Origin of the sequence: Agromyces agglutinans (assembly GCF_009647605.1) — a bacterium.
In the GTDB taxonomy this organism is placed as follows: domain Bacteria; phylum Actinomycetota; class Actinomycetes; order Actinomycetales; family Microbacteriaceae; genus Agromyces; species Agromyces agglutinans.
Genome location: NZ_WJIF01000002.1, coordinates 562,743 through 645,684 on the forward strand (window position 1 = coordinate 562,743; position 82,942 = coordinate 645,684).

General features: G+C 72.5%; 76 protein-coding genes and 1 pseudogene (1 of these 77 running past the window's edge). 42 read left to right on the forward strand and 35 right to left on the reverse strand.

Annotated elements, in window-relative coordinates:
• Together paaK and paaI are read right to left on the reverse strand one after the other, a co-directional pair.
• On the reverse strand, positions 1-435 hold the 5' portion of the coding sequence (gene paaK / locus GE115_RS05820) for a phenylacetate--CoA ligase PaaK (protein ID WP_153683950.1). The gene continues 819 nt to the left of window position 1, outside the view; 435 of the gene's 1,254 nt are visible here — the first part of the coding sequence; the start codon lies at positions 433-435; its stop codon lies beyond the left edge, outside the window.
• A 127-nt stretch (positions 436-562) separates the two neighbouring features.
• Positions 563-1,030: a hydroxyphenylacetyl-CoA thioesterase PaaI gene (gene paaI / locus GE115_RS05825; protein ID WP_153683800.1), complete on the reverse strand. Its 468-nt coding sequence runs from the start codon at positions 1,028-1,030 to the stop codon at positions 563-565.
• Between the two features lie 124 nt (positions 1,031-1,154).
• Here paaI and paaA point away from each other — a divergent pair, with 124 nt between their 5' ends.
• From paaA to GE115_RS05855, 6 genes are all read left to right on the forward strand, one after another.
• Positions 1,155-2,135, forward strand: a complete 981-nt coding sequence (gene paaA / locus GE115_RS05830; RefSeq protein ID WP_376765694.1) for a 1,2-phenylacetyl-CoA epoxidase subunit PaaA — start codon at positions 1,155-1,157, stop codon at positions 2,133-2,135.
• Positions 2,136-2,178: 43 nt separating this feature from the next.
• Entirely contained in the window at positions 2,179-2,484 is a 306-nt protein-coding gene (gene paaB, locus GE115_RS05835; protein ID WP_153683802.1) for a 1,2-phenylacetyl-CoA epoxidase subunit PaaB, read from the forward strand.
• Positions 2,481-3,329, forward strand: a complete 849-nt coding sequence (paaC, locus tag GE115_RS05840) for a 1,2-phenylacetyl-CoA epoxidase subunit PaaC (protein ID WP_312854934.1) — start codon at positions 2,481-2,483, stop codon at positions 3,327-3,329. The genes paaB and paaC overlap by 4 nt, the downstream gene beginning before the upstream one ends.
• Entirely contained in the window at positions 3,323-3,835 is a 513-nt protein-coding gene (gene paaD / locus GE115_RS05845) for a 1,2-phenylacetyl-CoA epoxidase subunit PaaD (protein WP_153683803.1), read from the forward strand. Before paaC ends, paaD begins: the two co-directional genes overlap by 7 nt.
• Positions 3,835-5,034 (forward strand): 1,2-phenylacetyl-CoA epoxidase subunit PaaE, encoded by a 1,200-nt coding sequence (gene paaE, locus GE115_RS05850; RefSeq protein WP_153683804.1) that lies wholly within the window; start codon positions 3,835-3,837, stop codon positions 5,032-5,034. The genes paaD and paaE overlap by 1 nt, the downstream gene beginning before the upstream one ends.
• A gap of 171 nt (positions 5,035-5,205) precedes the next feature.
• Positions 5,206-5,997 (forward strand): enoyl-CoA hydratase/isomerase family protein, encoded by a 792-nt coding sequence (locus GE115_RS05855; protein ID WP_153683805.1) that lies wholly within the window; start codon positions 5,206-5,208, stop codon positions 5,995-5,997.
• A gap of 214 nt (positions 5,998-6,211) precedes the next feature.
• Here the strand turns inward: GE115_RS05855 and mnhG are convergent, their stop codons facing one another.
• The 6 genes from mnhG to GE115_RS05885 are packed head-to-tail and all read right to left on the reverse strand — an operon-like array spanning position 6,212 to position 12,635.
• Entirely contained in the window at positions 6,212-6,559 is a 348-nt protein-coding gene (mnhG, locus tag GE115_RS18770; protein ID WP_312854935.1) for a monovalent cation/H(+) antiporter subunit G, read from the reverse strand.
• Positions 6,556-6,828, reverse strand: coding sequence for an MrpF/PhaF family protein (locus tag GE115_RS18775; protein ID WP_153683806.1), 273 nt, complete (start codon positions 6,826-6,828; stop codon positions 6,556-6,558). Before GE115_RS18775 ends, mnhG begins: the two co-directional genes overlap by 4 nt.
• Complete coding sequence (locus GE115_RS05870; RefSeq protein WP_172979724.1) at positions 6,825-7,469, reverse strand: Na+/H+ antiporter subunit E; 645 nt, start codon at positions 7,467-7,469, stop codon at positions 6,825-6,827. Before GE115_RS05870 ends, GE115_RS18775 begins: the two co-directional genes overlap by 4 nt.
• Positions 7,470-7,501: 32 nt before the next feature.
• Positions 7,502-9,091, reverse strand: a complete 1,590-nt coding sequence (locus tag GE115_RS05875; protein WP_153683808.1) for a Na+/H+ antiporter subunit D — start codon at positions 9,089-9,091, stop codon at positions 7,502-7,504.
• The gene (locus GE115_RS05880; protein ID WP_153683809.1) at positions 9,088-9,612 is read right to left on the reverse strand and encodes an NADH-quinone oxidoreductase subunit K; all 525 of its coding nucleotides are present in this window, start codon (positions 9,610-9,612) and stop codon (positions 9,088-9,090) included. Before GE115_RS05880 ends, GE115_RS05875 begins: the two co-directional genes overlap by 4 nt.
• On the reverse strand, positions 9,609-12,635 hold the full coding sequence (locus tag GE115_RS05885) for a Na+/H+ antiporter subunit A (RefSeq protein WP_153683810.1): 3,027 nt from the start codon (positions 12,633-12,635) through the stop codon (positions 9,609-9,611). The genes GE115_RS05880 and GE115_RS05885 overlap by 4 nt, the downstream gene beginning before the upstream one ends.
• A gap of 115 nt (positions 12,636-12,750) precedes the next feature.
• On the opposite strand from GE115_RS05885, the gene GE115_RS05890 reads away from it, so the two are divergent.
• Positions 12,751-13,977, forward strand: coding sequence for a DUF8462 domain-containing protein (locus tag GE115_RS05890; RefSeq protein WP_312854936.1), 1,227 nt, complete (start codon positions 12,751-12,753; stop codon positions 13,975-13,977).
• 31 nt (positions 13,978-14,008) lie between these two features.
• Positions 14,009-14,887, forward strand: coding sequence for a sulfurtransferase (locus GE115_RS05895; RefSeq protein ID WP_153683812.1), 879 nt, complete (start codon positions 14,009-14,011; stop codon positions 14,885-14,887).
• Positions 14,888-15,068: 181 nt separating this feature from the next.
• Here GE115_RS05895 and GE115_RS05900 read toward each other — a convergent pair whose 3' ends face one another.
• Positions 15,069-16,313, reverse strand: coding sequence for a class I SAM-dependent methyltransferase (locus tag GE115_RS05900; protein ID WP_153683813.1), 1,245 nt, complete (start codon positions 16,311-16,313; stop codon positions 15,069-15,071).
• 134 nt (positions 16,314-16,447) lie between these two features.
• Here GE115_RS05900 and GE115_RS05905 point away from each other — a divergent pair, with 134 nt between their 5' ends.
• A complete protein-coding gene (locus GE115_RS05905; RefSeq protein WP_153683814.1) occupies positions 16,448-17,413 on the forward strand; it encodes an FKBP-type peptidyl-prolyl cis-trans isomerase in 966 nt (321 codons plus the stop codon).
• A 62-nt stretch (positions 17,414-17,475) separates the two neighbouring features.
• Here GE115_RS05905 and GE115_RS05910 read toward each other — a convergent pair whose 3' ends face one another.
• The 3 genes from GE115_RS05910 to GE115_RS05920 form a co-directional block, all read right to left on the reverse strand.
• Entirely contained in the window at positions 17,476-18,378 is a 903-nt protein-coding gene (locus GE115_RS05910; RefSeq protein ID WP_153683815.1) for an energy-coupling factor transporter transmembrane component T family protein, read from the reverse strand.
• Positions 18,375-20,126, reverse strand: a complete 1,752-nt coding sequence (locus GE115_RS05915) for an ABC transporter ATP-binding protein (protein ID WP_153683816.1) — start codon at positions 20,124-20,126, stop codon at positions 18,375-18,377. Before GE115_RS05915 ends, GE115_RS05910 begins: the two co-directional genes overlap by 4 nt.
• Before the next feature lie 132 nt (positions 20,127-20,258).
• Positions 20,259-21,590, reverse strand: coding sequence for a glycosyltransferase (locus GE115_RS05920; protein ID WP_153683817.1), 1,332 nt, complete (start codon positions 21,588-21,590; stop codon positions 20,259-20,261).
• Positions 21,591-21,745: 155 nt separating this feature from the next.
• Between GE115_RS05920 and GE115_RS05925 the strand changes: the two genes are divergently transcribed.
• Entirely contained in the window at positions 21,746-22,162 is a 417-nt protein-coding gene (locus GE115_RS05925; RefSeq protein WP_172979725.1) for a transferase, read from the forward strand.
• Positions 22,163-22,180: 18 nt separating this feature from the next.
• On the opposite strand, the gene GE115_RS05930 is transcribed toward GE115_RS05925, so the two are convergent.
• On the reverse strand, positions 22,181-23,227 hold the full coding sequence (locus GE115_RS05930) for an LLM class flavin-dependent oxidoreductase (RefSeq protein WP_153683819.1): 1,047 nt from the start codon (positions 23,225-23,227) through the stop codon (positions 22,181-22,183).
• 120 nt (positions 23,228-23,347) lie between these two features.
• On the opposite strand from GE115_RS05930, the gene GE115_RS05935 reads away from it, so the two are divergent.
• The 3 genes from GE115_RS05935 to GE115_RS05945 all read left to right on the forward strand — a co-directional run bounded on the left by GE115_RS05935 (position 23,348) and on the right by GE115_RS05945 (position 27,699).
• Positions 23,348-24,700: a DUF4407 domain-containing protein gene (locus GE115_RS05935; RefSeq protein ID WP_153683820.1), complete on the forward strand. Its 1,353-nt coding sequence runs from the start codon at positions 23,348-23,350 to the stop codon at positions 24,698-24,700.
• A 181-nt stretch (positions 24,701-24,881) separates the two neighbouring features.
• Positions 24,882-26,342 carry an FAD-binding oxidoreductase gene (locus GE115_RS05940; RefSeq protein ID WP_312854937.1) on the forward strand — a complete coding sequence of 487 codons (1,461 nt, stop codon included), beginning with the start codon at positions 24,882-24,884 and terminating at the stop codon, positions 26,340-26,342.
• Positions 26,343-26,481: 139 nt separating this feature from the next.
• Entirely contained in the window at positions 26,482-27,699 is a 1,218-nt protein-coding gene (locus tag GE115_RS05945) for a baeRF3 domain-containing protein (protein ID WP_153683821.1), read from the forward strand.
• 32 nt (positions 27,700-27,731) lie between these two features.
• Here GE115_RS05945 and GE115_RS05950 read toward each other — a convergent pair whose 3' ends face one another.
• A complete protein-coding gene (locus GE115_RS05950) occupies positions 27,732-28,148 on the reverse strand; it encodes a hypothetical protein (protein ID WP_153683822.1) in 417 nt (138 codons plus the stop codon).
• A gap of 81 nt (positions 28,149-28,229) precedes the next feature.
• Between GE115_RS05950 and GE115_RS05955 the strand changes: the two genes are divergently transcribed.
• Together GE115_RS05955 and GE115_RS05960 are read left to right on the forward strand one after the other, a co-directional pair.
• Positions 28,230-29,228, forward strand: a complete 999-nt coding sequence (locus GE115_RS05955; RefSeq protein WP_153683823.1) for a TIGR03560 family F420-dependent LLM class oxidoreductase — start codon at positions 28,230-28,232, stop codon at positions 29,226-29,228.
• Positions 29,229-29,407: 179 nt separating this feature from the next.
• The gene (locus GE115_RS05960; RefSeq protein WP_153683824.1) at positions 29,408-29,920 is read left to right on the forward strand and encodes a hypothetical protein; all 513 of its coding nucleotides are present in this window, start codon (positions 29,408-29,410) and stop codon (positions 29,918-29,920) included.
• A 23-nt stretch (positions 29,921-29,943) separates the two neighbouring features.
• On the opposite strand, the gene GE115_RS05965 is transcribed toward GE115_RS05960, so the two are convergent.
• Both GE115_RS05965 and GE115_RS05970 read right to left on the reverse strand, forming a co-directional pair.
• Complete coding sequence (locus GE115_RS05965; RefSeq protein ID WP_312854938.1) at positions 29,944-30,183, reverse strand: glutaredoxin family protein; 240 nt, start codon at positions 30,181-30,183, stop codon at positions 29,944-29,946.
• Positions 30,158-33,868 carry a TM0106 family RecB-like putative nuclease gene (locus GE115_RS05970; protein ID WP_153683826.1) on the reverse strand — a complete coding sequence of 1,237 codons (3,711 nt, stop codon included), beginning with the start codon at positions 33,866-33,868 and terminating at the stop codon, positions 30,158-30,160. The genes GE115_RS05965 and GE115_RS05970 overlap by 26 nt, the downstream gene beginning before the upstream one ends.
• Before the next feature lie 155 nt (positions 33,869-34,023).
• Between GE115_RS05970 and GE115_RS05975 the strand changes: the two genes are divergently transcribed.
• Entirely contained in the window at positions 34,024-34,413 is a 390-nt protein-coding gene (locus tag GE115_RS05975; RefSeq protein WP_153683827.1) for an MmcQ/YjbR family DNA-binding protein, read from the forward strand.
• 5 nt (positions 34,414-34,418) lie between these two features.
• On the opposite strand, the gene GE115_RS05980 is transcribed toward GE115_RS05975, so the two are convergent.
• Positions 34,419-35,063: a TetR/AcrR family transcriptional regulator gene (locus GE115_RS05980; protein ID WP_153683828.1), complete on the reverse strand. Its 645-nt coding sequence runs from the start codon at positions 35,061-35,063 to the stop codon at positions 34,419-34,421.
• Between the two features lie 96 nt (positions 35,064-35,159).
• Between GE115_RS05980 and GE115_RS05985 the strand changes: the two genes are divergently transcribed.
• The 5 genes from GE115_RS05985 (at position 35,160) to GE115_RS06005 (ending at position 41,176) form a co-directional block, all read left to right on the forward strand.
• Positions 35,160-36,194: an agmatine deiminase family protein gene (locus GE115_RS05985; protein WP_153683829.1), complete on the forward strand. Its 1,035-nt coding sequence runs from the start codon at positions 35,160-35,162 to the stop codon at positions 36,192-36,194.
• Positions 36,191-37,939, forward strand: coding sequence for an amidase (locus GE115_RS05990; protein WP_153683830.1), 1,749 nt, complete (start codon positions 36,191-36,193; stop codon positions 37,937-37,939). The genes GE115_RS05985 and GE115_RS05990 overlap by 4 nt, the downstream gene beginning before the upstream one ends.
• Before the next feature lie 113 nt (positions 37,940-38,052).
• Positions 38,053-38,808, forward strand: coding sequence for an SDR family NAD(P)-dependent oxidoreductase (locus GE115_RS05995; protein WP_153683831.1), 756 nt, complete (start codon positions 38,053-38,055; stop codon positions 38,806-38,808).
• 70 nt (positions 38,809-38,878) lie between these two features.
• The gene (locus GE115_RS06000; protein WP_153683832.1) at positions 38,879-39,289 is read left to right on the forward strand and encodes an HNH endonuclease; all 411 of its coding nucleotides are present in this window, start codon (positions 38,879-38,881) and stop codon (positions 39,287-39,289) included.
• Between the two features lie 9 nt (positions 39,290-39,298).
• Complete coding sequence (locus GE115_RS06005; RefSeq protein ID WP_312854939.1) at positions 39,299-41,176, forward strand: DUF2207 domain-containing protein; 1,878 nt, start codon at positions 39,299-39,301, stop codon at positions 41,174-41,176.
• Positions 41,177-41,249: 73 nt separating this feature from the next.
• On the opposite strand, the gene GE115_RS06010 is transcribed toward GE115_RS06005, so the two are convergent.
• Positions 41,250-42,869 (reverse strand): molybdopterin-dependent oxidoreductase, encoded by a 1,620-nt coding sequence (locus GE115_RS06010; protein ID WP_153683833.1) that lies wholly within the window; start codon positions 42,867-42,869, stop codon positions 41,250-41,252.
• 89 nt (positions 42,870-42,958) lie between these two features.
• Here GE115_RS06010 and GE115_RS06015 point away from each other — a divergent pair, with 89 nt between their 5' ends.
• Positions 42,959-43,903, forward strand: coding sequence for a quinone oxidoreductase family protein (locus GE115_RS06015; RefSeq protein WP_153683834.1), 945 nt, complete (start codon positions 42,959-42,961; stop codon positions 43,901-43,903).
• 36 nt (positions 43,904-43,939) lie between these two features.
• Here GE115_RS06015 and GE115_RS06020 read toward each other — a convergent pair whose 3' ends face one another.
• The 3 genes and pseudogenes from GE115_RS06020 to GE115_RS19350 form a co-directional block, all read right to left on the reverse strand.
• A complete protein-coding gene (locus GE115_RS06020; RefSeq protein ID WP_153683835.1) occupies positions 43,940-44,605 on the reverse strand; it encodes a response regulator in 666 nt (221 codons plus the stop codon).
• A complete protein-coding gene (locus GE115_RS06025) occupies positions 44,602-44,919 on the reverse strand; it encodes a sensor histidine kinase (protein WP_153683836.1) in 318 nt (105 codons plus the stop codon). The genes GE115_RS06020 and GE115_RS06025 overlap by 4 nt, the downstream gene beginning before the upstream one ends.
• Positions 44,920-45,113: 194 nt before the next feature.
• Positions 45,114-46,700, reverse strand: a pseudogene (locus tag GE115_RS19350) (histidine kinase); the annotation flags it as partial.
• Here GE115_RS19350 and GE115_RS06035 point away from each other — a divergent pair.
• Positions 46,633-47,307 carry a hypothetical protein gene (locus tag GE115_RS06035; protein ID WP_153683837.1) on the forward strand — a complete coding sequence of 225 codons (675 nt, stop codon included), beginning with the start codon at positions 46,633-46,635 and terminating at the stop codon, positions 47,305-47,307. The pseudogene GE115_RS19350 and the gene GE115_RS06035 overlap by 68 nt on opposite strands.
• Here GE115_RS06035 and GE115_RS06040 read toward each other — a convergent pair.
• From GE115_RS06040 to GE115_RS06050, 3 genes are read right to left on the reverse strand one after another with little or no spacing between them, the layout of a single operon-like run.
• Positions 47,208-47,885: an alpha/beta hydrolase family protein gene (locus GE115_RS06040; protein ID WP_153683838.1), complete on the reverse strand. Its 678-nt coding sequence runs from the start codon at positions 47,883-47,885 to the stop codon at positions 47,208-47,210. The two genes, GE115_RS06035 and GE115_RS06040, sit on opposite strands and share 100 nt — an antisense overlap.
• Before the next feature lie 8 nt (positions 47,886-47,893).
• The gene (locus tag GE115_RS06045) at positions 47,894-48,733 is read right to left on the reverse strand and encodes a TspO-related membrane protein (RefSeq protein ID WP_153683839.1); all 840 of its coding nucleotides are present in this window, start codon (positions 48,731-48,733) and stop codon (positions 47,894-47,896) included.
• On the reverse strand, positions 48,730-49,842 hold the full coding sequence (locus GE115_RS06050) for a carboxylate-amine ligase (RefSeq protein WP_172979727.1): 1,113 nt from the start codon (positions 49,840-49,842) through the stop codon (positions 48,730-48,732). The genes GE115_RS06045 and GE115_RS06050 overlap by 4 nt, the downstream gene beginning before the upstream one ends.
• Positions 49,843-50,006: 164 nt before the next feature.
• On the opposite strand from GE115_RS06050, the gene GE115_RS06055 reads away from it, so the two are divergent.
• Positions 50,007-50,243, forward strand: a complete 237-nt coding sequence (locus GE115_RS06055; RefSeq protein ID WP_153683841.1) for a hypothetical protein — start codon at positions 50,007-50,009, stop codon at positions 50,241-50,243.
• A gap of 43 nt (positions 50,244-50,286) precedes the next feature.
• Here GE115_RS06055 and GE115_RS06060 read toward each other — a convergent pair whose 3' ends face one another.
• Positions 50,287-51,330, reverse strand: a complete 1,044-nt coding sequence (locus tag GE115_RS06060) for an FUSC family protein (protein ID WP_153683842.1) — start codon at positions 51,328-51,330, stop codon at positions 50,287-50,289.
• 131 nt (positions 51,331-51,461) lie between these two features.
• On the opposite strand from GE115_RS06060, the gene GE115_RS06065 reads away from it, so the two are divergent.
• Genes GE115_RS06065 through GE115_RS06075 form a run of 3 tightly spaced genes read left to right on the forward strand, consistent with a single transcriptional unit; the run spans position 51,462 to position 53,729 of the window.
• Positions 51,462-51,902: a MarR family winged helix-turn-helix transcriptional regulator gene (locus GE115_RS06065; protein ID WP_153683843.1), complete on the forward strand. Its 441-nt coding sequence runs from the start codon at positions 51,462-51,464 to the stop codon at positions 51,900-51,902.
• The gene (locus GE115_RS06070; protein ID WP_153683844.1) at positions 51,899-52,783 is read left to right on the forward strand and encodes a 3-hydroxyacyl-CoA dehydrogenase; all 885 of its coding nucleotides are present in this window, start codon (positions 51,899-51,901) and stop codon (positions 52,781-52,783) included. Before GE115_RS06065 ends, GE115_RS06070 begins: the two co-directional genes overlap by 4 nt.
• Before the next feature lie 25 nt (positions 52,784-52,808).
• The gene (locus GE115_RS06075; protein ID WP_312854940.1) at positions 52,809-53,729 is read left to right on the forward strand and encodes a 5'-3' exonuclease; all 921 of its coding nucleotides are present in this window, start codon (positions 52,809-52,811) and stop codon (positions 53,727-53,729) included.
• A gap of 54 nt (positions 53,730-53,783) precedes the next feature.
• Here the strand turns inward: GE115_RS06075 and GE115_RS06080 are convergent, their stop codons facing one another.
• From GE115_RS06080 to GE115_RS06090, 3 genes are all read right to left on the reverse strand, one after another.
• Complete coding sequence (locus tag GE115_RS06080; protein WP_153683845.1) at positions 53,784-55,673, reverse strand: BCCT family transporter; 1,890 nt, start codon at positions 55,671-55,673, stop codon at positions 53,784-53,786.
• Between the two features lie 24 nt (positions 55,674-55,697).
• Complete coding sequence (locus tag GE115_RS06085) at positions 55,698-56,183, reverse strand: hypothetical protein (RefSeq protein WP_153683846.1); 486 nt, start codon at positions 56,181-56,183, stop codon at positions 55,698-55,700.
• Between the two features lie 284 nt (positions 56,184-56,467).
• A complete protein-coding gene (locus tag GE115_RS06090) occupies positions 56,468-57,502 on the reverse strand; it encodes a LacI family DNA-binding transcriptional regulator (RefSeq protein WP_153683847.1) in 1,035 nt (344 codons plus the stop codon).
• 209 nt (positions 57,503-57,711) lie between these two features.
• On the opposite strand from GE115_RS06090, the gene GE115_RS06095 reads away from it, so the two are divergent.
• From GE115_RS06095 to GE115_RS06110, 4 genes are read left to right on the forward strand one after another with little or no spacing between them, the layout of a single operon-like run.
• Positions 57,712-59,007 (forward strand): ABC transporter substrate-binding protein, encoded by a 1,296-nt coding sequence (locus tag GE115_RS06095; protein WP_153683848.1) that lies wholly within the window; start codon positions 57,712-57,714, stop codon positions 59,005-59,007.
• Positions 59,004-59,906, forward strand: a complete 903-nt coding sequence (locus GE115_RS06100; protein WP_312854941.1) for a carbohydrate ABC transporter permease — start codon at positions 59,004-59,006, stop codon at positions 59,904-59,906. The genes GE115_RS06095 and GE115_RS06100 overlap by 4 nt, the downstream gene beginning before the upstream one ends.
• The gene (locus GE115_RS06105) at positions 59,906-60,880 is read left to right on the forward strand and encodes a carbohydrate ABC transporter permease (protein ID WP_153683849.1); all 975 of its coding nucleotides are present in this window, start codon (positions 59,906-59,908) and stop codon (positions 60,878-60,880) included. Before GE115_RS06100 ends, GE115_RS06105 begins: the two co-directional genes overlap by 1 nt.
• A 2-nt stretch (positions 60,881-60,882) precedes the next feature.
• Positions 60,883-62,895, forward strand: a complete 2,013-nt coding sequence (locus GE115_RS06110; RefSeq protein WP_216648764.1) for a glycoside hydrolase family 127 protein — start codon at positions 60,883-60,885, stop codon at positions 62,893-62,895.
• 250 nt (positions 62,896-63,145) lie between these two features.
• Here the strand turns inward: GE115_RS06110 and GE115_RS06115 are convergent, their stop codons facing one another.
• Positions 63,146-64,531: a hypothetical protein gene (locus GE115_RS06115; protein WP_153683851.1), complete on the reverse strand. Its 1,386-nt coding sequence runs from the start codon at positions 64,529-64,531 to the stop codon at positions 63,146-63,148.
• A 173-nt stretch (positions 64,532-64,704) separates the two neighbouring features.
• On the opposite strand from GE115_RS06115, the gene GE115_RS06120 reads away from it, so the two are divergent.
• The 7 genes from GE115_RS06120 to yicI all read left to right on the forward strand — a co-directional run bounded on the left by GE115_RS06120 (position 64,705) and on the right by yicI (position 73,123).
• Entirely contained in the window at positions 64,705-65,079 is a 375-nt protein-coding gene (locus tag GE115_RS06120; RefSeq protein WP_153683852.1) for a VOC family protein, read from the forward strand.
• Between the two features lie 96 nt (positions 65,080-65,175).
• Positions 65,176-66,138 carry a GlxA family transcriptional regulator gene (locus tag GE115_RS06125; RefSeq protein WP_153683853.1) on the forward strand — a complete coding sequence of 321 codons (963 nt, stop codon included), beginning with the start codon at positions 65,176-65,178 and terminating at the stop codon, positions 66,136-66,138.
• Positions 66,139-66,346: 208 nt separating this feature from the next.
• On the forward strand, positions 66,347-67,360 hold the full coding sequence (locus GE115_RS06130) for a LacI family DNA-binding transcriptional regulator (RefSeq protein WP_153683854.1): 1,014 nt from the start codon (positions 66,347-66,349) through the stop codon (positions 67,358-67,360).
• Positions 67,361-67,515: 155 nt separating this feature from the next.
• Positions 67,516-68,808, forward strand: a complete 1,293-nt coding sequence (locus tag GE115_RS06135; RefSeq protein ID WP_153683855.1) for an ABC transporter substrate-binding protein — start codon at positions 67,516-67,518, stop codon at positions 68,806-68,808.
• A 92-nt stretch (positions 68,809-68,900) separates the two neighbouring features.
• A complete protein-coding gene (locus tag GE115_RS06140) occupies positions 68,901-69,794 on the forward strand; it encodes a carbohydrate ABC transporter permease (RefSeq protein WP_153683955.1) in 894 nt (297 codons plus the stop codon).
• Positions 69,794-70,795: a carbohydrate ABC transporter permease gene (locus GE115_RS06145; protein WP_153683856.1), complete on the forward strand. Its 1,002-nt coding sequence runs from the start codon at positions 69,794-69,796 to the stop codon at positions 70,793-70,795. The genes GE115_RS06140 and GE115_RS06145 overlap by 1 nt, the downstream gene beginning before the upstream one ends.
• A 63-nt stretch (positions 70,796-70,858) precedes the next feature.
• The gene (gene yicI / locus GE115_RS06150; protein WP_153683857.1) at positions 70,859-73,123 is read left to right on the forward strand and encodes an alpha-xylosidase; all 2,265 of its coding nucleotides are present in this window, start codon (positions 70,859-70,861) and stop codon (positions 73,121-73,123) included.
• A gap of 84 nt (positions 73,124-73,207) precedes the next feature.
• Here the strand turns inward: yicI and GE115_RS06155 are convergent, their stop codons facing one another.
• Positions 73,208-73,600 carry a MerR family transcriptional regulator gene (locus GE115_RS06155; protein ID WP_153683858.1) on the reverse strand — a complete coding sequence of 131 codons (393 nt, stop codon included), beginning with the start codon at positions 73,598-73,600 and terminating at the stop codon, positions 73,208-73,210.
• A 69-nt stretch (positions 73,601-73,669) separates the two neighbouring features.
• Between GE115_RS06155 and GE115_RS06160 the strand changes: the two genes are divergently transcribed.
• From GE115_RS06160 to GE115_RS06175, 4 genes are all read left to right on the forward strand, one after another.
• The gene (locus tag GE115_RS06160; protein WP_153683859.1) at positions 73,670-74,968 is read left to right on the forward strand and encodes an MFS transporter; all 1,299 of its coding nucleotides are present in this window, start codon (positions 73,670-73,672) and stop codon (positions 74,966-74,968) included.
• Between the two features lie 99 nt (positions 74,969-75,067).
• Positions 75,068-76,069: a type I glyceraldehyde-3-phosphate dehydrogenase gene (gap, locus tag GE115_RS06165; RefSeq protein ID WP_153683860.1), complete on the forward strand. Its 1,002-nt coding sequence runs from the start codon at positions 75,068-75,070 to the stop codon at positions 76,067-76,069.
• Between the two features lie 291 nt (positions 76,070-76,360).
• Positions 76,361-77,215, forward strand: a complete 855-nt coding sequence (locus GE115_RS06170) for an alpha/beta fold hydrolase (RefSeq protein WP_312854942.1) — start codon at positions 76,361-76,363, stop codon at positions 77,213-77,215.
• A gap of 176 nt (positions 77,216-77,391) precedes the next feature.
• On the forward strand, positions 77,392-77,799 hold the full coding sequence (locus GE115_RS06175) for a helix-turn-helix domain-containing protein (RefSeq protein WP_153683861.1): 408 nt from the start codon (positions 77,392-77,394) through the stop codon (positions 77,797-77,799).
• 50 nt (positions 77,800-77,849) lie between these two features.
• Here the strand turns inward: GE115_RS06175 and GE115_RS06180 are convergent, their stop codons facing one another.
• The 5 genes from GE115_RS06180 to GE115_RS06200 all read right to left on the reverse strand — a co-directional run.
• Entirely contained in the window at positions 77,850-78,467 is a 618-nt protein-coding gene (locus GE115_RS06180) for a ClpP family protease (RefSeq protein ID WP_153683862.1), read from the reverse strand.
• Positions 78,464-79,156, reverse strand: coding sequence for a ClpP family protease (locus tag GE115_RS06185; RefSeq protein WP_153683863.1), 693 nt, complete (start codon positions 79,154-79,156; stop codon positions 78,464-78,466). Before GE115_RS06185 ends, GE115_RS06180 begins: the two co-directional genes overlap by 4 nt.
• Positions 79,157-79,284: 128 nt before the next feature.
• Complete coding sequence (locus tag GE115_RS06190; RefSeq protein ID WP_153683864.1) at positions 79,285-80,373, reverse strand: DUF2207 family protein; 1,089 nt, start codon at positions 80,371-80,373, stop codon at positions 79,285-79,287.
• A 98-nt stretch (positions 80,374-80,471) separates the two neighbouring features.
• Entirely contained in the window at positions 80,472-82,358 is a 1,887-nt protein-coding gene (locus GE115_RS18515; RefSeq protein WP_216648765.1) for an Ig-like domain-containing protein, read from the reverse strand.
• Positions 82,359-82,383: 25 nt separating this feature from the next.
• A partial coding sequence (locus tag GE115_RS06200) for a fibronectin type III domain-containing protein (RefSeq protein WP_172979729.1) occupies positions 82,384-82,942 on the reverse strand: 559 nt, incomplete at its 5' end.

Genomic DNA, 82,942 nt, shown 5'->3' on the forward strand with positions numbered 1-82,942 from the left:
GGTCGCGCCGAGCGCCTCGATGCCCGCGTGGGCGCCGAGCCCGCCCGTGAACAGCCCGTAGCCGTACGCATTGTGCACCTTCATGCCACGCCGGATGCCGCTCGCGCGCAGTGACCGCGCGACGAGCGAAGCCCAGCGCTCGAGGTCGCCCTTCGTGTAGCCCACGACGGTCGGGCGCCCGGTGGTGCCGCTCGACGCGTGGATGCGCGCCACCTGTTCCATCGGCACGGCGAACATGCCGAACGGGTAGGTCTCGCGCAGGTCGGCCTTGGTCGTGAACGGCAGCTTCGCGATGTCGTCGAGCGAACGGATGTCACTCGGGTGCACGCCCGCCTCGTCGAACTTGCGCGTGTACAGCGGGACGTTCGCGTAGGCGTGCCGCACGGTCTGCTGCAACCGCTCGAGTTGCAGCGCCTCGAGCTCGGTGCGGGACATCCGCTCCTCGGGGTCGAGGTCGGCGGGCGCCGGCGGCGCGATGCCGGAGACGCTGGTCGTGTGGGGGAGGGTCGTCGTCGACACGGGGGGCTCCTGGGTTGGATTCGTGGTCTCGATACGCTTCGCGCTACTCGACCGACGATCGGTTGGTCGAGAGCGAGCGGCCGCGGAACTCCGCGACGGCGTCGCCGTGCTCGTCGACGATCGAGACGTCGTAGAGGCCGGTGCGGCCCGAGCGCGTGCGGCGTACCGCGGTGGCGGTGAGCGTCTGCCCGGCGACGGTCGACTTCAGGAATGTGATGTCGGCCCCGGCGGCGACGGTGACCGCGTCGTCTTCATTGCACGCGATGGCGAACGCCGTGTCGGCGAGCGTGAACACGAGCCCGCCGTGGGTGATGCGGAACCCGTTCGTCATGTCCTCGCGCACGCGCATCGACACGACCGCGAGGCCGGGTTCGTCGCGTTCGACGACCATGCCGAGCGAGGCGGAGGCGAGGTCGCGCTGCATCATCGCGCGGGTCGGGCGCGGGGCATCCGTCGCCGGATCGCCGGCCTCGGTTGCTTCGGCGGTGGCTTGCGTTGCGGCATCCGTCATTGGCGACTCCTCATCGAGTTCGGCGCCCGTTGCAGCGGCGCTGGAATCGACTATATACTAACTGAACGATCGGTTAGTAATACCGGATGCCACGCGTTCGGTACCGAGCACACAGGAGTCGATGATGACCGCACCCGCAGACCTGAGCGTGGCCGGCGACCCGCAGGCCGCCGAGGCCGGCCGGGCCCGGTTCGACGAGCTCATCGCGGCAGACTCGCGCGTCGAGCCCCGCGACTGGATGCCCGAGGCGTACCGCAAGACCCTCATCCGCCAGATCAGCCAGCACGCGCACTCCGAGATCATCGGCATGCAGCCCGAGTCGAACTGGATCACGCGCGCGCCGAGCCTGAAGCGCAAGGCGATCCTCATGGCCAAGGTGCAGGACGAGGCGGGCCACGGCCTCTACCTCTACTCGGCCGCGCAGACGCTCGGCATCTCGCGCGACGAGATGATGGCCCAGCTCATCGAGGGCCGCGCGCGCTACTCGTCGATCTTCAACTACCCGACGCCGACGTGGGCCGACATGGGTGCGATCGGATGGCTCGTCGACGGCGCCGCGATCTGCAACCAGGTGCCGCTGTGCCGGGCGTCGTACGGTCCGTACGGGCGCGCGATGGTGCGCATCTGCAAGGAGGAGTCGTTCCACCAGCGGCAGGGATTCGAGATCCTGCTCGAGCTCATGCAGGGCACCGAGGCGCAGCGACAGATGGCGCAGGACGCGGTGGACCGCTGGTACTGGCCGAGCCTCATGATGTTCGGCCCGCCCGACGAGCAGTCGCCGAACTCGGCGCAGTCGATGGCGTGGAACATCAAGCGGTTCTCGAACGACGACCTGCGCCAGCGCTTCGTCGGCATGCTCGTGCCGCAGGCCGAGGTGCTCGGCGTCACCCTGCCCGACCCGAACCTCGCCTGGAACGAGGCCGAGCAGCGCTACGACATGAGCGAGATCGACTGGACCGAGTTCGAGGAGGTGCTCGCCGGCCGCGGTCCCGCGAACGCCGAGCGCCTGCGGCGTCGCCGCGAGGCCCACGACGAGGGCGCGTGGGTGCGCGAAGCCGCCGCCGAGTACGCCCGCAAGCAGGCCGAGCAGAGCGCCGCGGCATGACCGGCGGTCGAGTGCAGCGCATCGAGACCTCGAGGAGACCTTCATGAGCACCCCCGGCGAGACGGGCACCGAGCCCTGGCCCCTCTGGGAGGTCTTCGTCCGCGCCAACCGCGGCCTCAGCCACGTGCACGTCGGGTCGCTGCACGCGCCCGACGCCGACATGGCCGTGCGCAATGCGCGCGACCTCTACACGCGCCGCAACGAGGGCGTGTCGATCTGGGTCGTGCCCGCCGTCGCGATCACCACGAGCGACCCCGACGCGAAGGGCGCGTTCTTCGAGAGCCCGGCGGGCAAGAACTACCGGCACGCCGTGTACTACACGAAGTCCGAGGGGGTGAAGCACCTGTGAGCGAGCAGACCCACGGCGACGTCACCGTCGACCGGGTCGAGCTCGCCGAGGAGCTCGCCGGTGCCGGCCTCACCGGCACCGGTTCCACCGCGTCACCGGATGCCGCGGAGTACGCCCTCCGGCTCGGCGACGACGCCCTCGTGCTCGCGCAGCGGCTCGGCATGTGGATCACGCGCGCCCCCGAGCTCGAGGAGGACGTCGCCCTCGGCAACATCGGCCTCGACCTCATCGGTCACGCCCGCTCGCTGCTGCACTACGCGGGCACCGCCACGGGACGCACCGAAGACGACCTCGCCTACTGGCGCGACGAACCCGAGTGGCGCAACGCCTGGCTGTTCGAGCAGCCCAACGGCGACTTCGCGCACACGATCGCGCGTCAGCTCGTGGCATCCGCCTACCTGTTCGAGCTCTACGGCGACCTCGCCGACTCGACCGACCCGACGCTCGCCGCGATCGCGGCGAAAGCGGTGAAGGAGGTCGACTACCACCGCGACCACGCCGTGCAGTGGACCCTGCGGCTCGCGGGCGGCACCGACGAGTCGCGCCGGCGCATGATCGTCGCGATCGCCGACACCTGGCCGTACGTCGACGAGCTGTTCGAGGACGACGAGCTCGTCGAGCGCCTCGAAGCCTCCGGCGTCGCGGTGCGGCCGTCGTCGCTCCGCGAGCGGTTCGACGCCGCGATCGACGCGGTGTTCGACGAGGCGCGCCTCGAGCGGCCCACCGGTCGCACGGCGTTCATCGCCGCGGGCCGCGGTCGGCACGGCGGCCACACCGAGCACCTCGGTCCGCTCCTCGCGGAGATGCAGGTGCTGGCGCGACAGCATCCGGGGGCGTCATGGTGACGGGCGCGGTGGCTCGGCCCACGGCGGCCGACGTCTGGGCGGTCGCGGCGACGGTGACCGATCCCGAGATCCCGGTGCTCACCATCGAAGACCTGGGCGTGCTGCGCTCGGTCGAGGTCGGCGACGACGGCGCGGTGCGCGTCGCGCTGACGCCGACGTACAGCGGATGCCCCGCGCTCGACGCGATGCGCGACGACGTGCTGCTCGCGCTCACGCACGCGGGGTTCGACGACGTCACCGTCGACCTCGTGCTCGCACCAGCGTGGACCACCGACTGGATGACCGAGGCCGGCAAGGAGAAGCTGCGCCGCTACGGCATCCAGGCGCCGACGGGCAAGGCCGCCGCACGCGACGCCGGGCCCGTGCGCGTGCAGCTGGCCGTCAAGTGCCCCCGCTGCGACTCGCTGAACACGCGCGAGCTCGCCCGCTTCGGGTCGACGTCGTGCAAGGCGCTGTACGAGTGCCGCGACTGCCTCGAGCCCTTCGACTACTTCAAGGTGCTCTGATGGCGGCCGCGAACCTCGGCGCCACCCGACCGGCGGTGGATGTCGCCGAGGCGTTCCTCGCCGCGACGGTCGGGGGCGAGGCATCCGCCCGCTCGACGCGCCGTCGCGCGCGCTTCCACACGCTCGAGGTCGCCGAGGTGCGCCCGCTCACCGCCGACTCGGTCGAGGTGACCTTCGCGGTGCCCGAAGACCTCGTCGACGAGTACGACTACCTGCCGGGCCAGTACGTCGCGCTCCGCAAGGAACTCGAAGGCCACGAGCGCCGGCGCAGCTACTCGATCTGCCGACCTCCAGAGCGCTCGGCGGGCGGCACCGGCAGCATCTCGGTCGCGATCAAGCGCGACCTCGGCGGGCTCTTCTCGACGTGGGCGAACGCCGAGCTGAAGGCCGGTGACACGCTCGACGTGATGAGCCCGCAGGGCACGTTCACGTCGACCCTGGCCGATCTCGACGGCCGCCGCGTGGTCGGCATCGCCGCGGGAAGCGGCATCACCCCGCTCATGGCCCTGGCGCACACCGTGCTCGCGCGCTCCGACGACTCGACGTTCGAGCTCGTCTACACGAACCGGTCGACGCTCGACGTGATGTTCCTCGAGGAACTCGCCGACCTGAAGGACCGCTACCCCGCCCGCCTCGCGGTGCACCACGTGCTCTCGCGCGAGCAGCGCACCGCGCCGCTGCTCTCCGGGCGCATCGACCAGCAGAAGCTCGAGACGATGCTCGACCTGCTGATCCGCCCCGAGACGGTCGACGAGTGGTTCCTGTGCGGGCCGTTCGAGCTCGTGCAGCTCGCGCGCGACACGCTCGAGGCGCGCGGCGTCGATGCGAGGCACATCCGCTACGAGCTGTTCACGACCGACGCCGACCGGGTCGAGCCGCGCCACGGGCGGCCGGTCGTGATCGAGCAGGGCGAGCAGACGTATGCCGTCGAGTTCACGCTCGATGGGCAGTCCTCGACGGTCGAGTCGCCCGTGTCGGCGAACGAGTCGATCCTCAACGCCGCGCTGCGCGTTCGCCCCGACGTGCCGTTCGCGTGCGCGGGCGGCGTCTGCGGCACCTGCCGGGCGCGAGTCGTCGACGGCAGCGTGCGGATGACCGAGAACTACGCGCTCGAGCCCGACGAGCTCGACGCCGGATACGTGCTCACCTGCCAGTCGCACCCGACGAGCGACCGCGTGGTGGTCGACTATGACGTCTGACGCCCCCGCGCCGGGCCTCGCGCGCCCGGCCCTTGCCCGCGGCATCCGATCGCCGACTGATGACGATCTGCCACCGGGCGGCCGCCATTTCGACCTCGCTCGCGACATCTCGTCATCACTCGGCGCGAGAGTGGGGCGGGAGAGACCGGAGAGGGAGCGAACGGAGTGGGGATGATCGAGTTCAACGTCGACCGTGAGGCGCACGTCGCCGAGGTCGTGCTGAACGCACCGGAGAAGCTGAACGCGCTCGACGAGGCCGCGCTGGGCGAGCTCGCCGACGCCTACCGCGAGGCCGAGCGGCTGGCCGATCGCGGGGACATCCGGGCGCTGGTGCTCCGCGGCGAGGGCCGCGCGTTCTGCGCCGGTCGCGACATCTCGGGCGTCGACCCGCGCGAGGACGACGTGCTCGGCTACCTCGGCGGCCGAGTCGAGCCGCTGCTGCAGCTGATGGCGGGCCTGCCCGTGCCGACCTTCGCGGTCGCGCACGGCGCGTGCCTCGGCGTCGGGCTCGGCCTCCTCATCGCGAGCGACATCGTGTACGTCGCCGACTCTGCGAAGATCGGGTCGCCGTTCGCCAACCTCGGCGCGACGCTCGACTCGGGTGGGCACGCCCTGTTCGTCGAACGCCTGGGCGCCCATCGGACGATGGACCTCATCGTGACCGGGCGGCTGATGACGGGCGAGGAGGCGGTCGCCGCGGGCCTGTTCTCGCGTGCGTTCCCGGCCGACGAGGTGACGGATGCCACGCGCGCCGCGGCGCGCACCGCGGCGCAGGGCGCGACGCAGGCGTTCGTCGCGTCGAAGCGGCTCGTCGCCGCGCTCCGCGACGACCGCCTGGGCCTCTGGGCGTCGATGGCCGAGGAGAACCGCGCGCAGGCCGCGCTCTGCGACACCGCCGACTACCGCGAGGGCTTCGCGGCGTTCCAGGCGAAGCGCAGGCCGGAGTTCACCGGCCGGGGCTGAGGCCCCGGCCCAGTGCCCGCTCCGCCCCAGTGCCCTGTGGCCCCCAGTGCCCCGTGGCCCCGGTCCGCCCCATTCAGGAACTTCCAGCGCGCAGCCCGCGTGCCGCCGGCGGTTCCACGGCGTGTCGCGCCGTTCTTCCTGAATGCGAATTCGGGTCGTCGAGCGGGCGAGGTCGGGCGGGGGAATGACGGCGGTGCCGAGCGCCGAGCGCCCGTCAGGACTGCGCGTGCTCCTCGATGTCGCGCTCGAGGTCGTCCTCGATGAGCAGGTCGCGGCGCACGTGGTCGGTGCGGTAGGCGCTGCGTCCGAGCATGTGCGCGGTCATGGGCTGGGTCAGGAGCTGGAACGTCATGATCAGCACGGCGGTGGTCACGACCCCCCAGGTCGGCACCCGCAGCACGATCGCGAGCAGCACGGCGGCGAGGCCGAACACCTGCGGCTTGGTCGCGGCGTGCAGGCGGGTCAGCACGTCGGGGAAGCGGAGGATGCCGATGCCGGCCGCCATCGAGAGGAACGCGCTCACGAGGATGAGCACGCCGACGACGATCTCGACCGCGTTCACGAGGCATCCTGCTTCGCCATGAACCGCGCGATCGAGATGGAGCCGACGACGGCGAACATCGCGAGGACGAGCAGCACCACGAGCGTGTCGGTGTGCCGGTTGATCGCCATCTCGGCGCCGAGCCCGCACATCGCGATGGCGAGCAGCACGTCGGTCGCGAGCGCGCGGTCGAGGATGGACGGGCCGCGGATGATGCGGATCACGGCCGCGATCGCGCCGATGCCGAACATGATGCCGGCCGCGATGCTGATCCAGTTCAGGAAGGTCATCGGTGCTCCTCCGTTCGGGCGGCCCGCCGCTCGCGTCGCTCCTGCCGCACCGAGGCGGCCTGCTCGTGCGTGCCCATCGCGAGCACGATGCGCTCCTCGGTGCCGAGCACGTGCCGGCGGGTGCGGTGCACGTCGGCGGCCGTGCGGGTGCCGAGCGCGTGCAGGTAGAGCAGCCCGCGCTCGCGGTCGATGTCGACGACCACCGTGCCCGGCACGACCGAGATCGCCTCGGCCGTCAGCGTGGTCACGAGGTCGCTGCGGGTGTGCAGCTGCACCGCGATGATCGAGTTCATCGGCTTCCACCACGGCCAGATGGCGAGCACGGCGACCTGCACCGACGCCGACACGACGTCGAACATCATGCGCAGGCCGAGCAGGAGCCCGCGCCACGGATTGAAGCGCCCGGAGAGCAGCACGGGCGGCAGGTAGAGCGCGCGGGTCACTCCGATCGCCAGCAGGACGCCGGTCACGACCGTGAGGACGTCGATGTGGTCCCACAGCATGATCCAGAGCAGCACGAGCGCGCCGAGCAGCGGCAGCTGCCGCCAGACCGAACGCCATCGCGAAGGCTCGTGGTCCTCCCGGCGTGGAGCGCTCGTCGCCGAACCCTCGTGGTGCGGCATGGGCTGGGCGGGAGGCATCCCGCCCGCCGACTCGCGACCCGGCCCGCCGCTCATCGGATGCCCCCGGGGAAGACGAGCGAGATGTACGTCTCGGGATCGGTGAGGTTCGCCGAGGCGCGGCCCGCGAGGTCGAAGAGCGGTCCGGCGAACACGGTCAGCAGCAGGGTGACGGCGACGAGGGCGGTCGTCGCGGTGACCATGAGCCACGGCGTCGTGCGCGTGGCCGTGGTGGTGGGCGCGGCGCCCTCCCACTCCTGCACCGAGTTCAGCAGCACCGACTCGTACCCCTCGAGCTCGTCGCGGCCTCGCCAGAACGCCATGTTCCAGAACCGGGTCAGTGCGTACAGGGTGATGAGCGACGTCGCGGCGCCCGCGGCGATGACGGCCCAGGTGAGCCAGGCCGGTCCGCCGACGGCCTCGGGTGCGCCCTCGGCTCCGGCGACGAACAGGCCGACCTTGCCGATGAATCCCGAGAACGGCGGGATGCCGCCGAGGTTCAGCGCCGGGATGAAGAACAGGATGGCCAGCAGCGGCGACGCCTTGAGCAGGCCCGCGAGCCCGTTGATCGACGTCGCCCCGCCGAAGCGCTCGATGAGCCCCGTCGTGAGGAACAGCGCCGTCTGCACCGTGATGTGGTGCACGACGTAGTAGATCGTCGCTGCGAGGCCGAGTTCCGTCGCCAGTCCGATGCCGAAGATCATGTAGCCGATGTGGCTGACCAGCGTGAACGACAGCAGTCGCTTGATGTCGGCCTGGGTGAGCGCGCCGAGGATGCCGACGACCATGGTGAGCCCGCCGACCACGAGCAGCAGCGTCGACAGGTCGTGCTCGCTGAAGATGACCGTCTCGGTGCGGATGATGGCGTACACGCCGACCTTGGTGAGCAGGCCTGCGAACACGGCGGTGACCGGCGCGGGCGCCGTCGGGTACGAGTCGGGCAGCCAGAACGAGAGCGGGAACACCGCGGCCTTGATGCCGAACGCGAGCAGCAGCAGCAGGTGCAGGATCAGCTGCACGCCCTCGGGCAGCTCGGCGAGGCGCACCGAGAGCTGGGCGATGTTCGCCGTGCCGGTCGCGCCGTAGATGAGCGCGATCGCCGACAGGAAGAACAGCGACGAGACGAGGCTCACGATGATGTACGTGACGCCCGCGCGGATGCGCTCGCCCGTGCCGCCGAGGGTCAGCAGCACGTAGCTCGCCGACAGCAGGATCTCGAAGCCGACGTAGAGGTTGAACAGGTCACCCGCGATGAAGGCGTTGAACACCCCCGCCGACAGGATCAGGTACGACGGGTGGAAGATCGACACGGGCGTCTCACGGTGCTGGTCGGCGATGCCCTGGCCGACCGCGTAGACGAGGACGCCGAGCAGCACGAGCGCCGAGATCAGCAGCATGATCGCCGAGAGGCGGTCGACCACGAGCACGATGCCGTGCGGGGGAGCCCAGCCGCCGACCGCGACCACCACGCCCTCGCCGGTCGAGTCGATGATCGCGAGCAGCACCGCCGCGATCGCCGCGACCGCGATGAGCACGGTCGTCGACACGGCCATCTGCGCGCGCCGGTGCCGGCCGAGGATCAGGGCGAGCGCGGCGCCGATCAGCGGCAGCAGCACCACGAGGGGAACCAGGATGCCGGTCATCGGTCGCCATCCCCTCGGTCGCGGCTCCGGTCTCGATACGCGCCTTCGCCACTGGTCGACCATCGGACGCGGGACGACGGCTCCTCGTCGCTCGCGTCGATCATCTGCTGGATGGCGAGGTCGTCGGCCGCCGACGAGCGGAGGAGGTCTGCCGCCTCCTCGGCGTCTTCGGCGAGCTCGGCCTCGTCGTCGACGAGGTCGCCCTTCTCGCCCAGCTGCGCGAGCCACCACGAGCGGTAGATCAGGGCGAGCATGAACGCCGTGATGCCGAGGTTGATCACGATCGCGGTGAGCACGAACGCCTGCGGCAGCGGGTCGGAGATCTCCGATTCGTCGACGCCCTCGCCGAGGATCGGCGCGAGCCCGGGCGACCCGCTCATCAGGTAGATCAGGATGTTCACCGCGTTGCCGACGAGGAGGAACCCGATGAGCACGCGGGTGAGGCTGCGCTCGAGCATGATCGCGATGCCCGCGCCGAACAGCACGGCCATGAGCACGATGAGCGTGAGCGATGCGGTCATGCGCCAGACCCCCCGCCCTGGGTCGCGGCGGCGACCTCCCCGGTCGCGGCGCCCTCGGCCTGGCCCTCGCCGTGCTCGACCCCGCCGAATCCAGGATGCTCGTCCTCGGCCTCCTCCTCTTGCCGGTCGATCTCGGCGCCGAGCGCGCGCAGGATGTCGAGCACGAGCCCGATCACCACCATGTAGACGCCGATGTCGAAGAGGGTCGAGGTGCCGATCGAGAGCGTGCCGAGCACGGGCACGTCGAGCTCGAACCAGCTCGACTCGAACACCGTGAGGCCGAGGAAGAGCGACGAGGCCGCGGTGCCGGCCGCGAGCAGCAGCCCGGCGCCGAGGAGGTGCCCGGCGTCGACCGGTGCGGCCTCGCCGAGTTCGTAGCGACCGCCCGCGAGGTAGCGCGCGACGAGCGCGAGGCCTGCGAGCAGGCCGCCCGCGAAGCCGCCGCCCGGTGCGTTGTGGCCGACGAACAGCAGGTACACCGACACGACGATCGCCGGGTGGAACAGCAACCGCACGAGCACCTCGATGAGGATCGAACGGCGCCGTGGCGAGAGCGTGCGCCCCGCGAGCAGCCAGGTCTGACGCGTCTCGGCGGCCTCGGCCGCGGCATCCGTCTCGCCGTCGACCTCGGCGAGGCTCGGCCGCGCCGCGCGGATGCTCGACGCCTTCTCGGGCACCGGCCGGAGCCGGTCTCGGCGGTTCGGCTGCACGTCGAGTCGCGGTGCCCCGCCCGTGCGGCCCGACACGAAGATCAGGCTCGCGACGCCCGTGGCGACCGCGACGAGCACCGAGATCTCCCCGAGCGTGTCCCAGGCGCGCAGGTCGACCAGCATGACGTTCACGATGTTCTTGCCGTGCGCTTCGATCGCCAGCGCCGGCAGCCCCTCGGCGATGGTCGGCTCGATCCGCGCGCCGAGCGCGATGAATCCGACGAGGCCCATGACCGCGCCCGCGACGCCGCCGATGATGCCGCGCGCGAGCTTGTGCACGGGTGGATGCCGCTGCGCGATCTGCTTGGGCAGGCGCCGCAGCACGAGCACGAACACGACGATCACGATGGTCTCGACGAGCGCCTGCGTGAGCGCGAGGTCGGGTGCGCCCGACATGCCGAACAGCAGCACGAGCCCGTAGCCCGTGACGCTCACGAGCAGCACGGCGGTCATGCGCTGGCGCACGACGGCCGCGGCGATCGCCGCGACGGCCATGACGAACGCGAGGAACGGCTGCGACGGGTAGTCCCACAGTCGCACGGTGCCGGGCCAGGCCGTGTTCGCGACGCCCGCGATGCCGAGTCCGCCGATGAACACCAGCACGATGAGCGCGACATAGCCGGGCAGGCCGCGCTGCTGGATGGCGGTGGTCACCGCGGCGGCGAACCGGTCGACGACCGACACGATGCCGAGGTAGCCGCGGCTGGAGTCGACGAGGGGCGGCAGCGAGGCCTGCATGCGCGCGACGCGCGCGCGGCCCCACACGAGCAGCGCGCCGAGGGCGAACACCGCGAGCGAGAGCCAGAGCGCCGGTTCGAACCCGTGCCAGAGCGCGAGGTGGTAGTCATGCGAGCCGGGGAACTCGTCGGCGTAGGCGGCCAGCAGCGGCTCGATGCCGGCGATCGCGAACGCGCCCACGAGGCCCGCGACGGCCAGCAGTCCGGGTGCGAGCCCGCTCCACGGGCTCATCCGGTGCAGCGTCGCCGGCGCGGCATCCGCTCGCGTGAAGAATGCACCCCAGACGAACCGCACGCTGTACGCGACGGTGAGCACGGATCCGAGGAACGCCGCCGCCAGCGCGAGCCAGCCCCACGCCGCGAAGCCGGATGCCCCGTGCGCCGCCTCCTCGAGGAACGCGGTGAACACGCCCTCCTTGGCGACGAAGCCGAGCAGCGGCGGGACGCCCGCCATCGACGCGGCCGCGAGGAACGCGATCGTGGCGACCACGGGCATGCGGCGGCCGAGTCCCGAGAGCTTGCGCCAGTCGCGCGTGCCGGCGGTGTGGTCGACGATGCCGACCACGAGGAACAGCGCGGCCTTGAACAGCGCGTGCGCGAGCAGCAGCGCGACGCCCGCGAGCGCGGCGTCGCGCGTGCCGAAGCCGGTGACGAGCACGAGGAAGCCGAGCTGGCTGACCGTGCCGTACGCGAGCATGAGCTTCAGGTCGTACTGGCGCAGCGCCCGCCAGCCGCCGACGAGCATGGTGAGTCCGCCGAGCAGCACGATGATCGGATGCCACACCGCGAGGTCGGCGTACCCGGGCGCGAGCCGGGCGACGAGGTAGACGCCGGCCTTCACCATGGCCGCGGCGTGCAGGTAGGCGCTGACGGGCGTCGGCGCGGCCATGGCCGCCGGCAGCCAGAAGTGGAACGGCACGAGCGCGCTCTTCGAGATCGCGCCGACGAGCACGAGGGCGATGCCCCACTCGCCGGCGACCCCGGTCACCGGCTCGGCGATCAGGGCCGACAGCGACGTCGTGCCGCCCTCGACGGAGAGCAGCACCAGGCCGACGAGCATGGCGAGGCCGCCGAACGTGGTCACGGTGAGCGCCTGGAGGGCGGCTCCGCGGCTCTCCTTGCGGCCGGTGTAGTGGCCGATCAGGAGGTACGAGAGCACGCTCGTCGCCTCCCAGAACGTGAACAGCACGAAGACGTCGTCGGCGGTCACGAGGCCGAGCATCACCCCGGCGAACGCGAGGAGCAGCGCGGCGAAGCGGCCGAGCGCGGGCTCGTCGTCGTCGAAGTACCACGTGCAGTAGGCGAGCACGAGGGCGCCGATGCCCGTCACGATGAGCGCGAGCAGCATCGCGAGCGCGTCGAGGCGGAAGCTCAGCGCGATGTCGAGGGCGGGGATCCACTCGACGGTCTCGGTCACGGGCGTGCCGGCCAGCACGCCGGGCAGCCAGGTCAGCAGCACCACGAAGACGGCGGCGGGCAGCAGGGCCAGGACGAGGAAGACGCGCCGGCCCATGAACCTCGTCAGGAGGGGCGTCAGCAGGGCGAGGGCACCGAAGGCGGCGAGGCTGAAGATCATCCATCCTCCTCCACGCCGCACCCGAATCGAATCGCCAGTCTATCGAAGATTTCGGGGCTTTAGTTCGATTTATTCAATCTTCATAAAGTTGCCTAAACGTCGTAAACTCCGACACGTGGACAGCATCAGCAATCCCTACACGCCGAATGCGGGCGCGACGCCCGAGGTCGTCGTCGGGCGCGACGACCAGCTCGAGGCGTTCGACGTGCTGCTGCGCCGGCTGGAGCGGGGGCGCACCGAGCAGTCGATGATCCTCACCGGCCTCCGCGGCGTCGGCAAGACGGTGCTGCTCGGCCGGTTCGGCGACCTCGCACGCACCGCCGGCTGGGAGGTGGTCGAGATCGAGGCGGTCAAGCACGACGACCGGCGATTCCGGCAGGCCATGTTCTCGCAGCTCAAGGCCGCACTGCTGCGGCTCTCGCCGCGTGCTCGCTGGACCGAACGGGGCCGGCGGGCCGCCGAGGTGCTGAGCGCGTTCGCCGTCTCGGTCGACCTCGACGGCACCTTCAGCGTCTCATGGGACGTGCCGCCCGCCGAGGGTGCGGGTGACCACGGCGACCTCGCGATGGACCTCACCGACGTGTTCGTCGCGCTCGGCGAAGCGGCACAGGAGCAGGGAAGAGGCGTCGCGCTCCTCATCGACGAGGTGCAATTCCTCGGCCGAAGCCAGCTCGAAGCGCTCATCCAGGCGGTGCACAAGACCGTGCAGCGAAAGCTCCCGATCACCTTCGTCGGCGCAGGTCTTCCGCAGATCGCCGAACTCGCAGGCGACGCGAAGTCCTATGCCGAGCGCCTCTTCACCTTTCCGCGCATCGGGTCGCTCGAGGGCGAAGCCGCGCGCCGCGCGCTGTCCGCGCCCGCGGCCGTCGAGGGCGTCGTGTTCGACGACGATGCCATCGACCTCGCCATGGAGATCACGCAGGGTTACCCGTATTTCATCCAGGAGCTCGGGTATCAGGTGTGGTCGATCGCGCAGGACGGCGTCGTTCACCGCGACGATGTCGAGATCGCCCGCGAGGCGTACGACGCCAAGCTCGACAGCGCATTCTTCCGTGTGCGGCTCGACCGGGCGACACCGCTGCAGACCGCGTACCTGCGGGCCATGGCCGAGCTCGGTCCCGCCCCGCAGAAGGCCGCCGACGTCGCGCGGGTGATGGGGCGCGAGTCGACGCAGGTCGGTCCGACCCGTGCTGAGCTCGTCGACATGGGTCTGCTCTATACGCCCGAGCACGGCTACGCCGCGTTCACGGTGCCCGACTTCGACCGGTTCATCCTGCGAGCGGTGCCCGAGCTGCACGTGCCCGAGATCCAGAAGCGCCGCCGCCGCGACGACGAGGCGTGAATCCTCGCCCGCGAACGGCGACGATGGGAGCATGCAGATCCTCATCCAGCCCGACGAGCTCGCCGCGCGCCTGGCCGACACCCTCGCCGGGAACGCGGTCGACGCCGACTCGGAGCCGGGCGGCCGGACGGTCGTGCTCGACGTCCGCTGGAGCCTCCAGCAGCCCGACGGCCGGCCCGCGTACCGATCGGGGCACGTGCCGGGGGCGGTCTACGTCGACCTCGAGTCCGAGCTCTCCGACCACGATCGCGAGGGCGAGGGGCGCCACCCGCTGCCGACGGAGGAGCGGTTCACCGCGGCGATGCGGCGCTGGGGCCTGCGCGACGGCGACCTCGCCGTGGTCATGGACGACCTCGGCGGCCAGTCCGCCGCCCGGGCCTGGTGGTTGCTGCGGCACGCCCGCTTCGACGTGCGGCTCCTCGACGGGGGCCTCTCGGGGTGGGTCGCCGCGGGGCATCCGCTCGAGCGCGGCGACGTCGTGCCCGAGCCCGGCGAAGCGACCGCCCGTTTCGGCGGCATGCCCGTGCTCGACATCGACGACGCGGCCGCACTCGCGGCGGGCGGCGTGCTGCTCGACGCGCGGGCAGCCGAGCGTTACCGCGGCGAGGTCGAGCCGGTCGACCCGGTCGCCGGCCACATCCCCGGCGCCCGCTCGGCTCCCTCCGCAGGCAACCTCGACGCCGACGGGCGATTCCTGCCGGTCGAAGCGCTCGCCGAGCGGTTCGCCGCCCTCGGCGCGACGCCCGGCGCCCCGGTCGCCGCGTACTGCGGCTCGGGCGTGACCGCGGCGCACGCCGTCGCCGCGCTCGCGATCGCCGGCGTCGACGCGGCGCTGTTCCCCGGATCGTGGAGCCAGTGGTCGGGCGAGGGGCGCCCGGTCGCGACGGGGGATGCCCCGGCCGGGAGCTGATGCGCCGAGCGCGCCCGCGCGGGCACCGGCGTGCATCCGCTGCACGTCATCTCGTCTTCGTCCCGAACGCCTCGCTCACGGTGCAGGAATTCCGCTGCACGGCTCGGCGCGGCGGGGCGTGACACGCCGCCGATCAGCGAGGAATTCCTGAACCGCGAACGTCGATGTCGCGGGCGTGCCGTCACCGCGGGTTGCGACCCTTCCTCCCCTTCGCGCGATCGGAGGGGTCGGCATCGGTGTCGGTGTCGGTGTCGGTGTCGCCCTCTTCCTCCGGCGCGGCGTCGGTCAGGGTCGAGTCGGCTGCCGGCTCGGCCTCGGATTCTCCATCCGCCTCGGCTCGGGCGTCGCTGTCGGGTTCGATGGATGCATCGGCATCGGCATCGGCATCGGCATCGCCCTCGCTCTCGCCGTCGGCATCCGCGACGGCCGGTTCGGCCGCTCCGATCGCCGAGTTCCAGCCGTCGTCGGCGTCCGCCGGTCGGTGGCCCACGCCGATGAGCGTGGTCAGGTCGACCCGCGCGATGCCGCGTTCGCGCAGCGAGGCCAGCAGCCGCGCGCGGACGCGCTCCCGGGCCTCGTCGTCGAGACCGGCCACGAGGTTGTTGCGGCTGGTGCCCAGCACGACCCGCCACGCGAGGTCGTCGTCGAGGTCGACGTGGCGCGGCACCTCCTCGCCCCGGGTGTCGACGAGACCCAGGGTGTGCAGCCAGTGCGCGAGCGCGCCGGCCGAGTCGGGCACCCGCCGCGCCGACATCCTGGCGCGGAACCGGTCGACCGCGGCGGCTCCGGCCTCCCCGCCCTCGGCGACGACCGCCTCGAGCAGCGCGTCCGTGAGATCCTCGAACGCGCTCGGCGCCCAGACGGTGATCACGACCCGGCCCCCGGGCCGGGCGCGGGATGCGAGGTGGCGCACGCCCGCATCGACGTCGTCGAAGAAGAACACGCCGAGCACGCACTGCACGACGTCGTAGCCGACCTTCTCCCACGTCGCCGCGTCGCCGGTGTGGAACACGAGTTGCGGCACGAGGCCGCCCGACGCGTCGGAATCCGAGGGCGGTTCGTCGTCGACCTCGGCGTCGGCGTCGCCCTCGCCCGCCGCCTCGCGGGCCGCGGCCCGCTCGGCTTCGAGCGCGGCCGCGCGGGCCGACTCGAGCGAGGCGGCGCGCGCCCTCGCCAGATCGAGCATGGGCTCCGCGAGGTCCACGGCGTCGACGAGGCCCCCCGGCCCGACGAGCTCGGCGGCCGGCACGGCCGACGCCCCGGTTCCGCAGCACGCGTCGAGCACGAGCTCGCCGAACTGCGGCGACGACCGCAACACGGTCGCCAGCGAGATCGGCTCCCACACCTCGGCGTCGAGTGCCGCGAAATCCGAGGCATCCTCGATGAAATGCCTGATGGCGTCATCGACGCCTGTTGGTTCCCCCATGGGCATATCATGCCGTGCCGCAGGCGCCGGAGGCGACGGCTTGACGGAATCGCCGCCGACCCCTACTCAGGCAATCGTGATGCGGACCGGGCAGACTGGTCGGGTCCTGACCTCCGATCGAAGTGAGATCCCCCATGAATCGCGCCATGCGCCGCGCCGTGCCCGTCGCGCTCGCCGTCACCTCCGCCCTGCTGCTGGCCGGCTGCGCGGGCGGCGATCCGTCGCCGACCGACGACCCGTCGGCGTCGCCGGCCGCCGACGCGTGCCAGGAGATCTCGTCGGGCGACCTCTCCGACGGCGTCGAGGTCGAGGGCGAGTTCGGTGAGGCCGCCCCCACCGCGACCTTCACCACGCCGATCGAGACCGACGAGCTGCAGCGCACGCTGCTCATCGAGGGCGACGGTGAGACCACGGCCTCCGGCGACGTGGTGGACGTCGTGATCAGCATGTACTCGAGCTCGAGCGGCGAGCAGCTGGTGTCGCAGCCCGCGCAGCTCGGCGTCGGCGACGAGACCCTCCTCGTCGGGTTCACCGCGGCGATCGACTGCGTGCCCATCGGCTCGCGCACCGTCACCGTCGCGCCCGCCGCCGACGTGTACGGCGAGCAGGGCAACGAGACCATCGGCGTCGCGCCCGGCGAGGCCGTCGTCATCGTCGCCGACGTCATCGGCGAGGTCGAGCCCCTGACCCCGGTCGAGTGGACCGAGAACGTGCCCGAGGTGACCTTCAACGGCGACGAGCCGCCGACCGTCGTGATCCCCGATGCGCCCGCCTCGACCGAGCTCGAGCTGAAGATCCTCGAAGAGGGCGACGGCGACACCGTCGGCGAGGGCGACACGGTCTCGGTGAAGTACCAGGGCCTGAACTGGGCGACGAAGGAGATCTTCGACCAGTCCTACCCCGGCGAGCCCGCCGAATTCCCCACCACGGGCGTGATCCAGGGCTTCGGCGCGGCGCTCGTCGGCCAGAAGGTCGGCACCAAGCTCATCGTGACGATCCCGCCGGAGTACGGCTACGGCGTCGAGGAGAGCGAGAATGGCCTCGGCGGCCAGACGCTCGTCTTCGTGGTCGAGATCGAGGGCACGACGCCGGCGCAGTAACGCCGCCAGCCGCAAAGGGTTCACGAAGGGGATCGGGGCACGTGCCCCGGTCCCCTTCGTCGTCAGACCGCGAATCCGCCGTCGACACCGGCCGACAGCACCCACCAGTACAGCGCGCCGGCGGCGATCCAGAACGCCACCACGAAGACGGTGTCGCGCGCGCGCCAGCGGCTGACCGTGCGTTCGGTGCGGGTGCGATGGGCGCCGAAGGCGCGGGCATCCATCGCGAGGGCGACGCGCTCGGCGTGGCGGATCGCGCTCGCCAGCAGCGGGATCGCGAGCCCCACGGTGCGGCGCAGCCATGCGATCGGGCCGCGGCCGTGGTCGGTGCCGCGCACGCGGTGCGCCGCGCGGATCACCTCGAGCTCGTGCCCGAACCGCGGCACGAAGCGCAGCGCCGCGAGCGCCGTGTAGCCGATTCGGTACGGCACCCGCAGGTTCTGCACCATGGCTCGCACCAGCTCGGGGCCGCCGGTCGTGAGCCCGGCGAGCAGCGACAGCAGCACGAGCGCCGCGATCCGCAGCGCGGTCGCGAGGCCGACGAGGTACGCCGCGAGCGTGAAGCGCCAGTCGCCGATCTCGAGCAGCACCACGGATGCCGCCGCGCTCGAGCCGTCGACGCGCGCCGGGTCGACCCAGATGCCGAAGCTGAGGCCGAGTACCGCGACCGCCAGCGGCGTGCCGACGAGGAGTCCGACCATCGTGCGAGCGCCCAGCTTCGCGCCGACGAACAGCAGCAGCATCGTCGCGACGATGAGCACGGTCGGGATGACGACGCCTCGCGTGAAGATCAGCGCGAACATGACCGGCATCGGCGCGGCCAGCTTCGCGAGCGGGTTGAGCGCGTACAGGAACCGCCCTCGCGGCGCCGCGCGCTCCGCGTACGGGTCGACGACGGGGGATGCCGCGGCCGGGGCATCCGTCGATGCGTCGCGCACGGTCACCGCGCCCGCCTCGGCGGTCATGCGCCGACCCCGGCGGCGACGGGAAGCTGGGCCATGCGGGTCACGCCGTGCCAGCCGGGATGGTTCGCGAGACCGCGGGTCGCGCGAGCGAGCGGGGGATGCCGCAGCCCCGCCTGCTCGATGAGCGGGCCCGCGAGCACCTCGGCGGTCGGGCCGACGCCGAGCAGTCGTCCGTCGGCCATCACGGCGGTGCGCGTCGCGGAGTCGGCGACGAGCTGCAGGTCGTGGGTCACGACGAGCACGGTGGTGCCCTCGTCGTTCAGGTCGCGCAGCATGCCGAGCAGTTCGGCGGCGCGTTCGCGGTCCTGGCCGAAGGTGGGCTCGTCGAGCGCGAGCACCGGGGCACCGGCGACGAGCGCGGTGCCGACCGAGAGCCGGCGCTTCTGCCCGCCCGAGAGCAGGAACGGGTGCTGGTCGCGCAGGTGCTCGAGCCCGAACCGCGCGAGCACGCGTTCGACGATCGGCGCGCGGTCCTCCTCGGGCACGCCCTGCACGCGCAGGCCGACCTCGAGCTCTTCCGCGACGGTCGACGCGATGAACTGGTGCTCGGGGTTCTGGAAGACGAAGCCGATGCGCCGGCTGCGCTCGCGGGCGTCGGCGCGGGTCGGGTCGAGCCCGAGCACGTCGATCGCGCCGGCCGTCGCCGGGATGACGCCCGCGATGGCCTGCAGCAGGCTCGTCTTGCCGGCGCCGTTCGTGCCGACGATCGCGAGGAAGTCGCCCGCGGCGACCTCGAGGTCGACGTCGTGCACGACGACCGGGCCGCGCTTTCCGCCGCGCCGGACCGACAGGTCGGTGACGCGGATGGCGGGACCCGCGCTCGCGCCGTGCGGCGGACTCGGGGGCCTCCCTGCGCCGGCCTCGCGCGGCGCCGGCAGCTCGGGCCTCGCGTCGAGCGCCGCGCCGAGCTCGGCCGGCGTCAACGGCAACGGGTCGAGCACGACGCCCGCGTCGGCCAGCCGCATGGCGGCGAGTGACGACACGGGCAGCCAGACGCCCAGTTCGAGCAGCTCGTCGGCGCGCTCGCGCAGGATCTCGCGCACCGGGCCGTCCATCACGAGGCGGCCCGCGCGGTCGAGCACCACGACCCGATCGACCACGTCGACGGCAGCGTCGAGGTTGTGCTCGACGAGCACGATGGCGTGGTCGCGCTCGCTCGCGAGCTCGCGCAGCACCGCGTACACCTCGTCGATGCCGGCCGGATCGAGGTTCGCCGTCGGCTCGTCGAGCACGAGCACGGGCGAGGCCATCGCCAGCGCGCAGGCGATCGCGAGCCGTTGGCGCCCGCCGCCCGAGAGCCGGTCGGGGTTCTCGCGACGGCGTTCCCACAGCCCGACGAGCTTCAGCGCGCGTTCGGCGCGCTCGAGCACCTCGGCCGCCGGCACCAACTGGTTCTCGGGTCCGAACGCGACCTCGTCGAGCAACGTGCCGGTGACGACCTGGGCGTCGGGGTCCTGGAAGACCATCGCCACGTGGGCGCTGAGCACGCCGACCGGATGCTCCGCGCTGTCGAGTCCCGCGACGCGGATGCTGCCCGTGAGGTCGGCGGGGACCGCATGGGGGATCAGGCCGTCGAGCGCGAGCGTCAGCGTGGACTTGCCGCACCCCGATGGTCCGAGCACCAGCACGACCTCGCCGGCGTGCACGTCGAGCGTGACGCCGTCGGGGGTGGGAGCGGTCGCGCCGTCGTGCCGGATGCTCACGCGGTCGAGGGCGAGCAGGGGCGCTGCGGCGGATGCGGAGGTCATGGCGGTCCAGGATCGACGGGTCGATCATCGAGGCGGATCGACATAGGAGAGCCTAACCTCACCCGCGTGCGGCCGCCGCATCCTTCCTTCCGCGTTCACGGCGAGCGGTTCACACCCCTCGCGAGCGCCCGCTCACCCGACCGGCGACTCCGCGCGGAGCGCGGCCGCGGCGATCTGGGCCTCGAGCTCCTCGGCCACGATGTCGTACACGTCGTAGTCGTCGATCGCGCGGGCCAGCGCGACGGCGCGATCGCGGTAGCCGCGATCGGCGAGGACCCTCGCCACCCCGTTCCCCACCTCGCGCGCCGAAGGCGTGCCGGTGCGCAGGTTCACGCCCACTCCCGCCCACTCGGCACGGGCGGAGACCTCGGGCTTGTCCTCGGTGTCGCCGGCCGTGACGAGCGGAACCCCGTGGCTGAGCGCGTACTGCACGCCGCCGAAGCCCGCATTCGTGACGAACACGTCGGTCTTCGGGAACAGCAGGTCGTACGGCAGGAACTCCGCGGCCCTGGCGTTGGGCGGCAGCTCGCCGAGCTCGGCGACCGGGCGGCCGCCCGTCGAGACGATCACCAGCACGTCGCGTCCGTCGAGCGCGTCGAGCGTGGGTCGCACGAGCCGGCCGAAGTCCTTGTTGTCGATCGTGCCCTGCGTGACGTGCACCACCGGGCGGGCCGAGTCGAGCTCGTCCCACCAGTCGGGCAACGGCGCGGCGAGCGGCGCGGGCGGCAGCACGGTGCCGGCGAAGCGGACGTTGCGCGAGAGGTCGCGGCGCGGGTACTCGAATTCGGCGGGCGAGAGCTGGAGGAACCGATCGAACCGCGACGAGAAGTCGAGCACGAAGGCGTCGAGGCTCGGGCGGCCGAGCGAGTGCAGCACGTCGTCGGCCAACCGCTGCGTGCGACGGAAGAGGACGCGCTGCACGAGGGCGTTGAGCACGCGGTTGCGCAGTCGCCCGAGCCGGGTCGCGCTCGGCGCGAGCCCGAGGCCGTACGGCGCGACATCCGTGCTCGACTGGCTCAGCGGAACGACGCCCACTGCGACGATCGGCGGGCGACCGGCCGGGTCGTCGAGCAGCAGCGGGATGGCTCCCGCGAAGGCGGCCTCGACGAGGATCGCGTCGGGTCGCACCTGCGCGATGGCCTCCTCGACGGCCCGCGTCTGGTCGGGGATCGGCCGGACGAAGATCGTCTGGATGTCGTACTCGAGCTTGGCGATGCCGCGGTGGCGGTCGCGTTCGGGCAGGTGGTCCTGCATGACGCGGTCGTCGTAGTCGGCGATGCCGCCGAGCGGGCGGTGGGATGCCCCGGCCGCCTCCACCCTGGCGCGGAAGCGCGATCCGGTGAGCACGGTGACGTCATGGCCGCGGGCGACCAGGTCCCGGGCGATCGCGACGACGGGGGCGACGTGGCCCTCGATCGGGTTGGAGCAGAGCAGGTAGGTGGACATGACGAGCGACGGTGGCACGTCCCGGAGGGTGCGACAAGGGATTCGGGGCCCGTTCAGGGCCAGCCCGCGCAGATCTCGGTGCCAGCCCGGAGATCCCGGGAATGTCCCGGTCAGCTCGGATGTTGTATCGATGTCCGGGCGGAAACGTCTCCCGCCCGCGAAGGGAGGAGCACGTGGGCATCCACTACGTCGAGTTCGAGGACGACGCGGGCGTGCTGCGGCGCTACCGCAAGCACCCGAACGGGCGCGGCCTGGTCGCGACGACCGCCAAGGTCGACCCGTCGGCGTTCGTCGACCCGACCGCCTACGTCGACCCCGGCGCCGAGGTGCACCAGCACGCCAGCATCGGCCCGGGCGGCTGGGTCGATCGCGACGCGATCGTCGCCGAGCGGGCCTCGGTCGGGGTCAACGCGCACGTCGGCCGTCGCGCCGTCGTGGGCCGCAACGCCGTGCTCGGGCCGTATGTCGAGGTCGGGGAGGACGCACGCATCCAGAACGGCGCGCGCGTGCCGCGCGAACAGGTCGTAGAGGCCGGCGCGGAGTACCACGCCAGCGGCGACGACCTGCGCCGGCTCGGCCTCGCGGCCTGAGCCGGCGGCCGCCGGGCCTCAGCCCAGCTCGGCGGCCAGCAGCTCGAGGGTCTGCACGCGCCCGGGCGTGGCATCCGCCGGTTCGCTCGCATACGAGCCGCCGATCGGCACCACCATGATCTCGTCGACGCCGGCGCGCTCGGCGAGGCGCCGGATCTCGGCGGCCGCGCCCGGCGCGTCGCCGATGATCCAGCGCCGCCGCATGCCGGCGATCACCTCTTCGCCGGTCGAGTCGTGCGGGGCCGCGAGCGATTCCTCGATCGTCTCGAGGGCGCGCATGGGCCGGTTGGTGCGCAGCCGCGCCATCGACCGCAGCTGCGGCAGGGCGCGCTCGGACGCCTCCTCGGCGGTCGGCGCGACCGACGCGTTCACGGGCAGGAGCGTGCGCGGAGCCGGATGCGCCTCGCTCGGCTGGTACTCGGTGCGGTACAGCTCGAGCGCTCGCTCGAGCCCGTCGCCGGCGAAGTGGTAGGCGAACACGTAGGGAAGGCCGAGTTGCGCGGCCAGCTTCGCCGAGTAGTCGCTCGAGCCGAGCAGCCACACGGTCGGCGTCGCGGCCGCGGCGGGCGTCGCGGTGATGGGGTACTCGCGGCCGCTTGTGAGGCGCAGCGTCGCGCCCTCGGGCGAGAGCAGGCTGAGGATGTCGGCGATGTGGTCGGGGAACCGGTCGACGTCGGCGGTCGGCCCCGAGATGCGCAGCAGTTGCGAGATGACGGGGTCGCTGCCGGGCGCCCGTCCGATGCCGAGGTCGATGCGGCCCGGCGCGAGCGCCTCGAGGGCGGCGAACTGCTCGGCGACGACGAGCGGCGCGTGGTTGGGCAGCATCACGCCGCCCGAGCCGACGCGGATGCGCTCGGTCTTCGCCGCGATCGCCGCGATGAGCACGGGCGGCGTCGTGGACGCGACGGCGGGCATGTTGTGGTGCTCGGCGAACCAGTAGCGCTCGTAGCCGAGCCGGTCTGCGGCACGCGCGAGCGCCACCGAGGCGGCGACCGCGTCGGTCGAGGTCTGGCCGGTTCGCACCGGGACGAGGTCGAGCACGGACAGGCGAGGTGAGGCGGTCATCGTCAAGGCCAACGGATGCCCCGCCCCGCCTATTCCGCACGCGAATCGGGGGTTCGCCCCAGTGACGCCGCCGGTCGCGCGGAGTAGCGTGACCAGCCGGAAAACGGATGGGGGGCCATCATGAGCCGACTCGGCGACGACCTGGCGACACTCGGCGGCGCACGTCGCGAGATGCTCGAACTCGCACCGGGGCAACGGCAGCGATACGTCTCGATGGGCCTCGTGCTCATCGCGACCGCCGCGGTCTCGGCCGCGGCGGCGTCGTTCGCCCTCGCGATGGCGCTCACGGCGCCCGTGTGGGTGGCCGTCGTCGTCGGCGTGATGTGGGGCCTCGTCATCCTCGCGATCGACCGGATGCTCGTGGTGGGCATGCCGCGCCAGCCTCGGGCCTCGGCGAACCTCCTGTTCGCGCTGCCGCGCGTCGCGCTCGCCCTCGTGATCGGCATCGTGGTCGCGACCCCGCTGACCCTGCAGGTCTTCGAGCGCGAGATCGCCGCGGAGACCGAGGTCATGGCGCTCGAGGCGAAGCAGGCCTTCGAGGAGGAGCTCGCCGCCGACCCGCGGTACGACGACATCGAGGCGCTCACCGCGAGCGTCGCCGCCCAGCGTGCGCTCATCGCCGACGGCGGCCGCGACGCGCTCGCCGCCGATCCCGACTACGCCGCCGCGCAGCAGGCGACCGCGGCCGCCCAGGCCGCCTACGACGAGGCCAACCGCGTGTGGCTCGCCGAACTCGACGGCACCGCGGGCACGGGCATCGTGGGCGACGGGCCGATCACGCAGTCGAAGAAGCTCGACCGGGACGGCAAGCTCGCCGCGCTCGAGGCCGCGAAGGCGGCAGAGGCCGAGGCGAAGGCGCAGGCCGAGGCGCGCATCGAGGCCGGTGCCGCCGAGTCGGTCGCGCAGGCCGAGGCGCAGCTCGCCGCCGACGCCGAGCGACTCGACCGGCTCGTCGCGGCGCGCGACCTGGAGACCGCCCGCTTCGAGGCCGCCGCCGACCAGTCCACCGGCATGCTCGCCAGGCTCGAGGCGCTCTGGCGTATCGGCGAGCGCAACGCGCTGCTCGGGTTCGCGCACATCATGATCGCCCTGCTCTTCGTGTGCATCGAGCTCATGCCGGTGCTGACGAAGACCCTGCAGAACCTCATGGTGCCGACCGCGTACGACGACGTCACGCGCATCACCGATGAGACCATCGTCGCGGCCGAGCGCGAGCGCGCGTCCGAACGGCTTCGCGCCCTGCGCGACGAATCGGCGCCGGCGGCCGACGTCGCACGGTACCGGGCGGAGCTGCGTCGCGAGTCGGGCCGCCGTGTCGCCGACGCGTTCGTGGCGCGCCAGGAGGCGGCCGAACTGGCCGCCGTCGACGAGTGGGCCGATCAGCGCGCGCCGTTCATCGCCGCGCGTGCCGTGCGCGAGTGGGAGCGCGACGCCGACGGCGCGCCCGTCGACGCGTCGCCGGCCAAGGCCTGACGCGGATGCCCCGGCCCGGCGAAGAGGGAGAACCCTGAGCCGGTCGGCGGGATCGCCCTGACGCGGCGCCCGCGCGCGGCCGCTCGGATGGGGGTTGCGTCGTGCGAGCCGCGGGGAATCCCCGCGGCCGTCGAGCAGCCCGAGTGCGCCGGCCCGCGACGAGACCCCGAAAGGAATCCCTGTGAACACCCCTGTGCCCATTGCCATCGCCGACGTCCGAGCGCAGCGAACGGATGTCGCGGCGCTCAGCCTGCGCGAAGCCCTCGCCCAGCTCGCCTTCCGGCTCGACGGCCGGCTGCTGATCCCGGGCGAGCCCGACTTCGACGCGTCCCGCGCGGCGTGGAACCTCGCCGTCGAGCAGCATCCCGCCGCCGTCGTGATCGCCCGATCGACCGCCGACGTCGTGCGCACGGTCGAGACCGCGCGCGACTACGGCCTCGCGGTCGCCCCGCAGGCGACCGGCCACAACGCGGCGCCGCTCGCGGCCGACCACGGGCTCGCCGACGCGATCCTCCTGCGCACGCACGAACTGCGCGAGGTCGAGGTCGACGCAGAAGCGCGCATCGCGCGCGTCGAACCCGGCGCCCAGTGGGGCGACGTGGTCGCCGCGGTCGCGCCGTACGGTCTCACCGCGCTCGCCGGGTCGTCGCACGACGTCGGCGTCGTCGGGTACACCCTCGGCGGCGGCGTCTCCTGGCTGGCCCGCTCGCACGGCCTCGCCGCGAACCACGTCGTCGCGATCGAGGTCGTGACCGCCGACGGCGCACTGCGCCGCGTCGACGCCGAGCACGAGCCCGAGCTGTTCTGGGCGCTGCGCGGCGGGGGTGGCGACTTCGCGGTGGTGACGGCGCTCGAGTTCCGGCTGCACGACGTCGCCGACGTCGTCGCGGGCATGCTGCTGTTCCCCGCCGAGCGCGCCGAAGAGGTGCTGCAGGCCTGGCGCGCGTGGACCGAGGACGTGCCCGACTCCGTCATGAGCGTGGGCAGGGTGCTGCACCTGCCGCCCCTGCCCGACCTGCCGCCCTTCCTCTCGGGGCGCTCGGTCGTGGTCGTCGAGGCCGTGATCCAGGAGGCGCCCGAGCGGGCCGACGAACTGCTCGCGCCGCTGCGCGCGCTGGGCGCAGAGCTCGACACCGTGCACCCCCAGCCGACCGCCGAGCTGCTCGCGCTGCACATGGACCCGCCCGAGCCGTCGCCCGCCTTCGGCGACGGGATGACCCTGCGCGAACTGACGCCCGAGGCCGTGCGCGCCTTCGTCGGAGCCGTCGGCGCCGACTCGGGAACCGCGCTCATGACGATCGAGTTGCGCCACCTCGGGGGCCGCTTGCGGCCCGAGGCGGCTCGCGACGCCGCGGCATCCTTCGACCTGCCCGAACCCGGAGCGACCGCCGGATTCGACGCCGCGTACCTGGTGTTCGCAGGCGGCATGGCGATTCCGGGCACCGGGGACGCGCTCGCCAGCTCGCTCGGGCGCCTCTTCGCGGTGATCGAGCCCTGGCGCGCCGAGGTCGAGTACCTCAACTTCGCCGAGCACCGCCGCGACCCGGCCCGCCTGTTCGGCGACCGCCTCGACCGGCTCCGCGCGGTCAAGCGGGCCGTCGACCCGACGGGAGTCATCCGCTCGAACCACCCGGTGCGCTGATCCGGCTCGGACGATTCCGCCCGACGCGAACCTGAACGACCGGTGTCATTGGGGGGTGTCGCTCGCGCTCCGGCCTTCATAGGCTGGGGGCGAGCGACACCGCTGTCGCGGGTCGCGAGTATCCCCGGGGGAGGAACGAATGACCGTTCACTACGCGTTGCCCACGACGGCCGACTTCACCGCGTTGGCGGGGCCGCACCACCCCGCGATCACGCTCTACGCGTCGACCTCGCCGGTCGTGGCCGAGCGCGAACGCGCCGAGGTCGCCGTGAAGAGCGGGTTCGACGAGGCGATCGAGCAGGTCCGCGCCGGCGGCGCGACCGCTGCGGAGGTCGACGACCTGCGCGGTCGACGCGACGCGATCCTCGCCGACCAGCAGCTGTGGGGCAACCTCGCGCGGTCGATCGCGATCTTCGTCGCGCCCGGCTTCGAGGAGGTGTTCGTGCTCCCGAACCGGCTCGACGACGCCGTGCACGTCGGCTCGCACTTCACCCTCGGCCAGCTGCTGCGCGCCCCGAGCCAGGACCAGGAGGCCTTCGCGCTCACCCTGTCGCAGCACGAGTGGACGCTGTGGCACGCGACGCCGACCGACCGCGCGGCGAAGCTCGACGTCGACTCGGCCGGGGTCGCGAACCTCGACCAGGCCACCAACCGCGAGCCGGGCGAGGAACGCCCGCGCGGCGCGGCGAGCGGCGTCGGCGCCGGCGGCGGTGCCAGCCGCCTCACGGGCGACGAGGGCCACAAGAAGCTGCTCGACCTCTACGCGAAGCGCGTCGGCGACGTCGTGCGGCACGCGCTGCACGAGCTCGACCCCGACGAGCGCGTGCCGCTGTTCGTGTTCGCCGCCGAGCCGCTGCTGAGCCTCTTCATCGACCGTGCGCGCAATTCGCGGCGCATCGTGCCCGGTGCCGGGGGCGCGGGCGGCGGAGGCGGCGCCGATCGCCTCAATGCGGCCGATATCGACGAGGCGCTCCGCCAGCAGCTCGCGACGCTGAACATCCGCGAGGCCGCCACGCGGCTGCACGAGCTGGCCGAGGGCAGTGCCGGCCGCGTCGAGCACGACCTCTCGGCGATCGCGCGGCAGGCGGCCGACGGTGCGGTCGAGACCCTGTGGTTCGACTTCACGACCTCGGTGAACGGCGTGCTCGACCGCGAGTCCGGTGCGATCAGCTTCGCGAGCGGCAACGGGTCGGGCGACGCGCTCGCCGACGGCAGCCACGCCGGCGACCTGCTGCCGCAGCTCGCGCTGCTGGTGCTCGCGAAAGGCGGCAAGGTCGTCACGGTGCGCGGCGAAGACCTCGACGCGCGCGTGTGGCAGGGCCCGGCGATCGCCGAGCTGCGGTTCGCGCTGGCCTGAGGGTGCCGGCGCGACCGGCGCGGGCGGGCCGGTCAGCGTGCTCCGACGCGATCGCGTCGGGCGGAAGCCGTGGCATCCATCGCCGCCCCGGCGGGGGATGCCTCGATCACGTCGAGGCGGATCGGGTTGCGCCATCCGAACCTGATGACGATCTCGGTCGCCTCGGTGTCCTCGATGATCGCCTCGACGAGCGTGACGGTGCGCACGCGCGCCGTCGCATCGCGCGGCGTGCGCTCGCGCAGCTGGAGCCAGAGGCTCGAAGGATGCGGCACGACGCCCGGGTTCGCCATCGCGAACTCGAGCTCCCATCCGGCGCTCGGGCACAGTCCCTCGCCCGAGACGCGGATGAGCCGGCTCCCGCCGGAACGGAAGGCCGTCGCGCGGAAGTCGGCGGCGTCGAAGTCGCAGTGGAGCGCGGGCGTGGCAGAGGCAGTGGTCTGAGCAGGCATGACCGCGAACCTACGAGTCGCCGGTGCGACCGGCATCAGTGCTGACGCTGAGATCGGCGGCCCCGTCCTAGGCTGGTGCGCATGCGTTTCGGGATGTTCGTACCTCAAGGCTGGCGGCACGACCTGGTCGGTTTCGACCCGGGTGAGGAGTGGGCGGTGATGCGGTCGATCGCCCAGCGCGCCGATCGCGCCGACTCGCCGTGGGAGTCGATCTGGGTCTACGACCACTTCCACACCGTGCCGGTGCCGTCCGACACGGAGTCGACGCACGAGGCGTGGGCGCTCATGGCGGCGTTCGCGGCGTCGACCGAGCGCGTGCGCCTCGGCCAGATGTGCACGTGCATGGCCTACCGCAACCCGGCCTACCTCGCGAAGGCGGCGACGACGGTCGACCACGTGTCGGGCGGGCGGCTCGAGATGGGCATCGGCGCCGGATGGTACGAGCACGAGTGGCGGGCCTTCGGCTACGGCTTCCCCGACGCCCCCGAGCGGCTGCGGATGCTCCGCGAGGGCGTCGAGATCCTGCACCAGGCGTGGGCCACCGGGACGGCCACCTTCCACGGCGAGCACTACGACGTCGACGGTGCGATCTTCCGCCCGCTGCCGATCCAGGAGGGCGGCATCCCGATGTGGGTCGCCGGCGGCGGCGAGAAGGTGACGCTGCGGATCGCGGCGAAGTACGCGTCGTACACGAACTTCTTCGGCAGCCTCGACGAGTTCAGCCACAAGTCCGAGGTGCTGCGCGGGCACTGCGAGCGCGTCGACCGCGACTTCGCGTCGATCACGAGGTCGTCGAACTTCAACACGGTCATCGGCACGGATGCCGCGGACGTCGAGCGGCGTCTCGCCGCCATCGAGGCGCGCCTGGCCCCGTACCTCGGCCCCGACGCGACGGCGCGCTACATGGCCGATCTCCACTCGCCGGCGGTGCTCGTCGGCACGGTCGGCGAGGTGACGGCGAAGCTCGCCGACGCGAAGGAGCGCGGGCTCGGCTACGCGATCTCGTACTTCCCGGAGGCCGCGTACGACCTGTCGGGCATCGAGCTCTACGAGCGCGAGGTCATCCCGGCCCTCGCCTGAGCGGGCCCGCGTCCGCCCTGCGGGCGGGGGTTCGCGCGCCTCGAGAACGCCCGATCGCGGGACCGGCGTCATGAGGCGGGGCCCGAGGCGTCCCTTCAGCGAACGCCCGAACGGGCGACGCAGGAGGGAGTGCTCATGCGGCGGCATTGGAACGAATCGTCGGCTCGGGTGGGTGCGCGATGACGCAGCAGGATGCTGCGGCAGAAGGGCGCGCGGGCCGATCGCTCGCGCTCGCCGCGCGGGACCTGGTGGAGGAGGCGATCCGCGAGGAGTTCTTCCAGAAGTTGCCGCCGATGCTGAGCGTCGCGGAGCTCGCCGAGCTGACGCGCACGACGACGCACTCGATCCGCGGGCTCGTGCAGAGCGGCAGCCTGCAGGCGGAGTTCTCGGCCGGTCGCTACCTGATCCCGCTCGCGGACAACTGGGACGTCGTCCGGCGCCTCAGGCCGAGGCTCGTCGGCGGTCCCCGGATCGGTGCGCCTGAGGCCGTCGTGCCCGAGGAGGGGCGTGCGCCCGCCAGTCGCGTCGCATTGTGGGTCGATGCCGACCTCGCCCGCACGGTGCAGCGGCACCTCCTGCGCACGGGCGAGGACCTCACGACGGTGCTGCGCCGGGGCATCGGCGCCGAGGGCGCGGGCTGGCGCGACGCGAGCCGCGGCCAGCTGCCCGAGGCGGTCGACCGAGCCGGCTGAGCGGCTCGGCCGAGACGGTGCGCCTATGCGGCGTCGGCCGCGACCTCATCGAGCTTCGCGCCGAGCTCGGCGTCGGTCGGCTCGGTGAAGTGGGTGCCGTCGGGGAAGACGACCACGGGGATGTTCGTGCGACCGGAGATGGCCTTGGCGCGCTCGGCGCCCTCGACGACGACCTCGAGGTCGACGTAGTCGTAATCGACGCCGCGACGATCGAGCAGCGCCTTCGAGCGACGGCAGTCACCGCACCATGCGGCGCCGTACATCGTGATCCGGACAGGGTTGAGATCGGTGGGGGAAGTCATGTGAATACCCTACGTAGGAACCCTGTGGGGTATTCCCAGCCGGGAGCTCGCCGTGGGCCGGCGCCGCGCGGTCGGCGCCGACGAGCCGGATGAAGGCGCTCAGCTGGGCGACGCCCTCGGGGCGGTACGGCAGTGCGTCGAGCAGGCCGGGTGAATAGAGCAGGTACGCCGCCCACTGCGCGCGCGAGATCGCGACGTTCAGTCGGTTCTTCAGCAGCAGGAACTCGAGGCCGCGCGGCGCCGAGCCGGCCGATGATGCCGCGAGCGACACGATCGCGACCACCGCCTCCTGGCCCTGGAACTTGTCGACCGTGCCGACGGGCACCGCCGTGAACCCTGCGGCATCGAGCGCCTCGCGCACCGTCGTGAGCTGCGCGTTGTACGGCGTCACGACGATGAGGTCGGCCTGCGTCAACGGACGCGCAGCGCCGCCGGCATCCGGCCCGCCGACCGGTGCACCGCCGCCCGGCGCGCCGCCGGCCTCCGCCGCTCGGTCGCCGTCGTGGCCCTCGCGCCAGGCGCGCCCGATCAGCGAACGTACGAGCTGCACGACGACCTCGGCCTCTTCGGGCGAATACGTCGTGTTGTCGTGATGTTGGACCGAGATCGCCTGCAGCCCGGGTTCGATGCCGTCGAGGTGCCGCGTGAGGGTCAGCGGGTGCGAACGGAGCTCGCCCTCGTACGCGAGGCGCGAGACCGGCGCGGCCACGGCCGGATGCATCCGGCGGCTCTCCTCGAGGAAGTAGCCGAACTCCTCGGGCAGCACCTCGTGGCCGTCGGCGACCCACCCGAGCGCCGACGTGTCGACCGGCTCGGGATGGATCGCCTGGCTCACCTGCGGCAGCTGCTGCGGGTCGCCCAGCAGCAGCAGGTTGCGTGCGGCCAGCGAGACCGCGATGGTCGAGGCCAGCGAGAACTGGCCCGCCTCGTCGATGACGAGCAGGTCGAGCGAGCCGCGCGGCACGCGCTTGACGTTGCAGAAGTCCCACGCGGTGCCGCCGATGACGTAGCCGCCCGGCAGGTCGGCCGTGAAGGCGGCGAGGTCGTCTTTCCGCGCGAGCGCCGTGAAGGTGCGCATGCCCGCCTCGCCCTGGTCTTTCGCGGCCTTGCCGACCAGTCGGGAGTCGAGACCGGCGCCGACGACCGCTTCGAGCACGTGCTCGACGACCGCGTGCGACTGGGCGACGACGCCCACCTTCCAACCGTGGTCGGCGACCAGACGCGCGATGACGTGCGAGGCGACGTAGGTCTTTCCCGTGCCGGGCGGCCCCTGCACCGCGAGGTACGAGTGCTCGAGCCGCCGCACCGAGCTCACGACCGCGTCGACGTAGTCGTGCTCGTCGGTGCGCGCCGCGAGTCCGCCCGCCACGCGCGGAGGAAGGCGGCGCAGGACGTCCATAGCGGGATTCAGCGGCAGTGCGGGCCAGATGCCCGGCACCTCAGCTGCCCACTCGGCGATCGCCAGCCGCAGCGCGTCGTTCGACGGCGGCCGGCCCGGCCCGACCGCGACGGGCAGCGCGTGCCAGACCGCGTCGGGCGGCGCGCTCTCTTCGACCACGACACCGGTGTCGGTGACCGCGATGATCGTCGCGTCGATGGTGCGCCGCTGGCCGGGGCGACGGGTCCACGACGCGACGCCGGCCTCGGCGTCGTAGAACAGGAAGACCCCCGAGCCGACCGAGAACTTCGAGCCGGGCGCGATGCGCCCCGACAGGCGCAGCTCACGGCGAGCCTTCTGCCACCGCGGCTCTTCGTGCCACGGCGATTCGACGGCCGAGGCGGCCGGGTCGACGACGAGCACGTCGCGGTCGTTCTCCCACGAGTCGACGGGCTGGTCGGCGCGCAGGAAGTGCGCCCACCAGAAGCTCTTCGCCTCGCGCTCGTGGTAGTCGATCGCGGCCGAGGCGAGCGCGAGGGCCGTGTGGTCGGGGTCGCGCCCGTCGCCGGGCAGCGCCGGCCCGGCGAGTTCGCGGAGCCTCGTCGCCAGCGGGGAGGCCTGGTAGAGCTTGCCGGCGGAGGCCCGCTCGACGAGTTCTTCGGGCGGAACGGGCACGACGCCCTCGCGCCGGGCGATGCCGATCAGCCAGTCGCGAAGCCGCCTGGTCGACACGCAGTCGTACCGGTTGTAGTCGGCGAGGTCGTCGAGCACGGCCTGGCCCTCGGCCCGCTCGACGGGGTCGGGGGAGTCGGCGAGGGCCCTGGCACGTACGTACTCGGTGATCGAATCGCCGCCCGACTTCACGTCGGCCTCGCGCAGCTCGGTGCCCATGTACAGCGGCTCGAGCTTCTTGATCGAGTACGAGCGGCTGCCGACCCGCACCGAGCGCTTCACGATCGGGTAGAGGTCGACGAGCACGCCGTCGGCGAGCAGTTGGTCGACGTCGGCCTCGCCGACGCCGTGCCGCGCCGCGATCGCCGTGAGGTGGGTGCGCTCGTAGGCGGCGTAGTGGTAGATGTGCAGGTCGGGGTGCACCTGGCGCCGCAGCTTCACGAGCTCGAGGAAGCGCAGCAGCGCCTCGCGCTCTTCCGCGAAGGAGTGCGCCCAGAACGCCGTGTACACCTCGCGGTCGTCGACCATGCCCCACAGGTAGTCGAGGTTCCAGCTCGTGGCGTCGCCCTCGGTGTACAGCGGGTCGCCCTCGAAGTCGAAGAACAGATCGCCCGCCGACGGCCGGGGGATGGCCGCGATCGCGCTCGCGTCGCGCACCTCGACGGGCGGCGGCAGCGGCGGGTCGCCGGGGGTCCACGAACCGGTTGCCTCGGCCTCGAGCGCCTGCGCCTCGGCCGCGAGTTGCAGGCGGGCCTGCGCGCGCAGCGCGTCGATCGTGGAGTCGATGACGTGCGGGACGGGCCCGGTCGAGGCGGCCAGCTCGTCGATCGTCGTGATGCCCGCGGCGGCGAGGTGCTCGCGCTGGGTCACCCGGAGGCCGCCGACCATGAGCACGTCGCGGTGCGCCTGCACCTCGAGCTCGCAGGTCGGGCAGCGCCCGTCGTGCAGGTAGCGCGGGTCGCCCCACGCGACGGGCTCGGAATCGGCGAGGCGCTCGTCGACGAGCCGCCGCAGCCGCGCGACGCGCATCGCGTAGACGGGGCTGATGTCGTCGCGGCGGTGCTCGCTGGACGAGCCATCGCCGAGCAGGAGTTCGACCGTGTCGTCGCAGGGGATGCCGAGGCGGTCGAGCTGGGCGGCATAGGCCGCGAGCTGCAGCAGCGCCGTGACGCGCGCGTGCCGCGCGAGCTTCGAGTCCTGCACGCGGTAACGGCCGTCGGCGCGCCGCACGATGAAGTCCGCGAACCCGATGAACCCGTCGTCGACGAAGGTCGCCTGGTAGACGACGGGCGCGCCCGCCTCCAGCGCCGCGATCGTCTGCGCCACGGCTGCCTCGACCGCGTCGCGGTCGCGGACGTTCGGCTGCTCGATCTCGACGACGCCGTCGCCGAACCGGGCCCGGTAGTCGGCGAGCACGCGCAGCTCGTGCTCGGTGCCGAGGGCGCCAGCACGCTCGAGCATCGCGTCGGTGTTCGGCTCGAATCGGGTGTCGCGGCCGAGCTTGACGTCGAGCTCGCGCAGGAACGCGAACTCGCAGTCGGACGCCTTCTTCAGGTCGCTCGCGCTCGTGACGACGGAGCCGTCGAGGATGAACATGCGGCTCCTTCTCGCGGGTGCCGGCGGGTTCCGGCGTGCCTCCACGCTAACCCGCACCGCCGACACGGAGGCCCGACGCGAAGCGTCGCCGCGCCGGTGCGCGGGAGCGGCATCCGCCCTCGACGCGGCATCCGCTCGCGCGTAGGGTGACCGCCATGGATTGGGAGGGCGTGCGCGAGCTCGCGCTGTCGTTCCCCGACACGACCGAGCACGTGAGCTGGGGCTCCGCGCACTGGCGCGTGCACAACCGCGGCTTCGTGTGGGAGCGGCCGCTGCGCCGCGCGGACCTCGAGTACCTGCGCATCGCCGAGCAGCCGGGGCCCGTGCTCGGCGCGCGCGTCGAGGACGAGGCGGTGAAGTTCGCGCTCGCGCGCGAGGACCCGTCGGTGTTCTTCACGACGCCGCACTTCGACGGGTTCCCGGCGATCCTCGTGCACCTCGACCGCATCCCCGACCGCCGGCTCGAGGAGCTCGCCGCGGAGGCGTGGCTCGCCGTCGCGCCCGCGAAGCTCGCCCGGGCGTGGCTCACGGAGCATCCCGACTGAGGCGCCTACTCGACCGCCGGGGTCGCGAGCGCGCCGCGGGGCAGGGCGAGCATGCCCTCGAGGGCGCTCATGATGAGCGATCCGCGGTCGCCGGCATCGCCCCAGCGCACGAGCGCCTGGGCGTTCAGCCCGTCGATCATGCCCAGGACCTGCCAGGCGACGGATGCCGCGTCGTCGGTGTCGAACGCCCCCTCGGCGACCCCGTCGTCGACGATCTCGCGGATCACGGCCTGCCACGCGTCCATCTGCTCGCGCACGCGCGCGGCGAGCGTCTCGTTGCGGCGGCCGAGCGCCCACGCCTCGACCCAGACGAGCGTGACGTCGTCGCGCTCGCCGTCGAGCAGCGTCGCGACGAGCGTGCCGAGGCGGGCCGTCGGCGTCGGGCGCGATGCCACGAGCGCGGCGACCTCGTCGACCTCGGCCGAGACGATCGCGGCGAAGGTGTCGGCGACGAGGGCGTCCATCGCGGGCCGGTAGTGCGCGACGAGCGCGGGGGTGACGCCCGCGCGCGTGGCGACGGCTCTCAGGGTCACCGCCGCGAGCCCGTCCTCGAGTGCGAGCGCGTGCGCCGCGGCCGTGATCTCGGCGGCGCGCTCGGCGGGGGCCTTGCGTGCTCGTCGGGTTCGGGGCATCCGCTCGTCGCTTGACATCGCCGCCCAGTCTAGGTAACTTCGCCGGTGTTATTGATCATGCGATCAATATATCGGGTGCGGCCGATCGGGCGCACCCCCGAGGAGGAGTTCCGCATGGCCTGGCGCATGCCCGCTGAGACCGCCCCGCACGAGCGCACCTGGATGGCGTTCCCGCGCGAGGGGATCACCCTCGGCGAGTCGGCCGCCGAACGCGAGGAGGGCTACGCCGCGTGGACCGCGGTCGCCCACGCCGTCGCCGAGTTCGAGCCGGTCGCCATGGTCGTCGATCCGAGCGAGCGCGAGCGCGCGGCACGGATGCTCGGCACCGGCATCCAGCAGGTCGAGGCTCCCGTCGACGAGTTCTGGATGCGCGACCACGGGCCGACGTTCGTCGTCGACGACGAGCGGCCCGGCGTGCTCGGCGCGGTCGACTGGGTGTTCAACGGCTGGGGTGCGCCCGAGTGGTCGGAGTGGCGCAAGTCGGCCGAGCACGCGCGGCTCATCGCGGAACTCGTCGGCGCCGAGCTCGTGTCGAGCCTGCTGGTGAACGAGGGCGGCGGCATCCACGTCGACGGCGAGGGCACCGTGCTCGTCACCGAGACCGTGCAGCTCGACCCGCGCCGCAACCCCTACGCCGACCGCGCGCGCGTCGAGGCCGAGCTCGCGCGCACGATCGGTGCGACGACCGCGATCTGGCTGCCTCGCGGACTCACGCGCGACTACGACGAGTTCGGCACGAACGGGCACGTCGACATCGTCGCGACGATTTCCTCGCCCGGCCGCCTGCTGCTGCACGCGCAGCCCGATCCGGGGCATCCCGATCACGAGGTCATGCGCGGTATCCGCGCCGAGATCGAGACGCAGACGGATGCCTCGGGCCGGCGCCTCGAGATCGTCGACCTGCCCGCGCCGTCGACGCTGCGCGACGACGAGGGCTTCGTCGACTGGAGCTACGTCAACCACCTGGTCGTCAACGGCGGCGTGATCGCGTGCGGCTTCGGCGACGAGCGGGCGGATGCCGCGGCGCGCGAGATCCTCGAGGCGGCCTACCCCGGGCGCCGCGCCGTGACGGTCGATGCCCGGCCGCTGTTCGCGCGCGGCGGGGGGATCCACTGCATCACCCAGCAGCAGCCGGCGGTGGCGCGATGAGCGGGGTTCGGCCGACGGGTGGGTTCGAGGTCGTCGAGGCGTCGATCGCGGAGCTCCGGGGCGCGCTCGAGCGCGGGGCCGCGACGAGCGTCGGACTCGTGCAGGCCTACCTCGACCGCATCGAGGCATACGACGTGCCCGGCACCGCGACCGCGCTGAACGCCGTCGTCGTGCGCAATCCCGACGCGCTCGCCGAGGCCGAGGCATCCGATGCCCGTCGAGCGCGCGGCGAGACGCTCGGACCGCTCGACGGCATCCCGTACACCGCGAAGGACAGCTATCTCGTGCGCGGCCTCACCGCGGCCGCCGGCAGTCCCGCGTTCGAGCACCTCGTCGCGCAGCGCGACGCGTTCACGATTGAGCGGTTGCGCGGTGCGGGCGCCATCTGCCTCGGCCTCACGAACATGCCGCCGATGGCCAACGGCGGCATGCAGCGCGGGGTCTACGGCCGCGCCGAGTCGCCCTACAACGCCGAGTACCTGACCGCGGCGTTCGGCTCGGGCTCGTCCAACGGGTCGGGCACCGCGACCGCGGCGTCGTTCGCGGCGTTCGGGCTCGCCGAGGAGAGCTGGTCGTCGGGCCGGGCGCCCGCGTCGAACAATGCGCTGTGCGCCTACACGCCCTCGCGCGGCGTGATCTCGATCCGCGGCAACTGGCCGCTCGTGCCCACCATGGATGTCGTCGTGCCGCACACGCGCACCATGGCCGACCTCCTCGAGGTGCTCGACGTCATCGTCGCCGACGACGCAGAGACCCGCGGCGACTTCTGGCGGATGCAGCCGTGGGTGCCGCTTCCGGCGGCCTCGGAGGTGCGGCCTCCGTCGTACCCGGCGCTCGCGCCGGCGGATGTCCCGGAGGCGCGCGCCGCGCTCGCCGGTCGCCGGTTCGGCGTGCCGCGCATGTACGTGAACGCCGACCCGCTCGCGGGCACCGCGGAGCCCGGCACCGCGGGCATCGGCGGGCAGACGGGGCAGCGCATCGAGACGCGCGCCTCGGTCATCGACCTGTGGGAGGCCGCCCGCCGCGACCTCGAGGCCGCCGGTGCCGAGGTCGTGCTCGTCGACTTCCCCGTCGTCTCGAACTACGAGGGCGACCGGCCGGGCGCGCCGACGATCGCGACGCGCGGGCTCGTGTCGACGGCGTACCTGCGCCGCGAGATCGTCGACCTGTCGGCGTGGGCGTGGGAGGACTTCCTGCGCGCCAACGGCGACCCGGCGCTCTCGACGCTCGCCGACGTCGACGGGTCGACGATCTTCCCGCACCCCGAAGGCGCCCTGCCCGACCGGTACGCGGGCTTCGAGGATGACGTCGTGACCTACCCCGACTGGGTGCGCGCGCATCCGCATGCCACCCTCGAGGCGATACCCGAGATCGAGGGCGGACTCCGCGGGCTCGAGCAGACCCGCCGCATCGACCTCGAGCAATGGATGGACGGCCTCGGCCTCGACGCCGTGGTCTTCCCGGCCGTCGCCGACGTGGGGCACGCCGACATGGACGTGCACGAGGCATCCGCCGACCTCGGCTGGCGCAACGGCGTCTGGGTCGCGAACGGCAACCTCGTGCCGCGCCACCTCGGCATCCCGACCGTCACCGTTCCGATGGGCACCATGGCCGACACCCGTATGCCCGTCGGCCTGACGTTCGCCGGACGCGCCTACGACGACACGGCGCTGCTCGCGCTCGCCGCCGCCTTCGAGGCGACCGGGTCGCGTCGCACCGAGCCGCCGCGCACGCCCCGGCTCTGACGCGGCGTCCCGTCAACCCCGTGCCCTCGCGGCGCCGCGTTCGTAGGCTGGACGGGGACGGGCCGACCGCGAAGGGTTCCCGGCTGCGTGCTCGCCAGGGGAGGGGATCCACCATGGCCACCTACGATGTGGGCGGACGTTCGGCGATCGTGACGGGTGCGGGAAGCGGCATCGGCCGCTCGATCGCGCTGCTGCTCGCCGCGAATGGAGCATCGGTGCTGGTGAACGATCTCGATGCGGGCCATGCCGGCGGTGTCGTCGAGGAGATCCGTGCCGCGGGCGGAACGGCGGAGGCATCCGTCGGCGACGTCACGGACCCGTCGTGGATCTCCGGCTCCATCGAACAGGCGAACGCACTGGCGCCGCTGAAGCTGGCGGTCAACAACGCCGGCATCGGCGGGGCCGCGGCGCTCATCGGCGACTACCCCGACGACAGCTGGGAGAAGGTGATCGCCGTCAACCTCAGCTCGATCTTCCGCAACCTGAAGGCGCAGCTTCCGGCGATCGCGGCCAACGGGGGCGGTGCGGTCGTCAACATCGCCTCGATCCTCGGCAGCGTCGGTTTCGCGAGTTCGTCCGCGTACGTCAGCGCCAAGCACGGGGTGGTGGGGCTCACGAAGAACGCAGCCGTCGAGTACGCCGACCGGGGAGTACGCGTGACATCGGTCGGCCCGGGATTCATCAAGACCCCGCTCATCGACGCGAACCTCGACGCCGACGCGCAGCAGTTCCTCGTGTCGAAGCATCCGATCGGGCGCCTCGGCGATCCCGACGAGGTGGCGACGCTCGTCGCGTTCCTCGGCAGCGACGCGGCGAGCTTCATCACCGGCAGCTACCACCTCGTCGACGGCGGCTACACGGCGGTCTGAGCTCTCCTGGGTGGGGAGGAACAGTCGTGCGGCATGCCGATCGAGGAGCCGCCGGGCCTAGGGTGGCGGCATGGCGGCGGTGAGCAGGACCCGGTCGGCGGTGTACGCGCGCCGACGGAAGCGCCGCATGGCGCGCGTGGCGCACGACCTCACCGATGCGCAGTGGACCGCCCTCGTCGCCGCGTGGGGCGGGTGCGCCTACTGCGCCGAGACGCGGAAGGCGCTGCAGCGCGACTGCGTGCTTCCGATCTCGAGGGGCGGCCGGTACACGCTCGAGAATGTCGTGCCCGCGTGCGGGTCGTGCAACGCGAGCAAGTGCAACGACGAGGTGACGTCGTGGCTGCGGCGCAAGCGGCTCGACGAGCGCGCGTTCCTGCTCCGGCAGCGCGAGATCGCCCTCGACCTCGTCGACCGGTTCGCCGACGCCCCTGCCGACGCCGGCCCTGAGCCCGACCCCGACCCCGACCGCGGCGCCTCGTAGGCTGAGGGCGTGATCGTCCGAGCCGCAGCCCTCGTCCTGACCCTCGGCCTCGCGCTGGCCGGCGCGAGCGCTGCGGCACTGCCTGCCGCGGCTCTGCCTGCCGCCGCCCTGCCGGCTGCCGCACGGCCGGCGGCGCTGCCGGCCGGCGTCGACGACTTCACCTTCGACTCGTTCACCGGCGACTACGCGCTCGACCGCGACGACGACGGGCGCTCGACGCTCGAGGTCACCGAGACGCTCGTCGCGCGGTTCCCCGAGACGGACCAGAACCGAGGCATCCGTCGCAACCTGGTCGACACCTACGACGGGCACCCGACCGGGCTCGAGGTCGTCTCGGTGACCGACGAGACCGGTGCGCCGCGCGAATACGACGAGGAGAGCGACGACGGCTTCGTCACGCTCACCATCGCGGGCGACGACTACGTGCACGGCGAGCAGACGTACGTCATCACCTACACCCAGCGCGACGTGACGAGGTACTACGCCGACACCGACGCCGACGAGTTCTACTGGGACGTCAACGGCACCGACTGGGCGCAGCCGTTCGGCACCGTGACCGCGAACGTGCACCTCGGCGCCGGCCTGCTCGAGGCGACGACGGGCGGCGTCGATGCCGCGCGCGGCGAGGCGGGCGAAGACGCGTCGGCGACGATCACGCCGACCGACGATGGCTGGACGTTCACGGCGAAGGACCTCGCACCGCGAGAGACGCTCACGTTCGCGATCGGATTCGAGCCCGGCACGTTCACGCCGCGCGACGGCGGGTTCTTCGCGGCGCCGTGGCCCCTGATCTCCGCGATCGGCGCCGGCATCGCGGTGCTCGCGGTCGTCTGGGCCGGATTCATCCGCACCCGCCGCCTCCGCGACGCGCCGGGCCGGCCCGTCATCGTGCCCGAGTACCTGCCGCCCGAGGGTGTCGGCGTGCTGCTCGCGTCCGTGCTCGCCAAGGGCACGACGCACGCGATCCCCGCGCAGATCCTGCAGCTCGCGATCCTCGGGCGGCTCCGGGTCGTCGAGACGCCGGCCAAGGGATGGCTCGCCTCGAAGCCGACGTACGACCTGCAGTACCACGAGCCCGGCGCGGCCGACGAGGTGCAGGCCCGGCAGCGGCGTCTCCGGTCGATCGAGCCGACCGACGACGACGTGCAGGCGCTGCACGCGCTGTTCGGCGCGACGCTCGAGCCCGGCGAGCGCCGCTCGCTCGCCAAGAGCGACACGAAGATCACCAAACGGCTCACCGAACTCCAGCACGCCGTCACGAAGCGCGCGACGACCGACGGATACCGGCGGCGGCTGCCGGCCGGACCCATGGTCGGGGCGAGCATCCTCGCCGTCATCGGCGGCCTCATCGCCTTCGCCTTCGCGGTCGTGTCGTTCGACCAGGCGTACGGCGGCGTGTGGCCGCTGGTCGCATTGATCGTCGGCGCGCTCGCGGTCATCGCGACCGTCGTGCTGATCGCGAAGCATCCGCTCGACTCGCGCGGCGCGGAGGTGCGCGACCACCTGCGCGGCCTCGAGTCGTACATCGAACTCGCCGAAGCCGACCGGATCGCCTACCTCCAGTCCCCGCAGGGCGCGCTGCGCACGCCCGTCGCTGCCGACGACCCCGAGCAGGTGCTCCAGCTGAACGAGCGCCTGCTGCCGTGGGCCGTGCTCCTCGGCCAGGAGAAGGCGTGGACCGCCGAACTCGGCCGCGCCTACGAGCGACTGGGCCGCGAGCCCGAGTGGTACGCGGGCTCCAGCGCCTTCAACGCCGCGGTGTTCTCTTCGGCGATCGGCGGCATGAGCTCGAGCGTCACCTCGAGCTTCTCGGCGTCCAGCGGCGGATCGGGCGGCGGGGCGTCGGCCGGCGGCGGCGGCGGAGGCGGCGGCGGAGGCGGGGTCTGACCGCGCGCGACGCGCGCACGGCGCCACCGCGACACGGGCGCGGCCGCGCCCGCGCCCGCGCGGCAGCGCCCCCTCACCCCACGTCGACCGTGACCGTGTGCAGCCCCGTCGCGCCGTCGGGCACGACGCCCTGCTCCCGCGCGGTCTGCACCTCGCCGTCGGCGCCGATCGCCCGCACCCGCAGCGTGTGGCCTCCGGCCGCGGCATCCGCCCATTCGTAGCGCCACTGCACCCACGTGTCGGCCGAGATCGCCGTCGCGAGTTCGGCCTCCCGCCACGGCCCGTCGTCGACCTGCACCTCGACGGCCTCGATGCCGACGTGCTGGTGCCACGCGACGCCCGCGACGACGACGGTGCCCGCCGCCGGGCGCTGCCCGGGCCGCGGCACGTCGATGCGGCTCGAGATCTTGATCGGCCCGCGCTCGCTCCACCCGCGATCGGTCCAGTAGGCGGATGCCTCGTCGAAGCGCGTGACCTCGAGCTCGGTGACCCACTTCGTCGCCGAGACGTAGCCGTACAGGCCGGGCACGACCATCCGTACCGGGAAGCCGTGCTCGAGCGGCAACGGTTCGCCGTTCATGCCGATGGCGAGCACGGCGTCGCGGTCGTCCTGCAGCACCGCGAGCGGCGTCGATGCGGTGAACCCGTCGACCGAGCGCGAGAGCACCATGTCGGCGTCGGAGTCGGGTTCGGCTCGCGCGAGCAGGTCGCGGATCGGATGCCCGAGCCACACCGCGTTGCCGATGAGTCCGCCGCCGACCTCGTTCGACACGCACGCGAGCGTCGTGACGCTCTCGGCCATCGGCAGCGCGAGCAGGTCGCTCCAGGTGAGCACGACCTCGCGAGCGACCCTGCCGTGGATGCGCAGGCTCCACTCCGCCGGGTCGATCTCGGGCACGCGCAGGGCGGTGTCGATCCGGTAGAAGTCGGCGTTCGGCGTGACGAGCGGGGTGATGCCGTCGACGTGGAGCTCGGCGCTCGCGGGAATCGTCGCGCTCGCCGTCGCGCGCGGCAGGGTCACGGCGTCGCGCACGGCCTGGGTCATCCGCCGCCCGGCCTGCAGCGCGTTGCCCGCGAGCGCCGCCAGTACGCCGACCGCGGCCGCACCGCCGGCCCAGGCGAGGAAGCTGCGGCGGTCGGGCGCCGACGCGGCCGGTGAGACGGATGCCTCGGGCGCCGCGGATGCGCCGGATGCCCCGGCCGCCCCGAGGGTACGGGATGCCTCGGGCGCCGCGGGTGCCTCGCCGCCCGGCACCCGCCGAACGAGGTGCATCACGGCGACGGCGCCCGCGATGCCGGCCGCCGCCGACGGCAGGATCGCGAGCGTGCCCGACCCGGCGCGCGTCGCGGCGGCGATCGCGCCGAGCACGCCGAGCATGAGGAAGACCCCGGCCCCGAGCCGCGATCGCCGCGACTCGAGCACGCCCGCGCCGCCGGCCACGGCGGCCAGCACGAGCACGATGCCGACGATCAGGGCGAGCTTGTCAGCCGTGCCGAAGAGCGCGATCGCGGCATCCTTCGCCCATGGCGGCGCGAGGTCGATGACGGCCGCGCCCACGACGACGAAGGGCCCCGACTCGGGCGCCGCGATCGCCGCCACCAGCTCGCCGACGCCCGCGGCCACGGCGGCGGCGGCCAGGCCGGCGAGGGCCGGCAGCCGCCACCCGGGCGTCCGTGCGTCCGTCGCGCGCATGCGCCCAGCGTACGGCGTGCCGCTGCGGGGCATCCGTCCGTAGGCTGGCGGGTGGGGCCGCGCGCGCCCCGCACGACGAGAGGACGAGCATGCCATTCGCGATCCAGTACGACCGACTCGGCGGCCCCGAGGTGCTCGAGCTGCGCGAGATCGCGTACGCGACGCCCGGCCCGGGCCAGGCGGTCGTCGAGGTGCGGGCGATCGGCGTGAACCCGATCGACTGGAAGATCCGGTCGGGGCTGCGCCGCAGCGCACCGCTCGAGGGCTGGCGAACGGTCGGCGGCGACGCGGCGGGCGTGGTCACCGCTGTGGCATCCGACGTCGAGGGGTTTAGCGTCGGCGACGAGGTGATCGTCGCCGAGGCCGACGGCAGCTACGCCACCGAGATCGCCGTCGACGTGGCGAAGCTCTCGGCGAAGCCCGCGGCGCTGCCGTGGGAGCAGGCCGCGGCGATCCCCGTGCCCGGGGGCACGGCGCACCAGGTGCTCGTCTCGCTCGGCGTCGGCGAGGGCGACACGCTGCTCTGGCACGGCGGGTCGGGTGCGGTCGGCCAGATCGGCATCCAGCTGGCGCGGCGCGCCGGAGCCACCGTCGTCGCGACCGCGAGCGAGCGCAACCAGGCGCACCTGCGCGAGCTCGGCGCGATCCCGGTCGTCTACGGCGACGGCATCCTCGAGCGCGTGCACGAGGTCGCGCCCGACGGCGTCACGGTCGCGGTCGACGCGGCCGGCACGCGCGAGGCGATCGAGGTGTCGAAGGCCCTCGTCGCCGACCCCGGCCGCATCGGCACGATCGTCCTCGGAGCCGAGGCGGCCGACCTCGGCATCCGCGCCTGGCGGGGCGGCAGCCCCGCGCCCCTCACGGCCGAGGAGGAGGCCGCGCGCGCCGAGGCCGTGCCGCTGATCGCCGGCCTCGCGGCCGAGGGTGCCCTCCAGATCGAGATCGCGCACCGGTACCCGCTCGCCGACGCCGCTGAGGCGCACCGGCAGAGCGAGACCGGCCACGTGCGCGGCAAGATCGTACTGCTGCCGTAGGCGGCGACATCGTCGCCCGGCCGGTCGTGCCGTCGGTCACCGCCCGACCGCACCGCACTCGTAGGCGAGCACGACGGCCTGCACGCGGTCGCGCAGGCCGAGCTTCGCGAGGATCCGCGTGATGTGGGTCTTCACCGTGGACTCGCCCATGAACAGCTCGGCCCCGATCTCGGCGTTCGACAGCCCCCTCGCGATCGCCCCGAACACCTCGAGCTCGCGCTCCGTCAGCGCGCCGAGCCGGTCGGGAGTCCCCTCGCGGGGAGGCGGTCGACGCACGTAGGACTCCACGAGGCGCCGGGTCACGCTCGGCGCGAAGAGCAGGTCGCCGCCGTGCGCCGCGCGGATGGCCGCCGCGAGCTCGGCGGGGGTCGCCGACTTGATGAGGAACCCGCTCGCGCCCGCGCGCAGCGCCCCGAGGACGTACTCGTCGAGATCGAACATCGTCAGCATGACGACCCGGGCCTGCGGCCGCGCGTCGTGCACGAGCCCGACCCCCTCGATGCCGCCGACGCCCGGCATCTCGATGTCCATGAGCACGACGTCGGCCGATTCCGCAGCGGCCGCGCGGGCCGCCGCTGCGCCGTCGGATGCCTCGGCCACCACCCGGAGGCCCGGTTCCGCGTCGATGATCGCGCGGAGTCCGCGACGGATGAGGTGCTGGTCGTCCGCGATGACGACCCTGAGCGGCCGAGGATCGCTCATGTCGGCACCGCAGAGCCGAGCGGGAGCGTGGCGCCGACCGCGAATCCGCTCCCGGTCCTCCCGGCCCGGAAGGTGCCGCCGAGCGCGTGCACCCGCTCGGCCATGCCCGCGAGGCCGTAACCGGCGCTGGGCGCCGGGCCATCCACGACGTCGGGCTCCCGTCCCGGCCGCCCGTCGTCCACGACGTCCACCGACACGCAGCGGCCCTCGACGCGCACCGCGATCCGCACGTGGGTCGCGTCGGAGTGGCGGACGATGTTCGTGAGGCTCTCCTGCACGACGCGGTAGACGATGCCGTCGAGCTCCGGCGGCACGGGCCGAGTTCGACGGCGATGTCGAGCCCGGCGACCCGAAGGCGGTCGATCATCGCCGGCAGCGGGTCGGGCGGGTGCCCCGCGAGCCCCGGTCCTCCGATCGCTCCGAGGTCGAGCAGGTCGAACAGCATCGCGAGTTCCGTGAGCGCCTGCGCCGCGGTCGTGTCGATCGTCGCGAGGGCCCGGCGCGCGCCCGCCGGATCGCCGTCGCGCAGCGCACTGACGGCCGACGCCTGCAGCAACATGACGCCGACGGCGTGGCTCGCGACGTCGTGGAGGTCGCGCGCGATGCGCAGGCGCTCCTCACGTCGCGCCTCGTCGACGCGGACCTCGAGCTCGGCCCGCAAGCGGTCGGCTCGCAGGACGGCGTCGCGATCCGCGCGGTCGTGCGCGGACCACTCGTGACCCGCGAAGGCGGAGAGTCCGATGAGCGCGAGGCTCATCCACACGTTCTCCGGCACGTCGACGGCGACCCAGGCGAGCGTGACGAGGGAGAGCGCGAGCACGCAGGACCACGGAATCGGGCCGCCCGCCACGCCGGCCGACCACGCGAGCAGGACGACGCAGACCAGGCTCCCGAGGAGGAGCGGCGCACCGCCGATCGCGGCGAACCCCACGACGAGCGCGGCGCAGCCGGTCGCGGCCGCCGGGGACCGCCCGCGCGCCACGGTGCAGACCGGGAGCCCGACCGCGACGATCCAGGCCGCCGGGGTCGAAGCGGCCGCCGCCGAAGCGATCACCTCGATGATGCCGGCGGCGAGCAGCGCCGCCGCGACGAGCAGGTCGAGAAGCCACCGGACGGCCGAGGCGCGAGGCCCCGACGAGGCCGCGTGCGCCGGTTCCGACCGCAGGAGCCCGAGCAGCCACCGCAGTTCGGTGACGGCCTGCCGGCCGCGCGCCGCGATCGATGCGATGCGGTCGGGGTCGAGGTCGACCTCGGCGGCCGCGGCATCCGCGCGCATGCCCTCGACCGCATCGCGCAGCAGCGCGAGCACCTGTCCGCCGAGCCGAGCCCGCTCGTCGGCGACCACACGCGCCGCGACCGAGGCGGCGTCGGTCGCCTGGAGCCGTGAGGCGGTCGCCCTGGACCGGTCCGCCGCGTGCGCGCGGAGGCGGACCACCCGGCCGTACGCGAACACCGTCGCGGTGAGCGCGATCGCGAACGCGAGGGTCGCCGGATCCCGCGGCGGTACGGCGAGCACGCTCAGTGGGAAGGCGAGGGCGACGGCGCCTCCCTGCCAGAGACCGGAGTGCCGGCCGAGCGAGGAGATGCCGACCACGAACGGCGCGAGCAGGGCGGGTGTGTCAGCCGACAGCCCGGCGAGTGCGAGCCACCACTGGAGGGCGGCCAGGCCGGCGCCGGCGAGCAGGGGGTGGCGCGCGAGCCCGAGGGTGAGCACCGCGGTCGCGATCCCGGCGGGGATCGCCCACGGCGTCTCGGGGAGCAGGAACAGCGTCGTCCAGAGGCCGCACGCGACGGCGACGACGGATTGCGCGATCGAGAACGGACGCGTCCTCATGGCCAGAGGGTACTGCCGGCCCGATCGCTCCGCATCAGACCTGGGTCGGACCCGGGGTCCGACCCGAGGCCGGTCGGCTCGAGCCCCGCGGCGGCACCCGGCGACCAGCGACCGATTCCGCCGGGATGCGGACCGGACGAGGATCGGCGCGATCGGCGTCACCAGCTCGCCGACGAGCCGAGAGGGGAACATCATGAGACCGCTTCCGATCGCGGCGCTCGCCGCCGCCGCCGCGCTCTCGACGGTCATGGCCGCCGACATCGTGTGGAACGCCAACAACCCCGACCAGGTCGGGCCGTGGCTGGATGCCGAAGCCCATCCGTACCTGGTTCGGGCGTCGTCGCTGGCCCATGCGGGCACCTACCTGCTGATCGGCGCGGCCCTCGTGCGAAGTGGCGCGGCGATCGACCGGTCGCGCCGCCTGGTGCGGGTCCTGCGCTGGATACTCGTCGCCGGCTACTCGGTCTTCGCCGCGATGTACGCCTGGATGGGGTTCGTCGACCCGTCGCTCGAGCTCGCGGAGTCGCTGCAGGCCGTGGTCAACGTCGCCTTCCTCACGAGCCTGGTGGTGCCGATCGTGCTCGGGTTCGCCCTCGTGCGCCGGCGCGAGCTGCGAGTCCCGGTCGTCCTGCTGATCGCCCCGCTCGTGTTGCTGCCGCTGACGCTGCTGCTCGGGCCGACCGGCTGGGCGCATCCGGGCTACACCGAGACGGCCGTGAACCTCGGCCTCGCGCTCCTCGCACTCCTGGCCACCGACGAGACTCCCCGTCAGCCGGAGCGCGCCCGGACGAACGCCGCGACGAGCGGTGCGAGCCCTGCGGCGATCTCGTCGGCCGGGCGCTTGCGCCCCTTCACCTCGAACGAGTGACCGGCGCCCTCGAGCCATTCGAGCACGGCGTTCGGGCCGATCCGCGCCACCACCTCGTCGAGCTGGGCGTTCGGGGTCGCGAACGGGTCGTTGGTGCCCTGCACGAAGAGCATCGGCAGGGTGAGGCCGTACAGGTGCTCGTCGCGCGGCCGTTCCGGCCGGCCGGGGGCGTGCAGCGGGTACGCGAGGAACAGGAGGCCCGAGGCATCCATGCCCTCGGCGACGGCCATCGACGCCATGCGGCCGCCGTAGGAGCGGCCCGCCGCCCAGATCGGCTCACCGGATGCCCCCGCAGCGGCGGCCAGCTCGGCGGCCCGGGTCATGACCGCGCGCCAGGCGGCGACGGCCGACGCCGGCCGGCCCGGCATCCGCCGCCCCTGCTCGCGATACGGGAAGTTGAAGCGCATCGTCGCGAACCCGAGCGCGTGCATCGCGCGCGTGAACCCGGCGACCGACGGATGCTCCAGGCCCGAGCCCGCTCCGTGCGCGACGACGATCGTGGCGAGCGCGTCGTCGGGTCTCGTCGCGATCGCGGAGATCGGCACGCCCTCGACCTCGATCGCGAGCGCGGACTCCATCTGCTCGTTCAGGGCTCGCCGCCGAGGCGCCGGTTGCGCGCGGTCGCGAAGCGGGCGATCAGTGTCGCCGTGACGATGACGACGATGCCCGCGATCGCGGCCACGCCGACGGTCGTCGAGGCGGGCTCGCCGGTCAGGCGCCCGACCGCGATCCAGGCGAGCCCCCACGATGCCGACAGCATCGGCGCGAGCCCGCCGCGACTCCACAGTCCGAGCGCCGCGATCGCGGCGACGGCGACCGTGATGACCGCGACGGCCCACGCCTCCGGAGGGATGCCACCGCCGTCGAAGCCGCTCGCCGTGAGGGCCGCCGCCACGTTCGCGGCGGTCGCGATCGAGACCCAGCCGAGGTAGAGGCCGATCGTGCCGTCGGTGATGAGGGCGTCGAGCAGCTTGCGCGGCGGTCGCAGCACGCACGCGCGGTAGGCGATGCAGAGCACCGCGAGCAGCACGACGATGACGAGCACGCTCAGCCACAGCCAGCCGGCCTGCACGACGCCGATCCAGAGGGCGTTGAGCAGCATCGACGCCGCCACCAGGTAGCCCACGGACCGCTGGCGATCGGACGTGCGCTGCGAGGGCAGCGCCTGCCAGACCGCGTAGGCCGCGAGGCCGAGGTAGATGAGCGACCAGATCGAGAATGCGGGGCCGGCCGGGGCGAGCAGCGTCGAGTCGTCGTCGAGGGCGCCGCCCGCGGCATCCTGCACCCGGGTGCCGCCGAACACGCCGGAGCCGACCAGCGCTCCCGCGATCGCGAGCACGGCGCTCACCGCGACGACCCACTGCCGCACCACGTCGCCGCGGCCGGCGGAATGCGCCACGGCCGCGCCGCGCTCCGCCGTGCTCATGCGGCCGATTCCGTCGGACGGCCCGCGATCGAGTGCTCGAAGAGGTCCGCGAGCGCGGCGATGCCGCCACGCACGAACGCCCGCCGCTGCCGCGCTGCGCCGGTGCCCAGTTGCGTGAGCCGCGCGACGAGCTCGGCGACGACGTCGAGGTCGTCCTCGGCCTCGAGCTGCGGGGCGATGGTGGCCACGAGCCGGTCGAGCACCGATCGCGCGTCGGCGAGCTCGCCGAGCACCGGGTCGTACACCTGCGCCCGCATGCCGGCGTGCGCCGAGTGCATGACGGCCGCCGAGAGCAGCTCGGCCGGGACATCCGTCGACTCGAGATCGCGGCCCTCGGTCTCGAGCGCGTGGGTGACGAGCCCGCGGCAGAGGGCGGCCAGCAGCAGCGTGTCATCGGCGGTCAGCTGGGCATCGGCCATGCGGAACTCGATCGTGGGCAGGTGCTCCGAGAGTCGCACGCTCCACGCGATGAGCGCGAGGTCGGACATCCCGCCGATGCCGAGGAGGCGCCGGATGCGCCGGTCGTAGTCCTTCGCGTCCGCGAATCGCGGCGGGGAGCCGGCGGTGGGCCACCGCCGCAGCTGCACCGTGCGCCAGCTCTCGTATCCCGTGTCGTAGCCGCGCCAGAACGGCGAGTTGCCCGAGATCGCGGTGAGCAGCGGCAGCCAGGGCCGGGCCACGTTCAGTGCGAGGATGCCGGCCTCCCGGTCGGGCACGCCGACGTGCACGTGCAGCCCGCTCATCTGGTGATCCGCGATGAGCCCGGCCATGTCGCGCACGATGCGCTGATATCGATCGTCGTGCGTGATCGAGGGGAACGCCAGGGTGTCGGGCGGCGTGCCGATGCTCGCGGCGAGCGTGCCCGTGCGCTCCGCCTCGTCGGCGACCATCCGGCGGAACCCGACCAGCACCGGCCGCGCGCCCGCCAGGGAGTCGAAGACCGGCGAGGCGTGCTCGACCTGCGAGGCGAGGAACTCCTTGTGCGTGGTCGCCGACCACTCGGGGTCGGCCTGCATCCGGGTCGTGAACCCCTCCGCGACATCGGCCGGGCGGAGGCTCTCGCGATCGAGGAAGATGAACTCCTCCTCGACGCCGAACGTGGCATGCATGGCTCCCCCTTCGCCGGTGCTTCGAGCCTGAGCGGCGCCCGCCGGGGTGTCAAGCCCCTGTCCGGGCCCGGAGATCGATGCCATCGCGGGGCGCGACCGATGCCGTCGCGGGGCGCGCGGGCGCATTCCGGGCGATGTCGGCAGGGGCGCGTACCGTGACTGCCATGACCGATCGGATGCAGCTGAACGTCGAGCACGCCGTGCTCCACGACCCGTGCCCCCGCTGCGGATCCCTCACGGTCCGCGCGATCGTCTACGGCCCGCTCGACTTCGCCGTCGAGGCCGAGTCCGTCGACGCCCAGACCCCCGACTTCGCCGACTTCACCGACGAGGCGCCCATCTTCGACTGCCGCGAGTGCGGCTTCGAATGGGGCCTCGCGGTGCGCGACCTGCTGGCCTGAGGCCACCGGCCGCCGCGGCCGGCGGGATTCCCCGGCGGCCGGGCTAGTCGTCCCGGCCGGTCTCCCCGACCAGCTCCTCGTGGATGCGCCGAAGGTCCTCCACGAGCGAGCCGATCAGGATCCAGTTGCCCGACTTCGGCGTCGAGACGACCAGCGGCGAGGTGAGCGCCGGGATCACGGAGGTCGGCGGCTCGGGATCGACGTCGGCGAGGTGCACCGCGAGTCGCACGTCGTGGGCGGCGCGGCGCAACTGCTCGGCGATCGCGCGCACCGTCGGCTCGTCGGCGAGCGACGGGTCGTAGTGGTCGACCACGGCGCGGGTCATGCCGATCACCTGGGTGACGATGGGCCCGAGTCGCTCGAGCAGGGCGCGGTCCTCGGCGAGCTCGCCACGATGCGCCGAGCGGCGGGGGTTCAGGGTGAGGGATTCCTCGGCGTCCGTGATCGAGGCGTCGGCGGCGTCGCGCATCGGGCGCAGCAGCCTCGCCTCGATCATCGCCTCCTGCACGGCCGAGTACGTCTGCGGCGTCTCGAGCACGGTCGCGAGGCGCTGCAGCGACGCGGCCAGCTCGCCGCCGAGCAGGCCCAGCTCGCGCCGCGCCGGCGCGAGGGCGACCGGCGGCACGATCAGCGCGTTGACCACGATGCCGATCACGGCCCCGATGAGCGTCTCGAGCACGCGGTCGAGCGCGTACTGCGGGGAGGTGCCGCCGAGCGCGAGGACGAGCATCGCGCTGATCGCCACCTGGTTCGACGTGCCGGGCGTCATCTTGAGCGCCCACGCGATGACCATCGCCACGACGATCGCGACCAGCACCACCCACGACGCCGACCCCAGCACGAGCGCGATCCCGGTCGCGACGAGCACGCCGAGGACGACCCCGATGCTGCGCTCGATCGCCTTGCCGAACGACTGGTTGACGCTCGGCTGCACCACGAGCAGGGCCGCGATCGCCGCGAACACCGGCAGTGGCCCCGGGATCAGCCAGCCCGCGACGAGCCACGCCGCGATCGTCGCCACGGCGGCCTTGGCGACCTGCAGCAGCGGCACCCGTCGCGATGCCCGGAAGGTCGACGCGATCCCCATGGGCCAACGCTAGCCCGCGCGCAGGGTTCACGCGGCGAGCCGGTCGAGTCCGCGGAATCACGGCTGGCGACGCGGTGTTGCGGAATGCAACGGTACGGCGTAGCGTTGCACTATACAACAGGAGGTGACTGATGGGATCACGAGCGACGAATGCCTCCGGCATCCTGCGCGAACTCATCCTGATCTCGCGCCGCGGCGTCGCCGACGCGCGCACCGCGGCCGTGAGCCTCAGCCTCACCGACCAGTCGATCCTCGGGTACATCGTCGACCACCCCGGCGCCCGATCCGTCGACATCGCGACCGCGTTCCGGCTGAACCGCTCGACGGTCTCCAGGCAACTGGCGAACCTCGTGCGGCTCGGCGTCGTGCGCGAACGCGCCGTCGAGGCATCCGGTCGCGGTCGCCCGCTCGAACTGACCGACGCCGGCTGGGCCGCCTACCACGAGGCCCTCGGCATCCTGCGTTCCGTCGTCGACCACCGACTCGGCGACTGGACCGACGCGGAGGTCGCGCGCTTCGCGCACGACCTGCGCCGCTTCAACACCCACGAGGAAGAAGGAACCAACCCATGACCGCTCAGAGCGTCAGGACCCAGAGCGAGACCGCCCTCCAGAACGTCACCGTGCTCGGCACGGGCGTGCTCGGCTCGCAGATCGCCTTCCAGACGGCGTTCCACGGCCACCCCGTCGTCGCCTACGACATCAGCGACGATGCACTCGCCGCAGCGAAGGACCGCTTCGCGAAGCTCGCCGACACCTATCGCGCCGAGGTCGACGGCGGAGCCTCCGGCGGGGCGGATGCCGCGCTCGCGCGCATCCGGCTCTCGAGCGACCTCGCCGACGCCGTGAAGGACGCCGACCTCGTGATCGAAGCCGTCCCCGAGAACCCGGCGATCAAGGCCGACACCTACGCGAAGCTCGCCGCCGTCGCGCCCGAGCACACCGTCTTCGGCACGAACTCGTCGACCCTGCTGCCCTCGACGCTCGCACCGTCGACCGGCCGCCCCGCGAAGTTCCTCGCGCTGCACTACGCGAACCGCGTCTGGCAGCACAACACCGCGGAGGTCATGGGCACCGAGTGGACCGACCCCGAGGTCTACCGCCGGGTCGTCGAGTTCGCCGAGTCGACCGGCATGGTGCCGATCGAGATCAAGAAGGAGAAGGCCGGGTACCTGCTGAACTCGCTGCTCGTGCCGTTCCTGCAGGCCGCGGGCGAGTTGCTCGTCGACGGCATCGCCGAGCCCGAGGCCATCGACCAGACCTGGCGCATCGGAACCGGTGCGCCGATGGGCCCGTTCCAGATCTACGACGTCGTCGGCCTCACGACGGCCTACAACATCTCGATGATGGGCGACGCGAAGCAGCAGGCGTTCGCGAAGCTCATCAAGGAGCGCTACATCGACCAGGGCAAGCTCGGCGTCGCGACCGGCGAGGGGTTCTACCAGTACGGCTGACGGTCGTGCGTGGGAGGATCGGCACGTGGCCGACCGACTGATGCTCCTCGACACCGCCTCGCTGTACTTCCGCGCCTTCTACGGCGTGCCCGACTCGCTCAAGCGCGAAGACGGCACGCCGGTCAACGCCGTGCGCGGGCTGCTCGACATCATCGCGAAGCTCGTCACCGACTTCGAGCCGACGCAGCTCGTCGCCTGCTGGGACGACGACTGGCGCCCCGCGTGGCGGGTCGAGCTGATCCCGAGCTACAAGGCGCACCGCGTCGAGCGCGAGGTCGACGGCGGCCCCGACGTCGAGGTCGTGCCGCCCGGCCTCGTCGCGCAGGTGCCGCTCATCCGCGAGGTGCTCTCGTTGCTCGGCATAGCCGTCGTCGGCGCGCCCGAGCACGAGGCCGACGACGTGATCGGCACGCTCGCGACCGGGGCATCCGTACCGGTCGACGTCGTGACCGGCGATCGCGACCTGTTCCAGCTGGTCGATGACGACGCCGACGTCCGCGTGGTCTACACGGCGCGCGGCATGAGCAAGCTCGAGGTGCTCACCGAGCGGGTCGTCGTCGAGAAGTACGGCGTGCTGCCGCAGCAGTACGCCGACTTCGCGGCGCTGCGCGGCGACACGTCTGACGGGCTGCCGGGGGTCGCCGGCGTGGGGGAGAAGACGGCCGCCGGACTGCTGCAGGCCTTCGTCGACCTCGACGGCATCCGCGAGGCGGCCGCGACCGGCGCGGCCGGCATGTCGGCCGGCGTGCGCGCGAAGCTCACCGCCGCGGCGGCGTACCTCGACGTCGCGCCGCGGGTGGTCGAGGTGGTCCGCGACCTCGACCTCGGCGAGTTCGACCCGGTGCTCCGGCCGGTCGACGCGTCGCACCGCGACCGGCTCGAGCACCTCGCCGTCGACTGGAACCTCGGCGGCTCGGTCACGCGCGTCCTCGCCGCGCTGGGCTGACGACGCGACCGGATGCCTCGGCGTGAGGCATCCGTCGCCGCGTCATCGTTCGCGTCAGCGCGGCCCGGCCGTCGGACCGTCCTCGCCGTGCTCGGGGATCTCGGGGTCGTCGTGCCCCGACAGCGGATCGGTGTCGACCACGCGTTCGATGTCGTCGATCGCGACCTCGTCGTCGGCGCGCGCCTCGGCGGCGAGGGCCGCCGGGCTCGCCGACCTCGGTCGGTCGATGCCCTCGTGCGTGGTCGCGCCGGGTCCGGTGCGGAACCGCCGTTGCAGGCCCCGCATCCACCGAGGCCCGCGCCCGAGTGCGCCGAGTTCGGACTGCTGCTCGACCTCGAGGCCGTAGTACTCGCCGATCGTGTCGAGGAACTTCGCCCGCTCGGCCTTCGCGTACGCGCGCCGCTCGCGGGCGAACGCGACCCAGGTCGACCAGCAGATGAGCAGCATCACGATGCTGAACGGCAGGGCGAAGATGATCGCCGCGGTCTGCAGGGCGGTGAGGCCGCCCGCCACGAGCAGCGCGATCGCGAGGATCGCGGTGACCGCGACGAAGAACGCGCGCACCCACCGCCTCGGGTCGAGCCGCCCGCCGGTCGCGATCATGCCCATCACCAGGGCGCCGGAGTCGGCAGAGGTGATGAAGAAGACGGCGATCAGCAGGATGACCCCGATCGTGAGGACCGGGGTGCCGGGGATGAACTGCAGCAGCTGGAACAGCGCGCCCTGCAGGTCGACCCCGCCGTCGGCGGTTGTCATCGAGCCGGGATCGCGCAGCTCGACGGCGAGCGCCGATCCGCCGAGCACCGCGAACCACAGGATGCCGATCAGCGTCGGCACGATGATGACGCCCGCGACGAACTCGCGCACGGTCCGGCCGCGCGAGATGCGCGCGATGAAGATGCCCACGAACGGGGCCCACGAGATCCACCAGCCCCAGTAGAACGACGTCCAGGCGGCCTGCCACGCTTCGCCGGCCGCGCCCTGGAACGCGCTGACGTTGAAGGAGAGCCCGACGAAGCCCTGCACGTACGCGCCGATCGACTGCACGAACTCGCGCAGGAGGAACTCGGTCTCGCCGAACACCAGCACGTAGACGACGAGCAGCCCGGCGAGCACCAGGTTCGTGGTCGACAGCCACTTCATGCCCTTCGTCACGCCGGAGAGCACCGAGCCGAGCACCGCGAGCGAGATGACCAGGATGATGACGATCTGCACGGTCTCGGTCGGCTCGACGAGTCCGGCCGAATGCAGGCCCGCGCTGATCTGCAGCACGCCGAGCCCGAGCGAGGTCGCGACGCCGAAGAGCGTGCCGACCAGCGCGATCACGTCGATCGCGTGGCCCCAGCCGCCCTCGACGCGCTTGCCGAGCAGCGGCTCGAGGGTCCACCGGATCGAGATGGGCCGCCGGCGCCGATGGATGGCGTAGGCGAGCGCGAGGCCCACCACGACGTAGATCGACCAGGCGTGCACGCCCCAGTGCAGGTACGTCTGGCTGAGCGCGGCCTGCGCGAGCTGCTCGGGCGTGCCCTCGAGGCCCGGCCGGGGCGACACGAAGTGGCTGAGCGGTTCGCTCACGCCGTAGAACACGAGCCCGATGCCCATGCCGGCGGCGAACAGCAGCGAGAACCATGAGAACCGGCTGAACTCGGGTTCGTCGTCCTCGCGACCGAGTCGGATGTCGCCGAACCGGCTGAACCCGGTGAACAGCGCGAACGCGACGAAGAACGCCGCGATGAGGACGTAGTACCAGTTGAACGCGTTCACGATGCCCGCCTGCACGGCGCCGAAGAACGTCTCGGCGAGATCGGGCGCCAGCATCGTGAACCCCGCGAACGCGATGACCACGATCGCGGCGGGCCAGAAGACCCAGCGCTGCACCGGTGGCAGGCGCTTGGGTTCAGGAGGTGCGGTGGTTCCGGTCGAGTCTGCGGCGGGCTCGCTCATGCCGCCCACGGTACTCCGCGGCGGTCAGACGGTGACGTCGCCGGGCGACGGCGGTGCGTCGCCGGGCACGCCGTCGGGATGCCACGCCGGCAGCATGGGCCATTCGGCGCCGGCGCCGGCCGCGATGAAGGCGGCCCAGGCGTAGGCCATCAGCAGGATGGTCGCGGCCCCGAGCACGGCGCCGAGGAGCCCGGCGCCGGCGCCCAGCGGCGAGGGCGGATCGTCGCCGGTGCGATCTGCGTCGCCGGTCGCGACGTCGTCGGCACCGGCTTCGGATGCCTCGTGCGGCCGCCCGCGGCGCAGCCGGAGCCATCCGATCGCGCCGAACCAGATCGCGAGCGCGCCGAAGCCGGCGATCCAGGCGATGCCTGCGGGGCGGGTCCAGAGGGGTGCCGCGACCGCGAACACGAACGCGCCGACACCGAGCACCAGGCCGGTCCAGGCCATGAGGGTCGACCAGCCGGGGCCGTCGGCGGCTCCGCCGCCCCAGACCGGCGGTTCGCCGCTCATCGGGCGCAGACTCGGGTCGTCATGCTCTCGACGCTACCGGTGTCCCGGCTCTGCTCGCGCGGTCCCTCCCCGCTTGCCCCGCCGCCCTGGCGACGATTCAGGAAGATCTCGATGACACGCCGGGTGACGCGCGATCGTCCGCGGCGCGTCGACCGATTCTTCCTGAACTGCGGGGCGCGGTGAAGGCGAGCGGGGCGGGGTGAGGGCGGGCGGGGCGCGGTGAGGCGAGCGGGGTGCGGTGAAGGCGAGCGGGGCGCGGTGGAGGCGGGCGGGGCGCTGACGGCTCAGCGCCGCGCGACGGTCGAGCCGCGGATCACGAGCCGCACGGGCAGGTGGTGCACGCCCGCACCGGGCTCGGCGCCGTCGGTGCGCTCGATCGCCTCGAAGATGCGCATCGCGGCCGTGCGGCCCAGCTGCTGCAGGTTCGCGTCGATGCTCGTGAGCTCGGGGCGGGAGTTCGTGGCCAGCACCTCCCAGTTGTCGTAGCCGATGACGGCGACGTCTTCGGGCACGCGCTTGCCGAGGTCGCGCAGCGTGTCGAGCACACCGCGCGCGATCTGGTCGCTGCCGCAGACGATGCCGTCGACGTCGGGGTGCTGCGCGAGCAGCATCGCCGAGGCGTCGCGGCCCCAGTGCTCCGACCAGGTCGAGAAGCGCACGTCGCCGACCAGCTCGAGGCCGGCGTCGGCGAGCGCGGCGCGCACGCCGATCGCACGGTCTTGTGCGGCGGCGTACTCGGGATCGCCCGTGATGTGGGCGATGCGCGTGCGCCCGCAGGCCAGCAGGTGCTCGACGGCGAGCCGCCCGCCCGCCACGTTGTCGGGTGTGACCGAGACATCCGTCGGGTCGTCGGACGGCGCGTACGCGTAGACGACCGGCACCGGCAGGTCGTGCCCGAGCGATGGCCGTGGGTCGGTCTGGCGGCCCACGACGATGATGCCGTCGACACGACGGTTGAGCAGCGCCTTCAGGTGGTGCTGCTCGCGGATGGCGTCGCCGCGCGCGTCGCAGAGGAAGACGTTGACCTGGCCGGCGCCGAACGCGTCTTCGGCGCCCATGAGGATCGGGATGACGAACCGGCCCTCGAGGTCGCTCGTGAGCAGGCCGACGGTGCCGGTGCGCCCGGCGATGAGGCTGCGCGCGAGCTGGTTCGGGGTGAACGAGAGTTCCTCGGCGGCGCGCATGACGCGTTCGCGAGTGGCCGGGGCGACCTGGTCGCGCCCGTTGATCGCCTTCGACGCGGTCGCGAGCGAGACCCCGGCGGCGCGGGCGACGTCGCTCAGCGTGGCCGCTCGCGCGGCCCCGTCGGCTCGAGCCATGTCGTCCTCCCCGGTCGGCATCCTGCATCTGAAACGCTATCGGAATCCGTCCTTGACGGTCGAAGCATCCACAGAGTAGCGTGCCGAAAGGCCTTTCGGAAGGTTTCGGATCGCAGCGCCTCCTCGCGATCGCGACCAGTGCACCCGAGCGGCCGTGCAATCGCAGACCCGGGCCCACGGCCCGCTCAACGACGAGCAAGGAGACACAGATGACCCGCACCATCCGCCGGGGTACGCGAGCGCTCGCGCTGCTCGCTGCCGGCGCGCTCACCATCGGCCTCGCCGCCTGCGCCTCCGGCGACGGCGAAGAGGCATCCAGCCTCGCCGACGCCGGTGCCGAGGGCGTCGACGACGGCTCGACGCTCACCCTCTGGACCCGGGCCCCGCTCGAGAAGCAGGCCAACCTGCTCGTCGACGCGTACAACGAGTCGCACGAGAACCAAGTCGAGCTCACGGTCGTGCCCAACGACGACTACGTCGCGAAGGTCGGCGCGGCCGCCGGCTCGAACGGCCTGCCCGACCTGTTCGCCGCCGACATCGTGTACGTGCCCAACTGGGTGCAGCAGGGCCTCTTCCAGGACCTGACCGCCAACATCGACGGCCTCGACTTCAAAGACGAGATCAACCAGGGCCACCTCTCGGCCGGCACCTACGAGGGCGACGAGTACGTGCTGCCGTTCGTGCTCGACCTCTCGATGCTGTTCTGGAACAAGGAACTCGCGACCGAGGCCGGCCTCGACGCCGAGGCCGGCCCCGCCGACCTCGCCGAGTTCGCCGAGTGGGCCAAGGCCATCCAGGGGCTGAACAAGCCCGACACCTACGGCACCGCGACGGGCCTCAACTGCGGCGGATGCCTCGTCTTCACCTGGTTCCCGAGCGTCTGGGCCGACGGCGAGGAGGTGCTCAGCGACGACGGCACCGAGTCGCTGCTCGCGAGCGACACCGCGAAGGAGGTGTACGCCACGTGGAAGGACCTCTGGGACTCGGGTGCCGTGCTGCCCGCGTCGCAGGACGAAGCGGGCCCGACCTGGACCGCCGCGTTCACCGAGGGCAAGGTCGGCCTCATGCCGTACCCGGCGACCCTGCTCTCGTCGACGCCGTTCGACGTCGGCGTCGCCGGCATCCCCGGCCCGAACGGCGGCGGCTCGACGTTCGTCGGCGGTGACGGCATCGGCGTCTCGAAGGACTCGAAGAAGGCCGCGCAGGCGTGGAACTTCCTCAACTGGATGATGTCGGAGGATGCGCAGGTCGGCGTCCTCGCCAAGAACAACGACGTCGTCTCGCGCGCCGACCTCGCGACGAACGAGTACTCCGAGCAGGACCCGCGCCTGATCACGATCAACGAGGTCGCCGCGAACGGCGACACCCCGGTCGCGATCAACTTCCAGCAGGCGTTCAACGCGCCGTCGAGCCCGTGGCTGACGCTCGTGCGCAACGCGGTGCTGGGCGACGGCGAGACCGTCGACGCCGACAACGACGAGATCACGGCGGTGCTCCAGCAGTGAGCACCGTCGCCCGCGGCGCCGGGCGGGTCACCCCCGCCCGGCGCCGCAGCGCCCTCACCGGCTGGCTCTTCGCCCTGCCGACGGCGCTGTTCGTGCTGCTGCTGTTCGTGCTGCCGCTGGCGCTCGTGCTGCAGATGTCGGCCAGCGACTGGCCGCTGCTGGCCGGCAACCAGGGCTGGAACCTGCCGGAGAACTACGAGGACGCGGTCTCGAACCGGTTCTTCCTGGATTCGGTCTGGTTCACCCTGAAGTACACGGTGCTGACGACGGTCATCCTGCTCGCCCTGAGCCTGGGGCTCGCGATGCTCGTACAGGAGTCCACTCGCTGGAAGGGATTCCTGCGGACCGCGTTCCTCGTGCCGAGCGCCCTCGGCCTGGCATCCGCGTCGCTGCTGTTCTACGTGCTGTACTCGCCGATCGCGGGCCCCTTCGCGGACCTGATGGCGTCGTGGGGCATCACGTTCCTCGGCACACCCGACGGTGCGCTGTGGTCGACCATCTTCCTGATCGTCTGGCGGTACGCGGGCTTCTACATGCTGCTCATGCTGGTGGGTCTGCAGGGCATCCCCGACGACGTGTACGAGGCGGCCCGCATCGACGGGGCATCCCGCTGGCAGACCTTCCGCAGCGTGACCATCCCGCTGCTGCGCCCGACCCTCGCGCTGACCACCGTGCTGTGCGTCACCGGATCGCTGCTCGCGTTCGAGCAGTTCTACATCCTCACCAAGGGCGGGCCCGACAACTCGACGATCACGATCGTGCAGCTCATCTACAGCGTCGCGTTCCAGGGGCAGAACGACCTCGGCGTCGCCGGCGCGCTCTCGGTGATCGTGCTGCTCGCGCTCGTCGTGATCAACATCGCGCAGATCCGCGCGTTCAACCGGAAGGCGGAGGACTGATGTCGACGACCGCGCCGCGCCGCTCGCGCGATCCGTTCGCGGATGCCCCGCCCACCGACTCGACGGTCGCGGTCGTCGCGCCGCAGCACCGAGGGCGCGCCCGCGGTGCCGGCGGCCGTCGCGGCGGAGCCGGCGGGCGCACCCGGCCGACCACCTTCGCGGGCATCGCCCTGCGCACGCCGTACTGGGTGCTGACCGCGGGCCTCGCGCTGATCTTCCTCTACCCGCTCATCTGGACCGCGATCTCGTCGGTCTCGCCGCTCGCGGGCACCAACCAGGTCGACGGCTGGGGCCTCGGCAACTACGTCACGCTCGCGAACTATCAGGCGGGCATCTGGGTGTACCTGTTCAACTCGCTGTTCGTGTCGCTGCTGACGGTGGCGCTCACGCTCGGCATCTCGCTGCTCGGCGGGTACGCGTTCGCCAGGTTCCGCTTCCCCGGCAAGGACCTGCTGTTCCTGTCGACGCTCGCGATCCTGATGGTGCCGTACGCGACGCTGCTGATCCCGCTGTACGTGCTGCTGAACGCGGTGGGCCTCTCGAACTCGCTGGTCGGGGTCGCGCTGGTGCTCACGATGTTCCAGCTGCCGTTCTCGATGTTCATGATGCGCATCTCGTTCGAGTCGATTCCCCGCGAGATGGACGAGGCGGCGATGGTCGACGGCTGCACCGCCTGGAGCGTGCTCTGGCGCGTCCTGGTGCCTGCCGTGAAACCGGGCCTGATCACGGTCGGCCTGTTCGCCTTCCTCGCCGCGTGGAACGACTTCATGGCCCCGCTGATCCTGATCACCGATTCGAACCGGATGACCCTGCCCCTCGCGATCTCGAACCTGCGCGGGCAGGTGCAGGGCGTCGTCGACTACGGCGCGACCGAGGCGGGCGTCGTCGTGCTGGCACTGCCGTGCATCCTGCTGTTCCTGATCCTCCAACGCCACTACGTGCGCGGCTTCATGTCGGGCGCCTTCAAGGGATGAACATGACCCGCTCCACCACCGCTCACCTCGCTCCGGTCGCACCCGTCGCGCCCGCGCCGGTTGCGCCCGTCGCGCCGAGCGCGGGTGCGCTGCGCCCGCTCGGGCTCGACGAGGTCGCCATCACGGGCGGCTTCTGGCATCGCCGACAGGAGGTCAACGGCGAGGCCACGCTCGCGCACATCGAGCACTGGCTCGAGCGCGAGGGCTGGCTCGCGAACCTCGACCTCGCGGCGTCCGACCCGGCGGCGCTCGCGTCCGGCCGTCGGGGCCGGGAGTTCAGCGACTCGGAGGTCTACAAGTACCTGGAGGCGCTCGCGTGGGAGATCGGGCGACGCGGCGGGGCGGATGCCTCGGGCGACGCAATCGCGCCGGCGGGCGCCGCGGCGGTCGACGCGCTCGAGGCGCGCTTCCGCGCGATCGTCGCCCGGGTGGCCGCGGCGCAGGAACCCGACGGCTACCTGAACACGCGCTTCGGCCGGCCCGGGCAGCAGCCTCGCTGGTCGGACCTCGAGTGGGGCCACGAGCTCTACTGCCTCGGGCACCTGTTCCAGGCGGCGGTCGCGCGCGCGCGTACCCGGCCGGGGGCCGACGACGGCCTCGTCGAGGTGGCCCGGCGGGCGGCCGACCTCGTGTGCGAGGTGTTCGGCGCGGGCGGCGATCCGCGGATCTGCGGGCACGCCGAGGTGGAGCTGGGCCTGGTCGAGCTCGGTCGCGCGCTGGGGGAACCGCGCTACGTCGACCAGGCCCGCCGCTTCGTCGAGCGGCACGGGCGCGGCACCCTGGCCGACATCGAGTGGGGCCGGTCGTACTACCAGGACGACGTCGCCGTGCGCGACGCCGAGGCGCTGCGCGGCCACGCGGTACGCGCGAACTACCTGTCCGCGGGGGCCGTCGACGTCGCGATCGAGGCCGGCGACGATGAACTGCTGGGGGCGCTGCATGCCCAGTGGGACCGCACGGTCGAGCGCCGCACGTACGTGACGGGCGGGCAGGGCTCGCACCACCAGGACGAGGCCTTCGGCGAGGACTGGGAGCTGCCGAGCGACCGCGCGTACTCCGAGACGTGCGCGGGCGTGGCATCCGTCATGTTCAGCTGGCGCCTGCTGCTCGCGCACGGCGACGCGCGCCACGCCGACCTCATCGAGCGGACCCTGTTCAACGTCGTCGAGACCTCGCCGGATGCGTCGGGTACGGCGTTCTACTACGCCAATACGCTCCACCAGCGCGTGCCGGGCGCGCCGGCCGACGCCGACACGGTCTCGCCGCGCGCGCACTCGTCGCTGCGTGCGCCGTGGTTCGAGGTGTCGTGCTGTCCGCCGAACACGGCGCGCACCTTTGCGAGTCTCGCCGCGTACGTCGCGTCGGCGGATGCCTCGGGCATCCAGTTGCACCAGTACGCGCCCGCGTCGATCCGCACGCGGCTCGACGACGGGCAGGAGGTCGCGATCGACGTGGCGACCGAGTACCCGGCCTCCGGCCGCGTCGCGGTACGCGTACTCACGGATGCCTCGTCGCCGTGGCGGCTCTCGCTGCGCGTGCCGGCGTGGGCCACGGGTGCGCGGCTCGTCGTGCGTCCGGCCGACGGCAGCCCTTCGCAGGCCATCGACGCCGATGCGCACGGTCGCGCGGGCACGGTGTCGTTCGAGCGCTCGTGGCGGTCCGGTGACGAGGTCGAGCTGGGACTGCCGATGCGATCCCGGTTCACGGCCCCCGACGCGCGGGTCGATGCGGTGCGCGGATGCCTCGCCGTCGAGCGCGGTCCCGAGGTGTACGCGCTCGAGTCGGTCGATCTCGGCGGTACGGCGCTCGAGGCATCCGACTTCGCCGACCTGCGCGTCGATCCGGCCGTGCCGCCGCGCGAGACCGACGGCGATGCCGGCGCACCTCGCGTCGTGGTGCGACTCGTCGATCCGCGAACGGATGCCTCCGCCGACGTGCCGCTCGTGCCGTACCACGCGTGGGCCGAGCGTGGCCCGTCGACGATGCGGGTGTGGCTGCCGGTGCTCGGAGTCTGACCTCGGGCGGCGACCGTCGACCGCGATCGATCGCCGGCGAATGTTCCTTCTCCGAAGTCGGTTTCCGAAGTGCCGGAGTCCCGAGGCGCCGATGTGCCGGAGTGCCGAAGTACCGAAGTGCCGAAGTACCGAAGTGCCGAGGTGCCGGAGTGCCGGAGTGCCGGAGTTCCGAGGAGCCGGGAGTCGTGCGGTGGCGAACACGCCGAAGGGCCCGCGGCCGAAGCCGCGAGCCCCTGCGGGGTGCCGTGCGTCAGGCGCGCGAGCGGGCGAGACGCGTGGCTGTCACCGCGGTGCCGCCGAGCACGAGCAGCGCGAGCGCCGCCATCGCCGCAGTGGCGTCGAAGCCCGTTTCGGCGAGGGCCCGCTTCGCGGTCTGCGCCGTGTTCGGGGCCGTGGCCGCCGTGCCATTGCCACCAGCGGTCGGCGTCGTCGGGCTGCTCGGCGTGGCGGCGGCGATCGTCACCGGCGTGGTCGCGATGGTCTCACCTTCGAGCAGCACGACGATCTCGTGCGCTCCGGCAGGGGTCGCGGCCGGGATGGCGGTGTCGACGGCGAATGCGCCCTCGGCGTCGGTTGTGACGAGCCCGAGGGGCTGCGGCGTGGAGTGGAGCTCGAGTTCGTACTCGGTGTTCGCCGCGAAGCCGGTGCCCTCGACCGTGATGTCGCCGCCGGCGACGAAGTCACCGGTGACCTTCAGCTCGGGATCGCCCGGCTCGGGGTCCACCGGACCGGCGGGGTCGCAGTCGGCGGCGGTCGCCCGGGCGAGTTCGACGTCCCCGTGCGCGGGGCCCGATCGCACCACCAGCTGTGCCCCTGCCGGGAGCGCGTACGACTTCACGACGTCGGTGTCTTCGAACACCGCGAGTGCGTCGAGGTACTTCCCGTCCTGGTAGACGACCGCCGAGTAGGTGGCATTGATCAGATGCTCGGCACGGGCGTGGTTCGTGACGGTGACCGTCGCTGCCTCGCACACGGAGACGTCGATCGAGGCCGCTGCGGCGAAGTCGCCGAGTGCGCAGGGCGCGACGGTGCCGGAGAACTCGCCGGTACCCTGGCCCTGGTACCCGGCCACGCTGACCGTGTAGGCGTTCTCGCTGAACTTGTCGGCCAGCGCGTACGACGCCTGGAAGTCGGCGCCGAACGCGACGGACTCGGCGACCACGACGCCGTCGATCGTGACGGTGACCGTGTTGGGGGTCGGGTTCGCGGGGACCGCGGGAGTCACCACGACCGTCTCGGTGACGGCGTCCTTCGCCTCCACCTCGACGTGCTTCTGGGTGGCGCCGGTGAACTTGTAGAAGTCCCAGTCGTACCAAGTGTCGTCGCCCGCCCACTTGTGCGTCAGGCGGTACTCGCCGGTTCCCTTCCACTGGAACCAGACGAGCTTCTGCTTCTCGTACTGGTAGTCGGTGTGGCTCACCTCGGCCACGGCGGGCGTGACCACGCGCTCCTCCGTCACGGCGGGCACCTCGGGCTGGGTGGCGTAGCCGGTCAGGTCGACGTCGAGCACGAGACAGCTCGTACCGGCGATCTCCTGGGCGGGGCCTTCGGTCGCCGCGGCCGGGGCTGCGGTACCGCCGATCGCGAGGCCGGCGCCGAGCACGGCGACGACCAGCGCGGAAAAGGGGCGCTTCATCGGGTTCCTTCGAGTGGGGTCGGGCAGGCGAGACGGGGATCTCGGCCGGGGGATGCTGCGAGCCTATGGCTCTCGAATCGTGCGGATCGGCGCGAATCGGCACTTGTCCCCCGCTTTGGGGGCGGCGACCCTCGCGGGGCCGCTGTGTCGGCGGGTGCTGCGAGGGTGAGCGCATGAGCGGACACGAGCATCGCATTCCTCGCAGCATCGACTACATCGAACTCAAGGTCACCGACCTCGAGGTCGCGCAGCAGTTCTACGGTTCCGCCTTCGGGTGGTCGTTCACGCCCTATGGGCCCGAGTACGCCGGGTTCCGGACGTCGGCGGAGGCCGACGGCGAAGAGGCGGGCGGGCTCGCGCTCGCCGAACAGGTGACGCGCGGCGGCCCCTTCGTGCTGCTGTTCAGCGACGACCTCGAGGCCACCGTCGCGGCAGTTCGCGCGGCCGGCGGCGAGATCGTCGACGGCCCGTACGAGTTCCCGGGCGGGCGCCGGTTCCACTTCCTCGACCCGAGCGGCAACGAACTCGGCGTCTGGGCGGCCGCCTGACCCGCTCGACCTCCATGGCTCGGTCGCCCGCGCGGCTCGCGAGACCCACGCGGCCCGCTGACGGGCCCTGCAGGCCACGCGGGTACGCTCCAAGGCATGGCCAAGCCCCGGCTCCACCGCGTCGCGGTACTCGTCCTCGAGGGCGCGAAGCCGCTCGACGTCGGCATCCCGGCGCAGGTCTTCACGACCCGGCAGTCCATGCCGTACGAGGTGCGCGTGTGCGGTGCGGCGCCCGGGCCGGTCTCGGGAGGCGACGGACTCTCGTACCACGTGGCCGACGGGCTCGAGGCGTTCGACTGGGCGGAGACGATCTTCATCCCGGGCTACCGGCATCCCGACCGCGAGGATCCGCCCGCGGCGGTCGTGGATGCGCTCCGCGCCGCGCACGAGCGGGGCGCCCGCCTCGCGGCGATCTCGACCGGGGCGTTCGCGCTCGCCGCGACCGGGCTGCTCGACGGCCGGCGCGCCACGACGCACTGGCACTACACGCGCGCGCTGGCGGCGAGGCATCCGCTCGTCGAGGTCGACGAGAACGTGCTGTTCGTCGACGAGGGGAGCCTGCTGACGTCGGCGGGCGCAGCGTCGGGCATCGACCTGTGCCTGCACCTCGTGCGGCGCGACCACGGCGTGGCGCTGTCGAACCACGTCGCGCGGCGGCTCGTCGCGGCGCCCTACCGCAGCGGCGGCCAGGCGCAGTACGTGCCGCGCAGCGTGCCCGAGCCGCTCGGCGACGTCTTCGCCGCGACCCGCGAGTGGGCGCTGCGCCATCTCGCGCAGCCGCTCACCATCGGCGACCTCGCCCGACACGCGACCGTGTCGCCTCGCACCTTCTCGCGACGGTTCGTGGAGGACACCGGCTACACGCCCATGCAGTGGGTGCTGCGGGCTCGCGTCGACCTCGCGCGCGAACTGCTCGAGCGCAGCGAGCTCGGCATCGAGCAGGTCGCGACGGCCGTCGGCCTCGGCACGGGGGCGAACCTGCGGCTGCACTTCCAGCGCATCCTCGGCACGTCGCCGAGCGAGTATCGGCACACGTTCCGCCGGTCGTCGGACGGGTAGCCGGAACCGGGCCGCGCCCGGCGCACCGGCCGCGGTTGCCGCCGCGCCCCGACGGCCAGTCGCGGAGGCTCGCGAACCAAATGTTGGAATCTCGAACAAAAGCCTTGCGGAGTTCGCCGCGGCGTGCGTATGCTCGCTCTCACGTCATCGAAGCGCTTCGAAATCGAAGCGCATCGATGACCTCGACAACGAAGCCGAAGGGGGCGTGATGGCGACCATCAGCGACGTGGCACGCGCCGCGGGCGTCTCCATCTCCACGGTGTCGTACGCCCTCTCGGGCAAGCGCACCATCACGGCCTCGACGCGAGCCCGCATCGAGGACGCGATCCGCGAACTCGACTACCAGCCGCACGCCGGGGCCCGCATGCTCGCCGGCGCGACGACGAACATCCTCGCGCTGTCGGCGCCCATCCACACCGACGGGCACCTGCCGACGCACATGCGGTTCGTCACGGCGGTCGTCGACACGGCTCGCCGCTACGACTACGACGTGCTGCTGCTCGCGACCGACGACGACGTGTCGGGCATCCGCCGCGTCGCGGCGTCCTCGCTCGTCGACGGCGTCGTGGCCATGGGCGTCAAGGCGCACGACGAGCGCGTCGAGATCGTCAAGCGCGCGGCACTCCCGGCGGCGTTCATCGGCGTGTCGGGCGAGCACGGCGACGGCGTCGCCTGCGTCGACCTCGACTTCGAGCGCGCGGGGCGGCTCGCGATCACCACGCTCGCCGACGCCGGCCACCGGACGGTCGGGGTGGTCGGCCACCCGCCCACCTACCTCGAGCGGGGAACCGGCTTCGTCCAGCGGTTCAACGCCGGACTCGAGGCCGAGGCGGCGGCGCGGGGCATCCGCATCGACGTCGTCTCGCCGACGCTCGCGAGGGGCGACGCCGAACGGGCGTTCGACGACCTGCTCGACGCGTCGCCCGAGATGACCGCGGTGCTCTTCCACTGCAACGAGCCGGTCGTCGAGGCGGTGCTGCGCCGCATCCGCGAGCGCGGCCTCGAGGTGCCGACCGACCTGTCGGCGTTCGCCGCCTGCGCGAGCTACGACACGTCGCACCTCGCCGTCCCACTCAGCTCCATCCCGCTGCCGCTCGACCAGATGTGCCGCATCGCGGTCGAGTCCGCCCTGCGCCAGGTGCGCGGGGTCGACGCGCTCGGCGTCGAACTCATCCCGCCCGTCGCCGAGGATCGCGGGTCGGTCGCCCGACCTCGGCGCTGAGGCATCCGCACCACCGAATCGTCACCACCGCATCGTCACCACCGCACCGCCACGACGGATCGTCACTCCGAGATCCGCGACCAACCGAAGAAGTCCGTCGAATCGCGCGCATCATCGAAGCGCTTCGACACATCCCCACCGAGAGGAACAGCATCATGAGGATCCCCAAGCGCGGCATCGGCGCCGTCGCAGCACTCGCGGCCACGGCGGCCCTGCTCACCGGCTGCTCGGCCGGCGAGGAGTCCGACCCGAACACCCTGAAGCTCTGGCACTTCGAGGGCACCGACAGCGACGTCGGCATCGCCTGGAACCGGGCCATCGAGATCTTCGAGGAGGAGACCGGCGCCACCGTCGAGTACGAGGACAAGAGCTTCGAGCAGATCCGCTCCACGGCGAGCCAGGTGCTGAACTCGAACGAGGCGCCCGACGTCATGGAGTCGCCGAAGGGCAACGCGACCGCCGGCCTCCTCGCCAGCCAGGGCCTGCTCGCCGACATCACCGAGGCCGTCGAGGAGTACGGCTGGGACGACATGCTCGCCCCGTCGCTGCAGACGACCGCGAAGTACTCCGACGAGGGCATCATGGGCTCCGGCCCCTGGTACGGCGTCCCGAACTACGGCGAGTACGTGACCGTGTACTACAACAAGACCGCGTTCGACGAGCTGGGCCTGGCCGAGCCGACGACGTACGCCGAGTTCGAGGAGATCCTCGACACGTTCGCCGCGCAGGGCACCACGCCCATCGCCCAGGCCGGCGGCGAGTACCCGCTGGGCCAGCTCTTCTACCAGCTCGCCCTCTCGCAGGCCGACCGGCAGTTCGTGAACGACTACCAGCTCTACGAGAACCCCGTCGACTGGCAGGGCCCCGAGCTCACCTACGCCGCCGAGAAGATCGTCGAGTACGTCGACAAGGGCTGGATCTCGGCCGACTCGACCGGCCTCAAGGCCGAGGACATGGGCGTCGCGTTCATGAGCGGCGAGTACCCGATGATGGTCTCCGGCTCCTGGTGGGCCGGCCGCGTGATCAACGAGGCGACCACCTTCGAGTGGGACACGTTCGCGTTCCCCGAGACGGAGCTGGTCCCGGGATCCTCGGGCAACATCTGGGTCGTGCCCGAGAACGCGGGCAACAAGGACCTCGCGTACGAGTTCATCGACATCACGATGCGTCCCGAGATCCAGGCGCTCATCGGCAACAACGGCTCGATCCCCGTCGCCGCCGACCCGGCCGACATCACCGACGAGAAGTCGGCCGCGCTCATCACGGAGTTCAACGAGGTGGTCGAGCAGGACGGACTGGCCTTCTACCCCGACTGGCCCACGCCGAACTTCTACGATCAGCTCGTGGGTGCGCTCCAGGAGCTCGTGAACGGCACCCTCACGCCCGAGCAGACGCTCGAGCAGCTCGGCACCGAGTACGAGGACGGGGTCGCCGACATCGTCGGCTGACCCTCGGGCCGAAAGGAACCATCGTGGTCTCCACCCTCGCCGAGCGACCCCGCACGTCGCGGCGATCCGACGGCATGAGCGCCATCTCGGGCATGCGATCGAGCGGGTTCTGGTTCTACCTCATCCCGGGGCTCGTGCTGTTCACGTTCATCATCCTGATTCCGCTGGTGTGGAACGTGTACCTGAGCTTCACGGACTGGCGGGGCGTGCGCCCGCCCGAGTTCATCGGCTTCGAGAACTGGATCGAGCTGTTCCAGGACCAGAAGTTCTGGGCCTCGTTCCGCAACTCGCTGTCGATGATCGTCGCGATGGTGATCATCCCGACGCTGCTCGGCCTGGTGCTGGCGGCCCTGCTCTTCGACGTCATCGGGCGCAAGTTCGGCGGGCGGGTCGCGAGCTTCCTTCGGGCCACGTACTACCTCCCGCAGATCCTGCCCGTCGCGATCGCCGCGATCGTCATCGGCTGGATCCTCCGCCCCGAGAACGGCGCGCTGAACACGGTGCTCGAGTCCATCGGGCTCGGTGCGCTCCAGCACAACTGGCTCGGCAGCCCCGACACGGCGATGCCGTCGATCATGGCGGTGATGGTCTGGGTGCAGATCGGCTACCCCGTCGTCATCTTCATGGCGGCCCTCCAGCGGGTCGACCCCGAGCTGTACGAGGCGGCGGAGCTCGACGGCGCGGGCTGGTTCCAGCGGTTCCGCTACATCACGGTGTCGGCGATCCGGCCGGAGATCTTCGTGGTCACGCTCACCTGCACCATCGCCGCGCTGAAGGTGTTCGGCCCGATCTACGCCCTCACGGGCGGCGGGCCGGGCACCGCGACGATCGTGCCGAGCTACTACTCGTACATCGAGTTCTTCCAGAGCCAGCAGGTCGGCTACGGCGCGACGATCGCGACCGCGCTGACCGTGGTCGTGGTGCTCGTGGCGATCGGGTTCATCCGCCTGCAGACGCGTGTCGAACGATCGGAGGGTGAGCGCTGATGTCGCACACCGATTCCCCGGGCATCCGGGATGCCGAACCCCTCACCCCGCTCTCGGCGGCGGGTGCCGGAACGGTGCCGTTGGTCGGCGCCGACCTGGCCGGCGATCCGTCGGCGGTGGGCGGGCGGTCCTCCCGCGAGCAGCGCCGGCGTCGCCGGGGCGACGGGGCGCCCAAGGCGAAGAAGTCCGCGAAGGACTGGATCTGGCTCGCCGCGGCGATCCTGTTCGGCCTCCTCGTGGCCGTGCCGTTCATTCTCATCCTCATCAACTCGTTCAAGTCGCCCGAGGACTACAACACGTCGGGCCCGCTGCTGCTGCCGAAGGAGCTCTACTTCGACGGCATCGTGAACTTCTGGAACCGCGTCGACTTCCCGGAGAAGCTCTGGAACAGCTTCATCATCTCGGGCTCGGTCGCCGTGCTCGCGGTGGCGCTGTCGGTGCTGAACGCGTACGCGCTCGGCATCGGGCGGGTGAAGTACCGCACCGGCATCCTGCTGCTGTTCCTGCTCGCCGACCTGATCCCGCAGGAGGCGCTGCTGTTCCCGCTGTACTACATGTTCAAGTCGGTGGGCCTCTACGATACGCAGCTCGCGATCATCATCATCTTCACGGTGATCCAGGCGGCGTTCGGCACGTACCTGCTCTCGAGCGTGTTCGGCACGTTCCCGAAGGAGGTGCTCGAGGCGGCGGCGCTCGACGGCGCGGGCCGGCTGCGCACCCTCGTGAAGGTGGTGCTGCCGATCAGCAAGGGCACGCTGTCGGTGCTGCTCATCTTCTTCTTCATCTGGACGTGGAACGAGTTCCTCATCCCGCTGAGCTTCCTCGTCTCGAACGACAATCAGACGGTTCCGGTCGCGATCACCACGCTGCAGGGCGACCGGCTGATGGATGTCACGACGACGAGCGCTTCGGCGCTGCTCGGCGTCATCCCGACGCTGATCTTCTTCCTCATCTTCCAACGCACGCTCACGCGCGGCATCACCGCCGGCGCGGTCAAGTAGCCGACGTCTCGCACCGAGGCGGATGCCGCAGCGACGGCCCGCTCGAAAGGAACCACCCCTCCCATGAAGTTCACCGACGGGTTCTGGCAGATCCGGCCCGGCATCGAACCGCTGTACGCCCGTGAGGCGTACGACATCCAGGCCGACGGCGAGCACCGGCTCCAGGTCTTCGCGACGACCGGTGTCATCGCCAAGCGCGGCGACACGCTGAACCGGCCGCTGCTGACGGTGACGCTCTCCTCGCCGCTGCCCGACGTCATCGGCGTGCGCATCGAGCACCACTCGGGCGGCCCCCGACCGCAGGGCTTCGACCTCGTCGGCGCCGAGGACGGTCACGGCGTGGTCGTCGTCGACGAGACGGGCGGGTCGCTCACCTCGGGCCGGGTGTCGGCGCGGGTGGCGCAGGGCGCCCCGTTCGGCCTGTCGTTCGAGGCGGAGGGTCGCACGATCGCGACCGCGGGCGACAAGTCCATCGCGAACATGCGCGTTCGTCCCGACGCCCAACTCGACGGCGTGCCCGTGGGCAACGCCCGCGGCGGCACGGCTCGCGCCGCGGCATCCGCGTACACGTTGCAGCAGCTCTCGCTGGGCGTCGGCGAGCTCGTGTACGGGCTCGGCGAGCGGTTCGGGCCGCTCGTGAAGAACGGCCAGACCGTCGACATCTGGAACGCCGACGGCGGCACCTCGTCGGAGCAGGCGTACAAGAACGTGCCCTTCCACCTGACGAACCGCGGCTACGGCGTGCTCGTGAACGACACCGGCCACGTGTCGTACGAGGTCGGCTCGGAGGCGGTCGAGCGCGTGCAGTTCTCGGTCGCCGGCGAGTCGCTCGAGTACTTCGTGATCTACGGCGGCACTCCGGCCGGCGTGCTCGAGCGCTACACCGAGCTCGTCGGCCGCCCGGCGCGCGTGCCGGCCTGGTCGTACGGGCTGTGGCTGTCGACCTCGTTCACGACCGACTACGACGAGGCGACGGTGACGCGCTTCGTCGACGAGATGGCCGCGCGCGAGCTGCCGGTCAGCGTGTTCCACTTCGACTGCTTCTGGATGCGCGAGTTCAACTGGTGCGACTTCGAGTGGGACCCGCGCACGTTCCCCGATCCCGACGGCATGCTCGCGCGCCTGCACGAGAAGGGCCTGCGCGTCTGCGTCTGGCTGAATCCGTACATCGGCCAGCGGTCGAAGCTCTTCGCCGAGGCGGCCGAGCGCGGCTACCTCGTGAAGCGCCCCGACGGCTCGGTCTGGCAGTGGGACCTCTGGCAGGCCGGCATGGGCCTCGTCGACTTCACGAATCCGGATGCCACGCGCTGGTATCAGGACCACCTGCGACGGCTCGTGGCGCAGGGCGTCGACTGCTTCAAGACCGACTTCGGCGAGCGGATCCCGCTCGAGGTCGAGTACTTCGACGGCTCGGCGCCCGACCGCATGCACAACCGCTACACGCAGCTCTACAACGAGGCCGTGTTCGAGGTGCTCGAGCAGGAGCGCGGCGAGGGGGAGGCGGTGCTCTTCGCACGGTCGGCGACGACGGGCGGCCAGCGGCTGCCCGTGCACTGGGGCGGCGACTCGACCTCGACGTACGAGTCGATGGCCGAGACGCTCCGCGGCGGGCTGTCGCTCGCGCTGTCGGGCTTCTCGTTCTGGAGCCACGACATCGGCGGCTTCGAGGGCACGCCGGATGCCGGGGTGTTCAAGCGCTGGGTCGCGTTCGGCCTGCTCGGCACGCACTCGCGCTTCCACGGCTCGGGCTCGTACCGGGTGCCGTGGGCGTTCGACGAGGAGGCCGTCGAGGTGACGCGCGTCTTCACGAAGCTGAAGCTCTCGCTGATGCCCTACCTCTACCAGCAGGGGCTCGACGCGTCGGCGACCGGCATCCCGGTGATGCGGCCGATGGCGCTCGAGTTCCCCGACGACCCGGGTGCGGCGTACCTCGACCGGCAGTACCTGCTCGGCCCGTCGCTGCTGGTGGCGCCCGTGTTCAGCGAGTCGGGCGAGGTCGACGTCTACCTGCCGTCCGGCCGGTGGACGAACTGGTGGACGGGCGACGTCGTCGACTCGCAGGGCACGTGGCGCCGCGAGCGGCACGGGTTCGACACCGTGCCCCTGTACGTGCGCGAGGGCGCGGTGCTGCCGATCGGGGCCGACGAGACGCGCCCCGATTCCGACTACTTCGAGCGGCTCACGATCCGCGTGTACCCGGGGGCGACGGATGCCTCGGGCGCCACGGTGACCGCTCCCGACGGGCGGTCGGCACGGTTCACCGTGTCGGGGGGAACCGTCTCCGCCGACGGCGACGCGGGCGACTCGTGGGGGTTCGAGTTCGCCTGACCGTGTCGTCGGCACGGGTGGGCGCCCGGTGGCTTCGGCCGCCGGGCGCCCATTCCGTGGTGCGAGCCGGGCCGGGCGCCGGGATCAGTCGGGACGGTCGCCGGCGGCTTCCGCGAGCACGACGGCGTGCTCGGTGCGCGCGAGGTAGTCGCGGATGGTGTCGCGGCTGCGCGAGAGGCAGGCGATGCGCTCCTCGATGCCGGCGAGCTCGGCGGCGAGCCGCTCGGCCACCGCGCGGGGGCAGCTCGGCCGGGCTTCGGCGACCGCGTCCTCGAGGTTCATGACCTCCTTCACGAGCTTCGTCGGCAGGCCCGACTGGATGAGCCCGGCGATGCGCGCGACGCGATCGACATCGTCGTCCGCGTACGACCGGTAGCCGTTCGCCTGGCGGCTGGGGGCGATGAGCCCCTGCTGCTCGTAGTAGCGGACGAGCCGGGTGGAGATCCCGGCGTCGCGGGCCAGTTCACCGATGCGCATGCGTGCTCCGATCGGAAGTCGCGAGAGACCTTGACATTGACACCAATGTCAAAGTTTAGCGTCGGAAGCATGGACGACACCACCCGTTCCACCGCGCCGGCTCCCACCGCTTCGCCGGCCCCCACCGCTTCCCCGGTCGCCGTGCCGACACGGGCCGCCCGCCTGCCCTGGCCATCGCTGCTCGTGCTCGGCGGCGCCGCCTTCACCATGGTGACCGCGGAGATGCTGCCCACCGCCGTGCTGCCGCAGATGAGCGCCGGCCTCCGCGTCAGCGAGGCCGAGACGGGCCTGCTCGTCTCGATCTGGGCCGCCATCGTCGTGGTCGGCAGCATCCCGCTCATGCGCCTCACCCGGCGGGCGGATCGCCGCGCCGTCATCGCCTGGAGCCTCGTCGCCCTAGCCGCGTCGTCGGCGCTCACGGCGGTCGCGCCCGCCTACGAGTTCGTCGTCGGCGCCCGCGTCTTCGGCGCGCTCGCGGTCGGGCTGCTGTGGGCGACGACCAACGCCCACACCGCCGACCTCGTGCCCGACGACGCGCTCGCGCGCGCCGTCGCCGTCGTGCTCGGCGGCGCCACGCTCGGCACCGTGCTCGGCACCCCGATTGCGAGCCTCGTCGCGGACGCGGTCGGCTGGCGTACCGTGTTCGCCGGGCTCGCGGTGCTCGGGCTGGTCGCCGCGCTGCTGGTCGCGACCGTCGTGCGCCGGTCGACGGGCGGCGCAGCCGACGAGGCTCCGGATGCCTCGGGCGCGGCACCGACCGCGGGCCCGCGGGCGACAAGGGGAGCGCAGCGTCCGCACCTGGGCCCGCGCATGCGGGCGATGATCGCGGTGCTCGGACTCGTCGCCCTGCTGCTCGTCGGCCACTACGGCGTCTACACGTTCGTGACCCGGCTCGTCGAGGTGCCGGCCGCCGGAGTGCCGGGCGGAGTGGGGGCGATGCTCCTCGCCTTCGGCATCGCCTCGGCGGTCGGCGTGGGCCTCGCCGGCCGGTTCGGTGCGCGCACCGGGCGCGCGCTCCTCGTGAGCGCGATCGGCACGGGCGTCGCCGTCGCGGCCCTCGCGGTGGTCGACACCCACCCCGTGGTCGGCGTCATCGTGGTCGTGGCGTGGGGCGTGGCATCCGGTGCGCTGCCGCCGCTCGCGCAGACGCTCGTCCTGCGCCTTGCCGGCCCCGAGGGCCGCGGGCTCGCGTCGGCGCTCATCCCGGTCGTGTTCAACCTCGGCATCGCGATCGGCGCGGCCGCGGCGGCGGGGCTCGTCGCCGGCGTGGGCGTGAGCGCCGTTCCGCTCGCGGGCGCCGCCGTCATCGGGGCATCCGTCGTCGGCTTGGCGCTCGCCGTGCGCATGCCGGATCGCACCTCGAACTGAACGTGGCGAGAACCTTGCGGACACTGTCTCGATTGCCGCTCACTCTGGCGCCCGGTTTGCGTTGAACCTAGTGGAGCGAACGAAAGGAACACCTCGCACATGACCACTCGCATCGCCATCAACGGCTTCGGCCGCATCGGCCGCAACGTCCTCCGCGCCATCGTCGAGCGCGACGCCGACTTCGAGGTCGTCGCCGTGAACGACCTGACCGAGCCCGCCGCGCTCGCGCGCCTGTTGAAGTACGACACCGCGGGGGGCCGCTTCGGCCACCCCGTCGAGGTCGACGGCGACACGCTCGTCGTCGCCGGCCGCCGCGTCAAGGTGCTCGCCGAGCGCGACCCCGCGAAGCTCCCCTGGGGCGACCTCGACGTCGAGCTCGTGCTCGAGTCGACCGGTCGCTTCACCGACGCAGAGGCCGCCAAGGCGCACCTCGCGGCCGGCGCGAAGAAGGTCCTCGTGAGCGCACCCTCGAAGGGCGCCGACGTGACCCTCGCCTACGGCGTCAACACCGAGGCGTACGACGCCGCCGCGCACACGATCGTCTCGAACGCGTCGTGCACCACGAACGCCCTCGCGCCGCTCGCGAAGGTGCTCGACGACCTCGCCGGCATCGAGCACGGCTTCATGACGACCGTGCACGCCTACACGCAGGACCAAAACCTGCAGGACGCCCCGCACAGCGACCCCCGTCGCGCCCGCGCAGCTGCCGAGAACATCGTGCCGAGCTCGACCGGCGCCGCGAAGGCGATCGGCCTCGTGCTGCCCGGCCTCGACGGCAAGCTCGACGGCGACGCCATGCGCGTGCCCATCCCCGTCGGCTCGATCGTCGAGCTGAACACGACCGTCGCGCGCGAGGTCACCCGCGACGAGGTGCTCGCGGCGTACCGCGCGGCGGCCGAAGGCCCCCTCGCCGGCGTGCTCGAATATTCCGAGGAGCCGCTCGTGTCGAGCGACATCGTCGGCAACCCGCACTCGTCGATCTTCGACGCCGAACTCACCCGCGTCGGTGGCAAGCACGTCAAGGTCGTCGCCTGGTACGACAACGAGTGGGGCTTCTCGAACCGCGTCATCGACTCGCTGGGGCTGCTCGCCAAGGGCTGATCCCGCACCGGATGCGCCGCCGCGCCGGCGAGGGAGTGGAGCCCTCGCCGGCGCGGCGTCGTCGTTCCAAACCGTCGTTCCGCGCCGGGTCGTCTCGCGCGGCGTCGTCGTTCCAAACCGTCGTTCCGCGCCGGTATCGTCGTCGGGTGCAGACCTTCACCGCCCGCGACGGCCGGACCATCGCCCNGTCGTCTCGCGCGGCGTCGTCGTTCCAAACCGTCGTTCCGCGCCGGGTCGTCTCGCGCGGCGTCGTCGTTCCAAACCGTCGTTCCGCGCCGGTATCGTCGTCGGGTGCAGACCTTCACCGCCCGCGACGGCCGGACCATCGCCCACCACCTGATCGGCTCCGGCACGGCGGGCGAGGCCTCTGCCGGCGTCGAGCCCGCCCTCGTCGTCCCGGGCGGGGCCTGCCGCGGCGTCGAGTACCTCGAGGATCTCGCGGGCGCGGCATCCGTTCGCTCGCTCGCGGTGCTGCACCCGCGCGGAACGCCGTCGACCGGCGGACGCTCGCGCGGCTGGTGGACCGACGCCGACGACCTGGTCGATCTCGCCGATCACCTCGGGCTCGCTCAGGTCGACGTCGTGGCGCACTCGGCCGGAACCCGGCTCGCGCTCGCCGCCGCCGTGCGGTATCCCGAACGCATCCGCAGCCTCACGCTCGTCACGCCGCCCGCGATGTGGCTCACGGGCACGCCGTGGGACGGTCGGGCCATCGCCGACCGGAGGGCCGATCCCGAGCTCGAGGTCGCCCTCGCCTCGCTCCTCGGCGCCGACCCGGTCGAACAGGCCGACTTCGAGCGGCACCGCGTGGTCGAGGGGCCCGCGGGCTACGCGAAGTGGACCGACCGCGAACGCGCGCACGTCTCGGTCGGCGACTGGGAGCTCGCGGCCGACCTGGCCTGGTTCGAGGGCATCCCCGACGACGCGGCCGACCGCGTGCGCGAGGCATCCCTGCCGCCCGTCACCGTCATCGCGGGCGACGGCGACCTCCTCGTCGGCGTGGCGCCCGTGGTGGCCTACGCCGAACTGCTGCACGCCGAGCTCGTGATGCTCGCCGAGTGCGGCCACTACCCGTGGGTCGAGCAGCCCGAGGCGTTCCGCGCCGCGCTCGGCCGCGCGCTCGCGCGCGACACGACACGCGCCTGACGGTCGACAAGTGGACAAATCGACCTGCGACAAGTCGACAAGTCGACAAGTCGACAAGTCGACAAGTCGACAAGTCGACCTGTTACAAGTCCACAAGCAGACCGCGCGCGTGTGTTGAGTTCTGCTGTCAGCGGATGCACGAGACATCCGCCCGCGGGCTGGGTAGCGTCGCGTCCATGGACGCGGTTCGGAGGGTGGAGACGGGCGATCGGCCGACGTTGCTGTGGCGCGAGGCGCTCGGCGCGTTCCTGCGCGGAACGAGGCTCGAGCAGGAACGCATCCTCGCCGACGTCGCCCGCGGCGCCGGGGTCTCGGTGCAGTACCTCTCCGAGATCGAGCGCGGCCGCAAGGAGCCGTCGAGCGAGATCCTCGCGGCCGTCGCCGGCGCGCTCGGGCTGACGCTCGTGGATGTCGCGGCCGGGGTCGCCGGCCAGCTGGTCGGCCAGCCGGTGCGGATGCCGCGACCGGTCGCCGTGCTCGACCTCACGGACGCGCGGTCGCAGCGCACCGTCGCCCCGTGGCACGAGACGTCCGTGCCGGTGACCCCATCGGCTGGCGCACGAGGCGTGGCGCTCGCCGCCTGACGCGGCTGCCGCCGACCGGCCGGCCCGCCGGCCCGCAGCAGCCGCACCCGCTACGCGGCCGGCAGCTGCCCGATGCCCATCCGCTGCACCGCGACGACGTGGTCGGCGACCCCGTACTCGACCGCGGCCGCCGCCGGCAGGATGAGGTCGCGATCGGTGTCGAGCCGGATCTGCTCGACGGTGCGTCCCGTGTCGTGGGCCAGCACCTCCTCGAGCTCGGCGCGCACGCGCAGCACCTCGTCGGCGTGGATGATGAGGTCGGGGATCGAGCCGCGGCCCTGGGTCGAGGGCTGGTGCAGCACCACCCGGCTGTGCCGCAGGATGCTCCGCATGCCGGGTGCTCCGCCGGCCAGCAGCACGGCCGCGGGGCCGCCCGCCTGGCCGACGCAGGTCGTCGCGACCGGCGGACGCATGTGCTGCATCGTGTCGTACACCGCGAGGGTGGCGTGCGGCGAGCCGCCGGGCGAGTTGATGTAGAGGTGCACCGGCGCGTCCGGGGCATCCGCCTCGAGGTGCAGCAGCTGCGCGATGAGCACGTTCGCGACACCGTCGTCGATCTCGGTGCCGACCGTCACGATGCGCTCGGCGAGCAGCCGGCTGTAGACGTCGAGGGTGCGCTCGGTGTTGCCGCGACGCTCGACGACGTAGGGGATCGAGTAGCTGCTCATGCCGACACCCCCTCGGCGCCCGCGAGCACGCCGCCGCCGGCCGTCGCGAGCGGGTGCTCGGGGGCATCCGACCGGAACCCGGCGCCCACCGGCCGCGCCACCATGCGGGGGTGGATCTCGGCGGCGTCGTACGCGACGCGGTCGACGAACCCGTAGGCGACGGCCTCCTCGGCGGTGACCCACCGGTCGCGCAGCGAGTCCTCGGCGATCCGCTCGAGCGGCTGGCCGGTGTGGCGGGCGAGGAGGGCCAGCACGGTGTCGCGCGTGTGGCGCAGGTCGTCGGCCTGCAGCTCGACGTCGACCGCGGTGCCGCCGATGCCCGCCGAGCCCTGGTGCATCAGGATGCGCGCGTGCGGCAGCGCGAGCCGCTTGCCGGGCGTGCCGGCCGACAGCAGGAACTGGCCCGCGCTCGCGGCCATGCCGATCGCGACGGTCACCACGTCGTTCGGGATGGCCCGCATCACGTCCATGATGGCGAGCATCGCGGGCACGGAGCCGCCGGGGGAGTTGATCCAGAACGCGATGTCGCGGTCGGGGTCCTCGGCCGAGAGCATGAGGAGCTGGGTCGTCAGGCGGTTGCCGAGGTTCTGGTCGAGCTGGTCGCCGAGCACGACGATCCGGTCGCGGAAGAGGCGGGTCGAGAGGTCGGCATCGATCGGATGCAGCGGGGCTGGGGTCTCATCGGTCATGTCCCCAGCGTGCGCCGCCGGCCCCGGCGCAAGCCAGCGGATCCGCCGTGGGCAGTTCTGCCCTCGGCGGCTCTGCCCTGGGCGGTTCCGCCATGAGCAGCACCGGCGGCGGGCCGGAGCCGCAGACGCTACGGCGCCAGGTCCCCGATCGCCCCGAACACCTCGCCGGCCGCCTCGAGCACGCCGCCCGAGGCATCCACCAGGTCGCCCACCGCGAAGGTGAGCTCGCCGAGCTCGCCGATCGCGTCGGCGACGAGGAACAGCGAGTGCGCGAGCTCGAGTGCATCGCCGAGATTCGCGAGGGATGCCGCGTCGAGCTCCGCGTAGTCGAGCTTCAGGTCGCGGAGCCACTCGCGCTCGATGCCGAACAGCACGGCGTAGGGCAGCAGCCGCTCGTGCAGGCGGAATCGCCCGGCACGCGTGCCGAGCGTGGCCTGCACGTCGGCGGGGACGTCGAGCAGTTCGGCCGTCTGCGGCGCCTGCAGCGCGCGGATGCGGTCGGCCTCCGCCAGCCGCATGTACTGCCGCAGGCCGTCGAGGTGCTCGCGCCACGGGCGGGCCGCGGCCGTGAACCGGCGGCTGCGGCCGCTCGGGATCACCGACAGCGCCGCGATGATCACGGCGAGCGCGACACCGGCGATCACGGTGGGCGCGCCGGCACCGGCGACGAGGGTGGCGAGCAGCACGATGCAGATCGCGACCAGCGCCAGCCACGAGAACGAGCGCAGCACCTGCCGCGCGCTCGAGACGCCGGCGACGAGGCCTGCCCGCGTCAGCTCGTCGACGGTCCAGGCGACGAGCGTTCGGATGCGCCGGCCGACGACGCGCGCGTCGCGCGAGAACCGGCGCACGCGATGGTTCGGATGCCCCGTCCCGAACAGCGCCTCGAGCAGCGCGAGGTCGCGCGCGGTCAGGGCGGCGTCGTCGACGATCTCGGCGGCGACGGTGGCCCGCTTGCCGCTGGAGGCATCCGCGATCAGGCGCACCTTGCGCGTCGTCGCGAGTTCGAGCAGCGCCGCCGACGCGGCTCGGCGGTCCTGCCCCGCGAGGACGGCGTCGCCCATGACGGATGCCCCCCGCCGCGGCGCGTACTCGACGACGAGCGAGCGCGGCAGGCGGCCCACGCGCACGCGGGCGCCGATCGCGAGGCCCAGGAGGAGCGCGGCGAGGCACGCGGCGACGACGGCGACGACGAGGATCGGGGAGGAGTCGGTCACCGCGTCAGTCTAGGCATCCCCGCGCGCACGTGACGGCGTGCGCGCACGCGAACGGGGGCGGATGCTCGTGGCATCCGCCCCCGTGGCCGTCCCTCGGACTAGGCGGCCCGACGTGCCCGGATCCGGGCGGCGAGCACGAGCGCGAGGCTCGCGACCGCGATGAGGCCGGCCGCCGTCCAGGCCAGGCCCTCCGCGAGGCCGGCACCGGTGTCGGCGAGCCCCGCGGCCGATGCGGCTGCGGCAGCGCCGATCGTGACCGATGCGCTCGCCACGGTCACGCCGTCGATGGTCACGACGACGGTGTGCGCGCCGGCGGTCGTCGACGTCGGGATCGTGCCCGTGAAGGTGAATCCGCCGGCGGCGTTCGTCGAGACGGTGCCGAGCGTCTGCGGCGTCGAGTGCAGTTCGACCGCGAAGCCGGCGGTCGCCGGTGCGAGCCCGGTCGCTCGCACGGAGACGGTGCCGCCGGGCACGAGGTCGCCCGACACCTGCACGGAGCCCCTGACGGTCGTCGGGTCGACCGGGGTCGTCGTCGGCGGTGTCGTCGGAGGCGTGGTCGGCGGGGTCGTCGGCGGCGGCGTGGTGGGCGGCGTCGTCGGGCCGGTGCCGCCGTCCTCACGGGGCAGCGCACGGAAGAACTCGCCGACCTTCGCGATGGCCTCGTCGGCGAACGCGTGGTTCGCCGGGATGTTCGGGCTCGACGGGTTGCCGCCCGTCTGGTGCTTCACCCACCACCAGTCGGTCATGTACTCGCGGTACGTGCCGTCGCCGTTGTCGCGGATCCACTGCTGCACGATCGGCGCGGGCTGCCCGTCGACGGTGCGGTCGCCGTCGAGCTCGAGCAGGAAGGGCACCTGCAGCTTCGGGGCGATCGCGAGGGCCGCGGCGGGGTCGCCGCCCGGGCGGAACTCGACGCGCTGGCCTGCGCTGCCGTTCGTGACGTACTGGGTCTTCAGGCCCGGCAGGTGCGCGTTCACGAGGTCGCCGTAGAGGTGGGCGAAGTCGGAGTTGGTGTCGCGGATGTGCAGGTCGTTGCCCGATGCGCCGTCGAGGCGGAGGTCGAAGAAGTACACCGCGTCGACGCCGTTCGCCACAGCCTGCGCGTTGACCTCCTTCAGGACCGCGCGCGTGTTGTGGCACCACGTCCCGCCGAAGAACAGGACGTGGTCGCCGTCGCTCTCGAGCAGGTGCACGAGCTCGGGGTACGTGATGTTCCGGATGCGCCAGTCGTGGTCGGACTCGTCGATGATCGTCGGGCCGCCCCAGTTCTCGCCGGTGCCGACCTGCGAGACGTGCTTGGCGTCGACGACCTCGTCGGAGAACGCGAACTGGCTGATCGCGTCGAGCTCGGCGCCCGTGCCGAGCACCGCCGCGACCTTCGACTCGAAGCTCGCCAGCCCGGCCGGATCGGCCAGCTGCTCGGCGGTGACGGTCTCGGTGAGCGCCGACACGATGCGGTCCTCGGCCCCGGCCTCGGTGTGCGACCGGTCGTAGACGAACAGGTACGGGTCGTCGGTTCCGTCGAACGGCGTCTGCGTCTCCTTGGTCGCGCCGAGCGCGTCGGTCACGAGCCGGGCCCAGAGGGCCGCGGCGTCGGCATTGGCGGTGGTGCGGATGTCGAGCGCGTCGCCGTCGAGCTTCGGGTCGAAGGCGTAGATCCGCTCGACGCCGGCCGACTTCGCGACCGCGTCGATGGCCTTCGCGGAGGCCGCGATGTGCGGGTCCTCGACGCCGCCGACGAGGAAGGCGAAGCGCCCCTCCTGGGCGAGCAGCCATTCGAACCGCTCGAAGGTGACGGTCTCGAGGACGCTGTCGGAGATGCCGTACGCGTCCTCGATGTAGTCGACGGTGTCGATCGCGGCATCGCCGGCGTCGGCCGCGGCCGGAGCCGACGCGAACGCGGTCGCGCCGGCCAGGACGGCGCCGGCCGTCGCGACCGCGGTGGCGATCGCGACGCCTCGGCGGCGGGGTCGGTGGTTGGGCATGGGGTTCCTTTCGTGGAGGGGTGCGTCAGGCGGGGCTGGCGCCGTGATCGGGGGCGGATGCCTCGGGCGACGCCGTCGCGGGCGCGGTGGCGGGCCGGCGTCGCCGAAGCACCTGCTGGCCCAGCAGCGCGAGTCCGCCGACGGCGACCAGGGCTACGAGGATGCCCGCACCCGCGAGCCAGCCGGGCGCACCGGCATCCGTCGCGGTGGCGGTCGTCTCGACCCGGTCGGTCGGCGACGATCCCGCCTTCGCGCCCGCGATCCGCGCCGACGTCGAGGCCGGCGAGGCGACGCCGTCGCCGACGGCGTTCGTGGCGAGCACGGTGGCGGTGTAGGTGCCCGCGCCGAGCTTCGCGAAGGTGTAGCTCGTCGACGTCGCGGGCACGGGGACCACGGTGCCGCCGTTCAGGGCGAGCTTGTAGCCCGTGACGGCCGAACCGCCGTCGGCGGGTGCGGTCCACGTGATGGTGAGCGAGCTGCCCTTGACGGTGAGCTTCGGCGCCCCCGGCGCGAGCGGCGCCGTGGCGGCCACCGCCGCCGGTTGCGCCGCGCTCGCCGGGTCGGCGGCGGTGCCGCCGGCCGCG

Coding starts and splice junctions, on each gene's coding strand:
- paaI (WP_153683800.1), bottom strand. CDS start 1,030: ATGACGGATGCCGCAACGCAAGCCACCGCCGAAGCAACCGAGGCCGGC.
- paaA (WP_376765694.1), top strand. CDS start 1,155: ATGACCGCACCCGCAGACCTGAGCGTGGCCGGCGACCCGCAGGCCGCC.
- paaB (WP_153683802.1), top strand. CDS start 2,179: ATGAGCACCCCCGGCGAGACGGGCACCGAGCCCTGGCCCCTCTGGGAG.
- paaD (WP_153683803.1), top strand. CDS start 3,323: ATGGTGACGGGCGCGGTGGCTCGGCCCACGGCGGCCGACGTCTGGGCG.
- paaE (WP_153683804.1), top strand. CDS start 3,835: ATGGCGGCCGCGAACCTCGGCGCCACCCGACCGGCGGTGGATGTCGCC.
- GE115_RS05855 (WP_153683805.1), top strand. CDS start 5,206: ATGATCGAGTTCAACGTCGACCGTGAGGCGCACGTCGCCGAGGTCGTG.
- GE115_RS18775 (WP_153683806.1), bottom strand. CDS start 6,828: ATGACCTTCCTGAACTGGATCAGCATCGCGGCCGGCATCATGTTCGGC.
- GE115_RS05870 (WP_172979724.1), bottom strand. CDS start 7,469: ATGCCTCCCGCCCAGCCCATGCCGCACCACGAGGGTTCGGCGACGAGC.
- GE115_RS05875 (WP_153683808.1), bottom strand. CDS start 9,091: ATGACCGGCATCCTGGTTCCCCTCGTGGTGCTGCTGCCGCTGATCGGC.
- GE115_RS05880 (WP_153683809.1), bottom strand. CDS start 9,612: ATGACCGCATCGCTCACGCTCATCGTGCTCATGGCCGTGCTGTTCGGC.
- GE115_RS05885 (WP_153683810.1), bottom strand. CDS start 12,635: ATGATCTTCAGCCTCGCCGCCTTCGGTGCCCTCGCCCTGCTGACGCCC.
- GE115_RS05895 (WP_153683812.1), top strand. CDS start 14,009: ATGCAGATCCTCATCCAGCCCGACGAGCTCGCCGCGCGCCTGGCCGAC.
- GE115_RS05900 (WP_153683813.1), bottom strand. CDS start 16,313: ATGGGGGAACCAACAGGCGTCGATGACGCCATCAGGCATTTCATCGAG.
- GE115_RS05905 (WP_153683814.1), top strand. CDS start 16,448: ATGAATCGCGCCATGCGCCGCGCCGTGCCCGTCGCGCTCGCCGTCACC.
- GE115_RS05910 (WP_153683815.1), bottom strand. CDS start 18,378: ATGACCGCCGAGGCGGGCGCGGTGACCGTGCGCGACGCATCGACGGAT.
- GE115_RS05915 (WP_153683816.1), bottom strand. CDS start 20,126: ATGACCTCCGCATCCGCCGCAGCGCCCCTGCTCGCCCTCGACCGCGTG.
- GE115_RS05930 (WP_153683819.1), bottom strand. CDS start 23,227: ATGACCGCCTCACCTCGCCTGTCCGTGCTCGACCTCGTCCCGGTGCGA.
- GE115_RS05935 (WP_153683820.1), top strand. CDS start 23,348: ATGAGCCGACTCGGCGACGACCTGGCGACACTCGGCGGCGCACGTCGC.
- GE115_RS05945 (WP_153683821.1), top strand. CDS start 26,482: ATGACCGTTCACTACGCGTTGCCCACGACGGCCGACTTCACCGCGTTG.
- GE115_RS05950 (WP_153683822.1), bottom strand. CDS start 28,148: ATGCCTGCTCAGACCACTGCCTCTGCCACGCCCGCGCTCCACTGCGAC.
- GE115_RS05955 (WP_153683823.1), top strand. CDS start 28,230: ATGCGTTTCGGGATGTTCGTACCTCAAGGCTGGCGGCACGACCTGGTC.
- GE115_RS05960 (WP_153683824.1), top strand. CDS start 29,408: ATGACGCAGCAGGATGCTGCGGCAGAAGGGCGCGCGGGCCGATCGCTC.
- GE115_RS05965 (WP_312854938.1), bottom strand. CDS start 30,183: ATGTACGGCGCCGCATGGTGCGGTGACTGCCGTCGCTCGAAGGCGCTG.
- GE115_RS05970 (WP_153683826.1), bottom strand. CDS start 33,868: ATGTTCATCCTCGACGGCTCCGTCGTCACGAGCGCGAGCGACCTGAAG.
- GE115_RS05975 (WP_153683827.1), top strand. CDS start 34,024: ATGGATTGGGAGGGCGTGCGCGAGCTCGCGCTGTCGTTCCCCGACACG.
- GE115_RS05980 (WP_153683828.1), bottom strand. CDS start 35,063: ATGTCAAGCGACGAGCGGATGCCCCGAACCCGACGAGCACGCAAGGCC.
- GE115_RS05985 (WP_153683829.1), top strand. CDS start 35,160: ATGGCCTGGCGCATGCCCGCTGAGACCGCCCCGCACGAGCGCACCTGG.
- GE115_RS05990 (WP_153683830.1), top strand. CDS start 36,191: ATGAGCGGGGTTCGGCCGACGGGTGGGTTCGAGGTCGTCGAGGCGTCG.
- GE115_RS05995 (WP_153683831.1), top strand. CDS start 38,053: ATGGCCACCTACGATGTGGGCGGACGTTCGGCGATCGTGACGGGTGCG.
- GE115_RS06000 (WP_153683832.1), top strand. CDS start 38,879: ATGGCGGCGGTGAGCAGGACCCGGTCGGCGGTGTACGCGCGCCGACGG.
- GE115_RS06010 (WP_153683833.1), bottom strand. CDS start 42,869: ATGCGCGCGACGGACGCACGGACGCCCGGGTGGCGGCTGCCGGCCCTC.
- GE115_RS06015 (WP_153683834.1), top strand. CDS start 42,959: ATGCCATTCGCGATCCAGTACGACCGACTCGGCGGCCCCGAGGTGCTC.
- GE115_RS06020 (WP_153683835.1), bottom strand. CDS start 44,605: ATGAGCGATCCTCGGCCGCTCAGGGTCGTCATCGCGGACGACCAGCAC.
- GE115_RS06035 (WP_153683837.1), top strand. CDS start 46,633: ATGAGACCGCTTCCGATCGCGGCGCTCGCCGCCGCCGCCGCGCTCTCG.
- GE115_RS06040 (WP_153683838.1), bottom strand. CDS start 47,885: ATGGAGTCCGCGCTCGCGATCGAGGTCGAGGGCGTGCCGATCTCCGCG.
- GE115_RS06045 (WP_153683839.1), bottom strand. CDS start 48,733: ATGAGCACGGCGGAGCGCGGCGCGGCCGTGGCGCATTCCGCCGGCCGC.
- GE115_RS06050 (WP_172979727.1), bottom strand. CDS start 49,842: ATGCATGCCACGTTCGGCGTCGAGGAGGAGTTCATCTTCCTCGATCGC.
- GE115_RS06055 (WP_153683841.1), top strand. CDS start 50,007: ATGACCGATCGGATGCAGCTGAACGTCGAGCACGCCGTGCTCCACGAC.
- GE115_RS06060 (WP_153683842.1), bottom strand. CDS start 51,330: ATGGGGATCGCGTCGACCTTCCGGGCATCGCGACGGGTGCCGCTGCTG.
- GE115_RS06065 (WP_153683843.1), top strand. CDS start 51,462: ATGGGATCACGAGCGACGAATGCCTCCGGCATCCTGCGCGAACTCATC.
- GE115_RS06070 (WP_153683844.1), top strand. CDS start 51,899: ATGACCGCTCAGAGCGTCAGGACCCAGAGCGAGACCGCCCTCCAGAAC.
- GE115_RS06080 (WP_153683845.1), bottom strand. CDS start 55,673: ATGAGCGAGCCCGCCGCAGACTCGACCGGAACCACCGCACCTCCTGAA.
- GE115_RS06085 (WP_153683846.1), bottom strand. CDS start 56,183: ATGAGCGGCGAACCGCCGGTCTGGGGCGGCGGAGCCGCCGACGGCCCC.
- GE115_RS06090 (WP_153683847.1), bottom strand. CDS start 57,502: ATGGCTCGAGCCGACGGGGCCGCGCGAGCGGCCACGCTGAGCGACGTC.
- GE115_RS06095 (WP_153683848.1), top strand. CDS start 57,712: ATGACCCGCACCATCCGCCGGGGTACGCGAGCGCTCGCGCTGCTCGCT.
- GE115_RS06105 (WP_153683849.1), top strand. CDS start 59,906: ATGTCGACGACCGCGCCGCGCCGCTCGCGCGATCCGTTCGCGGATGCC.
- GE115_RS06110 (WP_216648764.1), top strand. CDS start 60,883: ATGACCCGCTCCACCACCGCTCACCTCGCTCCGGTCGCACCCGTCGCG.
- GE115_RS06115 (WP_153683851.1), bottom strand. CDS start 64,531: ATGAAGCGCCCCTTTTCCGCGCTGGTCGTCGCCGTGCTCGGCGCCGGC.
- GE115_RS06120 (WP_153683852.1), top strand. CDS start 64,705: ATGAGCGGACACGAGCATCGCATTCCTCGCAGCATCGACTACATCGAA.
- GE115_RS06125 (WP_153683853.1), top strand. CDS start 65,176: ATGGCCAAGCCCCGGCTCCACCGCGTCGCGGTACTCGTCCTCGAGGGC.
- GE115_RS06130 (WP_153683854.1), top strand. CDS start 66,347: ATGGCGACCATCAGCGACGTGGCACGCGCCGCGGGCGTCTCCATCTCC.
- GE115_RS06135 (WP_153683855.1), top strand. CDS start 67,516: ATGAGGATCCCCAAGCGCGGCATCGGCGCCGTCGCAGCACTCGCGGCC.
- GE115_RS06140 (WP_153683955.1), top strand. CDS start 68,901: ATGCGATCGAGCGGGTTCTGGTTCTACCTCATCCCGGGGCTCGTGCTG.
- GE115_RS06145 (WP_153683856.1), top strand. CDS start 69,794: ATGTCGCACACCGATTCCCCGGGCATCCGGGATGCCGAACCCCTCACC.
- yicI (WP_153683857.1), top strand. CDS start 70,859: ATGAAGTTCACCGACGGGTTCTGGCAGATCCGGCCCGGCATCGAACCG.
- GE115_RS06155 (WP_153683858.1), bottom strand. CDS start 73,600: ATGCGCATCGGTGAACTGGCCCGCGACGCCGGGATCTCCACCCGGCTC.
- GE115_RS06160 (WP_153683859.1), top strand. CDS start 73,670: ATGGACGACACCACCCGTTCCACCGCGCCGGCTCCCACCGCTTCGCCG.
- gap (WP_153683860.1), top strand. CDS start 75,068: ATGACCACTCGCATCGCCATCAACGGCTTCGGCCGCATCGGCCGCAAC.
- GE115_RS06175 (WP_153683861.1), top strand. CDS start 77,392: ATGGACGCGGTTCGGAGGGTGGAGACGGGCGATCGGCCGACGTTGCTG.
- GE115_RS06180 (WP_153683862.1), bottom strand. CDS start 78,467: ATGAGCAGCTACTCGATCCCCTACGTCGTCGAGCGTCGCGGCAACACC.
- GE115_RS06185 (WP_153683863.1), bottom strand. CDS start 79,156: ATGACCGATGAGACCCCAGCCCCGCTGCATCCGATCGATGCCGACCTC.
- GE115_RS18515 (WP_216648765.1), bottom strand. CDS start 82,358: ATGCCCAACCACCGACCCCGCCGCCGAGGCGTCGCGATCGCCACCGCG.